The sequence below is a fragment of the Massilia norwichensis genome, from assembly GCF_024753245.1.
Lineage (GTDB): Bacteria > Pseudomonadota > Gammaproteobacteria > Burkholderiales > Burkholderiaceae_D > Telluria > Telluria norwichensis.
This window is the reverse complement of record NZ_JANUGX010000004.1, coordinates 55,793-168,870: the sequence shown is the minus strand read 5'-3', so window position 1 is coordinate 168,870 and position 113,078 is coordinate 55,793. Positions and strand designations below refer to the sequence as shown.

The 113,078-nt window shown below is 65.5% G+C and carries 102 protein-coding genes and 1 pseudogene (2 of these 103 running past the window's edge); 67 read left to right on the top strand and 36 right to left on the bottom strand.

All coding sequences use genetic code 11. From position 1 onward, the window contains the following. The 6 genes from paaH to paaZ all read left to right on the top strand — a co-directional run. Positions 1–536 carry the 3' end of a 3-hydroxyacyl-CoA dehydrogenase PaaH gene (gene paaH / locus NX782_RS05330; protein WP_258844374.1) on the top strand. The gene continues 1,057 nt to the left of window position 1, outside the view, so only the last 536 of its 1,593 coding nucleotides appear in the window; its start codon lies off the left edge, out of view; its stop codon occupies positions 534–536. Beyond that, entirely contained in the window at positions 526–981 is a 456-nt protein-coding gene (gene paaI, locus NX782_RS05325; RefSeq protein ID WP_258844373.1) for a hydroxyphenylacetyl-CoA thioesterase PaaI, read from the top strand. Before paaH ends, paaI begins: the two co-directional genes overlap by 11 nt. Positions 982–993: 12 nt before the next feature. Further along, positions 994–2,304 (top strand): phenylacetate--CoA ligase PaaK, encoded by a 1,311-nt coding sequence (gene paaK / locus NX782_RS05320; protein WP_258844372.1) that lies wholly within the window; start codon positions 994–996, stop codon positions 2,302–2,304. A gap of 18 nt (positions 2,305–2,322) precedes the next feature. Continuing rightward, positions 2,323–3,528: a 3-oxoadipyl-CoA thiolase gene (gene pcaF, locus NX782_RS05315; protein WP_258844371.1), complete on the top strand. Its 1,206-nt coding sequence runs from the start codon at positions 2,323–2,325 to the stop codon at positions 3,526–3,528. A gap of 1 nt (position 3,529) precedes the next feature. Beyond that, positions 3,530–4,123: a phenylacetic acid degradation protein PaaY gene (gene paaY, locus NX782_RS05310; RefSeq protein ID WP_258844370.1), complete on the top strand. Its 594-nt coding sequence runs from the start codon at positions 3,530–3,532 to the stop codon at positions 4,121–4,123. 110 nt (positions 4,124–4,233) lie between these two features. Next, complete coding sequence (paaZ, locus tag NX782_RS05305) at positions 4,234–6,282, top strand: phenylacetic acid degradation bifunctional protein PaaZ (protein ID WP_258844369.1); 2,049 nt, start codon at positions 4,234–4,236, stop codon at positions 6,280–6,282. A 139-nt stretch (positions 6,283–6,421) separates the two neighbouring features. On the opposite strand, the gene NX782_RS05300 is transcribed toward paaZ, so the two are convergent. After that, on the bottom strand, positions 6,422–8,467 hold the full coding sequence (locus NX782_RS05300; protein ID WP_258844368.1) for a UvrD-helicase domain-containing protein: 2,046 nt from the start codon (positions 8,465–8,467) through the stop codon (positions 6,422–6,424). A gap of 82 nt (positions 8,468–8,549) precedes the next feature. Between NX782_RS05300 and NX782_RS05295 the strand changes: the two genes are divergently transcribed. Further along, positions 8,550–9,125 (top strand): cupin domain-containing protein, encoded by a 576-nt coding sequence (locus NX782_RS05295; RefSeq protein ID WP_308632826.1) that lies wholly within the window; start codon positions 8,550–8,552, stop codon positions 9,123–9,125. Here the strand turns inward: NX782_RS05295 and NX782_RS05290 are convergent. From NX782_RS05290 to NX782_RS05275, 4 genes are read right to left on the bottom strand one after another with little or no spacing between them, the layout of a single operon-like run. Then, the gene (locus tag NX782_RS05290; RefSeq protein WP_258844367.1) at positions 9,103–9,318 is read right to left on the bottom strand and encodes a helix-turn-helix transcriptional regulator; all 216 of its coding nucleotides are present in this window, start codon (positions 9,316–9,318) and stop codon (positions 9,103–9,105) included. The genes NX782_RS05295 and NX782_RS05290 overlap by 23 nt on opposite strands. Before the next feature lie 11 nt (positions 9,319–9,329). Continuing rightward, positions 9,330–9,761, bottom strand: coding sequence for a hypothetical protein (locus NX782_RS05285; protein WP_258844366.1), 432 nt, complete (start codon positions 9,759–9,761; stop codon positions 9,330–9,332). Positions 9,762–9,817: 56 nt separating this feature from the next. Beyond that, on the bottom strand, positions 9,818–10,480 hold the full coding sequence (locus tag NX782_RS05280) for an HAD-IA family hydrolase (protein WP_258844365.1): 663 nt from the start codon (positions 10,478–10,480) through the stop codon (positions 9,818–9,820). Beyond that, a complete protein-coding gene (locus NX782_RS05275) occupies positions 10,480–10,722 on the bottom strand; it encodes a hypothetical protein (RefSeq protein ID WP_258844364.1) in 243 nt (80 codons plus the stop codon). The genes NX782_RS05280 and NX782_RS05275 overlap by 1 nt, the downstream gene beginning before the upstream one ends. 256 nt (positions 10,723–10,978) lie before the next feature. Between NX782_RS05275 and NX782_RS05270 the strand changes: the two genes are divergently transcribed. Further along, positions 10,979–12,028: an NF038122 family metalloprotease gene (locus NX782_RS05270; protein ID WP_258844363.1), complete on the top strand. Its 1,050-nt coding sequence runs from the start codon at positions 10,979–10,981 to the stop codon at positions 12,026–12,028. A gap of 91 nt (positions 12,029–12,119) precedes the next feature. Here the strand turns inward: NX782_RS05270 and argH are convergent, their stop codons facing one another. Next, positions 12,120–13,517 carry an argininosuccinate lyase gene (gene argH, locus NX782_RS05265; protein WP_258844362.1) on the bottom strand — a complete coding sequence of 466 codons (1,398 nt, stop codon included), beginning with the start codon at positions 13,515–13,517 and terminating at the stop codon, positions 12,120–12,122. Positions 13,518–13,655: 138 nt separating this feature from the next. Here argH and NX782_RS05260 point away from each other — a divergent pair, with 138 nt between their 5' ends. The 4 genes from NX782_RS05260 to NX782_RS05245 all read left to right on the top strand — a co-directional run bounded on the left by NX782_RS05260 (position 13,656) and on the right by NX782_RS05245 (position 16,876). Next, positions 13,656–14,255, top strand: a complete 600-nt coding sequence (locus NX782_RS05260; protein WP_258844361.1) for a hypothetical protein — start codon at positions 13,656–13,658, stop codon at positions 14,253–14,255. A gap of 98 nt (positions 14,256–14,353) precedes the next feature. Next, positions 14,354–14,794 carry a GNAT family N-acetyltransferase gene (locus tag NX782_RS05255; RefSeq protein ID WP_258844478.1) on the top strand — a complete coding sequence of 147 codons (441 nt, stop codon included), beginning with the start codon at positions 14,354–14,356 and terminating at the stop codon, positions 14,792–14,794. A 76-nt stretch (positions 14,795–14,870) separates the two neighbouring features. After that, on the top strand, positions 14,871–16,124 hold the full coding sequence (locus NX782_RS05250; RefSeq protein ID WP_258844360.1) for a cyanophycinase: 1,254 nt from the start codon (positions 14,871–14,873) through the stop codon (positions 16,122–16,124). Positions 16,125–16,189: 65 nt separating this feature from the next. After that, positions 16,190–16,876, top strand: coding sequence for a hypothetical protein (locus NX782_RS05245; protein WP_258844359.1), 687 nt, complete (start codon positions 16,190–16,192; stop codon positions 16,874–16,876). 3 nt (positions 16,877–16,879) lie between these two features. Here the strand turns inward: NX782_RS05245 and NX782_RS05240 are convergent, their stop codons facing one another. After that, on the bottom strand, positions 16,880–17,938 hold the full coding sequence (locus NX782_RS05240) for an alpha/beta fold hydrolase (protein WP_258844358.1): 1,059 nt from the start codon (positions 17,936–17,938) through the stop codon (positions 16,880–16,882). Positions 17,939–18,062: 124 nt separating this feature from the next. On the opposite strand from NX782_RS05240, the gene NX782_RS05235 reads away from it, so the two are divergent. From NX782_RS05235 to NX782_RS05225, 3 genes are all read left to right on the top strand, one after another. Further along, entirely contained in the window at positions 18,063–19,484 is a 1,422-nt protein-coding gene (locus tag NX782_RS05235; RefSeq protein WP_258844357.1) for an IgA Peptidase M64, read from the top strand. 73 nt (positions 19,485–19,557) lie between these two features. After that, positions 19,558–20,148: a hypothetical protein gene (locus NX782_RS05230; RefSeq protein WP_258844356.1), complete on the top strand. Its 591-nt coding sequence runs from the start codon at positions 19,558–19,560 to the stop codon at positions 20,146–20,148. A 155-nt stretch (positions 20,149–20,303) separates the two neighbouring features. Beyond that, the gene (locus NX782_RS05225) at positions 20,304–20,939 is read left to right on the top strand and encodes a hypothetical protein (RefSeq protein WP_258844355.1); all 636 of its coding nucleotides are present in this window, start codon (positions 20,304–20,306) and stop codon (positions 20,937–20,939) included. 185 nt (positions 20,940–21,124) lie between these two features. Here the strand turns inward: NX782_RS05225 and parC are convergent, their stop codons facing one another. Together parC and NX782_RS05215 are read right to left on the bottom strand one after the other, a co-directional pair. Further along, on the bottom strand, positions 21,125–23,470 hold the full coding sequence (gene parC, locus NX782_RS05220) for a DNA topoisomerase IV subunit A (RefSeq protein ID WP_370661765.1): 2,346 nt from the start codon (positions 23,468–23,470) through the stop codon (positions 21,125–21,127). Positions 23,471–23,525: 55 nt separating this feature from the next. After that, on the bottom strand, positions 23,526–25,526 hold the full coding sequence (locus tag NX782_RS05215) for a DNA topoisomerase IV subunit B (protein ID WP_258844354.1): 2,001 nt from the start codon (positions 25,524–25,526) through the stop codon (positions 23,526–23,528). A gap of 240 nt (positions 25,527–25,766) precedes the next feature. Here NX782_RS05215 and NX782_RS05210 point away from each other — a divergent pair, with 240 nt between their 5' ends. The 5 genes from NX782_RS05210 to NX782_RS05190 all read left to right on the top strand — a co-directional run bounded on the left by NX782_RS05210 (position 25,767) and on the right by NX782_RS05190 (position 31,747). After that, positions 25,767–26,720, top strand: coding sequence for a gamma-glutamyl-gamma-aminobutyrate hydrolase family protein (locus NX782_RS05210; protein ID WP_258844353.1), 954 nt, complete (start codon positions 25,767–25,769; stop codon positions 26,718–26,720). Between the two features lie 231 nt (positions 26,721–26,951). Beyond that, positions 26,952–29,612 carry a TonB-dependent receptor gene (locus NX782_RS05205; RefSeq protein WP_258844352.1) on the top strand — a complete coding sequence of 887 codons (2,661 nt, stop codon included), beginning with the start codon at positions 26,952–26,954 and terminating at the stop codon, positions 29,610–29,612. Between the two features lie 22 nt (positions 29,613–29,634). Next, positions 29,635–30,789: an acyltransferase family protein gene (locus NX782_RS05200; protein ID WP_258844351.1), complete on the top strand. Its 1,155-nt coding sequence runs from the start codon at positions 29,635–29,637 to the stop codon at positions 30,787–30,789. A gap of 90 nt (positions 30,790–30,879) precedes the next feature. Further along, the gene (locus NX782_RS05195; RefSeq protein WP_258844350.1) at positions 30,880–31,242 is read left to right on the top strand and encodes a hypothetical protein; all 363 of its coding nucleotides are present in this window, start codon (positions 30,880–30,882) and stop codon (positions 31,240–31,242) included. 169 nt (positions 31,243–31,411) lie between these two features. Further along, a complete protein-coding gene (locus NX782_RS05190; RefSeq protein ID WP_258844349.1) occupies positions 31,412–31,747 on the top strand; it encodes a hypothetical protein in 336 nt (111 codons plus the stop codon). Here NX782_RS05190 and NX782_RS05185 read toward each other — a convergent pair. After that, positions 31,744–32,889, bottom strand: coding sequence for a YbdK family carboxylate-amine ligase (locus NX782_RS05185; RefSeq protein ID WP_258844348.1), 1,146 nt, complete (start codon positions 32,887–32,889; stop codon positions 31,744–31,746). The two genes, NX782_RS05190 and NX782_RS05185, sit on opposite strands and share 4 nt — an antisense overlap. Further along, positions 32,879–34,069, bottom strand: coding sequence for a cation:proton antiporter (locus NX782_RS05180; RefSeq protein WP_258844347.1), 1,191 nt, complete (start codon positions 34,067–34,069; stop codon positions 32,879–32,881). Before NX782_RS05180 ends, NX782_RS05185 begins: the two co-directional genes overlap by 11 nt. 133 nt (positions 34,070–34,202) lie before the next feature. Here NX782_RS05180 and NX782_RS05175 point away from each other — a divergent pair, with 133 nt between their 5' ends. Further along, entirely contained in the window at positions 34,203–34,823 is a 621-nt protein-coding gene (locus tag NX782_RS05175) for a CPBP family intramembrane glutamic endopeptidase (RefSeq protein ID WP_258844346.1), read from the top strand. A 62-nt stretch (positions 34,824–34,885) separates the two neighbouring features. On the opposite strand, the gene NX782_RS05170 is transcribed toward NX782_RS05175, so the two are convergent. From NX782_RS05170 to NX782_RS05160, 3 genes are read right to left on the bottom strand one after another with little or no spacing between them, the layout of a single operon-like run. Continuing rightward, complete coding sequence (locus tag NX782_RS05170; RefSeq protein WP_258844345.1) at positions 34,886–36,055, bottom strand: vWA domain-containing protein; 1,170 nt, start codon at positions 36,053–36,055, stop codon at positions 34,886–34,888. Beyond that, a complete protein-coding gene (locus NX782_RS05165; RefSeq protein ID WP_258844344.1) occupies positions 36,045–36,632 on the bottom strand; it encodes a GNAT family N-acetyltransferase in 588 nt (195 codons plus the stop codon). The genes NX782_RS05170 and NX782_RS05165 overlap by 11 nt, the downstream gene beginning before the upstream one ends. Then, positions 36,629–37,483 (bottom strand): AAA family ATPase, encoded by an 855-nt coding sequence (locus NX782_RS05160; protein ID WP_258844343.1) that lies wholly within the window; start codon positions 37,481–37,483, stop codon positions 36,629–36,631. Before NX782_RS05160 ends, NX782_RS05165 begins: the two co-directional genes overlap by 4 nt. Before the next feature lie 176 nt (positions 37,484–37,659). Here NX782_RS05160 and NX782_RS05155 point away from each other — a divergent pair, with 176 nt between their 5' ends. The 3 genes from NX782_RS05155 to NX782_RS05145 all read left to right on the top strand — a co-directional run bounded on the left by NX782_RS05155 (position 37,660) and on the right by NX782_RS05145 (position 39,955). Continuing rightward, positions 37,660–38,007, top strand: coding sequence for a c-type cytochrome (locus NX782_RS05155; RefSeq protein ID WP_258844342.1), 348 nt, complete (start codon positions 37,660–37,662; stop codon positions 38,005–38,007). 12 nt (positions 38,008–38,019) lie between these two features. Then, the gene (locus tag NX782_RS05150; RefSeq protein WP_258844341.1) at positions 38,020–38,373 is read left to right on the top strand and encodes a c-type cytochrome; all 354 of its coding nucleotides are present in this window, start codon (positions 38,020–38,022) and stop codon (positions 38,371–38,373) included. Positions 38,374–38,449: 76 nt separating this feature from the next. Then, entirely contained in the window at positions 38,450–39,955 is a 1,506-nt protein-coding gene (locus NX782_RS05145; RefSeq protein ID WP_258844340.1) for a SulP family inorganic anion transporter, read from the top strand. 4 nt (positions 39,956–39,959) lie between these two features. Here NX782_RS05145 and NX782_RS05140 read toward each other — a convergent pair whose 3' ends face one another. From NX782_RS05140 to NX782_RS05125, 4 genes are all read right to left on the bottom strand, one after another. Beyond that, complete coding sequence (locus tag NX782_RS05140; RefSeq protein ID WP_258844339.1) at positions 39,960–40,385, bottom strand: DUF1841 family protein; 426 nt, start codon at positions 40,383–40,385, stop codon at positions 39,960–39,962. A gap of 80 nt (positions 40,386–40,465) precedes the next feature. Continuing rightward, positions 40,466–42,055 carry a retroviral-like aspartic protease family protein gene (locus NX782_RS05135; protein WP_258844338.1) on the bottom strand — a complete coding sequence of 530 codons (1,590 nt, stop codon included), beginning with the start codon at positions 42,053–42,055 and terminating at the stop codon, positions 40,466–40,468. Next, positions 42,052–43,554 (bottom strand): aspartyl protease family protein, encoded by a 1,503-nt coding sequence (locus NX782_RS05130; RefSeq protein ID WP_258844337.1) that lies wholly within the window; start codon positions 43,552–43,554, stop codon positions 42,052–42,054. The genes NX782_RS05135 and NX782_RS05130 overlap by 4 nt, the downstream gene beginning before the upstream one ends. A 117-nt stretch (positions 43,555–43,671) precedes the next feature. Then, positions 43,672–44,397 (bottom strand): RNA pyrophosphohydrolase, encoded by a 726-nt coding sequence (locus NX782_RS05125; RefSeq protein WP_258844336.1) that lies wholly within the window; start codon positions 44,395–44,397, stop codon positions 43,672–43,674. A 218-nt stretch (positions 44,398–44,615) separates the two neighbouring features. On the opposite strand from NX782_RS05125, the gene NX782_RS05120 reads away from it, so the two are divergent. Next, positions 44,616–46,355, top strand: coding sequence for a proline--tRNA ligase (locus tag NX782_RS05120; RefSeq protein ID WP_258844335.1), 1,740 nt, complete (start codon positions 44,616–44,618; stop codon positions 46,353–46,355). Continuing rightward, on the top strand, positions 46,355–47,008 hold the full coding sequence (locus tag NX782_RS05115) for a lytic transglycosylase domain-containing protein (RefSeq protein WP_370661764.1): 654 nt from the start codon (positions 46,355–46,357) through the stop codon (positions 47,006–47,008). Before NX782_RS05120 ends, NX782_RS05115 begins: the two co-directional genes overlap by 1 nt. Positions 47,009–47,047: 39 nt before the next feature. Here NX782_RS05115 and NX782_RS05110 read toward each other — a convergent pair whose 3' ends face one another. Then, positions 47,048–47,938, bottom strand: coding sequence for a LysR family transcriptional regulator (locus NX782_RS05110; protein WP_258844334.1), 891 nt, complete (start codon positions 47,936–47,938; stop codon positions 47,048–47,050). 90 nt (positions 47,939–48,028) lie between these two features. Between NX782_RS05110 and NX782_RS05105 the strand changes: the two genes are divergently transcribed. Genes NX782_RS05105 through NX782_RS05095 form a run of 3 tightly spaced genes read left to right on the top strand, consistent with a single transcriptional unit; the run spans position 48,029 to position 51,674 of the window. Continuing rightward, the gene (locus tag NX782_RS05105; protein ID WP_258844333.1) at positions 48,029–48,802 is read left to right on the top strand and encodes a sulfite exporter TauE/SafE family protein; all 774 of its coding nucleotides are present in this window, start codon (positions 48,029–48,031) and stop codon (positions 48,800–48,802) included. 33 nt (positions 48,803–48,835) lie between these two features. After that, positions 48,836–50,287, top strand: a complete 1,452-nt coding sequence (locus NX782_RS05100) for an alkaline phosphatase (RefSeq protein ID WP_258844332.1) — start codon at positions 48,836–48,838, stop codon at positions 50,285–50,287. 19 nt (positions 50,288–50,306) lie between these two features. Then, a complete protein-coding gene (locus NX782_RS05095; RefSeq protein ID WP_370661763.1) occupies positions 50,307–51,674 on the top strand; it encodes an alkaline phosphatase in 1,368 nt (455 codons plus the stop codon). 198 nt (positions 51,675–51,872) lie between these two features. Here NX782_RS05095 and NX782_RS05090 read toward each other — a convergent pair whose 3' ends face one another. Together NX782_RS05090 and ffh are read right to left on the bottom strand one after the other, a co-directional pair. Further along, the gene (locus NX782_RS05090) at positions 51,873–52,274 is read right to left on the bottom strand and encodes an SWIB/MDM2 domain-containing protein (protein ID WP_258844331.1); all 402 of its coding nucleotides are present in this window, start codon (positions 52,272–52,274) and stop codon (positions 51,873–51,875) included. A gap of 134 nt (positions 52,275–52,408) precedes the next feature. Next, the gene (gene ffh / locus NX782_RS05085; RefSeq protein ID WP_258844330.1) at positions 52,409–53,773 is read right to left on the bottom strand and encodes a signal recognition particle protein; all 1,365 of its coding nucleotides are present in this window, start codon (positions 53,771–53,773) and stop codon (positions 52,409–52,411) included. 189 nt (positions 53,774–53,962) lie between these two features. Between ffh and NX782_RS05080 the strand changes: the two genes are divergently transcribed. The 14 genes from NX782_RS05080 to NX782_RS05015 all read left to right on the top strand — a co-directional run bounded on the left by NX782_RS05080 (position 53,963) and on the right by NX782_RS05015 (position 72,094). Further along, complete coding sequence (locus NX782_RS05080; RefSeq protein ID WP_258844329.1) at positions 53,963–54,949, top strand: ABC transporter substrate-binding protein; 987 nt, start codon at positions 53,963–53,965, stop codon at positions 54,947–54,949. A 91-nt stretch (positions 54,950–55,040) separates the two neighbouring features. Next, entirely contained in the window at positions 55,041–55,877 is an 837-nt protein-coding gene (locus tag NX782_RS05075) for an ABC transporter permease (RefSeq protein WP_258844328.1), read from the top strand. Positions 55,878–55,951: 74 nt separating this feature from the next. After that, positions 55,952–56,686 carry an ABC transporter ATP-binding protein gene (locus NX782_RS05070; RefSeq protein WP_258844474.1) on the top strand — a complete coding sequence of 245 codons (735 nt, stop codon included), beginning with the start codon at positions 55,952–55,954 and terminating at the stop codon, positions 56,684–56,686. 156 nt (positions 56,687–56,842) lie between these two features. Beyond that, a complete protein-coding gene (locus NX782_RS05065; protein WP_258844327.1) occupies positions 56,843–57,640 on the top strand; it encodes a cytochrome C assembly family protein in 798 nt (265 codons plus the stop codon). Next, a complete protein-coding gene (locus NX782_RS05060; RefSeq protein ID WP_258844326.1) occupies positions 57,637–57,927 on the top strand; it encodes a PP0621 family protein in 291 nt (96 codons plus the stop codon). The genes NX782_RS05065 and NX782_RS05060 overlap by 4 nt, the downstream gene beginning before the upstream one ends. Before the next feature lie 5 nt (positions 57,928–57,932). Further along, complete coding sequence (locus NX782_RS05055; RefSeq protein ID WP_258844325.1) at positions 57,933–59,579, top strand: sensor histidine kinase; 1,647 nt, start codon at positions 57,933–57,935, stop codon at positions 59,577–59,579. A gap of 5 nt (positions 59,580–59,584) precedes the next feature. Then, positions 59,585–61,087, top strand: coding sequence for a sigma-54-dependent transcriptional regulator (locus NX782_RS05050; protein WP_258844324.1), 1,503 nt, complete (start codon positions 59,585–59,587; stop codon positions 61,085–61,087). Positions 61,088–61,517: 430 nt separating this feature from the next. Further along, positions 61,518–64,430, top strand: a complete 2,913-nt coding sequence (locus tag NX782_RS05045; protein ID WP_258844323.1) for a ribonucleoside-diphosphate reductase subunit alpha — start codon at positions 61,518–61,520, stop codon at positions 64,428–64,430. Between the two features lie 122 nt (positions 64,431–64,552). Then, positions 64,553–65,656, top strand: a complete 1,104-nt coding sequence (locus NX782_RS05040; protein WP_258844322.1) for a ribonucleotide-diphosphate reductase subunit beta — start codon at positions 64,553–64,555, stop codon at positions 65,654–65,656. A 114-nt stretch (positions 65,657–65,770) separates the two neighbouring features. Next, a complete protein-coding gene (locus NX782_RS05035) occupies positions 65,771–66,451 on the top strand; it encodes a purine nucleoside phosphorylase YfiH/LACC1 family protein (RefSeq protein WP_258844321.1) in 681 nt (226 codons plus the stop codon). A gap of 72 nt (positions 66,452–66,523) precedes the next feature. Then, positions 66,524–67,822, top strand: a complete 1,299-nt coding sequence (locus NX782_RS05030) for a glycosyltransferase family 4 protein (protein ID WP_258844320.1) — start codon at positions 66,524–66,526, stop codon at positions 67,820–67,822. Beyond that, entirely contained in the window at positions 67,819–69,468 is a 1,650-nt protein-coding gene (locus NX782_RS05025) for a glycosyltransferase family 4 protein (RefSeq protein WP_258844319.1), read from the top strand. Before NX782_RS05030 ends, NX782_RS05025 begins: the two co-directional genes overlap by 4 nt. A 491-nt stretch (positions 69,469–69,959) precedes the next feature. Continuing rightward, positions 69,960–71,507, top strand: coding sequence for a transcriptional regulator (locus tag NX782_RS26350; RefSeq protein WP_308632825.1), 1,548 nt, complete (start codon positions 69,960–69,962; stop codon positions 71,505–71,507). A 74-nt stretch (positions 71,508–71,581) separates the two neighbouring features. Continuing rightward, positions 71,582–72,094, top strand: a complete 513-nt coding sequence (locus NX782_RS05015; RefSeq protein WP_258844318.1) for a YggT family protein — start codon at positions 71,582–71,584, stop codon at positions 72,092–72,094. Positions 72,095–72,110: 16 nt separating this feature from the next. Here the strand turns inward: NX782_RS05015 and NX782_RS05010 are convergent, their stop codons facing one another. The 9 genes and pseudogenes from NX782_RS05010 to NX782_RS04970 all read right to left on the bottom strand — a co-directional run bounded on the left by NX782_RS05010 (position 72,111) and on the right by NX782_RS04970 (position 79,407). Further along, on the bottom strand, positions 72,111–73,055 hold the full coding sequence (locus tag NX782_RS05010; protein ID WP_258844317.1) for a carbohydrate kinase family protein: 945 nt from the start codon (positions 73,053–73,055) through the stop codon (positions 72,111–72,113). Between the two features lie 18 nt (positions 73,056–73,073). Beyond that, on the bottom strand, positions 73,074–74,282 hold the full coding sequence (locus NX782_RS05005; protein WP_258844472.1) for a DUF3426 domain-containing protein: 1,209 nt from the start codon (positions 74,280–74,282) through the stop codon (positions 73,074–73,076). Between the two features lie 333 nt (positions 74,283–74,615). Next, positions 74,616–74,681 (bottom strand): annotated as a pseudogene (locus tag NX782_RS26565) (zinc-ribbon domain-containing protein); the annotation flags it as partial. Positions 74,682–74,685: 4 nt separating this feature from the next. Then, positions 74,686–75,600 carry a 50S ribosomal protein L11 methyltransferase gene (prmA, locus tag NX782_RS04995; RefSeq protein ID WP_258844316.1) on the bottom strand — a complete coding sequence of 305 codons (915 nt, stop codon included), beginning with the start codon at positions 75,598–75,600 and terminating at the stop codon, positions 74,686–74,688. Then, a complete protein-coding gene (gene accC / locus NX782_RS04990) occupies positions 75,597–76,997 on the bottom strand; it encodes an acetyl-CoA carboxylase biotin carboxylase subunit (protein ID WP_258844315.1) in 1,401 nt (466 codons plus the stop codon). Before accC ends, prmA begins: the two co-directional genes overlap by 4 nt. Before the next feature lie 111 nt (positions 76,998–77,108). Continuing rightward, positions 77,109–77,582, bottom strand: coding sequence for an acetyl-CoA carboxylase biotin carboxyl carrier protein (gene accB / locus NX782_RS04985; protein WP_258844314.1), 474 nt, complete (start codon positions 77,580–77,582; stop codon positions 77,109–77,111). A 90-nt stretch (positions 77,583–77,672) separates the two neighbouring features. Further along, on the bottom strand, positions 77,673–78,110 hold the full coding sequence (gene aroQ, locus NX782_RS04980; protein WP_258844313.1) for a type II 3-dehydroquinate dehydratase: 438 nt from the start codon (positions 78,108–78,110) through the stop codon (positions 77,673–77,675). Positions 78,111–78,227: 117 nt separating this feature from the next. Next, the gene (locus NX782_RS04975) at positions 78,228–78,782 is read right to left on the bottom strand and encodes a TlpA family protein disulfide reductase (protein WP_258844312.1); all 555 of its coding nucleotides are present in this window, start codon (positions 78,780–78,782) and stop codon (positions 78,228–78,230) included. Beyond that, positions 78,775–79,407 (bottom strand): hypothetical protein, encoded by a 633-nt coding sequence (locus NX782_RS04970; protein ID WP_258844311.1) that lies wholly within the window; start codon positions 79,405–79,407, stop codon positions 78,775–78,777. Before NX782_RS04970 ends, NX782_RS04975 begins: the two co-directional genes overlap by 8 nt. A gap of 76 nt (positions 79,408–79,483) precedes the next feature. On the opposite strand from NX782_RS04970, the gene mpl reads away from it, so the two are divergent. The 8 genes from mpl to corA all read left to right on the top strand — a co-directional run bounded on the left by mpl (position 79,484) and on the right by corA (position 87,900). Beyond that, entirely contained in the window at positions 79,484–80,869 is a 1,386-nt protein-coding gene (gene mpl / locus NX782_RS04965) for a UDP-N-acetylmuramate:L-alanyl-gamma-D-glutamyl-meso-diaminopimelate ligase (protein ID WP_258844310.1), read from the top strand. Next, the gene (locus tag NX782_RS04960; protein ID WP_258844309.1) at positions 80,866–81,468 is read left to right on the top strand and encodes a YqiA/YcfP family alpha/beta fold hydrolase; all 603 of its coding nucleotides are present in this window, start codon (positions 80,866–80,868) and stop codon (positions 81,466–81,468) included. Before mpl ends, NX782_RS04960 begins: the two co-directional genes overlap by 4 nt. Next, positions 81,465–82,061, top strand: coding sequence for a chorismate--pyruvate lyase family protein (locus NX782_RS04955; RefSeq protein WP_258844308.1), 597 nt, complete (start codon positions 81,465–81,467; stop codon positions 82,059–82,061). Before NX782_RS04960 ends, NX782_RS04955 begins: the two co-directional genes overlap by 4 nt. Position 82,062: 1 nt before the next feature. Beyond that, the gene (locus tag NX782_RS04950; protein WP_258844307.1) at positions 82,063–84,123 is read left to right on the top strand and encodes a ribonuclease catalytic domain-containing protein; all 2,061 of its coding nucleotides are present in this window, start codon (positions 82,063–82,065) and stop codon (positions 84,121–84,123) included. A 200-nt stretch (positions 84,124–84,323) separates the two neighbouring features. Continuing rightward, on the top strand, positions 84,324–85,178 hold the full coding sequence (locus NX782_RS04945) for a TonB C-terminal domain-containing protein (RefSeq protein ID WP_258844471.1): 855 nt from the start codon (positions 84,324–84,326) through the stop codon (positions 85,176–85,178). Then, complete coding sequence (gene aroE, locus NX782_RS04940; RefSeq protein ID WP_258844306.1) at positions 85,175–85,999, top strand: shikimate dehydrogenase; 825 nt, start codon at positions 85,175–85,177, stop codon at positions 85,997–85,999. The genes NX782_RS04945 and aroE overlap by 4 nt, the downstream gene beginning before the upstream one ends. Positions 86,000–86,019: 20 nt before the next feature. Next, complete coding sequence (gene mtgA, locus NX782_RS04935; RefSeq protein ID WP_258844470.1) at positions 86,020–86,751, top strand: monofunctional biosynthetic peptidoglycan transglycosylase; 732 nt, start codon at positions 86,020–86,022, stop codon at positions 86,749–86,751. A 183-nt stretch (positions 86,752–86,934) separates the two neighbouring features. Further along, entirely contained in the window at positions 86,935–87,900 is a 966-nt protein-coding gene (gene corA, locus NX782_RS04930) for a magnesium/cobalt transporter CorA (protein WP_258844305.1), read from the top strand. Between the two features lie 26 nt (positions 87,901–87,926). On the opposite strand, the gene NX782_RS04925 is transcribed toward corA, so the two are convergent. The 4 genes from NX782_RS04925 to thiD all read right to left on the bottom strand — a co-directional run bounded on the left by NX782_RS04925 (position 87,927) and on the right by thiD (position 92,277). Further along, positions 87,927–88,604: a hypothetical protein gene (locus NX782_RS04925; protein WP_258844304.1), complete on the bottom strand. Its 678-nt coding sequence runs from the start codon at positions 88,602–88,604 to the stop codon at positions 87,927–87,929. Positions 88,605–88,678: 74 nt separating this feature from the next. After that, positions 88,679–89,965: an NRAMP family divalent metal transporter gene (locus NX782_RS04920; protein ID WP_258844303.1), complete on the bottom strand. Its 1,287-nt coding sequence runs from the start codon at positions 89,963–89,965 to the stop codon at positions 88,679–88,681. A gap of 165 nt (positions 89,966–90,130) precedes the next feature. Continuing rightward, the gene (gene hemL / locus NX782_RS04915) at positions 90,131–91,423 is read right to left on the bottom strand and encodes a glutamate-1-semialdehyde 2,1-aminomutase (protein ID WP_258844302.1); all 1,293 of its coding nucleotides are present in this window, start codon (positions 91,421–91,423) and stop codon (positions 90,131–90,133) included. Continuing rightward, positions 91,420–92,277: a bifunctional hydroxymethylpyrimidine kinase/phosphomethylpyrimidine kinase gene (gene thiD / locus NX782_RS04910; protein WP_258844301.1), complete on the bottom strand. Its 858-nt coding sequence runs from the start codon at positions 92,275–92,277 to the stop codon at positions 91,420–91,422. Before thiD ends, hemL begins: the two co-directional genes overlap by 4 nt. An 89-nt stretch (positions 92,278–92,366) precedes the next feature. Here thiD and NX782_RS04905 point away from each other — a divergent pair, with 89 nt between their 5' ends. From NX782_RS04905 to NX782_RS04880, 6 genes are all read left to right on the top strand, one after another. Continuing rightward, complete coding sequence (locus NX782_RS04905; protein ID WP_036170087.1) at positions 92,367–92,519, top strand: rubredoxin; 153 nt, start codon at positions 92,367–92,369, stop codon at positions 92,517–92,519. A 176-nt stretch (positions 92,520–92,695) separates the two neighbouring features. Continuing rightward, the gene (locus NX782_RS04900) at positions 92,696–93,091 is read left to right on the top strand and encodes a response regulator (RefSeq protein WP_258844300.1); all 396 of its coding nucleotides are present in this window, start codon (positions 92,696–92,698) and stop codon (positions 93,089–93,091) included. 12 nt (positions 93,092–93,103) lie between these two features. Then, positions 93,104–93,472 carry a response regulator gene (locus NX782_RS04895; protein WP_370661762.1) on the top strand — a complete coding sequence of 123 codons (369 nt, stop codon included), beginning with the start codon at positions 93,104–93,106 and terminating at the stop codon, positions 93,470–93,472. Position 93,473: 1 nt separating this feature from the next. Next, positions 93,474–93,983, top strand: a complete 510-nt coding sequence (locus NX782_RS04890; RefSeq protein WP_258844299.1) for a chemotaxis protein CheW — start codon at positions 93,474–93,476, stop codon at positions 93,981–93,983. Positions 93,984–94,022: 39 nt separating this feature from the next. Then, on the top strand, positions 94,023–96,356 hold the full coding sequence (locus NX782_RS04885; protein WP_258844298.1) for a methyl-accepting chemotaxis protein: 2,334 nt from the start codon (positions 94,023–94,025) through the stop codon (positions 96,354–96,356). Positions 96,357–96,365: 9 nt separating this feature from the next. Continuing rightward, entirely contained in the window at positions 96,366–101,807 is a 5,442-nt protein-coding gene (locus NX782_RS04880) for a hybrid sensor histidine kinase/response regulator (protein ID WP_258844297.1), read from the top strand. On the opposite strand, the gene NX782_RS04875 is transcribed toward NX782_RS04880, so the two are convergent. Beyond that, positions 101,796–103,235: a cryptochrome/photolyase family protein gene (locus NX782_RS04875; protein ID WP_258844296.1), complete on the bottom strand. Its 1,440-nt coding sequence runs from the start codon at positions 103,233–103,235 to the stop codon at positions 101,796–101,798. The genes NX782_RS04880 and NX782_RS04875 overlap by 12 nt on opposite strands. Positions 103,236–103,425: 190 nt before the next feature. Here NX782_RS04875 and NX782_RS04870 point away from each other — a divergent pair, with 190 nt between their 5' ends. Genes NX782_RS04870 through NX782_RS04845 form a run of 6 tightly spaced genes read left to right on the top strand, consistent with a single transcriptional unit; the run spans position 103,426 to position 108,017 of the window. Continuing rightward, positions 103,426–104,082: a YqgE/AlgH family protein gene (locus NX782_RS04870; RefSeq protein WP_370661761.1), complete on the top strand. Its 657-nt coding sequence runs from the start codon at positions 103,426–103,428 to the stop codon at positions 104,080–104,082. 18 nt (positions 104,083–104,100) lie between these two features. Next, positions 104,101–104,496 (top strand): Holliday junction resolvase RuvX, encoded by a 396-nt coding sequence (gene ruvX / locus NX782_RS04865; RefSeq protein ID WP_258844295.1) that lies wholly within the window; start codon positions 104,101–104,103, stop codon positions 104,494–104,496. Continuing rightward, positions 104,480–105,004, top strand: coding sequence for a bifunctional pyr operon transcriptional regulator/uracil phosphoribosyltransferase PyrR (pyrR, locus tag NX782_RS04860; protein ID WP_258844294.1), 525 nt, complete (start codon positions 104,480–104,482; stop codon positions 105,002–105,004). The genes ruvX and pyrR overlap by 17 nt, the downstream gene beginning before the upstream one ends. Then, complete coding sequence (locus NX782_RS04855; protein ID WP_258844293.1) at positions 104,997–105,962, top strand: aspartate carbamoyltransferase catalytic subunit; 966 nt, start codon at positions 104,997–104,999, stop codon at positions 105,960–105,962. The genes pyrR and NX782_RS04855 overlap by 8 nt, the downstream gene beginning before the upstream one ends. 11 nt (positions 105,963–105,973) lie before the next feature. Further along, complete coding sequence (locus NX782_RS04850) at positions 105,974–107,263, top strand: dihydroorotase (RefSeq protein ID WP_258844292.1); 1,290 nt, start codon at positions 105,974–105,976, stop codon at positions 107,261–107,263. A gap of 10 nt (positions 107,264–107,273) precedes the next feature. After that, on the top strand, positions 107,274–108,017 hold the full coding sequence (locus tag NX782_RS04845) for a lysophospholipid acyltransferase family protein (RefSeq protein WP_258844291.1): 744 nt from the start codon (positions 107,274–107,276) through the stop codon (positions 108,015–108,017). A gap of 1 nt (position 108,018) precedes the next feature. On the opposite strand, the gene NX782_RS04840 is transcribed toward NX782_RS04845, so the two are convergent. Beyond that, positions 108,019–108,870: a symmetrical bis(5'-nucleosyl)-tetraphosphatase gene (locus NX782_RS04840; protein WP_258844467.1), complete on the bottom strand. Its 852-nt coding sequence runs from the start codon at positions 108,868–108,870 to the stop codon at positions 108,019–108,021. 220 nt (positions 108,871–109,090) lie between these two features. Here NX782_RS04840 and NX782_RS04835 point away from each other — a divergent pair, with 220 nt between their 5' ends. The 4 genes from NX782_RS04835 to waaC form a co-directional block, all read left to right on the top strand. Further along, the gene (locus tag NX782_RS04835; RefSeq protein WP_258844290.1) at positions 109,091–110,185 is read left to right on the top strand and encodes an MraY family glycosyltransferase; all 1,095 of its coding nucleotides are present in this window, start codon (positions 109,091–109,093) and stop codon (positions 110,183–110,185) included. Positions 110,186–110,271: 86 nt separating this feature from the next. After that, positions 110,272–110,601, top strand: coding sequence for an H-NS histone family protein (locus NX782_RS04830; protein ID WP_258844289.1), 330 nt, complete (start codon positions 110,272–110,274; stop codon positions 110,599–110,601). A gap of 191 nt (positions 110,602–110,792) precedes the next feature. After that, a complete protein-coding gene (locus NX782_RS04825) occupies positions 110,793–112,175 on the top strand; it encodes a phosphomannomutase/phosphoglucomutase (RefSeq protein ID WP_258844288.1) in 1,383 nt (460 codons plus the stop codon). Further along, positions 112,175–113,078, top strand: partial view of a lipopolysaccharide heptosyltransferase I gene (gene waaC, locus NX782_RS04820; protein ID WP_258844287.1) — the 5' portion only. The gene runs 77 nt beyond the window's last position; the window shows 904 of its 981 coding nt (coding positions 1–904); it begins with the start codon at positions 112,175–112,177; the stop codon falls past the right edge of the window. The genes NX782_RS04825 and waaC overlap by 1 nt, the downstream gene beginning before the upstream one ends.

Here is a 113,078-nt window from a genome sequence, read left to right as displayed (position 1 = left end):
AGGAGCCGGCCTTCCACGTGCACGGCGCCGCCATCTACCTGACCGACGGCCGCAGCGCGACCCAGCGCGCAGCCGACGACAAGCATCCCGACACCGTGCTGTTCGACCTGATGCTCGATCCGGCCAAGGGCACGCGCATCGCATTGGCGCGCGCCGACCAGTGCAGCGAGAAAGCCTGGCAGGGCGCGGTCGGCATGTTCCAGGCCGCCGGCTTTACCGTCACACGCCTCGACGACGTGCCTGGCATGGCCGTGATGCGCACCGTCGCCATGCTGGCCAACGAGGCGGCCGATGCCGTCAACCAGGGCGTATGCAGCGCACGCGCGGTCGACATCGCGATGCAGAAAGGCGTGAACTACCCGCGCGGGCCGCTGGCCTGGGCGGACGCGGTCGGCCTGCGGCACATCGCCGCCGTGCTGCACAACCTGGGCCAGGCGTATGGCGAAGACCGCTACCGTGTCTCGCCGCTGCTGCGCCGCAAGCTGGCCGCCAATGTCGGGACGAATTCGGCAGGAGCACGCTTCCATGCAGCCTGATGTCCCAATGAGCCCGCAGCAGCTGGCCGAACTGGCCGGCAAGACCATGTACGAACGCGACCCGGCCAGCCAGAAGCTGGGCATGAGGCTGGACCAGATCCGCCCCGGCTACGCGCGCATGAGCATGCGCGTGCGCGAGGACATGCTGAACGGCCATGGCACCTGCCACGGCGGCTATATCTTCATGCTGGCCGACAGTGCCTTCGCCTTCGCCTGTAACTCGCACAATTTCAATACGGTCGGCGCCGGTTGCAGCATCGATTACCTGTCGCCCGGCCGCGCGGGCGATGTCCTGAGGGCCGAGGCGGTCGAGCAGGCGCTGTCCGGCAAGACCGGCGTCTACGACATCGTCGTCACCAACCAGGAGGGGCGCAAGGTCGCGCTCTTCCGCGGCAAGTCCCACCGTGTGAACGGCATGGTGGCAGAAGTGGGCAATACCGAGTAATAGGAGAAGGAGATGGTGCAACGCATTCCTCAACCCGGCGATCTCGAACCGATCGAGCGCGCCAGCCGCGACGAGCTGCAGGCGCTGCAGCTGGAACGCCTGCAACAGACGCTGCGGCACGCCTACGAGAACGTGGCGCATTACCGCCGCAGCTTCGACGAGGCAGGCGTGCACCCGGACGACCTGAAGTCCCTGGCCGACCTGGCGAAGTTCCCGTTCACGACCAAGAAGACCCTGCGCGACAACTACCCGTTCGGTCTGTTCGCGGTGCCGCGGGAGCAGGTGGTGCGCGTGCATGCCTCCAGCGGCACCACCGGCAAGCCGACCGTGGTCGGCTATACCCGGCGCGACATCGACACCTGGGCCAACCTGGTCGCGCGTTCGATCCGCGCGGCCGGCGGCCGTCCCGGCGACATGGTCCACGTCGCCTACGGCTACGGCCTGTTCACCGGCGGCCTCGGTGCGCACTACGGCGCCGAGCGCCTGGGCTGCACCGTGGTGCCGATGTCGGGCGGGCAGACCGAAAAGCAGGTCCAGCTGATCCAGGACTTCCAGCCCTCGATCATCATGGTCACGCCTTCGTACATGCTGAACATCGTCGAGGAATTCAAGCGCCAGGGGATCGACCCGGCCACGTCCTCGCTGAAGGTCGGCATCTTCGGCGCCGAACCCTGGACCGCCGCCATGCGCAGCGAGATCGAAGCGGCGGCCGGCATCGACGCCGTCGACATCTATGGCCTGTCCGAGGTGATGGGCCCGGGCGTGGCCAGCGAGTGCATCGAGAGCAAGGACGGCCCGGTGATCTGGGAAGACCATTTTTACCCGGAGATCATCGACCCGGACACCGGCGAAGTGCTGCCGGACGGCGCAGAGGGCGAGCTGGTGTTCACCTCGCTCAGCAAGGAAGCGCTGCCCATCATCCGCTACCGCACCCGCGACCTGACGCGCCTGCTGCCACCGACCTCGCGCGCGATGCGCCGCATGGGGCGTATCACCGGGCGTTCGGACGACATGCTGATCATCCGCGGCGTGAACGTCTTCCCCAGCCAGGTCGAGGAGCAGGTGTTGCAGATGCCGGCGCTGGCCCCGCAATATCAGCTGGTGGTCAGCAAGGACGGCCACCTCGACAAGCTCGAGGTCCGTTGCGAGCTGCGAGAGGGCGAATTCACCGACGACCAGGTGCAGACCCTGGCCCAGGAACTGAAGCACCGCATCAAGACCTATATCGGCGTGACCACCAGCGTGAACCTGCTGCCCAGCCAGGGCATCGAGCGCTCGATGACGGGCAAGGCCCGGCGCGTGGTCGACCAGCGCAACAAATAAAATCGAGGAGATCCATTCATGACTGACGCATACATCGTCGACGCCATCCGCACCCCCTTCGGCCGCTTCGGCGGTTCGCTTGCCGGCGTGCGCGCGGACGACCTGGCCGCGCTGCCGATCGCGGCGCTGATCGACCGTAACCCCAGCGTGGACTGGGCGAAGGTCGACGACGTCTACTACGGCTGCGCCAACCAGGCCGGCGAGGACAACCGCAACGTGGCCCACATGGCGGGCCTGCTGGCCGGCCTGCCACCTTCGGTCCCGGGCAGCACCATCAACCGCCTGTGCGGCTCCAGCCTGGACGCGGTCGGCATGGCCGCGCGCGCGATCAAGACCGGCGAAGCGCACCTGATCGTCGCCGGCGGCGTCGAGAGCATGACCCGCGCGCCCTTCGTGATGGCCAAGGCCGACACCGCGTTCTCGCGCACGGCCAAGATCGAAGACACCACCATCGGCTGGCGCTTCGTGAACCCGAAGATGAAGGCGCAGTACGGCATCGACTCGATGCCGGAGACCGCCGAGAACGTGGCGCGCGACTTCAAGGTCTCGCGCGAAGACCAGGACGCGTTCGCGCTGCGCAGCCAGCAGAAGTGGGCCGCCGCGCATGCCGCCGGCGTGTTCAAGGAAGAGATCGTGCCGGTCACGCTGCATGGCAAAAAAGGCGAATCGCGCGTGTTCGACACCGACGAGCATCCGCGTCCGGACGTGACGCTCGAAGGCCTGGCCAAGCTGAAGGGCGTGGTGACGCCGGACGGTTCGGTCACCGCCGGTAACGCCTCGGGCGTGAACGACGGCGCCTGCGCGCTGCTGCTGGCCTCCAGCGCCGCCGTCGACCAGTACAAGCTGACCCCGCGTGCGCGCGTGGTCGGCATGACCACGGTCGGCCTGGAGCCGCGCATCATGGGCTTCGGCCCGGCACCGGCAACGAAAAAGCTGCTGCAGATGACGGGCTTGACCATCGAGCAGATGGACGTGATCGAGCTGAACGAAGCCTTCGCCTCGCAGGGTCTCGCCGTGCTGCGCGACCTCGGCGTCGCCGACGATGACGCCCGCGTGAATCCGAACGGCGGCGCCATCGCTTTGGGCCACCCGCTGGGCGCTTCCGGTGCGCGGTTGGTGACGGCAGCGGTCAACCAGCTGCACCGGACCGGTGGCCGCTACGCGCTGTGCACGATGTGCATCGGCGTCGGCCAGGGCATCGCCCTCATCGTCGAGCGGGTCTGAGATGCCGATCTACGAAATCGACGGCCTGCGCCCGGTGGTGCACCCGAGCGCCTACGTACACCCGACCGCGGTGCTGATCGGCGACGTGATCGTCGGCCCGCGCTGCTATGTCGGCCCGCTGGCTTCGCTGCGCGGCGACTTCGGGCGCCTGATCCTGGAAGAGGGCGCGAACGTGCAGGACACCTGCGTGATGCACGGCTTTCCCGAGGATGACACCGTGGTCGAAGTCGACGGCCACATCGGCCACGGCGCCGTGCTGCACGGCTGCCGCGTGGGCCGCAATGCGATGGTCGGCATGAACGCGGTGGTGATGGACAAGGCGGTCGTCGGCGCGGAATCGATCGTCGGCGCCGCGGCTTTTGTAAAGGCCGGCATGGCGATCCCGCCGCGCAGCCTGGTGCTGGGCGCGCCGGCCAAGGTCGTTCGTCCCGTGACCGACGAAGAGATCGCATGGAAGAGCTACGGCACGCGGCAGTACCACGATCTGGCCGTGCGCTCGATGACATCGCTGCGCGAAGTCGAGGCGCTCACCGAGGTGGAGCCCGGCCGCGGACGGATGGTGTTCGATGAGCCGCACAAGCCGAAGAAAAGTTAGCAATATGCGTTAACTTGGGTTCCCGCCTACGCGGGAACGACGAGCCAACGTCGTCCCCGCGGAGGCGGGGACCCAAGGAAAAGCATCCAAATTCGAAGGAGACAGAACAAATGACCCCGACCACCCTGCAAAGCTACATCGCCGGCCGCTGGCACGGTACATCGGCCCACCAGCCCCTGCACAGCGCGCTGGACAACCAGCTGATCTACCACACCCACGCCGAGAAAATCGACTTCGACGAAGCCCTGACCTACGCTCGCAAGCAGGGCGTGCGCGAGCTGATGGCGCTGGACTTCCAGAAGCGCGCCCAGCGCCTGAAGGCCCTGGCCCTCCATCTCATGGAGCGCAAGGAAGAGCTGTACGAGATCTCGCACCTGACCGGCGCCACCCGCCCGGACAGCTGGGTCGACGTCGAAGGCGGCATCGGCACCCTGTTCGCCTATGCCAGCATGGGTTCGCGCGAGCTGCCGTCCTCGAACGTGCTGCACGAAGGCCCGGCCCTGGCGCTGGGCAAGCGCGGCGGCTTTGCCGGCACCCACATCCTGGTGCCGCGCGGCGGCATCGCGGTGCACATCAACGCCTTCAACTTCCCGATCTGGGGCATGCTCGAGAAATTCGCGCCCAGCTTCCTGGCCGCCATGCCCTGCATCGTCAAGCCGGCCACCGCCACCAGCTACCTGACCCACGCGACGGTGAAGATGATGATGGAATCCGGCCTGGTGCCGGAAGGCAGCCTGCAGCTGGTGATCGGCTCGACCGGCGACCTGCTGGACCGCATGACGGGCTTCGACGCCGTCACCTTCACCGGCTCGGCCGATACCGCCGCCAAGCTGCGCGCCAACCCGAACCTGATCCGCGAAGCCGTGCCCTTCACGGCCGAAGCCGACTCGCTGAACGCCGCCATCCTGGCGCCGGACGTGAGCCCGGACGACGAGGAATTCGACCTGTTCGTGAAGGAAGTCGCGCGCGAGATGACCGGTAAAGCCGGCCAGAAGTGCACGGCGATCCGCCGCGTCATCGTGCCGGAGCAGCATGTGGAGGCGGTCGGCGAGCGCCTGCGGGCGCGCCTGGCCAAGATCGTGGTCGGCAATCCGAAGATGGAAGGCGTGCGCATGGGCGCGCTGGCCTCGATGGACCAGCACCGTGACGTCAGCGAGCGTGTCGAGATGCTCGCGCGCGGCAACGAAGTCCTGTTCAGCGCCCGCGACGGCTTCAATCCGGTCGGTGAAAACTGCGGTAGCGGCGCCTTCTTCTCGCCGACCCTGATCCTGTGCCGCAACGGCTTGATCAACGATGCGGTCCACGACATCGAAGCCTTCGGTCCGGTCAGCACCATGATGACCTACCGCGACATCGACGAAGCCCTGATTCTCGCCGCGCGCGGCAAGGGTAGCCTGGTGACGACCCTGGTGACGAAAGACCCGGCCATCGCCACGCATGCGGTGCCGGTGGCGGCCGCTTCGCACGGCCGCGTGCACATCCTCGACCGCGTCGCAGCAGTGGACTCGACCGGCCACGGCTCGCCGCTGCCGCAGCTGAAGCACGGCGGTCCGGGCCGCGCCGGCGGCGGCGAAGAGCTGGGCGGCATCCGCGCCGTCAAGCACTTCCTGCAGCGCGCCGCGGTGCAGGGTTCGCCGACCATGCTGGCCGCCGTGACCGGCGAATACGTGCGCGGCGCCGAGGTCAAGGAAACGGAGATCCACCCGTTCCGCCGCTGGTTCGAAGACCTCGAGATCGGCCACTCGCTGCTGACCCACCGCCGCACCGTGAGCGAGGCGGACATCGTCAACTTCGGCGGCGTCTCGGGCGACTATTTCTACATGCACTTCGACGAGATCGCCGCCAAGGACACCCAGTTCGGCAAGCGCATCGCCCACGGCTACTTCGTGCTGTCGGCGGCGGCCGGCCTGTTCGTCTCGCCGGCGCCGGGTCCGGTGCTGGCCAACTACGGCCTCGACAACCTGCGCTTCGTGGCGCCGGTGGCGATCGGCGACACCATCCGCGCGCGCCTGACCTGCAAGCGCAAGGTCGACCGCAACCGCACCGACGAACAAGGCCGCGGCCAGGGCGTGGTGGCCTGGGACGTGCAGGTGACCAACCAGAACGACGAGCTGGTGGCCAGCTATGACATCCTGACGCTGGTGCAGAAGCGCGGCTGAACCTTGCCCGCAGCTTGGAAACCGTCATTCCCGCGCAGGCGGGAATCCAAGTTCCCTATGTGCTGACGATATGCATGCAGAGCTTGGATCCCCGCCTGCGCGGGGATGACGTTTACGCGCTGACGCTTACGCTCACTGGCTAACTATTCAGGTAAGCCAGCCGCCTGCCCGCCGACGCCGCATCCGGCTCGAACAGAACCAGTTCCTTCATCACCCGCGTCAAGCCCACGTACAGGTGGCGCAGCTCGTTGGTCGCGTCGCGCGTGCGCACGAACTCGTCCTGCTGCAGGAAGGGCACCAGCACGTAGGGCCACTCGCGGCCCTTGGCTGCCTGGATGGTGGTCACGCGCACCAGGCTGCGCCGCGTGCCGATGCTGTTCGCGTTCTTCGACTTGCGCACCAGCGCGACGTCGTTTTCCATCTGCGTCAGCCGCGCCAGGAATTCGGCCGCCGGCACCTGGCCGTGGGTCGAGGCGAAGCGCAGGAAGGCGTCGATCGAGCGGCGCGCCGAGACGACGCGGTCGCGGCTGACGAAGGCGCGGCTGGTGGCGTCGTGCAGGTCGACCTCTTCGCGCAGCATGGTCAGCAGCTCATACGCGGTCGCCGTCGGGCTCAAGCTGGCCATCTTCGCGATCACAGGCCGGATCAGGTTCTTCGACTGGCGCGCCTGCGGGCTGTCGAACTCCGTCTCGCGCAGCAGGGCGCCGTCGAAGAAACTCTGCAGCACTTCCGGCGTGCGCCGCACCTCGTCCTGCGCATAGCCCAGCACCGAACGGCGCCCGGCGCCCTCGAGGTTCCAGTGCCTGGGGTCGCGCGTGAGATAGAAATAACGCGACAGCGCCAGCACCATCTGCACGCAGGTCTCGGCGTGGCCTTTGAGGGCCGTGTAATCGCCGCAGGCGTAATGCAGCACGCCGCGCAGCAGCAGGATCTCCGGCAACAGCAGGAAGGTTTCGAAGCCGTCGCACTTGTACGGGATCTTCGCTTCCATCAGCGCGGTCTCGATCTCGATGCTCTGGTCGACGTCGCGCAGCACCACGGCGAAGTCGCGGTTGCTGGGCTTGGGGCGGCCCTTCTGCAAGGCCTCGCGGATGGTGTCCGCCACCAGGCGCGCGCAGGCACCCGGCTGCGCGGGGTCGTAGGCCACGCGGCGCACGTTCGTCGCACGGTCCGGCCGGCCTTCGCAGCCGTTGTGCGTCAGGCGGTCGGCCAGCGCCGCGGCATCCGGACCGAAGCGGTAGGACATCCCGAGCGGGAAGCGCTTGCCGTCCGCGCGGTAGGCGTCCGTGAAGCGCTGGCCTGAAAAGACCGGGTCGGCGCCGCGCTCGCGGTTGATGGTCTGGTCCTTGTCGCCGGCCACCACCAGGCGCGCGCCGCGCCGCAGCCGCGCCAGCAGTTCGAATTCGGCCGCGTTCACGTCGTGCCACTCGTCGACCAGGTACAGCGACCAGCGGCGCAGCTCCTGGGCCAGGGACGGCTGGCGCTGCAGCAGGTAGACCAGGTCGGCCACCGCGTCGTTCGGGCCCTGCCAGCGGAAGTCGTCGGGGTAGGGATGGCGCGCCGCCTCGTACTCGCGGATGATGTCGGCGATCGGGTCCGGCTGGCCGGCCAGTTCGCCGTCGCCGCTCTCGTCGTAGTCGGCGTCGTCGTCGTTCTCTTCGGCGAAGTTCTCGTTGTCCTTCGGCGCGAATTCGCCGGTGGCCAGCGCGGCCTTCAACTGGGCCAGGCGGCGCGCGATGTCGTCCAGGTGCTGGTTGTTTTCGTCGAGGCCGAAATTGAAGTCGCTGCGCACGCCCTGTTCCTGGTAGCGCTGCCAGACGCGCGCTGCGGCCGCCACCAGTTCGCCGCGGATGCCCTCGACGTCGGCGTGGGCGACCGGGCGGGTGATGCGGCCCCTTTCGGCCAGGTCCTCGATCAGCTGGCGTGCGAAATCCTCGACCGTCATCACGAAGACGCTGCTGTCCTCGCCCGCTTCTTCCTTCAGCTTTTCATGGAAGCGCAGGCGGGCGCCGCGCGAGAAGCACAGGGCCAGGATGCCGCGTTCGGACAGCCCGTCGTCGCGTGCCTGGCGCGCTTCCATCGCAAGCGTCGTGGTCTTGCCGGCGCCGGCAACGGCGGCGATGAGTTTGACCTTGTGGGGAGACTGCAGAATGGCGGCTTGCTGGCTGTTTGCTTGCGTGGACATGCGTGTTGGTTCCGGCTTTTTGGCTACTATACACTGTCACCTGTCGAAACCCGCTTCACTCATCCATTAACGAGGAACGTCCATGTCGAGGTTAGATCTGAGCAGTATTCCCGTGCGCACCGGCACCGATTACCCCGACCCCTTCGCCGAGGCCGTCAATGGGCGCAGCCGGCAGGCGCTGGGCGACGCCGGCGGCATCACCCAGTTCGGCGTCAACCTGACCGAACTGCAACCGGGCGCGGCCTCATCGCAGCGTCACTGGCATACGCACGAGGACGAGTTCGTGATGGTCGTGTCCGGCGAACTGACCCTGATCACCGACGAGGGCGAAACCCTGATGCGCGCCGGCGACTGCGCCGCCTTCCCGGCCGGCCGCCCGAACGGCCATCACCTGGTCAACCGCGGCTGGGGCACGGCGCTGTTCCTGGCGGTGGGCTCGCGCATCAAGGAAGACAAGGCCACCTATCCGGACATCGACCTGCTGTTCGACGGCAGCACCGACAGCTACACGCACCGCGACGGCACGCCGTATCCGAAACGCGACGCCGCCGCCGCGCCGGCCGCGAACCTGCCGATCGAGGAAGAGACCCTGGAGCCGCGTGTTTATCGCGCCGACCATGGCGAGCAGGATGACATCAGTTCGGGCGAAGCTCGATAGCGAATAGTTCTTCCACCGTCACGCCCAGCACCTTGGCCAGCTTGAGCGCGAGGATGATGGAGGGGACCATGTGCCCGGCCTCGATGGCGTTGACCGACTTGCGGGTGACGCCGGCGCGCTCGGCCAGTTCGGCCTGGGTCAGGTCGAGGCGGGCGCGCTGGATTTTCATGGTGGTGCTCAGGTGCTCGGTCATCGTTTCTCGCATCAGCGGTCGTACCAGAGCAGGCTGGTATGCACGGTCGTGGCGCCGGCGCACACGGTGACGGCTGCCATCAGCGCGATGCCGTATTCGGTACCGCTCCAGGTCAGGAACAGGGCCAGCAGGGGCTGCAGACCCAGCACCGCCACGAAGCCGTTGCGCCAGGCGCGCGACAAACTGGCCTGGCGCAGTTCGTCGTTGCGCACGGCCTTGAGCGCGCAGATATCGACCCGCTTGTACGAGCGGTACAGCGACCCCGCCGTTACCGCGATGATGGCCGGCATGACTGTCCACAGGGTCTTGCTGGCATCGCCACCGGCGCGCGTCAGACTCAGTACGGCAGCCAGGCCCAGCATGCTGACGATCGTCAGAGCTGCCAGCGAGTGGCTGTGAGACATGCGCGCAGCGGCATCGATCGGGGTCGTTTCTCCAGCCATTTCCTGCTCCTTGATGGGTTATGGAAATGACAGTGTAACCTATGCGACTCAAAAAGTCACCGATAAGTTACATGAAGACCATCCGCCGCGTAGACCGCGCGCAAGTCCTCGTAATCGAGCACCGCGCTGACCTCGGTTTCCAGCGGATGCGTATGCGTGGTGGTCACGACGATGCTCGCCATGCCGGCCGCGGCCGCGGACTGCAATCCGGCCAGCGTGTCTTCGAACACCAGGCAGTCGGCCGGCGCTACGCCGAGTTCGCGCGCACCCAGCAGGAAAGGATCGGGCGCCGGCTTGCCGCGTTCGACGTCCTCGGCGGCCACCAGCACGCTTGGCGTCGGCAGGCCGGCGGCGGCGATGCGTGCTTCGGCCAACAGGCGCGGCGCCGAGGTGACGATGGCCCAGCGCTCGCTCGGCAGGCTGGCCAGGAAATCGGCCACGCCGCGGATCGCTTCGACCCCGGCCACGTCCTCGATCTCGGCGCGGGTGATGAAGGCGGCTTCGCGCACCGGGTCGACGCCCGGCAGCGCGAGGGCGCGGATGGTTTCTTCGGTGCGCTTGCCGTGGATGGTCGGCAGGAAGGCATCGACGTCCAGGCCGTGGCTGGCAGCCCACTGGCCCCAGACTCGTTCGGCGGCCTTGATCGAGGTGAGAATGGTGCCGTCCATGTCGAACAGGAAGGCGGAAAAGAGGCGTTCTGGCAGGGGAGTTTGGGTCATTAATAGATCTTACCGGAATTGACTTTGCGCTTGTAGCGGTCGTGCACGTGCTGGCTGATGAAGCTGGACAGACCGCGGCCGGCCTTGGCCAGCGCCTGCATCCTGGCGACGTTGGCGGCGCCGGCACTGTCCTCGGTGTAGAGGTAGCGTTCGCCGTTCCTGAACTGGACGATGATCTGGCCGGCATCGATGTCGTAGGCAACCACGCCGGATTCGCCGCCCAGGTTCCTGTAGCGTTGCATGAATAAAATCCTCAAAAAAGTCGCAGCCGCGCTGCTGTGGAGGATTTTACGCAGGGCGAAACAGCACCGGCGTTCGCGAGGAATCGGCAGAAACTGTCGGAAATATTTACATTCGCCATCATAAATTTCGTCTAGATAATAAATTCCCCATTAGAAACAAGTACTTGTCTTTCCTGGCATAAAGTTTGCGTATATGAAATTGACGATACCCAAAGTGGATCGCGAGATAACAAATCAACGACCTGCGGAAAGAGACATGAAAAACCTGAAAAAAATCTTCAAGATGGCCCCCCTGCTGGCATGCGCGTTTGCCGGCTCCGCCCACGCGCTGGTAATTAACTTTACCTATGCGCCGGACATGGACACCCGCGCACTGGGCGGCTTCCAGGCTGCGGCCAATCGCTGGAGCGCCGTGCTGCACGACGACGTGACGGTCAATCTGAACATCGGTTTTTCGGTCCTCGGCCCTGGCGTGCTGGGCTCGACCGGCTCGACCCGCGGCACCGTCAGCTATGACGCCTACCGCAATGCGCTGATCGCCGATGCATGGGGCGCCACCGACAAGATGGCCGTCGCCAACCTGCCGAAGAGCAGCTGCCTGAACGTGTACATGAACGGCACCGGCGTCAATCCGAACGGTAAGGGCAGCGCCACCCCCTTCCTCGACAACAACTGCAACGCCAATAACAGCACGATCCGTATGACCAGCGCCAATGCGCGCGCCGTCGGCCTGCTGGACGCGCACGACCCGCTGAGCGACGGCTCGGTGTCCTTCAGCAGCACCTTCGCCTGGGACTTCGATCCGACCGATGGCGTCGATGCGAACGCCTTCGACTTCATCGGCGTGGCCACCCACGAGATCGGCCACGCGCTCGGCTTCGTCAGCGGCGTCGACACCCTGGACCTGAACCGCACCGGCAACTTCTCGGACGCGGCCTTCACCTACATCGCCCCGGCCGACCTGTTCCGCTGCTCGACCGACAGCAAGGCAGCAGGCGCGGACATCGACTGGTCGGCCGACAACCGCACCAAGTACTTCTCGCTGGATAACTGCGGCTCGAACATCGCGACCTTCTCGACCGGCCGCACCTTCGGCGACGGCCAGCAGGCCAGCCACTGGAAGGACAACCTGGGCATCGGCATCCTGGACCCGACCGCCGCACGCGGCGAACGCCTGGCCATCAGCGCAACCGACCTGCAGCTGTACGACGCGATCGGCTGGAACGTGGTGCCGGAACCGGGCACGATGGCGCTGCTGGGCTTTGGCCTGGCCGGCATCTTCGGTCTGCGCCGCCGTAAAGCGTAATTCCGCTTCAGGCCAGGCTGGAAAGAACAACGGCGCTCGAATGAGCGCCGTTGTCGTTTGGTGCGCCCGGCCTTGCGGGGCCAGGCCGGGATCAGCCTTCCAGCTGACCGCGCACGCGTGCGATGGCTTTGCGCACCTGGTTCGGCGCGGTGCCGCCCACGTGGTCGCGCGCGGCGACCGAACCTTCGAGCGTCAGCACCGCAAACACGTCCTGTTCGATCAGCGGCGAGAATGCCTGCAGGCGTTCTAGCGGCATCTCGGACAGGTCGCAGCCGGCCTCGTCGCAGGCACGCACCGCATGCGCCACGGCTTCGTGGGCATCGCGGAAGGGCAGGCCCTTCTTGACCAGGTAGTCGGCCAGGTCGGTCGCGGTCGCGTAACCCTGCAGGGCGGCGGCGCGCATGTTGTCGGCCTTGACGGTGATGCCGGCAGCCATGTCGGTGAAGATGCGCAGGGTGTCCAGCACCGTGTCGACGGTGTCGAACAGCGGTTCCTTGTCTTCCTGGTTGTCCTTGTTGTAGGCCAGCGGCTGGCCTTTCATCAAGGTCAGCAGACCCATCAGGTGCCCATAGACGCGGCCGGTCTTGCCGCGCGCCAGCTCCGGCACGTCCGGGTTCTTCTTCTGCGGCATGATCGAGGAGCCGGTGCAGAAGCGGTCGGCGATGTCGATGAAGCCGATACGCGGGCTCATCCAGGTCACCAGCTCTTCCGACATGCGCGAGATGTGCATCATCAAGACCGATGCGGCTGCCGTGAACTCGATCGCGAAGTCGCGATCAGACACAGCATCGAGCGAGTTGTGGCTGACGTCGTCGAAGCCCAGGGTCTTGGCCACGCGCAGGCGGTCGACCGGGAAGGTGGTGCCCGCCAGGGCGGCGGCACCCAGCGGCAGGCGGTTCACGCGGCGGCGCGTGTCCTGCATGCGCTCGGCATCGCGGCCGAACATCTCGACATAGGCCAGCAGATGGTGGCCGAAGGTCACCGGCTGCGCCACCTGCAGGTGCGTAAAGCCCGGCATGATCGTGTCCGCGTGCTGCTCCGCCAGATCGGTCAGGGCGCCGCGCAGTCCTTTCAGCAGGGCCAGGATGTCGTCGATGGCCGCGCGCATGTACAGGCGGATGTCGGTTGTCACCTGGTCGTTGCGGGAGCGGCCGGTATGCAGGCGCTTGCCGGCGTCGCCGACCAGTTCGGTCAGGCGCTTCTCGATGTTGAGGTGCACGTCCTCCAGATCGAGCAGCCACTCGAACTGGCCGGCCTCGATCTCGCTGCGGATCTGGGCCATGCCGCGCTCGATCTCGGCGCGGTCTTCGGCACTGATGATGCCTTGCGCGGCCAGCATCTCGGCGTGGGCCAGCGAGCCCTGGATGTCGAACAGGGCGAGGCGCTTGTCGAAGAAGACGGAGGCGGTATAGCGCTTGACGAGGTCGGAGACGGGTTCGGAGAAGCGGGCCGACCAGGCCTCGGCTTTTTTGGCGAATTGTTCGGTCATGATGGAGGAGGGTGTGGGGAGTTCCTTGAATCCCTGATTATAAACTGTGCACCGCGCTGCCTCCCAAAGCTGGAGCGATGACTTCGGGAATGAAATGCGGGATGATGTGCCTGTACTCATAACAACAAGGAGACGGGCATGAAACGTTGGACACTTGCGGCGGTGGCAATCGCCATTGCTGTCGGCGGCATTTATAGCGCCAAGGCGCAGATGACGGCGGTCGTTCCGGCGGCATTGGCGACCGCGGCAGCGGCCGTGGCGGCACCGGCATCGAAGGACCAGGCGCGTGCCGCCGACGTCGAGAGCGTCGACGGCATCGTCGCCGCGCTGTACGACGTGATTTCCGGTGCTGCGGGGCAGCCGCGCGACTGGGACCGCATGCGCTCGCTGTTCGCGCCCGAAGGCCGGCTAATGGCAGTCGGTGCCCGTCCCGAGGGCAGCTACGTGCTGCGCAGCATGAGCGTCGAGGACTATATTTCGCGCAACAGCAAGGCTTTCGCCACCATGGGCTTTTTCGAGAGGGAAGAAGCACGCACCACCGAAACCTTTGGCCAGATCGTGCACGTGTTCAGCACCTATGCGTCGCGCCATGCGGCCGGCGATGCCAAGCCTTTCCAGCGCGGCATCAACAGCATCCAGCTCTACCATGACGGCAAACGCTGGTGGATCGTGAACGTGCTGTGGCGCGCGGAGGATGAGCATCTAACATTGCCCGAGCGCTACCTGCGCAGTCACTAAAGCGGAGGGCAGCGCACGATTGGATGAATCGACCCCGGCGTCGAGAACGGCGCTAGAATTGGTTTTTTTATCAGATTTGCCGATCCACGCTGCCCATGATGCACACTACCAACGACTCAAGTTTCCAGGTAAGTACCGATCGCACGCGCCTGGATGTGCCGCTGATTTATCGCTTCCTCAGCGAAAACTCGACCTGGGCCGTGGGCATCTCGCGCAGCGTGGTCGAGAGTTCGATCGAAAACTCGCTGTGCTTCGGCGGCTTCCTCGACGGCCGCCAGGTTGCCTTTGCCCGCGTGGTCACCGACTACGCCACCTTTGCCCACCTGTGCGACGTCTTCGTGATTCCCGAATACCGTGGGCGCGGTTATGCCAAGCAGCTGATCCGCGTCGTCATGGAGCACCCCAGCCTGCAGGGTCTGCGCCGCTTCACGCTCAACACGAACGATTCGCACAGCCTGTACGAGCGCTTCGGTTTCACGCCGCCGCAACGCCCCGACAGCGTGATGGAGCGCTTCTCCCCGAACATTTATCTGACCTGACTCGGCGCAACACGGCGCCGTGCCTCTGCAATCAGGCTTACGATTGTTCCATCGGTCAATATTGGGAAGGGAGCCCATGTTCCGGATTGCACGCCGTGTCATCCTTCAGTGGCTGACGCTGCTGGCCTTTGCCAGCGTTCAGTTTGCCGCATCCGCCGCGCCCAATGCGGCAGCCTCGGGCGCACCCTCGGCCAAGGGCTCGCTGGTCATCATCGGCGGCAATCTGCGGCCGGGCAATGCCCCGGTCTGGGAGCGGATCCTGCAACTGGCCGGCGGCAAGGATGCGCGCATCGCCGTGTTCGCTTCCGCTGCCGGCTATCCCGAAAAATCCGGCAAGTTCCTGGTCGACCGCCTCAACAGCTATGGCGCCAAGGCCTTCTTCGTGCCGGTGGCCGTCAAGCTGGCCGGCAGCGATTATCACGCCGCGGCCGACGACCCGAAACTGGCCGAGCTGGTGCGTTCCGCCAACGGCGCCTTCTTCGCCGGCGGCGACCAGAGCCGCATCACCAGCGCCCTGCGCCACGAGGACGGCAGCAATACCCGCGTGCTCGATGCCCTGTGGGACATGTACCGCCGCGGCGGCGTGATCGCCGGCACCAGCGCCGGTGCCGCGATCATGAGCAGCACCATGTTCGGCCGTCCGCGCACGGTGCTGGCCACGCTCAAGCTGGGCGTCGAGGACGGCAAGGAAATCACGGATGGGCTCGGCTTCATCGGCGACGACGTTTTCGTCGACCAGCACCTGCTGGTGCGCGGCCGCTTCGCGCGCATGCTGCCGGCCATGCTGGCCAAGGGCTACAAGCTGGGCCTGGGCATCGACGAAGACACCGCCATGGTGGTGCTGCCCAACCGCGACGTCGAAGTGATCGGCTACAAGGGTGCGCTGGTACTCGACCTGGCCAACGCCAGCGCGCGCGAAGGCGCTTTCAACGTCAGCAACGTGCGCGTCAGCTACCTCGACAATGGCGACCGCTTCAACATCCTGACCCACGAATTCACGCCCTCCGAAGACAAGGCCGACGGCAAGCTCGATCCGTCGCGGCCCTACTACCGCGAGCCCCTGTTCAGCGCCGACATCCTCGGCAACAGCACGGTGGTCGACCTGATGAGCAAGCTGATCGACAGCGACCAGCCGGAAGCCATCGGCATCACCCTCGGCAGCCCGAACGGCGTCCAGCCCGACCTCGGTTTCGAATTCCGCTTTACCCGCGCGGCCGACAGCGTCGGCTATTCGTCGGCCGCGACCGACGCCTATTCGATCTACAACCTGCGGCTCGACATCCGGCCGATCCTGATCCGGCGCCCGCTGTACCAGTACAAGCAGCCTTAAACAATTGCATAAAAGAAAAGCCTGAGATAGATTAGTGTTCATTATCTATTCCGGGTTGCCTTGCCATGCATTTCGAAGTCCCCAAAGCCAAGACCTTCAAAGAATTCGGCGGTGAGTACCTGATGATCGTCATCAGTATCCTGACCGCGCTGGCGCTCGAGCAGGGCTTCGAAGCTTTGCACCATCGGCACCTGGCGCACGAAGCTGCGCAAAAGATGAATGCCGAGCTGCGCAGCACTGTCGCGGAAGTGGACAAGGCGCTGGAGAACAACGAGAAAAAGCGCCAGCAACTGCATCAGGTACGTGATCAATTGGGGGCCGGCTTGCGCGCGAAGACCAGCGATGCCGAGCTGATGAAGCGCTACGGACAGGAATGGGCGGAAATGATGCGACTCGACCTGGACACGCCGACCCTGCACCGGGAAGCCTGGGAAGCGGCTGTCGCCAACCAATCCGTTACCTGGCTACCGCGCGAAAAGCTGGAAAATTATGCCGGCGCCTACGGTGCAATCCGTGACACCAGCAACTTTGCCTACAACGGCGCGCTGATAGTGCTCGATATGCCGCGTCTGATGGATACTTTCAGCAACGCGCAGATGGGCACCGCGAATCCACAGGATATTTATCGACTGGTATCGCGGATGGCGGCTGCCTACGACAACCTCGACGACAACCTGAAATCGCTGAACAAGGTGCTGAAAAAGGTCATCGACGAAAACGACGATGCGCACGTCGCCAAATCGGGCAGCTGACGCTCAGCGGCAGTCGCCGATCTTCTTCAACAGCCGGTACTGCGCCTCGACCATCGGCGGATTCGGATCGTGCCCGGTGCGCGGCACCAGCACGAATTCCTTGTGCGGCGCCTGGATGAAGTCGAAGTAGCGTTTGCTCGGTGCCGGCATGGTCAGCAGATCCTCTTCTCCCTGCACCATGTAGACCGGCAGATCGAACTTCGGTCCCAGCTTGTACAGATCGATTTTCGAGGCGATGCCGTCGCCTTTCAGACCGACGAACTGCAGCCAGGAATAATCCTCGCCGGCCGTGTAGTCGGCCTCGTATTTTGCCGTGGCATACTCGGGCGAGAACACCCACCAGGCTTTCGGCGCCGGCTCGGTGCGCAGGGTCTCGTACTTGCGCATCACGCGGCGGATGATGCCGGGGTTGCGCGGATCGGTCCAGGGTGGCGGGCCGATGCCCTCCAGCTTGGCGATCGAATCGGCGTCCGCGGCGGCGCGCGCCAGCGCCAGCGTGGCCTCGTAGCTGCCGCGCTGGGAGAGCACTTCGTTCACCGCTTGCGAGCTGGAGACGAGGCCGCAGAACATCGCCGGGTTGGCTTTCGCCATGTGCACGCCCAGCACCGAGGACCAGGATCCGCCCATCAGAATCACCTTGCGCTTGCCGAAGCGCTTCGCCGCATAGCGCGCCACCTCGAGGCCATCGTCGCGCAGTTGCTCGAGCACCAGCGGCGTGTCTTCGGCGGGCGGATTGCGCGCATAGGTCATGCCGGCGCCGCGCTGGTCCCACTGGACGATGGTGAAATCCTTTTCCCAAGCCTTGTAGACATTGTCGGCCCAGGGCGTGGTCGGATTGCCCGGCCCGCCATGGACGAGCACCAGCACGGGGTTGGCGCAGCTGCTGCCCTTGATGCGCACCCATTGCTCGATGCCGCCGATGCGCACGTAGCCTTTTTCGTCGACGGCCTGGTTGGCGCTGGTACAGGTCTTGTCGGGCAACAGGCCGAAGACCGGTTCCTGCGCGTGCAGCGGCACGTGAGTGGACAGAACGAGGAGGGCTGCAAGGGGCAGGCGTGGCATCGTGGGCTCCGGTAGCAATGGCAACCATTTTTGCCTGAAATCCATTCCGGGTCATCCTGCGCTAAATGACAGGATGCGGGGTGCCAGGATTACAATGCAATGATTCTCAACCGCAAGGAAGAACATGTCTCCCGCTTCGAAACGCCTGCTTTCCGCACTGTTCACCATCGCCTGCAGCGCGGCAGGCGCCGCCGATCTCCAGCAACCCGCCACCGTCCGCCTCGACTACACCCACAGCGGTAATGCCCTGTCCGAACAGTACGCGATCGAACGCGTGCTGATCGAGCCGCTGCCCTGGCCGGGCGATTTGTCCCAGCCTTTCGACAACACGAACCGCGGCAATAACCGCCTGGAAGTGGCGGATGCGAAGACCGGCGACCTGCTGTACTCGCGCGACTTCTCGACCGTGTTCGGCGAATGGAAGACGACCGAGGAAGCGAACAAGCTCAGCCGCGGCTTTCACGAATCCGTGCGTTTTCCGAAGCCGGACCGTCCGGTTCGCGTGCGCATCCTCAAGCGCGACGAGCGCAATGCCTTCTCGGTGGCCTGGAGCGTCGAGGTCGATACGAATGCGCAGGAAGTCGTGCGCAGCCTGCCGCCGGCCCCCGCGCAGCCGATCGCCATCAAGGTGAGCGGACCCTCGCCGCAGAAGGTCGACCTGCTGATCCTCGGCGACGGCTATACCCGGAAGGACATGCCGAAGTTCGAGGCCGATGCGCGCCGCCTGACGAAGCACCTGTTCGAGGTGTCGCCGTTCAAGGAGCGGGCGAACGATTTCAACGTCTGGGCGATGGCGGTGCCGACCCAGGAATCGGGCATCACGCGGCCCTCGACCCGCGTGCACCATGCCTCGGCGCTGGGCACGCGCTACGACATCTTCGGCAGCGAGCGCTATGTGCTGACCCTCGACAACCGTGCGCTGCGCGACATCGCCCAGTACGCGCCCTACGAATTCATCGAGATCCTGGTCAACAACGATACTTATGGCGGCGGCGGCATCTTCGGCCAGTTCAGCACGGCGGCGGCGTCCAACGATTGGGCCAACTACCTGTTCGTGCACGAGTTCGGCCACCACTTTGCCGGCCTGGCCGACGAGTACTACACCTCGCCGGTGGCCTACCAGTCCAGTGCTGCGCGCATGGAGCCGTGGGAGCCGAACGTGACCGCGCTGCGCGACCCGGCCAGGCTGAAATGGAAGCAGCACGTGCATGCCGGCACGCCGCTGCCGACGCCCTGGCCGAAGGCCGAGTACGAAGCGTATTCGCGCGATTACCAGAAGCGGCGCGCGGCGCTGCGGGCGGCGAACCGCCCGGAATCGGAGATGAGCGCGCTGTTCAGGGAGGATCTGGCGCAATCGAACGCGTTGTTCGCGAAGGCCGCTTACCGCACGGCGATCGGCGCTTTCGAGGGCGCGAACTACGAAGCCAGCGGCTATTACCGCCCGGCCATGCAATGCATCATGTTCGACCGCAGCGAGCAGTTCTGCCCGGTGTGCCAGGACGGCATCGGCGAGATCATCGATTTGTACGCGCGTCCAGCCAGGTAGTGTGCGTAGGCGAACAGATGGCGGGAACGCTGGCTCCTATGCTCCTTGCTTAACCAAAGCAATAGGAACCATCATGAACAAGATCCTCGCCACCCTCATCGGCGGCCTTTTGGCGGTCTCCGCCCAGGCCCAGACCCAGCAGCACACCACCCAGGCCAAGCCCCAGCCGCGCGAACAGGCCGGCAGCAGCGCCAATTCGGCGCCGATCGGCCAGGCGGTGTCGGGTCATAACTCGACCGCGGCCGGCGTCTCCGGCACCGGTCTGCACACCGACGGCAGCGCCACCACCGGCACCGCGCACAGTGCCACCGGCCAGCAGGCCGCCGGCGTGAACAGCGCCGGCCAGGTGACCGGCAAGAGCACCGCCGTGGTCGGCGTCGATCCGCAGAAGGCGGACAACGTCAACGCCCAGGCAACCAACACGACGGCGCCGAACAACACCGCGGCAGATGCGAAGGCCACCGGCGGTCGCGGCAAGGCCGGCACCAAGGCCGAGCGGGAAGTCCGCAAGTCGAACACGACCAAGGTCAAGGAGCCGGTCGGTGCCCGCCTGAAGACCGAGAGCTCGGTCGAGGCCGGCATTGAGCAGCGCGCCAAGGCCAAGGAAAAATCGGATCGCAAGGCGGCCAACCGTGCCGCCGGCGGCGACACCGAAAACCGCTGAAAACATTTGTCACAACTTTAACAAGTCATCCTCAGGCTAAGTGCGCTGGCGTACAGAGTCAATACAGCCTGAGGGCCTATTCTGGTCACTCGAAATTAATAAAAAGTTATGGCGCAACAGCGTCGTCTCACCATATACGGAATAGGAGAACTACCATGAACAAACTGCTCGCCACCCTGATCGCCGGCCTGTTCGCCACCTCGGTGTACGCCCAGACCCAAGCCCAGAGCACCACCTCGACCGGTGCCCCGACCACCAGCACCGCCACCGGCATGACCCCGGCAGCAGGCAGCCAGACCGGCGTGACCCCGGCCGCCGGCACCACCGTGGTCGGCACCACCTCGTCGGCCCAGGGCACCAGCACCGGTACGTCGGGAATGAGTGGCACCACCGCCGCATCGACCGGCAACGCCGATGCCGACAAGGACATCGCCAAGGCCAACCAGAAGGAAGCCAAGGAAATCGCCAAGCAGGACGAGAAGATCTCGAAGGCTACGCAGCAGGCCAACGAGAAAAAGGCCAAGGCCCAGCAAAAGGCCGACAAGAAGATCGCCGACGCCAATGAGAAGGTGATGAAGGCCGATCCGGAAGACAAGGCCAAGGCATCGGCCAAGGCCGAGAAGAAAATCGCCGAAGCCCATGCCGATGCGCACGAGACCATGATCAAGGCCGATGAGAAGGCCCAGAAGAAGATCGTGGACGCCAACGCCGACAAAGCCAAGGCACAGAACAAGGCTGCCGAGAAGACCGGCAAGGCTGTGGCTGAGGCGCACAAGGACGCTGCCAAGTAATCCGAGGGAGCGTGGGCACGGGGTGCCCACCCTACGAAAACGGACCCTTTTGGGTCCGTTTTCGTATTGTTAGCCTAAAAACCGTCATCCCCGCGCAGGCGGGGATCCATACTGAGTGCCCGAAGTCTTCAATGTAGCGAATCCTGCAGCTCAGCATGGGTCCCCGCCTTCGCGGGGACGACGCCTCAGGTGGCGTCGCGCATCGCCAGATCCTTCGCCTTCAGCTTGGCCGACAGCGGCTTGCCCTTGCGCGCCCGCTTGCCGTAGTGCGGTTCCAGGCCGACGCCGAACAGCTCCACGGTGCGCGGCTTGTCGCCGGCCCAGGTGCCGCTGACGTTCACGCCCTTCGGGCTGATCGGCTGGGCAGCCAGCAGGGTTTCCTTCGGCTCCAGCTCCATCAGCGTCACGCCGCGGCCGCCGTTGGTCAGCGTCTTCATCTCGTCGATGCCGAACACCAGCACGCGGCCCTTCTCCGACAGGCAGGCCACGGCGCCGGCATTGTCCGCTACCACGCGCGGGGCCAGCGGCACGGCGCCTTCGTCGAGCGTGATGAAGGACTTGCCGCCCTTCAGGCGGGTCGCCATGTCGCCGGCCTTGGCGATGAAGCCGAAGCCGGTCGAGGTCGACAGCAGCAGGCGCGTCTCGGCATTGCCCGCGAAGTAGTAGAGAATGCGGCCGCCGCCCGACAGGTCGACCAGGGTCGAGATCGGCACACCATCGCCGCGCGAACCCGGCAGCGCGGCCACCGGCACGGAGTAGGCCTTGCCGTTGTCGCCGATGCACAGCAGGTTATCGACGGTGCGGCATTCGAAGGCGTAGCCGAGCGAATCGCCGGCCTTGAAGGTGAATTGCGCCTTGTCGTGGCCGATGCCGGTACGCGCACGCACCCAGCCCTTTTCGGAGACGATCACGGTGACCGGCTCGTCGACGATCTTCTGCTCCAGCACGGCCTTCTGCGCCTCTTCGATCAGGGTGCGGCGGTCGTCGCCGTACTGCTTCGCATCCGCTTCGATCTCGCGGATGATCAGGCGCTTCATGCTCGACGGATTCTCGAGGATGTCTTCCAGCTTTTCCTTCTCGCTGCGCAGCTCGGCCAGCTCCTGCTGGATCTTGATCGCTTCCAGGCGCGCCAGCTGGCGCAGGCGGATCTCGAGGATGTCTTCGGCCTGGCGGTCCGACAGGCGGAAACGCTCGATCAGCGCGGCCTTCGGCTCGTCCGAATTACGGATGATGGCGATGACTTCGTCGATGTTCAGCAGGACGGTCTCGCGGCCTTCCAGGATGTGGATGCGGTCGTTGACCTTGCCCAGCCTGAATTCGGTACGGCGGCGCACCGTCACGAAGCGGTAATCGATCCACTCCTGCAGGATCTCGGTCAGGCCCTTCTGGCGCGGACGGCCATCGCCGCCGATCATCACCAGGTTGATCGGGGCCGAGGTCTCGAGCGAGGTATGGGCGAGCAGCATCAGCATGAACTCGGCCTGGTCCTGGTTCTTCGACTTCGGCTCGAACACCAGGCGCACCGGGGCGTCGCGGCCGGATTCGTCGCGCACCGCGTCGAGCGCGCCGAGGATGGTCTGCTTCAGCGCCAGCTGCTCGGGCAGCAGGGTCTTCTTGCCGGCCTTGACCTTCGGGTTGGTCAGTTCTTCGATCTCTTCCAGCACGCGCTGCGACGAGCAGCCCGGCGGCAGTTCGGTGACCACCGCCTGCCACTGGCCGCGCGCCAGTTCTTCGATCTTCCAGCGCGCGCGCACCTTCATCGAGCCGCGGCCGGTGGCGTACATGTCGGCGATGTTCGAAGCCGGGGTGATGATCTGGCCGCCGCCCGGGTAGTCCGGACCCGGCATCAGGGTCATCAGCTCGGCATGGGTGATCTTCGGATTGCGGATCATCGCCACCGCCGCCTGCGCCACTTCACGCAGGTTGTGCGAGGGGATCTCGGTGGCCAGGCCGACCGCGATGCCGGAGGCGCCGTTCAGCAGCACCATCGGCAGGCGCGCCGGCAGGGTGCGCGGTTCCTCGACCGAGCCGTCGTAGTTCGGCTGGAAGTCGACCGTGCCCATGTCGATTTCGTCCATCAGCACGCGCGCCATCGGCGTCAGGCGGGCTTCGGTATAACGCATCGCGGCGGCGCCGTCGCCGTCGCGCGAGCCGAAGTTGCCCTGGCCGTCGATCAGCGGGTAGCGCAGCGAGAAGTCCTGGGCCATGCGCACCAGGGCGTCGTACACGGACTGGTCGCCGTGCGGGTGGAGTTTACCGAGCACGTCGCCGACCACGGCCGCGGATTTGCGCGGCTTGGCGGTCGGGCCCAGGCCCAGTTCGTGCATCGCGTACAGAATGCGGCGCTGCACCGGCTTCTGGCCGTCGGACACGTCCGGCAGCGCGCGGCCTTTCACGACCGAGACCGCGTAGTCCAGGTAGGCGCGCTCGGCGAAGGTGGAGAGGGTGAGGGTTTCGGCGTCGTCACCGGTGCCGCCGTTGTCGCCGCCACCGGGCGGGTTCATTTGTTCGAAGAGGCTTGCTTGGCTCATGTTCTATCTATTCGTATTCGGTTCGTGGGCTCGGGGAGCCCACCCTACATGCGCATCAAATATCCGCTTCCGTCTCGTTGCCGTGCTCTTCCAGCCATGCGCGGCGGGCGGCGGCTTCGCCTTTACCCATCAGCATGTTGAAGCGCGCCGACGATTCGGCCAGGTTGTAGTCGCCGAAGGACACCGGCAGCAGGCGGCGGGTGTCCGGGTTCATCGTGGTTTCCCACAGCTGTTCGGCGTTCATCTCGCCCAGGCCCTTGAAGCGGGAGATGCTCCACACGCCTTCCTTCAGGCCTTCCTTTTTCAGCTTGTCCTCGATCGCCAGCAGTTCGCCGTCGTCCAGCGCGTACAGCTTCTGGATCGGCTTCTTGCCGCGCGCCGGCACGTCGACGCGATACAGCGGCGGACGCGCGATGCACACGTGGCCATTGCGGAACAGGGCAGGGAAGTGCTTGAAGAACAGGGTCAGCAGCAGGACCTGGATGTGCGAGCCGTCGACGTCCGCATCGGACAGGATGCAGATCTTGCCGTAGCGCAGGCCGGACAGGTCAGGGTTGTCGTCCGCGCTGTGCGGATCGACGCCGATCGCCACCGCGATGTCGTGGATCTCGTTGTTGGCGAACAGGCGGTCGCGGTCGGTTTCCCAGGTGTTCAGCACCTTGCCGCGCAGCGGCAGGATGGCCTGGAATTCCTTGTCGCGGCCCATCTTCGCCGAACCGCCGGCCGAGTCGCCCTCGACCAGGAACAGTTCGTTGCGGGTGATGTCGGTCGATTCGCAATCGGTGAGCTTACCCGGCAGGACGGCCACGCCCGAGGATTTCTTCTTCTCGACCTTCTGCAGCGAACGCAGACGGGATTGCGCCTGCTTGATGACCAGTTCGGCCAGCTTCTTGCCGTAGTCGACGTGTTGGTTCAGCCACAGTTCGAGCGGCGGCTTGGTGAAGGTCGAGACCAGTTTGACGGCGTCGCGCGAGTTCAGGCGCTCCTTGGTCTGGCCCTGGAATTGCGGGTCCAGCACCTTGGCCGACAGCACGAACGAGACGCGCGCGAACACGTCTTCCGGCAGCAGCTTGACGCCCTTCGGCAGCAGCGAGTGCATCTCGACGAAGTTCTTCACCGCGCCGAACAGACCGTCGCGCAGGCCGGATTCGTGGGTACCGCCGCTCGGGGTCGGGATCAGGTTGACGTAGGATTCGCGCACCACGGCGCCTTCCTCGGTCCAGGCCACGACCCAGGCCGCGCCTTCGCCTTCCGCGAAGCCCTCGTCGCCGGCGGCCGCGTATTGCGCGCCTTCGAACAGCGGGATCACGGTCTGGCCCTGGCCCACGGTGTTGGCCAGCGCTTCGGTCAGGTAGCCGCGCAGGCCTTCGTCGTAGCGCCAGGTCTGCACATCGCCGGTCTTGGCGTTGGTGAGTGTGACGGTCACGCCCGGCAGCAGCACGGCCTTCGAGCGCAGCAGGCGCTGCAGCTCGGCCATCGGGATGTTCGGGGAGTCGAAGTACTTGCCGTCCGGCCAGGCGGTGACGCGGGTGCCGTTCTTCTTGCCGCCGCGCTCAGGCGGGGCGGAGGTCAGGGGCTCGACCACGTCGCCGGCTTCGAAAGCCAGGTTGTGCACGCCGTTGCCTTGCTCGTCCTTGCGCCAGACGGTGATTTCGAGGCGCTTCGACAGCGCATTGGTGACGGACACGCCGACGCCGTGCAGGCCGCCCGAGAACGCGTAGGCGCCGCCCGAGCCCTTGTCGAACTTGCCGCCCGCGTGCAGGCGGGTGAAGACGATCTCGACGGTCGAGACGCCTTCCTCGGGGTGGATGCCGACCGGGATGCCGCGGCCGTCGTCTTCGACCGTGATCGAGCCGTCGCCGTTCATCGTCACGGCGATGTTCTTGCAGTGACCACCCAGCGCCTCGTCCGAGGCGTTGTCGATCACTTCCTGAATGATGTGCAGCGGGTTCTCGGTGCGGGTATACATGCCCGGACGCTGCTTGACGGGCTCCAGTCCCTTCAGGACCCGGATGGATGATTCGCTGTAGTCGGTTGCAGTTTTCTTGGTGGCCATGCTGAATTATGTGTGTCGAATGCCTGCGCATTCTATCTTGTCGCGCAGCAATAGGGACGCCGAACGCGGCGTCAAAAGGCGCCAGTGTCCGTGCTTACGCGGTTTTTGGGAAGAGGAACCGGTACGACACTGTATGGAAATACAGTATTTTTGCCTGTAAAGCCCGAGTTGGCAAGTCCTGAATCGCGAGAATCTGTAACCGCGAATCGTGCGCGGCTATGGCAGGGCTATAGTTATTTCATGGCAGAGGACAATGATAATCGTGAAACCGGCGGGCCGCCGCGTGTGCCGGACCGGCGCGCCACCGGGGGTTCGTCGCAGTATCTCCGGCATGGCGACACGCCGCTGGCACTGGCCGGGCGCGTGCTGCGTTCGCGCTGGCGCGCCCTGAGCGACCGCCTGGGCCGCGACTTCATGCGGCGCACGCTGCGCATCGGCGTATCGGCCCGCATCTACCATCCCGAACCGGGCGCATCTGGTCTTTTCAGCAAGAACCTGCAATACCTCGAAGAGTCGATCGCCCAGTGGGTGATGTCGCGCGACGTGCTGGTCTTCATGGTGCCGACCGTGAATACGAGCGGGCATTTCCATCCTAGCAATATCACCTTGCGCCATTACGCGCGCCACCTGGACGGCCTGGTGCTGCAGGGCGGCGCCGACGTCTCGCCGATGACGTATTCCGAAACCCCGGCACGGCCGGAGTGGGGCGGCGACCGCGCGCGCGACGTCTACGAACTGGAACTGCTGCACGAGTTCATCGACGCCGGCAAGCCGGTGCTGGGCATCTGCCGCGGCTGCCAGTTGCTGAACGTGGCTTTCGGCGGCACCCTGTACCAGGACGTGGCCACCAACCTGCCGGGCTCCCAGCCGCACGTGCACGAGGATTACGACGCGCACCGTCATGCCATCGTCTTCCCGCAGGGTTCCTCGCTGGGCAAGATGTTCCCCGACCAGAAGCGGCCGATCGTGAATTCCATCCACCACCAGGCCGTCAAGGACCTGGGCCGCGACATCCACGTCGAGGCGATGTCGGACCCGGACGGCATCGTCGAAGCGATCCGCTACCAGCGCGCGCCCTTCGTGATGGGGCTGCAGTGGCATCCGGAGTTCCACCGGGCCAAGGGCACCGAGCTGCTGGATTGCACGCCGGTGCTGGATGAGTTCCTGCGGGCGGCGCGCGAAACACGTCTCTAATCTCCTGTCTTTAACCGGCAGTCTTGTAAATATATAACCTAGAGGTATTGCGCCTAGGTATTAATTCATCGTTCCCGTATTATTTTGGTAATAAACTGGTATTTGAATAGTCATACCCGTTCACTACCAGTTGCATTGTCAGCCATAGATACGAGGATAGAGATGATTCAAGTAAATAGAAAACCGATGGCGCTTGCCATCTCGGCGGTAATCTGGTCCCTGGGTTCGGGGATGACTGGCAATGCAGTAGCCCAGGAAGGGCCCACGACCGGCGCCGAGGCGGCGCAGCCGGAGATGCAGGTGGTGGCCGTGACCGGCATCCGCGCCTCCATGCAGAAATCGCTGGACACGCGAAAGAATGCCGGCGCCAGCATCGAGGTCGTCTCCGCCGAGGACATCGGCAAGATGCCGGACAAGAACATCGCCGATGCCGTGCAGCGTCTGCCCGGCGTCAACATCGGCGCCACCTCGGCCGGCCAGTTCGACGAAGCCGAGCGCGTTTCCCTGCGCGGCACGGCGCCGAGCCAGACCCTGACCACGCTCAACGGCCACGCCGTGAGCAGCGGCGACTGGCACGTGGCCGACCAGACCGGCAGCGGCCGCAGCGTCGGCTTCGCCCTGCTGCCCTCGGAACTGGTCAGCCAGGTCATCGTTTATAAATCCTCCCAGGCCGACATCGTCGAAGGCGGCCTGATCGGCACCGTGGACATCATTTCGCGCCGTCCGCTCGATTTCAAGAAGCCCTTGACGATCGAGGCTGCGGTGGGCGCCGTGTACGCCGACCTGCCGGGCAAGACCAAGCCGCAGTTCAGCGCCCTGGTCAACTGGAAGAACGAGGCCGGCACGCTGGGCGTGATGGCCCAGGGCTTCATGGAAAAACGCGCGATCCGCCGCGATTCCCAGGAACACCTCGACTGGCGCACGATCTCGCCGACCAGCACGCTGGCAAAGAACCATCCTGACCTGGCCAATGTCGCCTACAGCGGCCTGATCGGCTCGTCCCTGTTCGACGGCGTGCGCGAGCGCAAGGGCGGCATGCTGGCGCTGGAAGCCAAGCCGAACCGCGATTTGACCCTCGGCGTGACCGGCATGGTTGCGGCGCTCAATGCGACCAACTACAACCGCAACCACATGGCCGACTTCTCGGATGCGATCGGCAATGGCAACGGGGTGCAGGATTTCCAGTACAGCCTGTCGCCGAGCGGCCGCACCATCACCCACCTGGTGCTGCCGAGCCAGGGCCCGCGCGTCGACGGCTCGACCCCGCCCTCGGAGGCGGTGGAAAGCTATGTGCGCGACGGCGCCCGCTCGACCAGCGCCTTCCTCGACCTGAACGCCAAGTACCGCGTGACGGACGACCTCGACATGAAGGCCCAGTTCGGCTACACGAAGGGCGAAGGCAAGACGCCGAAGCAGAATTCGCTGGAAGTGAACGTCTACAACAGCTCGGTGGCCTATAACCTGTACGGCATGGGCCACGCCGCCGACGTCTCCTACGGTTCGCTCGACACGTCCGACTACAACAACCCGAACCTGTTCCTGAACGGCGCCGGCGGCAGCAGCATCAACACCCTCGACAAGGAAGCCAACGGCCAGCTGGACTTCACCTGGCGCATCGCGGCCGGCCCATTCAACCGCGTCAAGTTCGGCGCCCGCTATTCGAGCCACACGCGCGAACTGAAGCAGATCGCCCCTTCGCTGCTGACCGACACCCTGCCGGTCTGGGACGGCTCGATCTACCCGTCAGACTTCGCCAGCAATCTCGGCGGCGACTTCCCGCGCAATGGCTGGTTCATCGATCCGGCCACCCTGCAGCAATGGAAAGACGCCAACGTCGACGCCGATCCTCTGCGCCGCGAACTGCTGCGCTCGGAGTTCAAGCTGACCGAGAAGAACGCCGCCGCCTACGTCATGACCGAGTTCGAACAGGACCGGCTGTCGGGTAACGTCGGCCTGCGCGCGGTCAGGACCAAGGAAGAGCCGCGCGTCAATGTGCCGGTCGGCAGCACAGTCTGCCCGGCGCTGCAAGCCTGCCCATCGGTGCCGGGCGCGATCACCACCTCGGCCTATGGCACCTACTACCAGTCGACGATCGAGCACAGCTACACCAACGTGCTGCCGAGCCTGAACCTGCGCTACGAATTCGAGCGCGGCATGCTGGGCCGCCTGGCGCTCAACCGCACCATGGCGCGCCCGGACTACGGCGACCTGGCCGGCGCGATCAGCAACGTCGACAACCTGACCCACCGCGCCACCGGCGGCAACCCGAACCTGAAGCCGACCACCTCGGACAACATCGACCTGTCGCTGTCCTGGTATTTCGCGCCGCGCGCGCTGCTGTCGGCCGGCGTGTTCTATTCGAAGCTGCACGATTACGTGACCTTCGGCGAGACCCAGGTATCGCTGTTCAACACCACCACCGGCAAGGACGACATCTACACCGTGACCTCGCCGGCCGCCACCTCGGCGCGCGTGAAGGGCCTGGAACTGGCCTACGAACAGCCGATCGGCGCCGGCTTCGGCTTCAACGCCAACTACACTTACGCCGACTCGAAGGATGCCTCGGGCGCGCGCATGCGCGGCCAGTCCAAGCACACCTATAACATGGGCGCGTACTACGAGAACGACAGGTTCAGCGCCAGGATCGCCTACAACGGCCGCTCGGACTACATCATCGGCATGAACCAGGCCGGCCCGACCCTGCAGAACGCGCCGTTCAAGACCCTGTCGGCTTCGCTCCAGTACAAGCTGACCGAGAACCTGTCGGTGTCGCTCGACGGCCTGAACCTGAACAACCCGATCAGCAAGGCCTACGCCTTCAACGAAGAGCAGCCGAAGGCCTTCCGCGAGAACGGCCGCCAGTTCTACCTCAACCTGCGCATGAAGTACTGATCGACCCGCACAAAGGACTGGCATGAACCTGCAACAAGAGCGTCTTGCCTCGCTCGACGCGTTCCGCGGCTTCACGATCGCGGCGATGGTATTGGTGAATAATCCGGGCGACTGGGCCCATCTGTACCGGCAGCTCGAGCACGCGGCCTGGGACGGCTGGACGTTCACCGATACCATCTTCCCGTTTTTCCTGTTCATCGGCGGCGTGTCGATGGCCCTGTCGCTCGGGCGCCTGGCCGAGGCCGGCGCCGACAAGCCGGCCCTGCTGCGCAAGCTGGCCTGGCGCGCGCTGCTGATCTTCCTGATCGGCTTCACGCTCAACCTCATCCCGAACTTCAACCTGGCCACCGTGCGTATTCCCGGCGTGCTGCAACGCATCGCCCTGTGCACGCTGCTGGCGGCGCCGATCGTGGTCTACCTCGGCTGGTGCGCCCAGCTGGCCATCATCGCCGGACTGCTGGCACTGTATTCGGTGCTGATGCTGTACGTGCCTGTGCCCGACGCCGAGGGCATCTGGCACACCGGCAGCCTGGCGCCGGGACAGGATTTCGGCGCCTTCGTCGACCGCTTGCTGCTCGATGGGCACCTGTGGGCGAAAGCCAGGACCTGGGACCCCGAGGGGCTGACCAGCACGCTGCCGGCCCTGTGCAGCCAGCTGGCCGGCGTGCTGGCGGGACGCTGGCTGCGCACCGAGGTCACGCGCGGCGAGCACACCGTGTGGCTGCTGCTCGGCGGGCTGGCCTGCCTGGCGGTGGGCAGCATCTGCGACGCGCTCGTCATGCCGATCAATAAAAGCCTGTGGACGCCGTCCTACGCGATCTGGATGACCGGCTGGGCCTTGCTGGCTTTCGGCACCTTTTATTGGCTGCTCGACGCCAGCCCCGACGCCGGCCTGCGCGCGCGGGCGCGGCGCTGGAGCAAGCCCTTCCTGATCTATGGGATGAATGCGCTGTTCATCTTTGCGTTCTCGGGCCTGGTGGCGAAGATGCTCGGCTTCATCAAGCTCCAGCAGGCGGATGGCAGCATGCTCTCGCTCGGCAAGATGCTGTACGCGCCGATCGCATCGCTGCCGATCTCGGCCGTCAACGCTTCGCTGCTGCACGCGCTGCTGTTCGATGCCTGCATGTTCGCTGTCGCCTGGTACATGTGGCGCAAGAAGTGGTTCGTGAAGGTCTAGGCGCACGGACGAGAATTCCGTTTGCACATTCGTCCATCCTGTCTCACAATCTGAATGAGAACCATTCTCGTTGAAGATCAAGGAGGATTTATGGACGACGATTTCCTGGACGACACCCCCGCATCCGGCACGCCGAGCACCCGTCACGCGCTGCTGGTGGCGGCCTTGTTGCACCTGATGTCGCAATACACGATGCGCAGTGCCGTCTCCGAGGGGGAAGGACCGTGCCTGAAGCTGGCTGCGGTGATCGAACGCCACCTCGACGCCCTGGCGCGCCTGCCGGATGCCGAGCCGGTCCTTCGCGCGACCTGCGAGCAGCTGCGCGCCAAGTGGGTGGAGCTGGTCGACAGCCGCCTGCCGGCGCCGGTCAAGCGGCCGCTGCTGGCGCGCATCCTGCGCCCGGGAAGTTTCAAGGGGCCGGTGCTGGCGCAGTCTTCTTATTTGGGCCGATAGAGCGCGCAGAGCTTGTGGCCGTCGGGATCCTTCGTGCCGATCATTACGTGACTGAACATATCGTCTCCTTTGTCGAGGGTAGAGTCTCATCATAGCGCCGCAACGAACGACTGACTCTTCGCTGGCACCACGAACGTGGAGCGCCGATTCGACATGCTACAGTAGGCGCATGCCAGATTCCCGACAGTATCCGACTACGCCGGACGGCCGCTATTTCGTCGTGCGCGGCCGCCTGTGGCGCACCAGTAACCCGGCGCTCCCGCCGGAGGTCCGGCAGGCATGGGTCGACAAGCTGATGCGGGCGCGCCGCCAGGTGGGCTTGGCGAAGAAGGCCGGCGATGCGCAGGCCGAGCACGAGGCCCGCGCGGCGGTCGACGAAGCCAAGCGGGCGCTGGGCGAGCGCGGGCCGGTGTGGTGGACGGACGGGGCGCCGGATTTCAACCGGAAGATGGCGGCGAATACGCCTTACGCCGAGTGGTTCGCCGCGCTGCCGGCGAAGGCTTAGCCGATTCGCCGCTCGCCCCGGAAGCGCTGGATCGCCGCATTCACCATCCCCTCGCAGCTGCCCTGGCGTTCGTACTGTCCGCGCAGGATGCTCGCATCGCTGCCATCCGAGGCCGCGGAAGCCAGGTGCAGCAGCGCCTCGACGCTGCCCAGCGCCTGCGCATGCGGTTCCATCAGGTCGAGGGTGGCAAGGATGTCCTCGCGCAGCGGAATCTGGTCGTAGGTTTTCGGATGGGTGATCACGCCATCGAGCCCGAAGCGGGCGGCCTGGAAGCGGTTGTAGTTGTAGACCAGGTAGTCGTCTTCCAGGGGCGCGTCCTCGGCCGAACCCAGGTTCCGGCGCTCCAGCAGATGCCGGCAAATCGCCTGCAAATAGGCCGCCAGCGCCGCTGCCCGTTCCACCGTCAGCGGCGTGTCGCAGACGCGCAGCTCGATCGTGCCGTACTCCGGCTTGGGACGCAGGTCCCAGTAAAAATCCTTCATGCTCTTGATGATGCGGGTGCGCTCCATCTTCGCGAAGTACACCTTGGCGAAGCTCTCCCAGTCCAGGATGAAGGGCGCGCGGCCGCTCAGCGGGAAGGCGCTGACGGAGTTCAGGCGCGCCGATTCGAAGCCGGAATCGTGGCCCTGCACGAAGGGCGATGAGGCGGACAGCGCGATGAAATGCGGGAGGTAGCGCGACAGCGCGTGCAGCAGGTAGAGCGCGTCGTCGCCGTGGGCGCAGCCGATGTGCACGTGCTGGCCGAACACCGTGAACTGCTTGGCCAGGTAGCCGTACAGCGTCGACAGTTCCTGGTAGCGCGGCTTGGAGGAGATGCGCTGCTCCGACCAGTGCTGGAAAGGATGGGTGCCGCCGCCGGCGATGCCGATGTTGAGCTGGTCGCTGGCGGCGACCAGGGTATCGCGGATCTCGACCAGCTCGGCCAGCAGCGGCTTGTAATGGGTCTGCACGCTCGAGTTAATCTCGATCATGCTCTCGGTGATCTCCGGCGTCACGTTGCCGGGGAAGGGCTTGCGCTTCAGGAGGTGCAGCAGATCGGGGCTGGCCGGGGTCAGGTCGAAGTCCGACAGGCTGACCAGCTGCAGTTCGAGTTCGACCCCGAAGGTCAGGGGTTCGGATTGGGCAAAGGCTTCAAGCGGCATGGCGCGGCTCCGGGGCTTCGCGTGCCCAGACCAGCGCACGCTGCAGGATGATGGGTCCGAACACTTCGAGCAGCATGGTGACCGCGGCGATCGCGCGCAGCTCGTCCACCACCTGCACGCCGGCGTGGCGGGCGTGCTCGAGCAGCAGGATCACGAACACCGACAAGGGCGCCAGCGCGACCCCGGTCAGCGCGCCCTTGCGCCAGGAGATGCCGGCCAGGTGGGCGAAGGCCATCACGCCCAGGATCTTGGTGGCCAGGCGCGCCAGCACCAGCGCGACCGCCATCGCACCGCCGGCAACGATCTTCTGCCAGTCCAGCGTCGAGGCGGCAAACACGAACAGCACCACGGTCAGCAGCTCGCCGAGCGCGCCGAAGTTGCGTTGCGCCTGGCTGAAGGCGACGCGGCGGTGGCGCGCCATCAGGCCGAAGGCGAGCGCCGCGACCACCGGCGACAGCCCGAGCGTGTAGGTGACCGACACCAGCAGGATCACTGCCAGCGCGAAGGCGACGGTCGCATCCTGGGCCAGCTTGCCGAGCATGCGCAGCACCGCCGGTACGACCAGCCCGAACACCGCGCCGCTGAAGGAGGAAACCGCCAGCACCACCAGGCTGTTCCACAGTGCGTCGCCAACGTCTTCGGAGGTGCGGAAGATCCACAGCCCGACGCTGGCATTGAAGGCGAACACCGCCAGCACGCAGTTCAGCGCGCACAGGTGCAGGGCGCGCTCGGTCACCTGGCCGGAGCTCTTCTGTTCGTTGATCACGCGGACCACGGTGGCCGGCGAGGTCGCCATCGACAGCGAAGCCAGCATCATCGCATTGATGCCGCCCACGCCAAAGGCGGTGGCGATCAGGTAGACGGCGATGAAGGTGAGCAGGGCCTCGGCCAGCCCGGACACGCCGATCCAGGGATTGGTGCGCAGCCAGCGCAGGTTGATGCGGTAGCCGAGCTCGAACAGGATCAGGCCGAAGGCGACGTCGGCCAGCAGCAGCACGGTGCCGGCCTCGGGCCGCGGCAGCACGCCCGACTGGGGCGCGGCCAGCAGGAAGCCGACCAGGCCGTAGAAACTGATGCGCGGCAGGCCGGTCCAGCGCTGCCCGAACTCGCCGGCCAGCCATGCCAGCGTGATCGCGACGGGCCAGGACAGACTGCTCAGGATCGCCAACAGGTCCTGCATGCGAACTCCTTATCAAAATTGCATGATGTGTGAGCCGATTCTACAAGAGGGTTTCATGCGCACGATTGCGTGTAGGAGGAGTGGAAGAGGTGGGTAGAAGAGGTGGCCATACCCGTCGGGGTACAATGGCGGAATGACCGAATCGCAACACACCCCGCTGGAAAATCCCGCGCCGCCAGCCGCCGTCCGCGCTCCCATCCGTCTCGTTTCCCAAGTGCTGACCTGCCTGGTGTTCTGCCTGATCGCCGCGCCCATCATTTATTTCAGCCGTCCCGAGCCGCTGACGCTGTTTTCCCGGCCTGCCGGGCCGCTGACCCAACTGCTGGTCGGCCAGGTGCTGGCGCTGATTGCCGGCGCCGGGTCCTGGCTGATGTTCAAACTGACCGCCAGCTCTGCGTCCAGCGGGCGCACGATCGAGAGCTACGCGCGGCTCGATCTCCGCGGCCTGAATCCGCTGTGGATCAGCTTCGCCGCCGCCATCGGCGAAGAGATGCTGTTCCGCGCGGCGCTGCAGCCGCTATTGGGCGTGTGGGTCGTCTCGCTGCTGTTCCTGCTGACGCACGTGCCGGCGTACCGCTTCCGCAAGCTCGACGGCGCAACGATCGCGCAGGCGGCCGGCGTGTTCGGCGGCAGCGTGGTGCTGGGCTTCGTGTTCGAGTACGTGGGCTTGCTGGCGGCGATGCTGGTGCATGCCTGGATCGATATCGTGGGCTTGTTGATCGTGCGGCGTGCGATCCAGACGCGCAAGGGGTGACGTAATGCGTGGGCGGGGGCCGCCCACCCTACCGTAGGGTGGGCACCCGTGCCCACGATGCATCATTTGCTCAACAGCCGCATCGCCCGTTCCAGCCCATCTATCGTCACCGGAAACATCCGGTTATTCATGATCTGCCGGATCACCGCAATCGACTGCCGGTACTGCCACAGGCTTTCCGGCTCCGGGTTCAGCCAGGCGAATTTCGGGAAGTGCTGGCAGAAGCGCGCCAGCCATTCGGCGCCGGCTTCCTCGTTGTTGTACTCGACCGAACCGCCCGGCACCAGCACCTCGTAAGGGCTCATGGTGGCGTCGCCGACGAAGATCACGCGCGTGTCGGGCGGGTACTTGCGCAGCACGTCCCAGGTCGGGAAGCGCTCCGTGTGGCGGCGCCGGTTGTTCTTCCACAGGTAGTCGTAGACGCAGTTGTGGAAGTAGAAGAACTCGAGGTTCTTGAATTCGGTCTTCGCCGCCGAGAACAGCTCCTCGGTGCGCTCGATGTGGTCGTCCATGCTGCCGCCGACATCCATCAGCATCAGCACCTTGATGCGGTTCTTGCGCTCCGGCTGCATCTTGATGTCGAGCCAGCCGGCGTTGTTGGCGGTCGAGCGGATCGTGTCGTCCAGCGCCAGTTCTTCGGCCGCACCGGTCCGCGCGAAGCGGCGCAGGCGGCGCAGCGCCACCTTGATGTTGCGGACGCCCAGTTCGCGCTCGCCATCGTAATCCTTGTACTCGCGCTGCTCCCACACCTTCACTGCGGTGCGGTTGCGTGATTTGCCGCCGATGCGGATGCCTTCCGGATTGGTGCCGCCGTTGCCGAAGGGGGAGGTGCCGCCGGTGCCGATCCATTTATTTCCGCCTTCGTGGCGCTCCTTCTGCTCCTTCAGCAGTTCGGCCAGGCGGCTCATCAGCTTGTCGTAGCCGAGCTTTTGCAGTTCGGCCTTCTGTTCGGGCGTCAGCTCGCGCTCCAGGCGCTGGATCAGCCAGTCGAGCGGGATCTCCGCTTTGCTGTCGAACACCGTCTCGATGCCCTTGAAATACAGGCCGAAGGCCTTGTCGAACTTGTCGAAGTGGGCCTCGTCCTTCACCAGCGTCAGGCGCGCGAGGTAGTAGAACTCGTCGAGCGAGGGCGCGATCACGTTCTTCTGCAGCGCTTCGAGCAGGGTCAGGAATTCCTTGATCGTGACCGGGACCTTCGCGTCACGCAGGGTAAAGAAGAAATCAATCAGCATGCCTGCTCAACCGGTAGTGCAACTGCGATTTGATCTCGGGCCACTCGCCGCGCAGGATGCTGTACATGACGGTATCGCGCACGGTGCCGTCGCGGCGCAGCGCGTGGTGGCGGATCACGCCATCCTTCTTCGCGCCCAGGCGCTCGATGGCGGCCTGCGAAGCGTGGTTGAAGTTATCGGTGCGCAGGCCGACCACCGCGCAGCCCAGGGTGTCGAAGGCGTGCGAAAGCAGCAGCAGCTTGCAGCTGGTGTTGACGTGGCTGCGCTGGCTGCTCCTGGCGTACCAGGTGTAGCCGATCTCGACGCGGTCGACGGCGGGCAGGATGTCGTGGTAGCTGGTCGAACCGATCACCTGGCCGCTCGTCACGTCGACCACCGCGAAGGCGATCCGGTTATCCGTCTCCAGCGCGGTGCGCACGTATTGTTCGGTCTCGTGCGGCGCCGGCACCGAGGTGATGCGCAGATTCCACAGCTCGCCGTCCGCCGCGGCGGCGCGCAGGCCGTCGACGTGGTGCAGCGCCAGCGGTTCCAGGCGCACGCCGTTGAATTCGAGCGTGACCGGATCGACGCGGATCATCGGTTGTGCCTCGCCATCGCCACCAGGCGCTCGAACAGGTGCACGTCCTGCTCGTTCTTCAGCAGGGCGCCGTGCAGCGGCGGCACGATGGTCTTCGCATCCTGGCTGCGCAGCGCCTCGACCGGGATGTCCTCGGCCAGCAGCAGTTTCAGCCAGTCGAGGAATTCGGAGGTCGACGGCTTCTTCTTGAGGCCCGCCACCTCGCGCAGCTGGTAGAAGTTTTCCAGCGCGGCGGCAAGCAGTTCCTGCTTCAGGTTCGGGTAGTGGACCTTGACGATTTCCGCCATCGTCTCGCGGTCCGGGAATTTGATGTAGTGGAAGAAGCAGCGGCGCAGGAAGGCGTCCGGCAGTTCCTTCTCGTTGTTCGAGGTGATGATCACCAGCGGGCGGTGCCTGGCGACCACCATCTCGCGCGTTTCGTACACATAGAACTCCATGCGGTCGAGTTCGCGCAGCAGGTCGTTCGGGAATTCGATGTCGGCCTTGTCGATCTCGTCGATCAGCAGCACCACCGGTTCCGGCGCCGTGAAGGCCTGCCACAGCACGCCCTTGACAATGTAGTTATGGATGTCGCGCACGCGCTCGTCGCCCAGTTGCGAATCGCGCAGGCGCGACACGGCGTCGTATTCGTACAGGCCCTGTTGGGCCTTGGTGGTCGACTTGATGTGCCACTGCAGCAGCGGCATGCCCAGCGCCGCCGCCACTTCTTCCGCCAGCATGGTCTTGCCGGTGCCGGGTTCGCCCTTGATCAGCAGCGGGCGGGCCAGGGTGAGGGCGGCGTTGACGGCCAGTTTCAGGTCATCGGTGGCGACGTAGTTGTCGCTGCCTTCGAAGCGTTGGGAAGCGTGCATGGGCGTTTGCGGGGCGGTATGGAAATGCAAAGAAGTATATGCCACTTGCTTCAGCCACGCTGAATTGTTGCTTTGTAGACTGAGCCATGTTCTTCATATAGAATCGGCTCTTCGTAGTACAAATGCTAAGTTTTTGTGCAGTTGCGGTATTCGATTCAACCTTACGATTCCCAATCATGAAAAAACCGTTAGCAGTACTGATGTTTGCCGCAGCTGCCAGTGCGGCCGGCGCGGCCAGCGCAGCCGACATCGTCGCCAACCCGAAGGCTGCGCCGAACAAGATCGAACAATGTATCGGCTGCCACGGCATCCCCGAATACAAGACCGCCTTCCCCGAGGTCTACCAGGTGCCGATGATCGGCGGCCAGTCCGCCAAATACATCGAAGCCGCCCTGCAGGCCTACAAGAAGGGCGACCGCAAGCATCCGCAGATGACCCCGACCGCCCGCGTGCTGTCGGACCAGGACATCGCCGATATCGCCGCGTACTATGCGCAGCAGTCCAGCGCCACGCCCAACAAATAAGCCGGGGACACCATGCATAAACTCATCCTTGCCCTGTCCTGCGCGGCGGCCCTGTCCGCATCCGGCGCTGCCTTCGCCGGCGGCGACACCTCGCGCGGCGCCGAGCTGGCCAAGAAGTACAACTGCGCGTCCTGCCACGGCGCCGACTACAAGACCCCGATCGACCCGAGCTATCCGAAGCTGGCCGGCCAGCACGCGGACTACCTGGTCCACGCGCTGAACGCCTACAAGCGCGGCGACAAGGTCATGAACGGCCGTAACAACCCGATCATGGCCGGCATGGCCCAGCCGCTGTCGGACCGCGACATGGTCGACATCGCGGCTTATCTGCAAAGCCTGCCGGGGCCACTGGTCGTTCGCAAATAAGTCCGAGCTAGTAAAATAGCGGTCTCTCTGGTCCGCCGGTTCACGCTGGCGGACTTTGTTTTTTTCGGAGTCCGCCTTGTCCACTGTCTCACCTACCCACATCAAGACCAACCTGCTGAGCGGCCTGACGGTCGCGCTGGCGCTGGTCCCCGAAGCCATCGCCTTTGCGCTGGTGGCCCACGTGTCGCCGCTGACCGGCCTGTATGCCGCGGTGCTGGTGTCTTTCATTACCTCGGCCTTCGGCGGCCGCCCCGGCATGATCTCCGGCGCCGCCGGTGCGCTGGCCGTGGTCATGGTCGCGCTGGTCGTGCAGCACGGCGTGCAGTACCTGTTCGCCGCCATCGTCCTGATGGGTGTGCTGCAGATCCTGTTCGCGTTGGCCCGGCTCGGCAAATTCATCCGCATGGTGCCGCACCCGGTCATGCTGGGCTTCGTGAACGGGCTGGCGATCGTGATCTTCGTCGCCCAGTTCGAGCATTTCAAGACCAGCGGCGGCTGGATGAGCGGCCCGCAACTGTGGACCATGCTCGGCCTGGTGGCGCTGACGATGGCGATCATCTATGTCACGCCCAAGATCACCAAGGCGGTGCCGGCCACGCTGGTCGGCATCGTCGTGGTGGCGCTGCTGGCGCACTTCCTGCACATCGACACCAAGACGGTCGGCGAACTCGGTTCGATCGCCGGCGGCTTGCCTGACTTCCACGTGCCCGACGTGCCCTTCAACCTGGAGACACTGCGCATCGTGTTCCCGTACTCGCTGGTGCTGGCCGGCGTCGGCCTGATCGAGACCCTGCTGACGCTGACCCTGATCGACGAGATCACGGACACCCGCGGCCAGCCGAACCGCGAGAGCATGGCGCAAGGCGCGGCCAACATCGTCACCGCGCTGTTCGGCGGCATGGGCGGCTGCGCGATGATCGGGCAGAGCATGATCAACGTCGGCAACGGCGCCACCGGCCGCCTGTCGGGCATCGCTGCCTCGCTGTTCCTGCTGTCGTTCATCCTGTTCGGCTCCAGCGTCATCGAGCAGATCCCGCTGGCCGCGCTGATCGGCGTGATGTTCGTGGTCTGCGAGAAGACTTTCGAGTGGGGCACGTTCCGCCTGTTCGGCAAGGTGCCGCGCGCCGACGCGCTGGTGATCGTGCTGGTGGCCGGCGTGACCCTGGTGTTCAACCTGGCCACCGCGGTGGTGGTCGGGGTGATCGTCTCGGCGCTGGTGTTCGCCTGGCAGCACGCCAAGCGGATCGGCGTGTCGACCCGTATCGATGAGCAGGGCTGGAAGGTCTACGAGCTGGAAGGCACGCTGTTCTTCGCTTCAAGCGCGAATTTCCAGGAACTGTTCGCGCCGAAGGAAGATCCGCAGGACGTCGTGGTCGAGTTCCGCCGCGCGCGCGTGGTCGACCATTCGGCGATCCAGGCCATCGATGCGCTGGCGGAGCGCTACCGCAGCGTCGGCAAGCGCCTGCACCTGCGGCACCTGAGCCCCGACTGCCGCTCCTTGCTGGAGCGCGCGAAGGACATGATCGAAGTCAGCCTGCCGGAAGACCCGCGCTACCGCGTGGCCGACGACAAGCTGGACTGAGGTCCTAGCGGACGCGGCGGCGCACGCAGTCGATGTAGGCCTCCGCATCCGGCGGCAAGCCGCTGCGCTGGGAGGTCCAGATCATCTCGCCCAGGCATTCCATGATCTCGTGGTGGGCATCGTGCTCGCCGATGCGGGCGGCCAGCGCGTCGTGCGCGGCCTTGATGCCGCGCGGCTGGTCGACCGAGACCTGCTCGACGATCGACAGGTGCATCGACAGGTGCAGGAAAGGATTCGGCTGGCCGCCTTCGACCGAATAGTCGCGCGCCACGGCCTCGTCGGCATCCATCAGGGCGTCGTGGTATTCGGGATGCTGGTCGATCCAGTCGGCCGCGATCGCGTCCATCGGCGTCAGGATCTCGCCGGCGCGGCGCTTGCGCCAGGCTTCGCAGAAGAAGCGGCGCACATCGTTGGAAGAAGGTGTGAACATGCGCCCATTGTAGCGCGCCGGCGTTTTCGGCGCCGGCGGCCGGACCGCTGTTGCCGGTCCGGCCACATTGTGCGCAGGGCTTACGGGGCCGCGGCGGGCGCAGGGGCAGGCGCCGCCGGCGCTGCCGCCGGACGCGCCGGACCGCATTCGGCGCGCAGGGTCGCCAGCAGGGCGTCGGCCTGGGCTTTCTCGTCGCGCGCCGCATGCCATTCGCGCATGTACGCATTGGCCATGCAGGTGCGTGCGCGGGCAGCCTGCTTGTCGTCCGCCGCGCTCTTCAGCAGGCCGCTGGCATCGAGCTTGCCAAGGTAGAACTCGGTGATCGGCTCCGGCCAGTTATCGTTGCGCTGTCTCTTGATGCTGGCTTCCAGCTCGGTCTTCGCCAATGCGGCATCGCCTTTGCGCACGCGGGCGTTGTACAACCACAGCGTGCCGAAGTGCTCGGCCGGCAGTTGGTCGAGGGCGGCGCGCAGTTTCGGGATCGCCTCGTCGAGTTTTCCGGCCTGCATCTGCTGGCGGCCGAGCACCAGATTGGCGTTCGGCTGGCCGGCGGCAGCGGCCTTTTCCAGCCAGGACTGGGCCTGCTTCGGATCGCGCGGGGTGCCGCGGCCGGTGTTGAGCATGGTCGCCAGCGCGTATTGCGCATCGGCGTTGCCGCCGTCGGCCTCCTGCACGATCCACGGCTCGAGGCCGGCACCGCGCTTGAAGATCTCGCCGCCGAGGTAAGCCAGGTAGACCTTGCGCTGACTCATCGCGAACAGCACGCGGTGGGTGCGCAGGAAGTCCTGGCCCAGCAGGAGTTCGCCCTGGACTTCGCTCTGGGCATCGACCACGCCGAGTCTGACGTCCTTGATGAGCTCACCGCCGATCTGCACCGATTGCACCGGCGCGCTCCAGTTTGCCGCGCGGTCCGAGCCGATGCCGCCGCTGTCGGCGAGCCGGGTGACGTCCGTGCTTTTGACATCGATGCCCAGCCGTTTGGCGCCGCGCAGGGTCAGGAAGCTGCTCGACGCGCCGGTGTCGATGAAGGCGTCCAGCTCCTTGCCGTTGACGAGCACCGTGAAGTGCGGGTTCGGACTGGTGCTGCGGGTGAACTCGAAGGGCACGCTGACCGCATCTTCCTTCCAGTAGTTGAGCGGGGTGTCGCGGTCGCAGTTCTGCGGGCGGAAGAACTTCATGCGCTTGGCGCGCAGGTCGAATTCCAGGTCGGCCTGCAGCAGGAAGGGGGCGCCGACGATGGCGTCGTAGGCCGGCGTGAACGAGGTCTCGCCGATCACGTACAGGTCGATGCGCTTGCGCTGGCTCTTCACCGGGCCGATCGCGAAGTCGCCGATGCGCGCCGCGTACAGGCGCGAGGAACCGCCAATGCCGTCCACGTACCGGCCCGTCATGTGCATGACCAGGTCGCGCTTGAGGACAGCGTTCATGGTCAGCGACGTGTCGAAGGCGCCGGTATCGACCAGCATCACGGCCGGCGCGCCGTCGATCATGCCGTCGACCGCCGGCACCAGGCTCGGGCCGGCATACTTGAGCGGCATGTCGGCCACTTCGACGTAGGTGCACTTCTGCGCCGGCGTATCGGCGGCCCGTGCCATCGGGTTCAGGAGCAGCGTGGAAGCCACGACGGCGCACAGCGCCAGCGGGTATTTTTTCATGTCGGTCTGGTTCATGGGTTATCGGTGCCGCAATCCTGTTCGGAAGCTGGCGGGGTGCCGGCCAGCGCTGCCTCGCGCTCGGCGATGTAGAGTTTGGCCTGGCAGGTCTGGATGTTTGCGCGCTGCTCGTTGCGGGCGGCTGCGGCCAGCAGGGTCGCGGCGTCGCTGCGGCCGAGGTAGTAGTCGGCAATCGGGCCCGGCCAGGCATTGTCCGTACTGCGTGCGAAGGTGGCCTGCAGTTCGCGCTCGCCGGTTTCGCGCGCGCCGGTGCGCACGCGTGCCAGGTAGAGCAGCAGCGCGCCGTAGCGCTCCGCCGGCAGCTTGTCGAGCGCAGGCTTGATGCTGGCGATGGCGCCGGTCGCATTGCCGGTGGCCAGCAGCTCGCGCCCGAGCAGCAGCCCGGCTTGCGGGTGACCCTGCGCGGCGGCCTTGGCCAGCCATTCCCCGGCAAGCCGCGGGTCGCGCGGCACGCCCTTGCCGGTGCGGTAGTGCTGCGCCATCACCAGTTGCGCATCCGGATTGCCGTCCTCGGCTTCCTTGCGGACCCAGGGTTCGATCGGCTGGCGCTTGCCGAACACGTCGCCGCCTGTGTACGAAATGTAGATCTTCTTCTGGCCCATGGCGAACAGCACGCGGTGCGCGCGCAGGAAATCGTCGCCGATCAGGACGTCGATGTCGAGCTGGCCGCGGGTGTCCATGATGTCGATCTCGGCATCGCGGATGATCTCGTCGCCGATCTTGAAGCTCGCTACCTTGGTACGCCAGTTCGCGATGTGGCGTTCGCCGACACCGATGCTGACGCCATTGGCGATCGTCTCCGGTCCGTCGAGGCGGATGCCGATGCGCTGCGCCGCGCGCGAGTCGATTGCGGTACGACCGGCGCCGCTGTCGATGATGGCTTGCAGCTTCTGGCCATTGATCTCGATCGTGAAAGGCGGGTTGACCGCGAACTGGCCGGTGACGTTCCGCTCGAACGGGATCACGACTGCATTCTTGTCCCAGTAGGCCAGCCAGGCGCTGTCGCAGCCGATCGGTTTGAAGAAGCGCATCTGCTTTTCCGGCACCGACAATTCCATGTCGGTTTGCAGCAGGAAGGGCGCGCCGACCGCGGCTTCGAACCAGGGCGGTGTGCCGGTATCGCCGACCACTTTCAACCAACCCTTGCTGGATTTGGCGGGGCCGGCCGCGAAATCGTCGACCCTGGTCGTGTACACGGTCGACATGCCGCCGACACCCTGGATCCGCTCGGCGGTGGGCCGCAGCTTCAGGCCGCGTTTCTCGGTACCGGTACGGGTCAGGTAGGTCTGGCTGAAGCCGGTGTCGGCCAGCATCACTGCCGGCGTGCCATTGATCGTGCCTTCCATCGTGATGCCGAGCGAAGGCCCGGTGTAGTGGAGCGGCACCTTGGCCAGTTGCACATACTGGCAGGCAGATTTATCGTCGGCGCGCGCGGCGCCGGTAAAAAGAACGCCGGCGGCGCCGAGCGCCAGCAACTTGCCGAGTAGTGAGTTCATGTAAATGATTCTACAGCGCAAGCTTGTAAATATAGCAAGCAAAAGAATGCAAAAAGGCGAGCGTGTCGATTGCACAACACGTTCGCCTCTTCAGTTGTTGCTTTTACGCTACTAAAACTACTCTTTGTCGCGCACCATCACCAGTTTGGAGCTGCCGGCGGCATCGGCGATGGCCTTGCTGGCCGCCACCACCGCCTTGCTGCTGGCATTCGCCACCTGCTTGTTGCCGCCGCCCTGGGCATTGCCGGCATTGCCGGCGTTGGCTGCGTTGCCACCGCCATTGCCGCCATTGTTTCTTTCCTGGCTGCGGCGCTCGTGCGGCTGGCGCAGGTAGCGCGAGGTATGGCGGCGTTCGCCCTGGCCATTGGCTGGCCAGGTCAGGAAACGCGACAACTCCTGCAGCGCGCGCTGGTAGACCTCGCGCTTGAACTCGATGACCACGTCCAGCGGCACCCAGTAGTCGTGCCAGCGCCAGGCGTCGAACTCGGGATGGTCGGTCAGGCGCAGGTTGACGTCGTTGTCGCGCGCGACCATGCGCAACAGGAACCAGATCTGCTTCTGGCCGCGGTAGTGGCCGCGCACTTCGCGCTTGATGAAGTGGTCCGGCACTTCGTAGCGCAGCCAGTCGCGGGTGCGGCCCACGATCTTGACGTGCTCCTGGCGCAGGCCGATCTCTTCTTCGAGCTCGCGGTACATTGCCTGTTCCGGCGTCTCGCCGTATTTGATACCCCCTTGCGGAAATTGCCAGGAGTGCTCGCGCACCCGTTTGCCCCACCACACCTCGTTGTTGGCGTTCAGCAGGATGATGCCGACGTTGGGTCGGAACCCTTCACGATCGAGCATGATTCACCTCGAAACTTTCTGCCGGCCTTGGTCTCTCTCTTATATTTTTACTTACGGATCCGGTGAACCTTAGGTATGTCTGCCGTTAACTCGCGTCGGAACAACGGCATGCACCACTTCTTTCGGAGCCATTTGTACAAAGATTGGATGCATCGGCCAGCTAATCCTTTAAAATTAGGTCGATTATAACCCTCTCTTTTTAAAAAGAATTCATCGATATGCGCGCCTCACGATTTTTTATTTCAACGCTCAAAGAAGCGCCTTCCGACGCCGAGATCGTCAGCCACAAGCTGATGATGCGGGCCGGGATGATCAAGCGCCTTGGTTCCGGCATCTATACGTATATGCCGCTGGGCCTGCGCGTGATCCGCAAAGTCGAGGCCATCATCCGTGAAGAAATGAACAAGGCCGGCGGGATCGAGCTGCTGATGCCCCTGGTACAGCCGGCCGAACTGTGGCAAGAAACCGGCCGCTGGGACAAGATGGGGCCGGAACTGCTGCGCCTCAAGGACCGCCATGGCCGCGACTTCGCGCTGCAGCCGACCTCCGAGGAAGTCGTGACCGACGTCGTGCGCAGCGAGATCAAGAGCTACCGCCAGCTGCCGCTGAACTTCTATCACATCCAGACCAAGTTCCGCGACGAGCGCCGTCCGCGCTTCGGCCTGATGCGCGGCCGCGAGTTCACCATGAAGGACGCCTACTCCTTCGACCGCGACGTCGAAGGCATGCAGGCGTCGTACCAGACCATGTTCGATGCCTACGTGAAGATCTTCAGCCGCTTCGGCCTGAAGTTCCGCGCGGTCGCCGCCGACAACGGCGCGATCGGCGGCACCGGCTCGCACGAATTCCACGTCATCGCCAGCACCGGCGAAGACGCGCTGGTCTACTGCCCGACCTCGGATTACGCCGCCAACATGGAAGCGGCCGAAGCACCGGCCCTGATCGCAGCACGCGGTGCTGCCACCCAGGAGCTGACCAAGGTCTCGACCCCGAAGACCACCAAGTGCGAAGACGTCGCCAAGCTGCTCGGCATCGAGCTGTCGCAGACCGTGAAGTCGATCGCGCTGACGGTCGAGAACAAGGACGAGCATGGCGTCGTGAGCTCGAAGGAAAACTGGCTGCTGCTGCTGCGCGGCGACCATGAACTGAACGAAGTGAAGGTCTCGAAGGTCCCGGGCCTGAAGGACTTCCGCTTCGCCAGCGAAGGCGAAATCCTGGAAGCCTACGGCAGCAAGCCGGGCTACCTGGGTCCGATCAATACCAAGCAACCGGTCAAGATCGTGGCCGACCGCACCGTCGCCAACATGGCCGATTTCGTGTGCGGCGCGAACGAAGAGGAATACCACCTGACTGGCGCGAACTGGGGCCGCGACGTCGCCGAGCCGCTGGTGGCCGACCTGCGCAACGTGGTCGAAGGCGATGCTTCGCCGGACGGCAAGGGCGTGCTGGCGATCGAGCGCGGCATCGAAGTGGGCCACGTGTTCCAGCTCGGCACCGCGTACTCCGCCGCCATGAACTGCGTCTACCTGGACGAGAAGGGCCAGCCGGCACCGATGCAGATGGGCTGCTACGGCATCGGCGTGACCCGCATCCTGGGCGCGGCGATCGAGCAGAATTTCGACGACAAGGGCATCATCTGGCCGGACGCGATCGCGCCGTTCGAACTGGTGCTGTGCCCGATGGGTTATGACCGCAGCGAACTGGTGAAGGCGGAGACCGACCGCCTGTACGCCGAGCTGCAAGCTGCCGGCATCGACGTCATCGTCGACGACCGCGGCCTGCGCCCGGGCGCCATGTTCGCCGACTGGGAACTGGTCGGCGTGCCGCACCGTGTGGTGATCGGCGAGCGCGGCCTCAAGGAAGGCAACCTGGAATACCAGGGCCGCCGCGATGCCGAGGCGAGCGCCGTTCCTGCCGCCGACATGGTCGCCTTCGTCAAAGGCAAACTGGGCAAGTGATGCTGGCCCGTTTTGTCCGCCAGGCTGCGGCCTGGCTCGGCTCTGCGCTGTTTGCGGCTGCACTGATGAGCAGTCCGGCGGCGCAGGCCGGCAACCAGAAGGAAGAAGCGCTGGCCGATTCGGTCCGGCTGGCGCTCGAACGGGCGATCCGCGACGGCCGCCCGCCGAAGCCGGTGTTCCGCGACGACACCGCACGCGCACGCTATCAACAGTGGTTCGATGCGATGTCGGCGCGCCTGAAGCGCCGCCTGCCGGACGACCAGGTCCGCACCGAGTTCCTCGAATCGGCCTGGTACGAAGCGACCCGCGCCGGCCTCGACCCGGGCCTGGTGCTGGGCCTGATCCAGGTCGAGTCGGCCTACCGCAAGTACGCGGTGTCGATCGTCGGCGCGCGCGGCTACATGCAGGTGATGCCGTTCTGGACCAAGGTGATCGGCGATTCGAACCGCCGCGCGCTGTTCGACATGCAGACCAACCTGCGCTACGGCTGCTCGATCCTGCGCATGTATATCGACATGGAAGGCGGCAACCTGTACCTGGCGCTGGGCCGCTACAACGGCAGCCGCGGCAGGCCGGAGTATCCGAATGCGGTGCTGGCGGCCTGGAAGAATTGGGATTTCAAGGCGGGTTCGACTGCCATCGCGTTGAATTGATTTTTTCACGGCGTAGGGCGGGCACCCTGTGCCCGCGTGCTACGCCCGCAACGCATCGACCAACTGCTGCGCGTGCCTCGGCAGCGCATCGAAACTCTTCACACAAATCGCCAGCTGCCGCAGCGACCACGCATCCACCAGCTCGAGCACCGCGATCTGCATCGTCTGCGCGCAGCGCCGCGCTGCCGGCTCGGGCACGATGCCGATCCCGACACCGGCCTCCACCATCCTGCATACCGCTTCGAAGCCGCGCAGGCGCACGCGCGCATGCAATGTGCGGCCGAGGCGCCGCGCCTGCAAATCCAGGTAGCTGGACAGGGCGCTGTCGGGCGCCAGGCCGACATGGTCGAGCGCGAGCAGGTCGACGAAGGCCAGCGGCCGGCCGTCCGGCGCCAGTTGCTGCGCCAGCGCCGGCGTCGCCACCGCCACCAGGCGGTCGAGGCGGAACGGAAAGCGCTCCAGCCCCGACAAATCGACCGCGTCCGTCAGGATGCCGATGTCCGCCGCGCCTTCGCGCATCGCCTTCGCTACTTCGTGGCTGGGGCGCTCCTCCAGCACGATGTCGACGTGGGTGTGGCGCGCCAGGAAGCCGGCCAGCGCATCCGGCAGATACTCGCTCAGCGAGGCGGTATTGCACAGCAGGCGCACGGTGCCCTTCAAACCTTCTGCATGGTCGCCCAGCTCGGCACGCATGCGCTGCAGCTGCTGGAACACCAGCCGCGCATGGCGCACCAGGGCTTCGCCGGCCGGCGTGGGCGCGACGCCGCGGCGCCCGCGCAGCAGCAGCGCCACGCCCAGCGTGTCTTCCATGCTCTGGATACGTTCGCTGCAGGCCGCCAGCGACAGGTGGGCGCGGCTGGCACCGCCGGTGATGCTGCCGGCTTCCACCACGTGCAGGAAGAGCTGCAGGTCGATCAGGTCGAATCGCATAATGTGTTCATTGTGCCTTCGGTATAGCCGAAGGCTGCTTGCGGCAATCCCTTATTCTGAACGCGTCCCGGATGGGGCAGAATCATCGGCATGGACGCTCTTGTTTCTATCTTACACGCCCACGAACCGGTCGAATTGTCCTTGATCTGCCTGGTGTTCGTACTCGCCGGCCTGGTCAAGGGCGTGGTCGGGCTCGGTTTGCCGACGGTCGCGGTCGGTCTGTTGGGGATGATGATGGCGCCGCGCGAAGCGGCCGCTTTATTGGTCGTGCCTTCGCTGGTGACGAATGTCTGGCAGTTGGCGGCCGGTCCCGCGGCAGGCGGCCTGGCGCGCCGGTTGTGGCCGATGCTGGCCGGGATCGCCGCCGGCACCCTCATCGGCGGCATGCTGCTGCCGGCCAGCGCATCCGCCGACGCCATCGCGGCCCTGGGCGGCGCCCTGATCATGTATGCGGCGGCCGGCCTGGCGTCCTTCACGCTGCACGTGCCGCCCAGCGGCGAGCGCGCCGCCTCGCCGGTGGTCGGGCTGGTCACCGGCGCGGTCACGGCCGCCACCGGGGTGTTCGTGATCCCGGCCGTGCCTTATCTGCAGGGCCTGAAGCTCGAGCGCGACATGCTGGTGCAGGCGCTCGGCCTGGCCTTCACCACCTCCACCGTCGCGCTCGCGGCTTCGCTGCTGCTGGCGGGGCAGTTCGAGATGCGGGCGGCCGGCCTGTCCTTCGTCGCGCTGGTGCCGGCGCTGGCCGGCATGATGCTCGGCCAGTGGATCCGCGAGCGCATCCGGCCGGCGCTGTTCCGCCGCTGCTTCTTCGTCGGCTTGCTGCTGCTGGGCGTACATTTGCTGCTGCGCCCATTCCTCGGCTAGACTGCCAGCTTTCCTCGTCAGGGAGCAAGCAGAATGCGATCGACCACCTTCGCCGCCGGCGTGCTGATGGCCTGCGGCGCCGCCACGCTCACCGGTTGCGCCACGCCGCCGCCCACCGCTGCGGGCACGCCGCAAGCGCGCAGTATCGATAAGGTCAGCGAGCGCGCCCGCAACGTCATCTTCTTCCTCGGCGACGGCATGGGCATCAACACCCTGACCGCCGCGCGCATCTACGCGGTAGGGGAGGCCGGCGAGCTGACCCTCGACACGCTGCCCGAATCGGCCTTCGTCAAAACCTGGTCGAACGATGCCCAGGTGACCGACAGCGCGGCGTCGATGTCGGCCTACATGACCGGCGTGAAGCAGAACAACGGCGTGATCTCGATGTCCGGCGACACCAGCGCCATCGCGCCCGCGGCCGACGGCAGCAGCCGCTGCACCAATGGATCGCCGGTGCCGACCCTGCTCGAGCTGGCCAAGGCACGCGGCCTGGCCACCGGCATCGTCACCACCACCAGCGTCACCGACGCCACCCCAGCCGCGACCTATGCCCACGCCTGTCACCGCAAGCTGCAGAACCAGATCGCGGCGATGCTGGTGCCGGGTGGCGCCGGCTACAACGCCGCACTGGGCGGCGGGGTCGACCTCGTGTTCGGCGGCGGTACCCAATACTTCCAGAGCGCCGCCAACGGCGGCAAGCGCACGGACGGCCGCGACCTGCTGACCGAGCTGCAATCGCGCGGCTACCGCGTGGCGCAGGACACGGCCGGCTTCAATGCGCTGGCGCCGGCCAGGCAGCCGGTGGTCGCCCTGTTCGCGCAGAACGACCTGGCCTACGATGCCGAGCGCGACCCGGCAAGGCAGCCCAGCCTGGCGGAGATGACGCGCAAGGCGGTGTCGCTGCTGGGCCAGCGCGCCGGCACCGACCAGGGCTTCTTCCTGATGGTGGAGGGCGGCCTGATCGACCACGCGCTGCACGGCAGCCGCGCCAAGCGCGCACTGCAGGAAACCGCGGCCTTCGATGCCGCGCTGAAGGCTGCCATCGATGAAGTGCAAAAGATCGATCCGGGCCTGAAGCACACGCTGATCGTCGCCACCGCCGACCACGACCACACCCTGCTGATCAACGGCTATTCGCCGCGCAGCGGTCCGACCACGCCGGACAAACCCGGCGTGCTGGGCCTGGTGCGCAGCCTCCCGGACGGCAAGATCAAACTGGACAAGGATGGCGCGCCGTATGCGATCCTCGGCTTCGGCACCGGCGAACACCGGGTGCAGGGCAGCCGCGCAACGCAGGCCGGCCTGACCGACGCGATCGTCAGCGCCGACGACTACCACCAGGAAGCGGCGGTGCGCATGCAATCCGAAACCCACGGCGGCGCCGACGTCTACCTGGGCGCGGCAGGCGTCGGCGCGGAGCTGTTCCGCGGCACCATCGACAACACCCGCGTGTTCACGCTGATCAAGGAAGCGGCCGGCTGGTAAGCGGCGCAAGGAGACCACGATGAAAATGATCCGACTCTGCGCGCTGCTGGCGGCCGCATGCACCTCCCAGGCCTGGGCCCAGACCCAGGCCAAGAACGTCATCTTCTTCCTCGGCGACGGCATGGGCCCGACCACCATCACGGCCGCGCGCATCTACAAATACAAGGAAGAGGGCCTGCTGAACTTCGAGCGTCTCGACCGTGTCGCGCGCATCAAGACCTATTCGGCCGACGCGATGGTCACCGACAGCGCGCCTTCGATGGGCGCCTACATGACCGGCGTGAAGATCAACAATGACGTGATCTCGCTGAAGGACGCCAGGCCGCAAAGCCCGGGCAAGGACGCCAACGGCAACCCGAGCGTGGACCGCTGCGGCGAGAACAACGGCAGCGCGCCGATGACCATCCTGGAGCTTGCCAAGGCCAAGGGCAAGGCGGTCGGTGCGATCACCACCACCGAGCTGACCCACGCAACCCCGGCCTCGACCTTCGCCCACGCCTGCAACCGCAACGCGGTCTACACCATCGCCCGGCAGATCGTGCCCGGCGGCGAAGGCTACAACGCGCGCCTGATGGAGGGCGTGGACGTGCTGATGGGCGGCGGCCGGCCCTACTTCACGCCCTTCGATGCCGCCGCCAATCCGAAGGGCCGCGCGGACGGACGCGACCTGCTGGCCGAATTCAAGGCGCGCGGCTACTTCGTGGCCGCCACCCGCGGCGACATGATGTCGGCCCTGCCGAACCGGAAGTTCGTCGGCATCTACGCCGACAGCCACCTCGATTACGCCAGCGTGCGCAAACCCACCCAGCCGACCCTGGCCGAGATGACCGCCAAATCGATCGAGCTGCTGGCCAGGAACCCGAACGGCTTCTTCCTGATGGTCGAAGGCGGCAAGATCGACCACGCGCTGCACGATTCGAACGCGAAGAACGCACTGGAGGAGGTGGTCGATTTCGACAACGCGATTCAGACCGCGCTCGACCGCATGCGCAGCATCGATCCGGGCCTGGAGCATACGCTGATCGTGGTAACCGCCGACCATGACCACACGATGGTGATGAACGGCTATCCGAAGCGCGGCAATCCGATCCTCGGCATCGTGCGCGATGTGGCGACTGGCCAGCCGGCGCTGGACGCCGACGGCAAGACCTACACGACCCTGGTCTATGGCGGCGGCCCGAACCGCCCGGAAGTTCGCGCCAACGTCGACGACGCCTGCGCCCAGGCGCTCGACTACAAACAGGAAACCGGCGTGCGCCTGGCCGGCGAAGGCCATGGCGGCGGCGACGTCAAGCTGTATGCGGTGGGTGCGGGCTCGGCGCCGTTCAAGGGCACCATCGAGAACACACGGGTGTTCGAGCTGATGAAGGCGGCGGCGGGGTTGTAGTCCGCAACGCACGCACGTCATTCCCGCGCAGGCGGGAATCCAAGTTTTCGAGCCGCTGCGAACTTGGGTTCCCGCCTGCGCGGGAACGACGAAGGAAGTGCGCGGGAATGACGGCATCAACAAAAAGCCCCGGCATTGACCGGGGCTTTTCGTTTGGACTGGTATCGGGCCAGCGGGGCAGCGGCCTTGTCGTCGTTTTTATTTGAGGTGATCGGAGATCAGCTTGGTCATCTCGAACATCGATACCTGGGCCTTGCCACCGAAGACGGCTTTCAGCTTGTCGTCGGCGTTGATCATGCGGCGGTTTGCGGCGTCCTGCAGATCCTGCTTCTTGATATAGTCCCAGACTTTCTTGGTGACTTCGGTACGCGGCAGCGGCTTGTCGCCCACCACTGCGGCCAGGGTCGCCGACGGGGTCATTTCTTTCATGAAGGCGGCGTTCGGCTTGCGAGCTGCGGCCGGCTTCTTTGCTGCTGCTGCTTTCGGTGCTGCTGCTTTGGCAGGAGCTGCTGCCTTTTTAGCTGCCGGCTTCGCCGCTGCAGCCGGCTTGGCGGCGGCTTTCTTGGCCGGCGCTGCGGTGGTTTTTTTGGCTGTTGCCATCTTCGAGCCTCCTAATCGGAACACATGGAAAATTGCGCTATGTACGCACCGGCTTATATTGGTAGGGTTTTAGCGTTCGTGCAAGTCTTTTTCGAAATTTTTTCACTCTAACAAGCACTAAAACCCCCTATATATCAGCGCATCCCCGGCATCATGCCTTTCATCCCGCGCATCATCTTCATCAGGCCGCCGCCTTTGAGCTTTTTCATCATCGTGTTCATCTGATCGTACTGGGTCAGCATGCGGTTCACTTCCTGCACCTGCACGCCGGCGCCGGCGGCGATACGACGCTTGCGGTTGGCCTTGATCAGCTCCGGTTTGGCGCGTTCCTGCGGGGTCATCGAGTCGATGATGCCGCACATGCGGCGCACCTGCTTTTCAGCCTGGTCCATGTTGGCGCCGGCCGCGGCCTGCTGGAACTGGGCCGGCAGTTTATCGAGCAGACCCGACATGCCGCCCATCTTCTTCATCTGGGTCAGCTGGGCCTTGAAGTCGTTCATGTCGAACTTACCGCCCGACTTGATCTTGTTGGCCATGTCGGCCGCGGCCTGCATGTCCACGCCCTTGCGCGCTTCTTCGACCAGGGCCAGGATGTCGCCCATGCCCAGCACGCGGTTGGCCATACGGGCCGGATCGAAGGCTTCCAGGCCGTCCAGCTTCTCGGACACACCGGCGAACTTGATCGGTTTACCGGTCACGTGACGCACCGACAGCGCCGCACCGCCGCGCGAGTCGCCATCGAGCTTGGTCAGGATCACGCCGGTCAGCGGCAGCGCTTCGTTGAAGGCCTTGGCGGTGTTGATCGCATCCTGGCCGACCATGGCGTCGACCACGAACAGGGTCTCGATCGGCTTGACGGCGGCGTGCACCGCGGCGATCTCCTGCATCATCGCTTCATCGATCGCCAGGCGGCCGGCGGTGTCGATGATCAGGACGTCGTGGTAGTGCTTCTTGGCCCAGTCCAGCGCGGCCAGGGCGATGTCGACCGGCTTGTCGTTGGCGGTCGAGGGGAAGAAGTCGGCGCCGACCTGCTTGGTGACGGACTCCAGCTGCGCGATCGCGGCCGGGCGGTAGACGTCGGCGGAGACGGTCAGGACCTTCTTCTTCTGTTCCTTCAGGTACTTGGCCAGCTTGCCGGTGGTGGTGGTCTTACCCACACCCTGCAGACCCGCCATCAGGATGATGGCCGGCGGCTGCTGGGCGAAGGAAAGCTGGGAGGCTTCGGGGCCGAGGTCGGCGCCCATCAGGGCCGCCAGTTCCTTCTGCACCACGCCGACCAGGGCCTGGCCGGGCGAAAGCGAGCCGATAACCTCTTCGCCCAGCGCTTTTTCCTTCACTTTGGCGATGAATTCGCGGACGGCCGGCAGCGCGACGTCGGCCTCGAGCAGGGCCAGACGCACTTCGCGCAGCATTTCGGCGGTGTTCGATTCGGTCAGGCGCGCCTCGCCGCGCATCGTCTTGACGACCTTGGCAAGGCGTTGGGTCAGGTTATCCAGCATGGTTATGTTCTACCTATATCTACGTAGATGAATTGGGCGCAAACCGCCATTTTACCGTATGTCGGGGCATGTTTTTGCCGGTCAAGACCCCGGCAAGCACTGGCGAATACGTATTTGTACTGTTTGACAATACATTGATTAACGTTATAGCCTCATCCGCACAAACACACCACAAAATCGGAGACAGCCATGACCACAAAAGCGTTTGCCAAAACCGTCGTCCTCGCCGCCCTGCTGGCTGCGGGCAGTGCCCAGGCCCAGGCTCAGGTTCCTGAAACGGTCCGCCTCGGTAACCTCAAGTTCGCGCACTATGGCGCGGTGTCGTACATCAAAGAGATCGCGCCCAAATGCGGCATCAAGGTCGAGGAGCGCGTGTTCGCCAAGGGCCTGGACGTGATGCAGGCGATCATCGCCGGCGAAATCGACGTCGGCACCACGGCATCGGAAGCGGCCATTTCCGGCCGCGCCGGCAATGCGCCGATCTACGTGGTGGCCGGCTTCGCCAAGGGCGGCGCGCGCCTGGTGGCGGGGCAGGGCACCAACATCAAGACCGTCAAGGACTTGAAAGGCAAAAAAGTCGGCGTGACCCGCGGCGGCATCCAGGAAGTGCTGCTGATGGCCGAACTGCAGAAGGCCGGCCTCACCGCCGACGCCGCACCCGGCAAGGACGTGCAGCTGGTGTTCCTGGCCTATGCGGACCTGAACCAGGCGCTGCTGGGCAAGAACATCGACGCCATGATGCAGTCGGAGCCGCAGTCCTCGCAGGCGATCAACAAGGGCTTCGGCGTCGAGATGCTGAAACCCTACGACACCCCGATCGGCGAACCAATCCGCACCATGGTCATGACCGAGAAGTTCTATACCACCAAACGTCCGCTGGCCGAGAAGTTCATGCGCTGCTTCGTGCAGGCCACCAGCACCTTCATCAAGGACCCGGCGCTGGCCGAGAAGTACGTGCGCGAGACCGTGTTCAAGGGCCAGATCTCGAGCGACGACTTCCGCGACGCGATGGACAACGCCGAATACACCTACGACATCACGCCGGAACACATCCAGATCACCACCGACATCATGTACAAGACCGGCGTCGGCCGCATGGCCAAACCGCCGGCAGCGAAGGAGTGGGTCAAGACCGACCTGCTGGAAGCGGCCAAGAAGAGCCTGAACGTCAAGTAAATGTCATGCGTGGGCCCGGGAGCCCGCCCTACGGCGCGTCATCACGTAGGGTGGGCACCTCGTGCCCACGCACGCGCAGTGGAGACACGGAATGGTAAAAAGAAGGTGGAACGACATCGCGGTCGGCCTGGTGGTGCCGGTCATCGCGATCGCGATCTGGCAGTGGGTGGCGAACATGGGATGGGTCAACGAGAACATCCTGCCGTCGCCGCTGGCGGTGTGGAACAAGTGGCTGGCCTATCTGATGCCGCTGCAGGACTTTAATACCTGGCATGAGAACAACCCCGACGGCAGCCGGCTGGCCTGGGCGTTTTCCGGTGAGCTGATCGTCGATTCGCTCGGCAGCCTGTACCGGGTAGTGGTCGGCTTCGCGGTCGGCGCCGGTCTCGGCTTGCCGCTCGGGCTGGCGATGGGGGCGAGTCGCATCGTGTATGCCTGGATGAATCCCCTGGTGCAGCTGCTGCGCCCGATCCCGCCGATCGCCTACATCCCGCTGTCGATCCTGTGGTTCGGGCTGGGCAACCCGCCGGCGATCTTCCTGATCGCGATCGGCGCCTTCTTCCCGGTGCTGATGAATACCATCGCTGGCGTGCGCCAGGTCGACGGCATCTACCTGCGCGCGGCGCGCAACCTCGGCGCCGGCCGTACCACCATGTTCCTGCGCGTGATCCTGCCGGCCGCCGTGCCTTATATATTGACCGGCATGCGGATCGGCGTCGGTACCGCCTTCATCGTGGTGATCGTGTCCGAGATGATCGCGGTGAACAACGGCCTCGGTTTCCGCATCCTGGAAGCGCGCGAGTACTTCTGGTCCGACAAGATCATCGCCGGCATGATCAGCATCGGCATCCTCGGCCTGGCGATCGACTCGGCCATGAACCGGCTGAACAATTATCTGCTGCGCTGGCACCGCGGCCTGGAGCACTGAATGGGGAGCACTGAGTGAGCGCGCACATCGTCATTGAAAACGTGAGCAAGGTGTTCGAGACCGACGGCCGCCGCATGGTCGCGCTGGAGAACATCGACCTCGAGATCCCGCGCGGCCAGTTCGTCTGCCTGCTGGGGCCGTCCGGCTGCGGCAAGTCGACGCTGCTGAACGCCGTCGCCGGCTTCGCCCCGCCGACCCGGGGCCGCATCGTCGCCGACGGCGTGCCGGTCAGCGGCCCGGGACCGGAACGCGGCATGGTGTTCCAGGAGTACGCGCTGTTCCCCTGGATGACGGTCGAGCAGAACGTCGGCTTCGGGCTCGAGATCAAGGGCATGCCGAAGGCGCAGATCGCCGCGCGCGTGGCCGAGCTCTTGACCCTGCTGTCGCTGGAGGATTTCGGCAAGCGCTACCCGAAGGACCTGTCGGGCGGCATGCGCCAGCGGGTCGCGATCGCGCGCGTGCTGGCGCTGGACTCGCCGATCCTGTTGATGGACGAGCCCTTCGGCGCCCTCGACGCGCTGACCCGCCGCAACCTGCAGGACGAGCTGCTGCGGATCTGGGCCGAGTTGAAGAAGACCGTGATCTTCGTCACCCACAGCATCGAGGAAGCGATCTATCTGGCCGACCGCATCGTCGTGATGACCTACCGGCCGGGTACGGTCAAGCGCGATATGCTGGTCGAGCTGCCGCGCATGCGCGACCCGGCCGCGCCCGAGTTCAATACGCTCAAGCGCGAGTTGGGGCAGTTGGTGATGGAAGAGCAGCAAAGGCATCACGAAGCAGAGATAAAATCCGCCGCCGTGGATTAATCGCCAACTTCGAACAACGTCATCCCCGCGCAGGCGGGGATCCAAGTTTGTTCGCGGATCGCTAGCTGAACTTGGGTCCCCGCCTTCGCGGGGAGTCGTTGCCGGCAATGCCGGGAACGACGGTGGTAAACGTCCGGATAGTGTAGACTCGCCCCTATGCAAACCACCTTCTTCATCGCCGCAGCCATCCTGTACGCGGTGTGTGCCCTGCTGCCGTCGCCGCGGGGCGCCGTCATTTCCGGCGTGACCGCGCTGGCGTGGGTCCTGCATGGCGCCGCGCTGTGGCCGGATATGCTGGCCAACGGCGCGCTGCGGATCGGCTTCGCCTTCATGCTGTCGGCCGCGCTCTGGATTTCGGTGGCGGCCTGGTGGCTCGAAAACCGCAATTTCGCGCTGGACGGCATGCGCCGCATGGTGATGCCCTGCGCGGCCGTCGCCGCGGTGCTGCCGCCGCTGTTCCCCGGCAGCCTGATGACGATGCAGGGACCGGCCTTCGGCTGGCACGTGGCGGTGGCCGTGATGGCCTACAGCACGTTGACCATCGCCGCCTTCCACGCCGTGCTGATGGCGCTGCAGGAGACGCGCCTGCACACCCGCAGCGCAAAAAAAGGCTGGCTGGGCGCGGCCATCGACCAGCTGCCGGCCCTGCTGACCATGGAAAAACTGCTGTTCAGGATGATCGGCATCGGCTTCGTCCTGCTCAGCCTGACCGTCCTGTCGGGCATCGTGTTCTCCGAACAGCTGTTCGGGCGCGCGCTGCGCTGGGACCACAAGAATGTGTTCGCGCTGCTGTCGTGGCTGTTGTTCGCCGCGCTGCTGGCCGGACGCCGCTGGCGCGGCTGGCGCGGCAAGACCGCGCTGCGCTTCACGCTGGCGGGATTCGCTACCTTGGCGCTGGCGTATGTCGGCAGCCGTTTTGTTCTTGAAGTCGTTCTGCACCGGGGGTTCACATGACGCGACTCTTATTCTGGATTGCGCTCATCATCCTGGTGGTGATGGCGATCCGCAGCAAGCTGCGGGCTGCGGTGGCTGCGCGCGGCTTCGATCCGCATGCGGGTCAGGGCGGCGCCGCGCCGGCCGGCGGTACGCGGCCCCAGGCGCGGGTCGAAGAGGTCGAACGCATGACCAGCTGCGCCCACTGCGGCCTGTATTTCCCGGCATCGGAAGCCGTGCACCAGGGCGGACAGGACTATTGCTGCGAGGCGCACGCGCGCCAGCCGGCTGCCTCCCGGATCGAATGAGGCGCATGGCGCGCCGGCAGCCTCTGTCCGCGGCGTCGCGGGAGACCTTCTGGCGCTCGCTGCAGACACTCAACGTGACACGCATCGTGATCGCGCTGGTGCTGCTGCTTTACCTGAATTTCGACGCCCGGCGCGGCCACACGATGGGCTCGGCCTATGCCGAGACCTGCATGTTCTACGCGGTGGCGGCGCTGCTGTTCGCCGCCGTCACCCGCTACTACCGGCACCGCTTCCTGTGGCAGCTGTGCAGCCAGATCCTGGTCGACATCGCCGTCATCTCGCTGCTTTACCTGGCCGCCGGCGGCGCGCGCAGCGGGCTCGGACTGCTCTACCTGTTCCCGCTGGCCGGGGCGGCGATTCTTGCCCCGCTGGTGCTGGCGCTGTTCTCAGCCTCGCTCGCGACCCTGTTCCTGCTGGCTGAAAGCACCTGGCAGATCTTCATCAGCGACAACGATCCGGCCCTGTTCCAGGCCGGGATCATGGGCGCCGCCTTCTTCGCCGTGGTGGTGGTGGTGAGCCGGCTGGCGGCGCGCCTGATCCGCCAGGAAGAGCTGGCGGCCAGGCGCGGCGCCGATCTGCGCATCCAGCAGGCGGTCTACCGCATCGTGGTCGACGACGTCGGCGACGGCATCCTGGTGGTGGGGCGCGACGGTTTTGTCTTTTCCGGCAACCCGGCGGCGCGCCGCATGCTGGGCCTGGACGCCGACAGCCTCGACACCGGCGACGGCTTTCGCCTGGCCGACATCCCGGCCCTGGAGCCGGTGGCCCAGGGCTTCGAGGCCTGGCTCGATGCCGAACCGGCGGAAGCCTACGTCACCGTCAAGCGCTGGCAGGGGCAGGCAGGCCAGGTGCGCGGCCGCCTCGACCAGCCGGTGCACCTGAAGCTGCGCTTTGCCCGGGTCGATACGCCGGACGGCGCGGCCGAGCGCAGCGTGATCTTCATGCAGGATGTGAGCGCCATCGAAAACCAGGCGCAGCAACTGAAGCTGGCGTCGATGGGGCGCCTGACCGCCAGCATCGCGCACGAGGTGAGGAACCCGCTGTCGGCGATCGGCCACGCGACCTCGCTGCTGGCCGAAGACCTGCACGGCCCGGCCGAAAAGCGCCTGCTGCGCATCGTCGGCGACAACGTGGCGCGCGTGAACCGCATGGTCGAGGACATCCTGAAACTCTCGCGCAAGGTGCAGCCGGGCGGCGAGCCGGTGCATTTGAAAGCCTTCCTGGCCGAGCTGAAGGCCGAGTTCACGGAAACCCACGGCCTGGCCGATAATATGATCTACATTGGCGACGCCGGCGAGCGCACGGTGCGCTTCGACGGACTGCACCTGCGGGAAGTGCTGGTCAACCTGCTCGGTAATGCCATACGCTATGCGAGCGGCAAGCCGGCCAGCATCCGCTTGTTCCCGGTGCTGGATGCGACCGGCCGCGTCGAGCTGCACGTGCAGGACGACGGCCCCGGCATCACGCCCGAAGTGCGGGCCCACCTGTTCGAGCCCTTCTATACCACCTCGAGCAAGGGCACCGGCCTGGGCCTCTACCTGGCGCGCGAGCTGTGCCTGAACAACGGCGCCATGCTCGACTACGAATACCGGGTGGACGGACCCGGCGGTTTCGATGCGCCGGGACGCTTCGTGATCACCTTTACTATATAGAGAGTATGAGTTCTCCCCGCATCCTGGTAGTCGACGACGAAGCCGACCTGCGCGAACTGCTCGAAATCACGCTGGTCAAGATGGGCCTGGATGTCGACAGCGCCTCCACCGTGCGCGAGGCGCGTGCGCTGCTCGGCCAGCACGCCTACGCCCTGGTACTGACCGACATGCGCCTGCCCGACGGCACCGGCCTGGAACTGGTGCGCGAAGTGGCCGGCATGGGACGCGGCACGCCGATCGCCGTGATCACCGCCTACGGCAGCGCCGAGAACGCGGTGATCGCGCTGAAGGCCGGCGCCTTCGACTACGTCTCCAAGCCGGTGGTGCTGGACGACCTGCGCACGATGGTGCGCTCGGCGCTGCGCCTGTCCGAAAAGCCGGCGGCCGGCGCGGCGCAGGAAGCAGGCGAGGGCGATGGCGGCGATTCGCGCCTGCTCGGCCGCTCGCAGGCGATGCAGGCGCTGCGCGCCCAGATCGGGCGGCTGGCGCGCTCGCAGGCGCCGATCGCCATCAACGGCGAATCCGGCAGCGGCAAGGAACTGGCCGCGCGCGAGATCCACGCCCGCAGCGCGCGCGCCGGCAAGCCCTTCGTCGCCGTGAACTGCGGCGCGATTCCGGAGCAGCTGATGGAGGCCGAGTTCTTCGGCTACCGCAAGGGCGCGTTCACCGGCGCCACCGACGAGCGCGACGGCTTCTTCCAGGCGGCGAACGGCGGCACCCTGATGCTGGACGAGGTGGCCGACCTGCCGCTGGCAATGCAGGTCAAGCTGCTGCGCGCGATCCAGGAGCGGCGCGTGCGCAAGATCGGCGCCACCGCGGAGGAGGCGGTCGACGTGCGCATCATCAGCGCCACCCACAAGGATCTGGGAAAACTGGTCGAGACCGGCCAGTTCCGCCAGGACCTGTTCTACCGCCTGAACGTGATCGAACTGACCCTCCCGCCGCTGCGCGAACGCCTCGACGACCTGCCGCTGCTGGCCGACGCCATCCTCGCGCGCCTGGCGGGACCGGGCGGCGCGCGCCTGGGGCCCGGGGTGCTGGAGGCGTTGCGCGGCTACGCCTTCCCCGGCAACGTGCGCGAACTGGAGAACGTGCTGGAACGCGCGCTGGCGTTTGCCAACGACGGTGTGATCGAAGTCGGCGATTTGTCGCTGAAAGGCGCGCGGCTCGCCGATACGGGGGCCGCTGCGCCGCCGCGCGACGCCGTGCCGGCCGAGGCGGCGCAGCCGTCGGCACCGGCTTCGGCACCGGTTCCAGCCCAGGCGCCGGTCCAGACAATGGTCCAGGCGCCGGCCCAGGTGCCGGCCGATGTGCTGCCCGCGCTGGGCGCCGGCGCGCTGCCCAGCAACCTGCCGGACTACCTCAGCCAGGTCGAGCGCGACATCATCCTGCGCGCCCTGCAGCAGACCCAATTCAACCGCACCCAGGCCGCGACCCTGCTCGGCATCAGCGTGCGCCAGCTGCGCTACCAGATGCAGAAGCTGGACATCCACGCACCGGAGCCGTGAGCAAAGTAGAAAGCTTGAGCTGGCTCAGTCGCTGTTGTCTTTTCGCCATCGCAGCATGATCAAACGTCGACATCCATGCAGGCAGCATGCACCACGGTTGCGCCCTTAAAACGCTATGTTAGTGCTTACTTTCATTCCGAGCCCCATAATGATTCGCCTTGGAAAAAGTCAAGCGCGGCGCCAGAAAAAAAACCGATGAGCTGACCCTTTGATATTTCCGAATATCGACTACAATTAGGTTCATACGGCGCTCAAACACTAGATCTAGTGGTCAGTGACAGAGCCAGCCAAACAGAGGAGGGCCGGTTGCAGGCTTTTTCAGAACGGGCCACTCCTCTTCTTATTCTCAAAAAGTTATTAGGTTGCCAACTTTAACCGGTTGGCATTCATCGTTTTTAGTCGGTGGCGCGCTGCCATCCCGGGAGGCTCAATGCAAACATCTTCGGACATCTCCATCAATCCGCAACCAGGTACGGCAGCCGGCGCTAGCGCGGCCGAGCTGGTCGCGAATGGCGACTACCGCATCATCCGCCGCAACGGCGCCGTGGTGCCGTTCGCACCGACCAAGATCGCCGTCGCCATGACCAAGGCTTTCCTCGCCGTGAACGGCGAGGGCGCCCGCGAGTCGGCACGCATCCGCGAACTGGTCGAGCAGCTGACGAACAACGTGGTCGCCGCCCTGGTGCGCCGCCAGCCGAACGGCGGCACCTTCCACATCGAAGATGTGCAGGACCAGGTGGAGCTGTCCCTGATGCGCTCGGGCGAGCATGACGTCGCGCGCGAATACGTGCTGTACCGCGCCAAGCGCATGGACGAGCGCCGCGCCGCCAAGGAAGCCTCGGGCGCCACCGCCGTGGCCGCGCCGCAGTTCACCGTGGTCGACGGCGGCGTGCGCCGCGCGCTGGACATGAACGAAGTGTCGGCCCTGATCGGCGCCGCCTGCGTGGGCCTGGAAAAGCACGTCGATGCCGACGCCATCCTGGCCGAAACCGTCAAGAACCTGTACGACGGCGTGCCGGTCGAAGAGCTGCACAAGTCGGCGATCCTGGCTGCCCGCGCGCTGATGGAAAAGGACCCGGCCTACAGCCAGGTCACCGCGCGTATCCTGCTGCACACCATCCGCAAGGAAGTCTTCGGCAAGGAAGTCGCGCAAGCCGGCGCCGCCGCCGAATACGTGACCTACTTCCCGCAGTACATCGCCAAGGGCATAGCCGCCGAGCTGCTGGACGAGGAACTGGGCAAGTTCGACCTGCAGAAGCTGGCCAAGGCGATCGTCGCCGACCGCGACCTGCAGTTCGGCTACATCGGCCTGCAGACCCTGTACGACCGCTACTTCCTGCACATCCGCGAAACCCGCATCGAGATGCCGCAGGCCTTCTACATGCGCGTCGCGATGGGCCTGGCGCTGCGCGAAGAGAACCGCGAAGCGCGCGCGATCGAGTTCTACAACCTGCTGTCGAGCTTCGACTTCATGAGCTCGACCCCGACCCTGTTCAATTCGGGCACCCGCCGCTCGCAGCTGTCGTCGTGCTACCTGACCACCGTCGGCGACGACCTGGAAGCCATCTACGACGCCATCAAGGAAAACGCGCTGCTGTCGAAGTTCGCCGGCGGCCTGGGCAACGACTGGACCCCGGTCCGCGCGATGGGCTCGCGCATCAAGGGCACCAACGGCAAATCGCAGGGCGTGGTGCCGTTCCTGAAGGTCGCCAACGACACCGCGGTGGCGGTCAACCAGGGCGGCAAGCGCAAGGGCGCGGTCTGCGGCTACCTGGAAACCTGGCACCTGGACATCGAGGAATTCCTCGACCTGCGCAAGAACACCGGCGACGACCGCCGCCGCACCCACGACATGAACACCGCGAACTGGATTCCGGACCTGTTCATGAAGCGCGTGATGGAGAAGGGCTCGTGGAGCCTGTTCTCGCCGTCCGAAGTGCCGGACCTGCACGACAAGGTCGGCAAGGCCTTCGAAGAAGCCTACCTGGGCTATGAAGCCAAGGCGGCGCGCGGCGAAATGACCGTGTACAAGAAGATCGAAGCGCTGGACCTGTGGCGCAAGATGCTGTCGATGCTGTTCGAGACCGGCCACCCGTGGATCACCTTCAAGGATCCGTGCAACATCCGTTCGCCGCAGCAGCACGTGGGCGTGGTGCACTCGTCGAACCTGTGCACCGAGATCACGCTGAACACCAACGCCGACGAGATCGCCGTCTGCAACCTGGGCTCGGTGAACCTGCCGCAGCACATGAAGGGCGACGGCCTGGACGTGGTCAAGCTGCAGAAGACCATCCGCACCGCGATGCGCATGCTCGACAACGTCATCGACATCAACTACTACGCCGTCGAGAAGGCCCGTAACTCGAACCTGCGCCACCGTCCGGTCGGCCTGGGCATCATGGGCTTCCAGGACTGCCTGCACATGATGCGCGTGCCGTTCGCTTCGGAACAGGCTGTGAAGTTCGCCGACGTCTCGATGGAAGCCGTCTGCTACTACGCTTACCTGGCATCGACCGAGCTGGCCGAAGAGCGCGGCCGCTACCAGTCCTACGAAGGTTCGCTGTGGGACCGCGGCATCCTGCCGCAGGACTCGATCAAGCTGCTGGCGGAAGAGCGCGGCGGCTACCTCGAGCAGGACATGTCGGAAACCATGGACTGGACCGTGATCCGCAACCGCATCAAGCAGTTCGGCATGCGTAACTCGAACTGCGTGGCGATCGCCCCGACCGCGACGATCTCGAACATCATCGGCGTGTCGGCCTGCATCGAGCCGACCTTCCAGAACCTGTACGTGAAGTCGAACCTGTCGGGCGAGTTTACGGAGATCAACGGCTACCTGGTGCGCGACCTGAAGGCGCGCGGCCTGTGGGACGAGGTCATGATCAACGACCTGAAATACTTCGACGGCTCGCTGTCGCGTATCGACCGCGTACCGCAGGACCTGCGCGACATCTACGCCACGGCCTTCGAAGTCGAGCCGAAGTGGCTGGTCGAAGCGGCTTCCCGCCGCCAGAAGTGGATCGACCAGGCACAGTCGCTGAACATCTACATGGCCGGCGCCTCGGGCAAGAAGCTGGACGAGACCTACAAGCTGGCCTGGCTGCGCGGCCTGAAGACGACCTACTACCTGCGCACCATCGCGGCAACGCACATGGAGAAGTCGACCACCCGCACCGGCGCCCTGAACGCCGTGCCGGTCGATGGCGGCCTGTCGGCTGCGGCAGCGTCGGCAGCAACCGCCCCTGCGGCACCGGTGGCGAGCGCCACGGATGTCGTGGAAGGCGCAGCATGCTACCTGCGTCCGGGCGATGCCGGTTTCGACGAGTGCGAAGCCTGCCAGTAATTTTTGATCCGTCATCCCCGCGCAGGCGGGGATCCAGGTTGAGCTAGCGAACCGCGAACACACTTGGGTTCCCGCCTTCGCGGGAACGACGTATAACGAACACTATATAGAAGGAAAACATCATGGCTCTGTCATGGGACGATGAACCGATCACCAGCGCACCGGCCGCAGCAAGCGCACCGGAAGGCGCCACCGCCGCCGACGTCGCCAAGCGCGTGAACGCCGACGACAAGCGCATCATCAACGGCCAGACCGACGTCAACCAGCTGGTGCCGTTCAAGTACAAGTGGGCCTGGGACAAGTACCTGGCCGGCTGCGCCAACCACTGGATGCCGCAGGAAGTGAACATGCAGCGCGACATCGAGCTGTGGAAGAACCCGAACGGCCTGACCGAAGACGAGCGCCGCATCGTCAAGCGCAACCTGGGCTTCTTCGTGACCGCCGACTCGCTGGCCGCCAACAACATCGTGCTGGGCACCTACCGCCACATCACGGCGCCGGAATGCCGCCAGTACCTGCTGCGCCAGGCCTTCGAAGAGGCGATCCACACCCACGCCTACCAGTACATCGTCGAGTCGCTGGGCCTGGACGAGAAGGAAATCTTCAACGCCTACAACGAGATCCCGTCGATCCGCGACAAGGACCAGTTCCTGATCCCCTTCATCGAGGTCATCAACGATCCGGAGTTCAAGACCGGCACCCTGGAAGCCGACCAGAAGCTGCTGCGCTCGATCATCGTGTTCGCCTGCCTGATGGAAGGCCTGTTCTTCTACGTCGGCTTCACCCAGATCCTGGCGCTGGGCCGCCAGAACAAGATGACCGGCGCCGCCGAGCAGTACCAGTACATCCTGCGCGACGAGTCGATGCACTGCAACTTCGGCATCGACCTGATCAACACGATCAAGATGGAAAACCCACAGCTGTGGACCGCCGAGTTCAAGGAAGAGATCAAGCAGCTGTTTTTGAAGGCCGTCGAGCTCGAGTACCGCTACGCCGAAGACACCATGCCGCGCGGCGTGCTGGGCCTGAACGCCCCGATGTTCAAGAGCTACCTGCGCTTCATCGCCAACCGCCGCGCCGTCCAGATCGGCCTGGACGCGCTGTTCCCGAACGAGGAAAACCCGTTCCCGTGGATGAGCGAGATGATCGACCTGAAGAAGGAGCGCAACTTCTTCGAGACGCGCGTGACGGAGTACCAGACTGGTGGGGCGTTGAGCTGGGATTGATTCCCGCACACGCCAGAACGTCAAAAGCCCGCCCACCGGCGGGCTTCTTATTTGCGTCATCAATCCTTCATGGTGAAATGCTATGCTGCCTGCATTCTTGCACGGCAGCCCGACATGCTCACCAGCCCACTTCTCGACCACCCCGCCATCGTCCACGGCTTCGGCCGCCGCCACGACGACATGGCCGGTCTCCTGCCTGCCTACTGGCCTGATCGCCCGGTCCAGCACGAACGCCACGGCACCCATATCGCCATTCCGACGCAAGCCAACGAAGACTGCGGCGAAGCCGACGGCATGCTGACCGACCGTCCCGGCCTGCTGCTTGCGATCGCCACCGCCGACTGCGTACCGGTGCTGCTGGCGCGCCAGGATGGGCGCGAAGTCGCGGCCCTGCATGTCGGCTGGCGCGGCGCCCACGCCGGCATCGTCGAGCGCTTTGCCGCGCTGGTGCGCGAACGCGGCGGCGATCCCGGCGACTGGATCGCGGCGATCGGACCGGCTGCGCACGCCTGCTGCTATGAAGTGTCGCCCGAACTGATCGACAGCTTCCAAGAGCGCACCGGGCTGCCGCGCGAGACCATCGCGCCGCAATCGCGCCGGATCGACCTGCCGGCGATCGTGCGCTGGCAGTTGGGGCAGGCCGGCGTCGAACGCGTGTCGCCCCAGCCTGCGTGCACCATGTGCAGCCGCGATGGCGAGGGCCGCTTCACGTACCACAGCTACCGCCGCGACCGCGAAACGCGCACGCCGATCGTCGATGTGCAGTGGTCGGTGATCGCGATCGCGCAGCCCTGACCGCGATTCGCGCATGTAGACCTACCGAAGTTTTGGCATCGGATGCGCCACGGGCGTGATACTAAAGTTATCATGCCTGCCATGCTACGCATCCTCTTCATCCACCAGAACCTGCCCGGCCAGTTTCGCCGGTTGATGCGCTACCTGCAGACGCGGCCAGATGTCGAACTCGTCGCGATCGGCGAAGAGGCCGCGGTCGCGCGCATGAAGATGGAGCTGCGGCCCGGACCGCGGCTGCGCACCATCGCTTATCCGAAGCCCGCAGGACCGGGCGAGAAGACCCATCACTACCTGAAGCACTTCGAAGCCTGCATCCGGCGCGGCCAGGCCGTCACCCGCATCCTCGTCGAGCTGCACAAGCAGGGCTGGGCGCCGGACGTGGTGGTCTGCCATCCCGGCTGGGGCGAAGGCCTGTTCGTCAAGGACGTGTTCCCGCGGGCGCGCCTGGTCGTGTTCTGCGAGTTCTGGTGGGACGCGGACGGCAAGGACGTCGGCTTCGATCCAGAATATCCGGCCAGCTTCGACGACCGTCTGCGCATTCGCATCAAGAACTCGGTGCTGATGCAGTCCCTGCTGGCGGCCGACGATGGCGTGGCGCCGACCGCCTGGCAGCTGGAGGCGCATCCGCCCGAGCTGCGCCACAAGATCCGCTGCATCCACGAGGGCATCGACACCGCTTACCTGACGCCGGACCCGCAGGCGCGGCTGACGCTGCCGGACGGCCGCGTCCTGAGCCGCGCGCAGCCGGTGCTTACCTACGTCGCGCGCAACCTCGAACCCTACCGCGGCTTCCACGTCTTCATGCGCAGCCTGCCGCGTCTCCTGGCCGGCAACCGTGAGCTGCAGGTGCTGGTGGTGGGCGGCGACGGCGTCAGCTACGGCCGCCGTCCGCCCGAAGGATTCGACAGCTACCGCGCGGCGCTGTGCGCCGAATTGGGTGAAAGGGAAGAGAACTGCGTGGATTGGTCGCGCGTGCATTTCCTCGGCAAGCTGCCATATGCGAGCTACCGCACGGTGCTGCAGGTCTCGAGCCTGCACATTTACCTCACTTATCCGTTCGTGCTGTCGTGGTCGATGCTGGAAGCGATGGCGGTCGGTGTGCCGGTGCTCGGTTCGGATACGGGACCGGTGCGCGAAGTGATCCGCGATGGCGAGAACGGCTACCTGACCGGCTTCTTCGACACCGCGGCGCTGGCCGACCGCGCGCTCGACCTGATCGCGCGCCGCGACGAGGTCGCCATGGTCGGGCAGCGCGGGCGCGAGACGGTACTGCGCCACTACGATTTCGAATCGGCCGGTCTGCCGGGCTACCTGGACCTGCTGCGGCCCCTGCGGCCGATGCAGCCAGGGCTTGAAGAGGGAAACGCATGAAGGACCGCTTCGCACTGCATTTCGTCCCCGAGGATTACTCGGTCGGCGGACAGAGACTGATGGGACGCCACGCGGCCGGCGCCGCGCTGATGCGTGCCGTCGCGGGAAGCGGGCTGTCCGCAGTCGGCTGCTTCGCTGCCGGCGAAGCCCATGCAGGCGAATGCGAGCGTGCGCTGCGCGAACAGGGTTTCAAAGGCGAGGTCGAGTGGCTGAGCCAGGGCAGGCCGCAGCAGATCGAGCGCTTCGGCGTCCTGTACCATCCCGCGCCCGGCATCGCGCGCCTGGCCTGGCGCCGGCTCGGCATCGGCGAGCGCCGCTACAGCCTGTGCGGGGTCACGCACACCACCGCCAGCCACGCGGTGATGAGCGCCGTCGCCGGCATGCTGGTGGCGCCGCTGCGCAGCTGGGATGCGGTGATCTGCACCTCGCGCGTGGTGCGCGACAGCGTGCGCGAAGTGCTGGAGCGTCAGGCCGAGTACCTGCGCGCGCGGCTGGGTGCGCAGCGCTTCGAACTGCCGCAGCTGCCGCTGATTCCGCTCGGCGTGCATTGCCGCGACTTCGTGTTCGACGAGGCTGCCCGCATCGGCGCACGGCGCCAGCTCGGCATCGAGGAGGGCGACGTCGCCTTCCTCTTCCTCGGTCGCCTGTCCTTCCACGCGAAAGCGCATCCGCAGCAGATGTTCAGCGCGCTCGAACGCGCCGGCAAGGATGGCCGCCAGGTGCACCTGGTCCTGTGCGGCTGGTTCGCCAACGAGGCCATCGAGAAGGCCTTCCGCGAGGCCGCGGCGCTGCTGTGCCCATCGGTGCGCCTGACGGTGCTGGATGGCCGTGTGCCCGGCAACCAGGCCTGCGCCTGGGCCGCCGCCGACGTCTTCACTTCGCTGGCGGACAACGTGCAGGAGAGTTTCGGCCTGACGCCGCTGGAAGCGATGGCGGCCGGACTGCCGTGCGTGGTGAGCGACTGGAACGGCTATCGCGACACGGTGCGCGATGGCGTCGATGGTTACCGCATCCCGACCGTGATGCCGGGTGCAGGCGCGGGCCTTGACCTCGCGCAGCGTTACGACGATGGCGTCGACAATTACGACCACTATTGCGGTCATACCAGCCAGGCGGTGGCGCTGGACGGCGCGCAGCTTGCGCAGGCTTACGAACGCTTGATCAAGGATGGCGAACTGCGCCGGCAGATGGGCGAGAACGGACGCCGGCGCGCGCGCGAGGAATTCGATTGGCAGCTCGTGTTTGGACGCTACCGCGCGTTGTGGAGCGAGCTCGATGAGCGGCGCCGCGCCGATGCCGTGCTCGCGCCCGCGTTGCCGCAGACGGTGCCGGACCGGCTCGATCCGTTCGCGGTGTTCGCAAGCTATCCGAGCGCGCAGTTGACGCCGGAGACGATGGTCGAGCTGGCACCGGACGCATCGCTCGCGCAGCTGCGCGAATACCGCGAACTCGGGATCAACCGCTTCGCTGCGGCGTCCTTGCCGACGCTTGAAGAATTCGGTCAGATCTTCGGTTCGATCGGGTCGCGGCCGATGCAGGTGGACGAGCTGCTCGACACGCTCGGTCCATGCGATCGCCCGACTTTGCTGCGCGGATTGGCGTGGCTTTGCAAGATGGATCTGCTGCGTATTAGTACAAGAATTTAATGGAATGCGCATTCATTGCGCGCTTGTTTTTGAAGGAGCTGAAGTACGAATGGGATCAAACGTTATCGCGACGATCGATTGAAAGCTGTCGATAGCAGTTCGTCCTGGTGAAAGGCATGAAAAATACTGTGCGCGGGTTGCGCACTGACAAGGTTTTCGTGTACTTTACGTGATTGAATTTGTCAAAACGTGAACGTAGATTTTTTTACTACGGTAAACGGGTGGCAAACCGATCAAAAAATGGGACGCTGATTCATTCAGTATGCACGTAAGCTTCGCGAAAAGAACAAGCCGCATTGCCTGAATTAATTCGGGCATGGCGGCTTTTTCTTTTCGCACTCTTGAGTGCAGCGGTGTGAACAGTGTAGTGAGCCATCGAACTTTGTCGTTAGGTCGTCGGCGACGACGATAGCTGAAGTGCTGCAGACTTGAGGAGTTGCAGCAGTTCAGCTGGTGCCGGATTCATTGACGCAGACGCGAAGTGTGCGCCGATGAATAATTCGCCCGACCAAGCAGACGGGTTGGACGGGTTCAAACCTTGTAGCGTATTTTCTCATCGCAGAGAAGGAGAACACAAAATGGCAACAGCCGCTAAGAAAACCGCAGCAAAGCCGGCAGCAAAAGCCGCTGCTGAAAAAACCACCGCCGCCAAAAAAGCGGTAGCCGCCAAGCCGGCAGCAAAAGCCGCCGCTAAACCGGCAGCAAAACCGGCAGCAAAGCCGGCCGCTAAAGCCGCTGCAAAACCGGCCGCAAAGCCGGCTGCAAAAGCTGCTGCAACCAAGACCGCTGCTAAAGCACCGGCGAAAAAAGCTGCTGCAACCAAAGCAGCTGCACCGGCCAAGAAAGCCGCTGCAACCAAAGCAGCTGCTCCGGCAAAGAAAGCCGCAGCAACCAAAACCGCTGCACCGGCCAAGAAAGCTGCTGCAACCAAAGCAGCTGCACCGGCTAAAAAAGCCGCTGCAACCAAAACCGCTGCCAAAGCACCGGCCAAAGCTGCTGCAACCAAGACCGCTGCTAAAGCACCGGCAAAAGCTGCTGCAACCAAGACCGCTGCTAAAGCACCGGCTAAAGCTGCTGCAACCAAGACCGCTGCTAAAGCACCGGCTAAAGCTGCTGCAACCAAGACTGCTGCTAAAGCACCGGCTAAGAAAGCTGCTGCAACCAAGACCGCTGCTAAAGCCCCGGCAAAGGCCGCTGCAACCAAGACCGCTGCCAAAGCACCGGCCAAGAAAGGCTCGGCTTCGGCAGTGTCGAAGACGAGCGCCACCAAGACCGCTGCCAAAGCACCGGCCAAAGCTGCTGCAACCAAGACCGCTGCCAAAGCGCCGGCCAAGAAAGCTGCCGCTACCAAGACCGCTGCCAAAGCTCCAGTAAAAGCTGCTGCAACCAAGACCGCTGCCAAAGCCCCGGCAAAAGCTGCTGCAACCAAAACCGCTGCCAAAGCCCCGGCAAAGGCCGCTGCAACCAAGACCGCTGCCAAAGCACCGGCAAAGGCCGCTGCAACCAAGACCGCTGCTAAAGCGCCGGCAAAGGCTGCTGCAACCAAGACCGCTGCTAAAGCGCCGGCCAAAGCTGCTGCCACCAAGGCTCCGGCCAAGACCGCCGCAACCAAGACTGCTGCGACCAAGACCGCTGCTACCAAGGCTCCGGCCAAAGGCGCGGCTTCGCCAGTGGCGAAGACAAGCGCAACCAAGACCGCCGCTACCCCAGCTCCGGCCAAAGCCGCTGCCACCAAGACCGCTGCCACCAGCGCACCGGCAGCCAAAACCGCCGAGTCCAAGCCGGCAGTGAAGGCCGCCGCCAAGCCGGCAGCCAAGCCGGCCGCGAAGAAAGCCGCTGCACCGAAGGCCGAAGCAAAGCCGGAAGCCAAGCCGGAAGCGAAAGCCGACACCAAGACCGAAGCCAAAGCCGACACCACCAAGTCGGACACCAAGGCTGAAGCCAAGGACAGCGGCTCGGCAAATCAGGCCGCCCAGCCGGCAGCCAAATCGGTGATCGCACCGGCAGCATGGCCTTTCCCGACCAGCAGCCGTCCGTAATCCCATTCCTGCCTGGTTCAGGCAAAATACCGCTGTGTGAGGTTCACACAGCGGTTTTTTTTTAAGGAGAGCTTGTGCTGCCTATTCTTCAGTTGATCGTCGATACCGTGGCCGGCGTGGTCGGTGGAGTCTTGTTGCTGCGCTTCTGGATGCAGGTCACGCGCGTGCGGCCGCCGGCATCGGTTGCCCAGTTCACCTTCACGCTGACGGATTGGCTGGTGCGCCCGCTGCGCCGGGTCTTGCCGGGCGTGGGAGGGTATGACTGGGCGAGCCTGATCGGCGCCTTCCTGGTCGTGCTGGCGGCCAGTTCAGTGATGTTTTTGGCGGGGTGGACCGTCCAGATGGTGCTGCTGACGGCCGTGTTGCGGTTCCTGCACTGGATCATCTACGGCTTCATCGGCCTGTTGATCCTGGAGGTTATCTTCAGCTGGGTGAATCCCGATGCGCCGCTGGCGCCCTTCGTGCGCGCCCTCAATTATCCGCTGCTGCGCCCGATCCGGCGGGTGGTCCCGCCGATCGGCGGCATCGATTTCTCGGTGCTGGTGGCCTTCGTGCTACTGCAGATCCTGCTGCGCGTGATCGGCTGATCCGCGCAGCGCCGAATCAGGCCTGGAAGCGGTAGCCGAACGCCGCTTCGAACTTGTCCGCGATCGCCGAGGGCGTGAAGCTGTGGTTCTGGCCGCCCTGGTGGGCGATCTTGATCGAGCCGAGCAGGCTGGCCAGGCGGCCACTGGTCGGCCAGTCCAGATCGTTCGCAATGCCGAACAGCAGGCCGGCGCGGTAGGCATCGCCGCAACCGGTCGGATCGACCACGCTGCTTGCCGGCACCGCCGGGATCTTGTGATGCTCGCCGCCGGCATAGATATCCGAACCCTGCTCGCCGCGCGTGACGATCAGCGCATCCAGGCGCGCGGCGATGTCCTGCAGCGTCAGGCCGGTACGGTCCATCACCATCTCGAATTCATAGTCGTTGCAGGCCAGGTAGCTGGCCTGTTCGAGGAAGGTCAGCAGCTCCTCGCCGTTGAACATCGGCAGCTGCTGGCCCGGATCGAACATCAGCGGCACGCCGCGCTCCGCGCAGTCGCGCGCGTGCTTGATCATGCCGTCGCGGCCGTCCGGCGAGACGATGGCAACGCGCAGCGGCAGGTAGTCGGCCAGGCTGTTCTCGTGCGAGAACTGCATCGCACCCGGGTGGAAGGCGTTGATCTGGTTGTTGTCCAGGTCGGCGGTGACGAAGCACTGCGCGGTGTAGGCGTGCTCGATGGTGCGGATCGCGTTGGTCGCCAGGCCCTGCTTTTCCATGCGCTCGAGGTAGTCGCCGCCGTCCTGGCCGATGGTGCCCATGATCAGCGGATCGCCGCCCAGCATCTTGAGGTTGTAGGCGATGTTGACCGAGCAGCCGCCGAATTCGGTGCGCAGGGTCGGCACCAGGAAGGACACGTTCACGCGGTGCAGCTGGTCGGCCAGCAGGGTTTCGCCGAAACGGCCTTGGTATTGCATGATCTTGTCGAAGGCAATCGAGCCGCAGATCAGCGCAGTCTTGGTCATGGTGATTCCTGAAAAATGCTAAGGGTAGAAAACGATCATATGGTAGCCGGAAGGCTTTAGCCCGGTGAGCGCGAAGTTCAACCGGACCGGCTGTTCCGCGTGCGCGGCAAAGCCGGCGGCGGCCGGCACGCCCTGCGGCAGGTACTCGGCGGGGCTGAACACGCGGCGTAGCAGCGGCTTGTCGTTGGCGTCGGTCAGCTCGAGCTGGATGCTGGGCCAGGCCTGCACGAGGCTACCCTGGTTGCGCAGCAGCGTGTTGAGCGAATACGTGTCGACACCGAGGGTGGACAGTTCGCCGGTCTCGATCGTCAGGTTCTCGATCTGCATCGGCAGGCCGATGCGGCAGCCGAGCACGGCGCAGCCGGCATTCAGCACCGGCCTGGCGCCCGGATAGCGGGCCGCCAGCACGTTGCGGAAGTCGGCCACGAACTGGGCCGCGAGCAGCAGCGCGAGCAGCACGGCGCCGGCGATCATCAACAGGCGCCGGGCGCGGCCCGACTGTTCCTGCTTGCGGCTGCGCTTGACGAACTCGGGCTCGTCGGCTTCGGCACTGACCGGCACGCGCAGCTTGGGCGCTTCGATTCTGGTCGGCGTGAGCTTGGTGCGGCGCGAGCGGGCCTCGACCGCTTTGGCGCGCGCGGATTTCGGTGCCGGCGGCGGCGCGGCAGGCGCCAGCGTGTCGTTGCTGGCCGCCGAGGCGCGCAGGGGCAGGGGGATGTCGTCGACGCCCGTGCTCGTGCCCGTGCTCACGGCGGCGTTCATGGCCGCGGGGGCTTCGTCGTGATAGGCGTGGGTGTCGTCGGGCAGCGGCTGGGCGACCAGTTCTTCATCGACCGGCAGGTCGAAGCTGGGCTCGATGCGGCCTGGCGGCGCGTAGGCGGATGCCGGCGGCGCGGCGGGCACTGGTGCGGTATCGGCGGGCGCAGGCTTCGGCTCGGGCGCCGATACCGGCTCCGGCACTGGGACCGCCTCCGGTTCCGGCTCTGACACCGGCTCGGGCTCCGGCACCGGCTCCGGGAGCGGCTCGGCCACGATGGCTTCGGCTTCCTGCGGCGCTTCGTGCATGGGTGGCAGATCCGCTTCGGCCACAGGCGCCGGTGCAAATTCAGGTTCAGGCGCAGGCGGCACGGTGTCGGCCATAGCTGCGTCGGCCGCAGCTGCGTCGACCACAACTGCATCGGCCACGGCATCAGCGGCCGGTACATCGGCATCGACTTGCGACGCCACCCCGGCCTCCTCCGCAACAGGCGCAGCAGGCGCAGACGGCATGCCGCCGCCATTGCGCCACACCCGCGCGCGCGGCGCAGCCGGCGGCTCCTCGGAGGTCGCTTTCGGCAGGATGCCGAGCGGATCGAAGGTATGGTCGAAGTCGAGGGTATAGACGGGCGGTTCGGCCGGTGCTTCCGCCGGCGCTTCGACCGGCGGCGCGGGAGGCGGGGGAGGCGCAGGCGCAGCCGCTGACCGTTCCTTGCTGGCCGCCAGCGCGTCCAGGTCGATCAGGTGGGCATTGCCGTCAAAGATGCTCTGGCAGGCGCCGCAGCGGACGATGCCGCCGCGGAGCTTGAGCTGGTCCGAGGCGACCCGGAACGTGGTGTGGCAGTGGGGGCACTGGGTCGCGAGCGCCATGCCCTTAGTTGGTGCCGTTGGTGCCGTGCAGGGCGACCCAGCCGTCCAGCTCGGCCCAGACGCTCAGCTTGATGAAGGGGGCGTAGGCCGCGGCCACTTCCTCGGCCTGGCGCGCCAGCACGCCGGACAGGATCAGCGAACCGCCGGGCGCCACGCGGCCGGACAGCATCGGCGCCATCAGCTTCAGAGGGCTCGACAGGATGTTGGCGACCACGATGTCGAAGCGGCTGTCGGCGTATTGCGAGGCAGTGAACTCGTCCGGCACGTAAAAGTCGATGCCGCAGTTGTTGCGCTCCGCGTTCAGCTTGGCCGATTCGATCGCCTGCGGATCGATGTCGACGCCGGCCACATTGGCAGCGCCCAGCTTCTTGGCCACCATCGCCAGGATGCCCGAGCCGCAACCGTAGTCCAGCACCGACTTGCCGGGTGCCGGATGCGCTTCCAGCCATTCCATGCACAGGCGGGTAGTCGGGTGGCTGCCGGTGCCGAAGGCCAGGCCCGGATCGACTTCCAGGATCAGGCCGTTCGGATCGGGTGCTTCGTGCCAGCTCGGCACGACCCAGATGTTCTTGCCGATGTGGATGGGCTCGAACTGCGACTGCGTCAGGCGCACCCAGTCCGCATCCGCCACCGGACGGGTGGTGAAGCGCGGGCTCGATGTCAGGCCGATGGCGGAGGCAGCTTCTGCCACGATCGCAGCCTGGTCCGCATCGACGTCGGTCAGGGCGACCACGCGGCTGTGGTCCCAGGCGGCCTCGGTCGGCACCATGCCCGGTTCGCCGAACAGCGGCTTTTCCTGGTCGGTGCCTTCGTCGGCGTCTTCGACCGAGACCGACAGCGCGCCCGCTTCCATCAGGGCGTCGGATAGGCCTTCGGCGTGCTCGCGCGCGATCTCGATGACGACTTCAGTCCAGCTCATTGTTCAGCCTTGGTCTCGGATTTCGAACCGATCGCGACTTCCTTCGGCAGGTCCGGCTTGTGGGCCAGTTTCTGCTCCAGGTAGTGGATGTTGGTGCCGCCTTCGATGAAGCGGGCATCGACCATCAGTTCGCGGTGCAGCGGAATATTCGTCAGGATACCCTCGACCACCATTTCCGACAACGCGATCTGCATGCGGCGGATCGCCTGTTCGCGGGTGGCGCCATACGAGATGACTTTACCGACCATCGAGTCGTAGTGCGGCGGCACGTAGTAGCCGGCGTAGGCATGCGAATCGACGCGGATGCCAGGACCGCCCGGCGGGTGCCAGCCGGTGATGCGGCCCGGCGACGGGGTGAACTTGAACGGGTCTTCGGCGTTGATGCGGCACTCGATCGCGTGGCCCGACAGCATGATGTCGCGCTGCTTGAAGCGCAGGCGTTCGCCGCAGGCGATGCGGATCTGTTCCTGGACGATGTCGATCCCGGTGATCATCTCGGTGACCGGGTGCTCGACCTGGACGCGGGTGTTCATCTCGATGAAGTAGAACTCGCCGTTCTCGTACAGGAATTCGAAGGTGCCGGCGCCGCGGTAGCCGATCTTGCGGCAGGCTTCGGCGCAGCGTTCGCCGATCTTCTCGATGGTCTTGCGCGGGATGCCCGGTGCCGGTGCTTCCTCGATCACCTTCTGGTGGCGGCGCTGCATCGAGCAGTCGCGCTCGCCCAGCCAGACGGCCTGCTTGTGCTCGTCGGCCAGCACCTGGATCTCCACGTGGCGCGGATTTTCCAGGTACTTTTCCATATAGACTTCGGGATTGCCGAAGGCAGTACCGGCTTCGGTCTTGGTCATCTGCACGGCCGACAGCAGGGCTGCCTCGGTGTGCACGACGCGCATGCCGCGTCCGCCGCCGCCGCCGGCGGCCTTGATGATGACCGGATAGCCGATCTTGCGCGCGGTCTGGATGATTTCCTTCGGATCGTCCGGCAGGGCGCCATCCGAACCCGGCACGCAGGGCACGCCGGCGCGGATCATCGCCTGCTTGGCCGACACCTTGTCACCCATCATGCGGATCGATTCCGGACGCGGGCCGATGAAGACGAAGCCCGATTTTTCGACACGTTCGGCGAAGTCGGCGTTCTCCGACAGGAAGCCGTAGCCCGGGTGGATCGCTTCGGCGTCCGTGACTTCGGCCGCGCTGATGATCGCCGGCATGCTCAGATAGCTCTGCGCCGATTGCGCTGGGCCGATGCAGACGGATTCGTCGGCCAGTTTCACGTACTTGGCGTCCTTGTCGGCTTCGGAGTGCACGACGACCGTCTTGATGCCCATTTCGCGGCAGGCGCGCTGGATACGCAGCGCGATTTCACCACGGTTGGCGATTAGAATTTTTTCAAACATGGTATGCGATGTTTCTGTGAGTGCCGGCGGGGCCGGATGCAACAGGAAGAGGAGACTTCAAGGGCCAGCCGCTGAAAAGCAGGCTGGCCCCGTACTTGATAACGTTAATGCTTAGCCGATCACGAACAGCGGCTGGCCGAATTCGACAGGTTGGCCGTTCTCTACCAGGACCTTGGTGACGGTGCCGGAGATGTCGGCATCGATTTCATTCAGGAGCTTCATCGCTTCGATGATGCACAGGGTGTCGCCTTCCTTCACGGTGGAACCGACTTCGACGAAGGCCGGAGCGCCCGGAGCCGACGAACGGTAGAAGGTGCCGACCATCGGCGACTTGACCACGTGGCCGGTCGGCTCGGCAGGGGCTGCCGGGGCAGGGGCTGCGGCAGCCTGGGCCGGTGCGGCGCCAGCGACGGCCGGGGCCGAGAACTGCTGCACGCCTTGCGGCGGAACCATGACCACCTGATTCTGCGGGATTGCGGAGGACTTGACGATGCGAACCTTGCTTTCGCCTTCGGTCACTTCGAGTTCAGCGATGTCCGATTCAGCGACGAGGTCGATCAATGTCTTGAGTTTTCGTAGATCCATGTGAAACCCCTTGGAATTATTTGTTGTTGAGTATGCGGCGCGTCAGGTGGTTAGCGCAAATCCGCACAGGATGCGTGAAGTTGACGTAGATTAACGCTCTTTGAGCGCAAAGTCGATGGCAAAGCGATATCCATCAGCGCCCAGTCCACAAATCGTGCCTTGCGCGATCGCAGACAAAAACGAGTGATGCCGGAACTCCTCACGCTTGTAAATATTAGAGAGGTGAACTTCCACGAACGGAATCTCCACCGCCGCCAGCGCATCGCGCAAGGCGACGCTGGTATGGGTCAGCCCGCCCGGATTGATGACGATTCCGTCCACCCCTTCCTGCCTTGCGGCATGAATGCGGTCGATCAGCGCTCCTTCATGGTTGCTCTGGAAGCAAGCGATGCTTGCACCCGCTGCCGCTGCCTGGGCGTTTGCCGCCTGTTCGATGTCGGCCAGTGTGGTAGCGCCGTACACCGCAGGCTCGCGCGTCCCCAATAAATTCAGGTTGGGGCCATTGAGCAGCAGTAGCTTTTTCGCCATGATGAACCGTCTGTTTGCCCGAAAGACAGGCATTTTGCCGCCAACATTGTGTGTTGGCAAGCGATAAAAAGCGCCTGGAATATAAGTGAACGACCGTTCGCAGCTGCGCCGTGTTGATTACAGCTTGGCCAGATCTGCGCGTAATTCATCGAATTTCAGGCGGCCCAGGTAAGTCTTGCGCACCTGGCCGTCGGGGCCGATCAGCACCGTGAAGGGCAGGCCGCCATGGGTATTGCCGAGCTCACGGGACAGGTCGGTACCGCTCATGCCACCCACATAAAGCGGGTAAGCAACTTTTGTCTTCTTGACGAATTCGTTCAGGTTTGCCGGCGAATCGATGCCGATCCCGATCACATTGAAGCGTTTGCCGCCATCCTTGGCCGCCAGCTCCGACAGTTCCGGCATCTCCTGCACGCAGGGTGCGCACCAGGATGCCCAGAAATTCACCAGCAGCGGCTTGCCCTTCCACTGGCCCAGCGGCTGCGGCTTACCGGCCAGGTCGTTCAGCGACTGGGCGTACAGATTGCTCACCGCCGAGTGGGGGCGGCCGTCGGTCGGCGCATAGGTGGTGGTCAGCGGACCTTTCGCTTCGTTCTTGACGGCGGCGATGGCGCCGAACACGGCAAAGGCAGCGGCCAGGATGGTGTAGCCGATGACATTCTTCTTATTCATCTTGTTCCAGGGTTTCGTCGGTATTCAATAGGGCGCGCAGGCCGGCCGCGTCGACGCGCTGCAGGCGGCCATCGGCACGCGGTTTCAGGGCGCCGCGCAAATCGTTCATTTCATAGAGTTCGGCGTGGACCGTCTCCTGTTTCCACTGGAAGCTGACGGTTTCGACCGGATCGTGGCGGCCGCCCTTGAAGTGCGGCATTTCCGAGATGTCGATATCGACGTTGCGGTTCAGCAGGAAGATCTCGACCTCCTTGGCGCTGTCGGCGAACAATTGCAGGTTGATGGCGTCGTGTTCGCCGGCGGTGCCGTTCAGCACGGCGCCGGTGAGGTAGGGGCGGAACTCGGCCAGCTGCTCCATCACTTCGAGCGCCGCGCCGCGCAGATGCTGCAGGCGGGCGGCCTGGGCCGGGCCCTGGAACAGCGCCTGGTAGCGCCGCACTTCGTCTTCGACTTGCGTATTGTCCGGCAAATAATTGGGGGAGGGACGGTCGCTGCCGGTCACCTGGCGCGCGGCCTTGGCCTTGGCGGTGGCATAGTCGGCGCCATCCTGGGCAATCATGCGCGCCGCAGTGGCAGCAATACGCGCGCGCAAAGTTTGGAGGTCATCATTTGGCGTTGGCATCATGTCCGTGATCATACTCTTGAACGGAAAATGGCATCGCGTCGGGTAAAATCGTGCATTCGCTATTTTCTCGATCACCATGCACATTCACATCCTCGGTATTTGCGGCACCTTCATGGGCGGTCTGGCAGTCCTGGCCAAAGAGGCCGGCCACCGCGTCACGGGGTGCGACGCCAACGTCTATCCTCCGATGAGCACCCAGCTCGAAGCCCAGGGCATCGAATTGATCCAGGGTTACAGCCCGGAGCAGGTGGCGCTCAATCCCGATCTCTACGTGATCGGGAACGTGATGACCCGAGGTAATCCGCTGATCGAGGAAATCCTGAACCGCGGCCTGCCGTATGTATCTGGCCCGCAATGGATCGGGGACCACATCCTGCGTCATAAATGGGTGCTGGCGGTCGCCGGTACCCACGGCAAGACCACGACCACCTCGATGCTGGCCTGGATCCTGGAAGACGCCGGGTATTCGCCGGGCTTCCTGATCGGCGGCGTGCCGATGAACTTCGGCATCTCGGCGCGCCTGCAGGGCGAGACCGAGTCCGACTTCTTCGTGATCGAAGCCGACGAGTACGACACCGCCTTCTTCGACAAGCGTTCCAAGTTCGTGCACTACCACGCCAAGACGGCGGTGCTGAACAACCTCGAATACGACCACGCCGACATCTTCCCGGACATCGGCGCCATCGAGACCCAGTTCCACCACCTGGTGCGCACCGTGCCCGGCGTCGGCCGCCTGATCGTCAACGGCGACGAAGCCTCGCTCGGCCGCGTGCTCAAGCGCGGCTGCTGGAGCGAGAAAGAAGCCTTCGGCGCATCCGAAGGCACAAACTGGAGCCTGGTCGAGCATCCGGGCGGTTCCAGCTTCGACGTGCTGTTCAATGGCGAACTGCAGGGCACCGTGCACTGGGACCTGACCGGCCACCACAACCGCACCAATGCGCTGGCCGCGATCGCCGCCGCGCGCCATGTCGGCGTGCCGCCCGCCCAGGCCATCGAATCGCTGGCCCGCTTCCAGAGCGTCAAGCGGCGCATGGAAGTGCGCGGCGTGGTGAAGGGCGTGACGGTCTACGACGACTTTGCCCACCACCCGACCGCGATCGCCACCACCGTCGGCGGGTTGCGCCAGAAGCTCGGCGCAGGTGGAGCCGATGCCCCGGGCCGCATCCTGGCCGTGCTGGAACCGCGCTCGAACACCATGAAGCTGGGCGCGATGAAGGATGCGCTGCCGGGCAGCCTGAAGGACGCGGACTTGGTGTTCGGCTTCGGCAGCCAACAGGCGCTGGGCTGGTCGCTGGCCGACGCCCTGAAACCGCTGGGGACGATCGCGCACAGCTTCGACCAGCTCGACTACATGGTCCAGGCCATCGTGCAGGCGGCCCAGCCGGGCGACCACATCCTCGTGATGAGCAACGGCGGCTTCGGCGGCGTGCACCAGAAGCTGCTGGAGGCGCTGGCGGAATGAGTTCTCCGCATCTCGCAGACGCGCACGTGTTATACCTGCACGGCTTCCGCTCTTCGCCGAAGTCGTTCAAGGCGCGGGTGGTGCACCAGCGCATGGCGCAGCGCGGCCTGGCGCAGCAGCTGATCTGTCCGCAACTGCCGGCTTCGCCGAAGGCGGCGATGGAACTGGTGCTGACCCTGGTCGAGCGCTACAAGGCTAACCTGGCCATCGTCGGCTCCTCGCTGGGCGGCTTTTACGCGACCTGGCTGGCCGAGCGCTTCGGTTGCCGCGCGGTGCTGATCAACCCGGCGGTCGACCCGTTGAAGAACCTCGAACAGCACGTCGGCGTGACCACCGCCTGGCATTCCGACGAGCCCTTCGAGTTCAAGCGCGAGTACATCGACGAGCTGGCCGAGCTGAAGGTGGCGCGGATCACGCGCCCGGAACGCTACTTCCTGCTGGCCGCGACCGGCGACGAAGTGCTGGATTACCGCGACATGGTGGCCCACTACGCGGGCGCGCGCCAGCACGTCATCGACGGCAGCGACCATGCGGTGTCGGAATTCGAACAATACGTCGACGAGGTGCTGGACTTCTGCACCGGATCGGACCGGGCGTGAGGCCGGCATCGCTGCACCGGGCCCGCTGGCTGGCGCATGCGGATGGCGTCCATGCCGATGCCGCGATGCGCGACTGGCTGACCACGCCGGGCTCGCTGACCGTGCGCCTGATCGCGCACAGCCGCCAGTTCCGCGTGCAGAAGCTGCGCCAGGCGCCGAACGTCTGCCTGGCGGACGAAGCCGCAGCGATTGGCCTGGCGAGGCCGCGCCGCGTGTGGGAACGCGAGGTGCTGTTGCGCTGCGACGGCGCGCCGGTGGTGTATGGCCACACGGTCGTGCCGATGAACGCGACCGCGCAGGACTGGCCGCTGTTCTCGGCGCTCGGCGAACGCTCGCTCGGTACGACCCTGTTCTATGATCCGAGGGTCGTGCGCGGCCAGCTTGAATTTGCCCGCATCCGCCCGGGCCACCCGCTGCTGGCGCGCGTGGATGCGGCCTTGCAGCGGGAAGGGCTGGGCGTGCGGCCCGATACGATCCATTATGCGCGGCGCTGCGTCTATCGCCGCCGTCAAGGCCTGCTGCTGGTCACCGAGGTATTCTTGCCCGCGGTGCTGGACCTGGCAGCGGCTAAACAAACCATGAATGTGAAGTGAGATGAACGTCTTTTTCGAAGAATCCGGCGACTTCAAGGTCGGTACCGTGCTGTCCCAGGCGGGCGAGGCCTACCAGGTCGAAATGCCGAGCGGGAAGCGCACCAAGGTCAAGTCGCGCGATGTGCTGCTGCAGTTCGACAAGCCGTCCCCGGCCGAGCTGCTGGAGCAGGCCAAGGCGGTCGCACAGGAAGTCGACCTCGAATTCCTGTGGGAGGTCGCGGGCCAGGAGGAGTTCGGCTTCACGGAACTGGGCGCCGAATACTTCGGCCACGCGCCGCTGCCGTTCGAGGCCGCCGGCCTGGTGCTGGCGCTGCACAACGCCCCCATCTATTTCTACAAGAAGGGCCGCGGCCGTTACAAGGCCGCGCCGGAACAGTCGCTGCGCGCGGCCCTGGCCGGCATCGAAAAGAAGAAGCAGCAGGCCATCGTGCAGCAGTCGTATGTGGACGAGCTGAAGGCGGGCCGCCTGCCGGCCGCGATGCAGCCGCTGGTGCAGCAGCTGCTGTTCAAGCCGGACAAGAACAGCATCGAATACAAGGCGCTGGAAACCGCCGCCAGCGAGCTGCAGACCAATGCCCAGCGCCTGATGCTGAGTACCGGCGGGATGGCCTCGGCCAAGGAACTGCACATGGCGCGCTTCCTGTTCGAGCACTTCCCGCGCGGCGCCGGCTTCCCGCAGGTGACGGTGCCGAGCGCGCCGACGGACCTGCCGCTGGCGAAAGTGTCGGCCTTCTCGATCGACGACGTGACCACCACCGAGATCGACGATGCGCTGTCGGTCGAGCACCTCGACGATGGCACGGTGCGGGTCGGCATCCACATCGCCGCGCCGGGCCTGGCCATCCGTCCGGACGACGCGCTCGACAAGATCGCGCGTGCGCGCATGTCGACCGTGTATATGCCGGGCGATAAGATCACCATGCTGCCGGACGAGGTGGTGGAAGCCTTCACCCTGGCCGAAGGCAGGGATTGCCCGGCGCTGTCGCTGTACGCGACACTGAATCCGGAAAACTGGTCGGTGCTGTCGACCGAGACCCGCGCCGAGCGCGTGCACATCAAGAGCAACCTGCGCCTGAACGAGCTCGACGCCCTGGTCACCGAAGAGGTGCTGGAAAGCGGCACCGGCGAGTACCCGCACAAGGACGAGCTGGGCCTGCTGTGGAAATGGGCGCTGCAGCTCGAAGCGGGCCGCATGAAGAAGCGCGAAGCCTTCGGCCTCAAGCCCGAGCAGGCCAACCGCGTCGACTTCAACTTCTACGTCGAGAACGACGTCGTCACGATCGTGCGCCGCAAGCGTGGCGCGCCGCTGGACAAGATCGTGGCCGAGCTGATGATCTTCGCGAACAGCACCTGGGGCAAGCTGCTGCACGACTCGGGCGTACCGGGCATCTACCGCTCGCAGGGCCCGGGCGCCGGCGGCTGGAACGCCAAGATCCAGGTGCGCATGGTGACCCACGCGGCGCCGCACCAGGGCCTGGGCGTCGACCAGTATGCCTGGAGCACTTCGCCGCTGCGCCGCTATACGGACCTGGTCAACCAGTGGCAGATCCTGGCCTGCGCCGAGCACGGCGTGACGGCGCCGCTGGTGGCCCCGTTCAAACCGCGCGACGCGACCCTGTTCTCGATCGTCTCGGCCTTCGACGCCGCCTATGCCGCCTACAACGAGTTCCAGCAGAACATGGAGCGCTACTGGTGCCTGCGCTGGCTGGGGCAGGAAAATGCGCGCCAGGTGGATGCCGTGGTGCTGAAGGACGAGGTGCTGCGCCTGGTCGAGATCCCGCTGGTGATCCGCCTGCCGGGCATGCAGCAGGTGCCGCGCGGCGCCCAGGTGCGCATGGACATCGTGCGCTGGGACGAAGTCGACCTGTCGCTGGAAGCCCGCCTGCTCGAGGTGGCCGAGCCGACGCCGGAAGCGGCCGCCGAGCTGGAACTGGAGGAAGAAGAGGAAGCGGCAAGCGCCACTGCCGATACCGGCGAGGCGGCGGCCGAGGAAGCGGTGGAAGCCGAGGGCTCGGTGACCGTGACCGATCCTTCCACGCAGACCGACGTCCCCGCCGCGTGATGAACGTAGGGTGGGCACACTGTGCCCACGTCCAGCGTTTGCATAACGCTAACGTCCGCGTGGGCACGGAGTGCCCACCCTACAACAGCGGTCATTCAGCCCAACAAAGTCGCGGCCTTGCACGGTAGAATGGGTAGTTACGTACTCCCAACCGTCCCATCCCGCAGCACGTGAAGAGCCTCCAACACAACCGTCCCATGATGATCGCCATCGCCTTCTCGGTGCTGGCGCACGCGTCCCTGCTGGCGATCCGCTTCGCCGCGCCGGATGCGTTCCGGTTGCAGCCGACCGATCCGGGGCTGGAAGTCATCCTGGTCAACGCCAAGCACGAGCGCGCCCCGGTCAAGGCCGAGGCGCTGGCCCAGGCCAACCTCGACGGCGGCGGCAACGCCGATGCCGGCCGCGCCCAGTCGCCGCTGCCGGACCTGCGCAAGGTCGAGGATGGCGACAGCATCAAGGCCCTGCAGCGCCGCATCGCCGAGCTGGAGCAGCGCCAGAAGATCCTGACCCAGACCCACGCCTCCGGCTTCAACGCCGCCCCGATCGCCGAGCAGGACAAGCCGGACCCGTCGCGCAACGGCGCCGACATGCTCGAGACCAGCCGTGCCATCGCGCGCCAGACCGCCGAGATCACCCAGCGCATCTCGGACCAGAACAAGCGCCCCAAGAAGACCTTCATCAGCCCCAGCACCCGCGGGGTCGGTTACGCCCTGTATTACAAGGCGATGCAGAAGCGGGTCGAGGAAGTCGGCACCCTGAGCTTCCCGCAGCAGAACGGCCGCAAGCTGTACGGCGAGCTGGTGATGTACATCCCGGTCTTCCAGGACGGCAGCATCTACGACAAGGAAGGCGGACCGCGCATCGAGCGTTCGTCCGGCAACCGCGCGCTGGACCAGGCCGCGCTGGGCATCGTGCGCCGCGCCGCGCCCTTCGGCAAATTCCCGGCCAATATGCGTTCCACCGACAAGGACGACCTGTGGATCGTGATCACGACCTTCACGTTCACGCGGGAAGGCAAGCTGGAAACCGAACTGCAGAAAGAAAAAGGCGCATGAGCGACAAGTATTGCGTGATTGGCAACCCGATCGGCCATAGCCGGTCCCCCGACATCCATGCCGCATTCGCGGCGCAAACCGGCCAGGACATCGTCTACGAGCGGGTGCTGGCGCCGCTGGACGGCTTTGCCGAGACAGTGCGCGGCTTGATCGAGCGCGGCTACCGCGGCGCCAACGTCACCGTGCCCTTCAAGCTGGAAGCGGCCGACATCGCCACCCGGCTCGAACAACGCGCGCGCCTGGCCGGCGCCGTCAACACCCTGCGTTTCGAGAACGGCGAGATCGTCGGCGACAACACCGATGGCCCCGGCCTGGTGGCCGACATCGTCCGCAACGCCGGCGTGCCGCTCGCCGGCAAGCGCGTGCTGCTGCTGGGCGCGGGCGGTGCAGCGCGCGGCGTGATCCTGCCGATCCTGCAGCATGGCCCCGCGGCGATCGCGATCGCCAACCGCACCCGTGCCACCGCCGATGCGCTGGTGGCGCAGTTTGCCGGGCAGCTGGCGCATCCGAAGCAGATGGCGGCCTGCGGCTTCGACGACATCGCCGAGGCTTTCGACGTGGTGATCAATGCCACCTCGGCCAGCCTGTCTGCCGCCATGCCGCCGGTGCCTGCGCTCGCTTTTTGCCAGGGCACGCTGGCTTTGGATATGATGTACGGAAATAAGCCGAGTCCGTTCATGGAATTCGCCGCCAGCCATGGCGCCACGACCCGCGACGGCCTGGGCATGCTGGTCGAGCAGGCCGCCGAAGCCTTCGCCATCTGGCGCGGCGTGCGGCCGCAGACCGCCACCCTCCTGGAACAGATGCGAACACAACAATGACGAGAGCGCTGAAGGCAAGCATGGCGGGCAGCGCCGGCAAGACGGCCGGTGCCACGAAGAGCAGGGGCCGCCGCTGGCTGAAGTGGATCGTTCTCGGACCGCTGCTGGCCGTGCTGCTGGTGCAGCTCTACTTTTTCGCGATGGTTTGCTGGTGGACCCAGTTCAATCCATCGTCGACCAGCATGATGCGCCAGCAGCTTTCCAGCCTGCGCGAAAAGAACCCGAACGCGAAGCTGGAGCAGGTCTGGGTGCCTTACGAGCGCATCTCGGACAACCTGAAACGTGCGGTGATCGCCTCGGAAGACGCGAATTTCACGGAACACGACGGCGTCGACTGGGAAGCGCTGGAGAAGGCCTGGGAGCGCAACAACAAGCGCCACAAGGTGATCGGCGGCGGTTCCACCATCACGCAGCAGCTGGCCAAGAATCTGTTCCTGTCCGGCTCGCGCAACTACCTGCGCAAGGGCCAGGAACTGGTCATCGCCTACATGCTGGAAACGGTGATGAGCAAGCAGCGCATCCTGGAAATCTACCTGAACGTGGTCGAATTCGGCCGCGGCGTGTTCGGCGCGGAGGCGGCTGCGCGCCACTACTACCGCAGCTCGGCCGCCAAGCTGAACGCCAACCAGGCCGCGCGCCTGGCGGTGATGCTGCCCAACCCGCGCTATTACGACGCCCATCGCAACACCAACTACCTGGCCCGCCGCACCGCCGTCATCCAACGCCGGATGAACGCCGCCGACCTCCCTTGATATAACCCAAACCGGGGTCAGACACCGAATTCTGGAAAGAGCCCTCGGGACATTTCCAAAAATCGGTGTCTGACCCCGGTTTGAGGCTGCTCAAGCTTGCAATTTTGTTGCCTGCGGGGTGGCCGGGCTCAGGGCTTACAGGTACACTTGCGCTGTTTCCGAATCCGGCCGAGAAAGCAGCGCATGATCAACGTATTTGTCCTACAAAATGGCCGACTGAACCAGGTAGCGATCGCGTCGCGCGCGGATCTGGAGAAAGTAACGCCTGTCTGGGTCGACCTGACCGACCCGACCGACGAAGAACGTGCCGTCGTCAAGGCGATGTATGGCGTCATCCTGCCTGGCGAGGACGAAGTATCGGACATCGAGGCCTCGGCCCGCTACTACGAGGCGGAAAACGGCGACCTGCACCTGCGCACCGACTTCCTGCTCGAAGAGGAAGAAGGCCCGTCGCGCGTGGTCACGGTGGCCTTCATCCTGGCGAAGAAGATCCTGTTCTCGGTCCACAACGACGACCTGCCGGTATTCCGCCTGGTGCGCCTGCGCGCGCGTTCGCGTCCCGGCTCGATCGAAGACTACATGGACGTGCTGCTGGACCTGTACGCCACCGACGCCGAATACTCGGCGGATGCGCTGGAAGGCATCTACCAGAGCCTGGAAGAGGTCAGCGCCCGCGTGCTGCAGAAGGAATTCACCGACCAGGACGCGGCCGCCGCGCTGAATGCGATCGCCCAGGAAGAAGACTTGAACGGCCGGATCCGCCGTAACATGATGGACACCCGCCGCGCGGTCAGCTTCCTGATGCGCGGCCGGCTGCTGAATTCGGACCAGTTCGAGGAGGCGCGCCAGATCCTGCGCGACATCGAATCGCTGGACGGCCACACGTCTTTCCTCTTCGATAAGATTAACTTCCTGATGGACGCCACCGTCGGCTTCATCAACATCAACCAGAACAAGATCATCAAGATCTTCTCGGTGGCTTCGGTGGCCTTCCTGCCGCCGACGCTGATCGCCAGTATCTACGGCATGAACTTCGAGTTCCTGCCGGAGCTGCACTGGAAGCTCGGTTATCCGTGGTCGCTGACCCTGATGGTCATCAGCGCGGTGGCGCCTTTCCTGTACTTCCGTCACCGCGGCTGGTTGAAGTAAAACTGCCGGGGGCAGGTTTTACGGCCTCAGCGCGCGCGGACGTAAAGGCCGTCGAAGCGCACGTTCAGGCCGCCGCACTGACCGTTGTCGTGCACGATCAGGTAGTCGCCGATGCGGGCCATGTCCGCGCTGCATTCATACGTTTCCTTGCCGCCGGCGGGGCCAACATGGCCGTGCTGGCCGGAGACCGTGAGCTTGCCCGAGATGTCGCCGAAGTTTTCGGTATTCTGGCCGATCCAGCGCGTGTTTCCCGCCACCTGCAGGGCGTCGCCCACGCGGGAGATGCCGAGCCTGCCCGGTCCCTTGTAGACCTCCATCCACTTTCCCAGCCAGTCGCCGGTCTGGAACGCAGTGTCCGGCTGTGCCACCAGATCCCTGTTTCGCACCCAGCCGACCGTCTCGCGTGACTTGCCCTGGTACCAGGCGCAGGTCCATTCGCCATGCGCCTTGCCGAGCAGCAGGCGATCGCCCGGCACCACATAGGCTTTGGTCTGGCAGGATGCGCCTTTTTGTGGACAGCCATCCCAGTCGTCGAAGAAGTAGAGTTTGGGCGCAGTGCCGGCCACGGTGGCGAGGTGGAATGCCTGCTGCGACGGGAGCAGGCCGTTGCGGCACATGTCCTCGTCGGTGTTCTGGGCCTGGGCGCAGCCGGCTGCCAGCAAACCTGCCGACAGAACGAGGGCGCCCGCGTATCTGCTTTTCATGACGTCTCCGATGACCTGTTCATGGTCTCGGCGACAGTATAAAGCGCAGCGCTCGGCCAGCAATAAAGTCAGGATCACATCGTCGCAAACATCGCCACCACCGCCACCAGCATGATGGCCACGCCCAGCCAGCCGATCAGGGTGTGGCGGGTGGTCAGCGTGTACTGGTCCATGATCTTGCGGTTATGCGCCAGCATCATCATGACGACCATGATCGGCACCGCGATCACGCCGTTGATCTGGGCCGACAGCACCAGTGCCGCGATCGGGTCGACCGGGGCGAAGTCGAGCAGCACGCCGCCCAGCGTGGCCAGGGCGATGATGCCGTAGAACTCGCGCGCCTCGACCACTTTCAGGTCCAGGCCGTTGCGCCAGCGGAAGCTCTCGGTGACGGCGTAGGCGGCCGAGCCGGCCAGCACCGGCACCGCCAGCATGCCGGTGCCGATGATCCCCAGCGCGAACAGCACGAAGGCGAATTCGCCCGCCACCGGACGCAGCGCCTCGGCCGCCTGTGCCGAGGACTGGATGTCGGTGATGCCGTGCGCGCCCAGCGTGACTGCCGTGGTCAGGATGATGAAGAAGGCCACCAGATTCGAGAAGCCCATGCCGATCAGGGTGTCCGCCTTGATGCGCTTCATCTGCGCCTTCGCATCTTTCGGGCGGGTGCGCAGCGCGCGCGTGCTGGCGTCGTTGCGGATCTCTTCCACTTCCTGCGAGGCCTGCCAGAAGAACAGGTAGGGCGAGATGGTGGTGCCGAACACCGCCACGATCAGGGCCACCGACTCCTTGGTGAAACTGAAGTGCGGCCAGACGGTGCGCGCCAGCACTTCGGTCCAGGGCATGTGCACGGCGAAGGCGGTCGCCACATAGGCCAGCAGGCCGAGCGTCAGCCACTTCAGGTAGCGCACATAGGTGCTGTAGGGCAGGAAGACCTGCAGCAGCAGGCACAGGATGCCGAAGCCCAGCGAATACATGTGCTGCGAGCCGACGCCGGTCACCAGGCGCAGGGCTTCGCCCATGGCGGCGATGTCGGCGGCGATGTTGATCACGTTCGCCACCAGCAGCAGCACGACGATCGCGTACAGCAGCCAGGGCGAATAGGCGCGGCGGATGTTGGCGGCCAGGCCGCGGCCGGTGACGCGGCCGATGCGTGCCGAGACCAGCTGGATGCCGACCATGAAAGGATAGGTCAGGACCAGGGTCCACAAGGTGTTGAAGCCGAATTGCGCGCCGGCCTGGGAATAGGTGGCGATGCCGGATGGGTCGTCGTCCGCCGCGCCGGTGATGAGGCCGGGGCCGAGGGACTTGAGGGTGGCGTTGTCGGTGAGACGGCGGAAGAGCTGGAACTTGGACTTCATCATCGGGCCTGCGCAAATGAAAACGGGCGCGGCCAACGATTTAAAAATGGTCAGCGCGCCGGACGGGTTGAGTTTTTAGAGGGACTGTTCATGGTCGGCGCGGAGTGTAGCACGGTAGAAACGCCTTGCAGCGTCTCCACCGTGTAATAAAAGGTAAATAAGCCTGGCTTAAGCGATCCGGGCGAATACGCGTCGCGCCGCCGCCACGGTTTCTTCGATCACGGCATCGTCGTGCGCGGCCGAGACGAAGCCGGCTTCGAACATCGCCGGCGCAAAATACACGCCCTCGTCCAGCATGCCGTGGAAGAAGCGGTTGAAGCGCTCCTTGTCGCCGGCCATCATTTGGCCATAGGTCGAGGGGATGTGGTGCGAGAAGTACATGCCGAACATGCCGCCGACGGCATCGCCGCAGAAGGCCACGCCGGCTTCTTTCGCGGCTGCCGTCAGACCCGCGACCAGCTTGGCGGTCTGGGCGGACAGCTTGTCGTAGAAGCCCGCTTCCTGCACCAGCTTCAGCGTGGTCATGCCGGCGGCCACCGCCACCGGGTTGCCGGACAGGGTGCCGGCCTGGTAGACCGGGCCGACCGGGGCCATCTTTTCCATCAGCTCGGCGCGTCCACCGAAGGCCGCCACCGGCAGGCCGCCGCCGATCACCTTGCCCAGCGCGGTCAGGTCCGGCGTGATGCCGTACAGTTCCTGGGCGCCGCCGAGGCCGACGCGGAAGCCCGACATCACTTCGTCGAAGATCAGCACGGCGCCGTATTCGGTGCACAGTTCGCGCATGCGGCGCAGGAATTCCGGCGTGGCGCGGATCAGGTTCATGTTGCCGGCCACCGCTTCCACGATCACGCAGGCGATGGTGTCGCCCATCGAGGCGAAGGCGTCTTCCAGCTGCGGGATGTTGTTGTAGTCGAGGACCAGGGTGTGCTTGACGAAGTCTTCCGGCACGCCGGCCGAGGTCGGGTTGCCGAAGGTGAGCAGGCCGGAGCCGGCTTTCACCAGCAGCGAATCGGCGTGGCCGTGGTAGCAGCCTTCGAACTTGACGATCTTGTCGCGGCCGGTGGCGCCGCGCGCCAGGCGCAGCGCGCTCATGGTCGCTTCGGTGCCGGAGGAGACCAGGCGCACCTGCTCGATCGAGGGCACCAGGCGGCAGATCTCTTCGGCGATCTCGATCTCGCCTTCGGTCGGGGCGCCGAAGGACAGGCCGTTCGCGGCCGCATCCTGCACCGCTTTGATCACTTGCGGATGGGCGTGGCCGACGATGGCCGGGCCCCAGGAGCCGATGTAGTCGATGTAGCGCTTGCCGTCGGCGTCCCAGAAGTACGGGCCTTCGGCGCGGGTGATGAAGCGCGGGGTGCCGCCCACCGAGCGGAAGGCGCGCACCGGCGAGTTGACGCCGCCCGGGGTGGTCTGCTGGGCGCGGGCGAACAGGATATCGTTTTTCGAGGTTTGTTCAGTCATGGTTGTTCTTCTTGCTGGTTATCCGGCGCGACGCGCGGGCAGGGCGCCGCGATCCGGTACAGTTTATTGGGAATGAGCCGGCCCATGCCGAAGCGGCAGGCATGCTGCAGGGTGCCGCTGGTGTAGTCCTGGGCATAGGTCAGGGCCTCGACCGCGTCCAGGCCCTGCGCCATGCGCGCCGTCAGCGCCGCCGACAGCGTGTTGCCGGCGCCGACGAAGGGGCCGGGCAGGTGCTGCGGCCAGGACAGGCTGACGGCCAGGCCGTCGGCGTCGTACAGGTTGTCGGCGCGGACGCCATCGCCGCCGCCGATGCCGGTGACCAGCACGTGGCCGCAGCCGAAGGCGGTCAGCTCGGCCACATCCTCGGCCACGGTGGCGACACTGCCCGGGTCGCGCCAGCAGTCGGCGAAGCGCGCCAGCTCGGGCTGCGACATCATCAGCACGTGCGCCTGCGGCACCAGCAACTGGTGGATCAGGGTCAGCATGTCGTCGTCGCGCACGCCGCAATCCGGCAGGCCGGTGGTGAACGGGTCGAGGATCAGCGGCACCTGGGCGTAGTCGGACACGATCTCGGCGATCGCCGCGACCTGTTCCAGGCTGGCCATGGTGCCGACCTTGATCGCGGCAATCGGCATGTCCTCGAGCAGCATCCGGGCCTGTTCGACCACGCTGCTGGACTCGACCGGCTGGATGTGGTCGACGCGTGCGGAATCGGCCACCAGCAGTCCGGTCACCACCGACAGGCCATGGCAACCGTGCATGGCGAAGACGGCCACGTCGGACTGGATGCCCAGCGCGCCGACCGGATCGGCCGGCCCGAATGTGAGGATGAGTGGAGACGGTTGGTTTTGCACAGGGGTTAGATTAAGATACCTGACTCGCCATTTTACTAGATAGAAGGAACCGAAACGTGAGCAACGAAACGCAGGCTTTTCAGACCTGGATGTGTTTGATTTGTGGTTGGGTCTACGATGAAGCCGCAGGCGCGCCGGAAGACGGCATCGCTCCCGGTACCCGTTGGGCCGACGTGCCGATGAACTGGACTTGCCCGGAATGCGGCGCGCGCAAGGACGATTTCGAGATGACCGCCATCTGAGTTGTCGTTTTAGTCATCAAAAACAGGGCATTTGCCGCCCCGGCGATGCCTTCTTGCCAAGCTTGTTGTGAATAGATTATCGCCTTGGTTTTCGCCTAGTTGACGTATAGCAACACTTCGCGCACAAGGCCAGCGCCCTATGCTATCGTGCTGGTTCATGCTGAAGTGAAACTAATATGACGACGCAAGCGACAGGCCTGAAGATCATGGTGATCGACGACAGCAGCACGATCCGCCGTTCCGCCGAAATCTTCCTGACCCAGGCCGGGTACCAGGTGGTGCTGGCCGAGGACGGCTTCGATGCGCTGGCCAAGATCAACGATCACCAGCCCGCGCTGGTGTTCTGCGACATCCTGATGCCGCGCCTGGATGGTTACCAGACCTGCGCGCTGATCAAGAAGAGCGCGAAATTCCACGCGACCCCGGTGGTGATGCTGTCCTCGAAGGACGGCCTGTTCGACCGCGCGCGCGGCGCCATGGTCGGCTCCAGCGCCTATCTCACCAAACCGTTTTCCAAAGACAGCCTCCTTGCCGCCGTGCGTGACCATACGGCAGCAAACGGCATGCATTGACCGGAGCCCATCGTGGCCATACAAAAGATCCTGATCGTCGACGATTCCCCGACCGAACGCTACTACCTGACCGACATCCTGGTGCGCAACGGCTTTACCGTCACCACCGCCGAGAACGGCGAGGAGGCGCTGGCCAAGATCCGCGCCGACCGCCCGCAGCTGATCCTGATGGACGTCGTGATGCCGGGTGCGAACGGGTTCCAGATCACGCGCTCGATTTCGCGCGATCCCGAACTGTCTTCGGTGCCGATCATCATCTGCAGCAGCAAGAACCAGGAAACGGACCGCATCTGGGGCATGCGCCAGGGCGCGAAGGATTATTTCGTCAAGCCGGTCGACGGCCCGGCCCTGCTGGCCAGGATCGCCACGCTCGACGCCTGACATGGCCACCCTCGATCCCGCTGCCCGGCGCCTGCGGCTGCGCCAGTACCAGGAAGAGCTGCTCGAGCGCATGCAGGCCGCGCGCACCGGCAGCGGCGCCCGCACGCACCAGCTGGGCGTCGAGATCGGCGGCGAGCGCTACCTGCTCGACCTGCTCGAAGCCGGCGAGATCGTGCCGGTGCCGCCGCTGACCAGCGTGCCGCTCACCCAGCCCTGGTACCTCGGGCTGGCGAATATCCGCGGCAGCCTGGTCGGCGTGGTCGACCTGGCCCGCTTCTTCGGTTTGCAGGAAAGCGCGGCCGCGCCCGGACCGGCCGCACGGCTGGTGACCTTCTCGCCCAGTCTCGGCATGCCCTGCGGCTTCCTGGCCGCGCGCGTGCACGGGCTGCGCCAGGCCGCCGAGATGACGCCCTCGGCGGGCCGCCTGATCGACGCCGACGGCCATGCCTGGACGCCGCTGGCGCTGGCGGCGCTGGCGCAGGACGAGCGCTTCCTGCAGGTCGGCCTCTGACAAACACATAACGACAACAGGTTCTGGACTGGAGCTGGAATGGGATTCGCATCTAAACTCACGGTGAATTTTCTCGCCAAGGACAAGGACGACGGCAGCACCGTGCTGGCGTCGCCCGACACCCAGTTCGGGATCGGCCTGATGCCGGCCGCCGCCGATGCCGCCGGCATGCCGCAGCACTCGGCCGACGATGCCGCCGAGCGGCTCGGCAACCTGGCCGGCCGCAAGCAGCGCGCCGCCGCAGCCGCTGCCGCCGCGACGGCCGGCGCCGACGAGGAGCTGCGCCTGCCGCTGATCGGCCACCTGTCGCTGCCGCGCCAGCTGCGCATCCTGCTGGTCGCCTTCGTGATCGGCATCCTGCTCACCATCCTGTCTCTGTGGCGTAACGCCGGCAGCGGCGCGGTGGCATTGAACCAGACCCAGATCGCGAGCGAGGCGGTGATGCATTCGCAGCGCGTCGGCAAGGCCGCGACGAATGCGATGCAGGGCAATCCAGACGCCTTCTCCCAGCTCCAGGACAGCCGCATGGCGCTGGGCCGCGACCTCGACCTGCTGGCCAAGGGCGGCAGCTTCAACGGCAACGACATCCCGGCCGCATCGGGCGACACCGCGCGCCAGCTGGGCAAGGTCAGCGCCAAGTGGAAGGTCTCGGATGCGGCAGCCATCAGCATCCTCAAGATGAAGCCGGAGCTGATCGGCTTCGACAGCAGCCTGAAACAGCTGAATATCCTGTCGCCGGAGATGCTGGCGCTGACCGAGGAAATCCTGACCGAACGCACCGGACACGGCGGCAGCGCACGCGAGCTGGCCGCGCTCGGCCGCCTGATGATGCTGACCCAGCGCCTGTCGCGCAGCGCCAACGAGTTCCTGAGCTCGGGCGGCATCAGTCCCGAAACCGCGTTTCAGATGGGCCGCGACATCACGACCTTCCGCGCCACCGTGGACGGCCTGCTGAACGGCAGCCAGGCGCTCGGCCTGGCGCCGCTGAACGACGCCGACCTGCGCAACAAGCTGCTCGAGGTGCAGTCGAAATTCGGCGTCTGCCAGACCATCGTCTCCAGCTTCCTGCACAACCTGTCGGACCTGACCGCCGCCAAGGCCGCCGAGCAAAGCATCTTCCGCGACAACGAAGAGCTGCGCGCCCAGCTCTCGAACCTGCAGGGCGAATTCCGCGCCGACCAGGGCAACGCCGGCCCGTGGTTCTGGCTGCTGGTGGTGGCCTCGATCTTCACGCTGGCGATGGCCGGCAGTATCTCGCGCGTGATGCTGCAGGACTCGCGCAACCGCACCCGCGGCGCCGATGCGCGTCGTCAGGAAGCGGAAGCGATGCGCCTGCTGGCCCAGGCCAAGGAAGAGGAGGCGAAGGCCACCAACGACCAGAACCAGGCCGCGATCCTGCGCCTGATGAACGAATTGCAGGAAGTGGCGGACGGCGACCTGACCGTGTATGCCACCGTGTCCGAGGACATCACCGGCGCGATCGCCGACTCGGTCAACTACACCGTCGAAGAATTGCGCGGCCTGGTGGTGCGCGTCATCGACACCGCCGGCAAGGTGACCCAGGCATCGAACCAGGCGCAGAAGATTTCGAGCGACCTGCTGGTCGCGGCCGGGCAGCAGGCCCGCGAGATCCAGGACACCTCCGCCACCATGCTGCAGATGGCGGGCGAGATCACCGGGGTATCGCAGTCGGCCAACGAATCGGCCGAAGTGGCACGCCAGTCGGTGGCCGCGGCGGAGCAGGGCGCGACCGCGGTGCAGAACGCCATCAAGGGCATGGGCGAGATCCGCGAACAGATCCAGGAAACCAGCAAGCGCATCAAGCGCCTGGGCGAATCCTCGCAGGAGATCGGCGAGATCACCGAGCTGATTTCCGACATTACCGAACAGACCAACGTGCTGGCGCTGAACGCGGCGATCCAGGCGGCTTCCGCCGGCGAGGCGGGGCGCGGCTTCTCGGTCGTGGCCGAGGAAGTGCAGCGCCTGGCCGAACGCTCGGGCGAAGCGGCCAAGCAGATCGGCGCACTGGTGCGCACCATTCAGACCGACACCCACGATGCCGTCGCGGCAATGGAAAAATCGACCCAGGGCGTGGTCGAGGGCGCCCGTCTGTCGGACGCCGCCGGCGCCGCGCTGGCCGATATCTCGCGCGTGTCGAACCGGCTGGCGGAGCTGATCCAGGGTATTTCGACCGCGACCGGCTTGCAGGCGACGTCCGCGAACGGGGTGGCGCACAATATGCAGCACATCCTGGCGATCACCGGACAGGCCCAGGACGGCACGCAGCAGACCGCGCAGTCGATCCAGGAACTGTCCCTGCTCGCACAGGAGCTGAAAAACTCGGTGTCGCGCTTCCGCGTCTCCGCCGCTTAAAATCGATCCATGATCCCGACCTCGTCCCTGCCTTCGTCTTCGTCCACTTTCGCGGCGCCCTTCGATACCGGCCCCCTGTCATGGGTGCTCGGCGAGATCCGCGACGCCCTCGAGCGGTCGGCCAAGGCGCTGCAGGACGCGGCGGGACGCAGCCTCGAGGCGCAGCCGACCCTGCTGCTGCACGCCAGGACCCACCTGCACCAGGCCCACGGCGCGCTGCAGATGGTGGACGTCGAGGGCGTCGACCGCCTGACCGGCGCCGCCGAGAAGGCCATCGACCGCTTCAAGGACGGCTCGCTGGCGGTCACCGCCGAACATGCCGCGGTGGTCGGCGAAGCCTACCAGGCGCTGGTCGAGTACCTGGAAGAGCTGCTGGGCGGCAGCGCGCAGCAGCCGGTGCGCCTGTTCCCTTATTACCGGGCCTTGCAGGAATTGCTGGGCGCGGAGCGTGTGCATCCCGGCGAGATGCTGGTGCTGCACAGCGCCGCCGCCTTGGTGCCGCCGGGCGGCCATGACACCGCGCCCGACCTGGCGGCCTGCCGCGCGCGCTTCGAAAAGGCGCTGCTGCCCTTCCTCAAAAGCGGCAGCCCGGAGGCCGCCGGCGAGCTGCGCGACGCCCTGGCGCCGATCACGCGCGCCCAGACGGAGGTTCGTCCGTACGGCTTCTGGCTGGCGATGCAAACCGTGGCCGACCTGGCCGCGCACGGCCAGCTCCCCAGCGACATCTACCTCAAGCAGCTGCTCGGCCAGATCAACCTGCAGCTGCGCCGCATGGTGCAAGGGCATACCAGCCTGCCCGAGGCGATTCTGCGCGACGCGCTGTTCTTCGTCGCCCAGGCGCCGGAACCGACGCTTGACGCCCGCATGCTGCGCGACGCCCATGGCATCGAAGGACAGGTCCCGCACGACTATCTGACGCGCCGCTATGGCCGCATCGACCGCGAAGCGCTGAAGGATGCGAAGGAAGCGCTGGCCAAGACCAAGGAAGGCTGGGATCGTCTCGCCGGCGAAGGCGTGCCCGAGCAGGAAGCCGATTTCGACGGCGCCCTGGCCAGGCTGGCCGGGGCCAGCGAAAAGCTGGGCGCACCGCAACTGGCGCAGCTGCTGCGCGAGCTGGGCGAGGCCGCGCGCCAGGCCGTGACCGGCGGGCGCAGCGACCAGTTCAGCATGGAGATGGCGGCGGCGATGCTGTTCGTCGAGCATGGGCTCGACCAGGTGCGCCAACTGCCCGAGGATTTCGGTCAGCATGCCGAGGCGGTCGGCCAGCGCCTGCTGGCACTGGCGCAGGGCGAGACGCCGCCCGAAGCGCCCCTCTGGCAGGGCGATCTCGCACGCGAACTGCAGCAGGGCCAGACCGTGGCCGTGCTGGCGGGCGAGATCCGCACCGGCCTGCGCCAGGTCGAAAAACTGATCGACGAATTCCACGAAAACCCCACGCGCACCGACACGCTGGAACAGGCCGACCCGCTGCTGCACCAGTTGCAGGGCGCACTGTCCATCCTCGACCAGGACCAGGCCACGCGCGCCTGTGAGCACGTGCGCGAACGCGTGCGCGAACTGGCCGCCGGCGGGCAGGACGACGCCACCCGCACCCGGGTGCTGGAAAACCTGGCCCAGAACGTCGGCGCGCTCGGCTTCTTCATCGACGCGCTGGCGCAGAACACCGACACCGCACGCCGCCGCTTCCGCTTCGATGCCGATGAAGGCCTGTTCCGCGAGCTGCCCTTCGATGCGGCCGATGTTGTCGATGCGCCGGCGGACGAGGTGGCGCAGCCGGAGCCGCCGGAGGCACCTACAGCGGCCGAGGCACCGGCTGCCGTCGCGGCGCCGGCGCCTGCCGATGCAGTTGCCGACGTCGTTGCCGATGCGGTTCCCGATGCCGTTGCCGATGCGGCGCAGGGCGATGCCGCCATCGAGGCCGAGCTGCTGGAGATTTTCATCAGCGAAGCCCAGGAAGTGCTGGGCGTGGTCGCCGCCACGCTGCCGGCCGCGCATGCCCAGCCGGATAGCCAGGAAACCCTGACCCGCCTGCGCCGCTCCTTCCACACCTTGAAGGGCAGCGGCCGCATGGTCGGGCTGGACCGCTTCGCGTCGCTTGCCGCCGCCATCGAAAAGACCATGAACCTGTGGCTGGCCGAATCGCGCGCCGCCACGCCGGACCTGCTGGCGCTGCTGGACCGTGCGCATGCCGAGCTGTCGGCCTGGGTCGAGGAACTGGCCGCGGGAGCGGGCAGCGCGCGCGACGGCGAGGCCCTGGCGGCCGCCGCGGCGCGGGTGCAGGAGGGCGGCGTCTTTGCGGTGGAAGAGCCGGCGGCCCCGGTTGTCGAAGAAACCGTGGCCGACCCTGCCGCCGACATCGATGCCATCGACGTCGCCGCGGTGGAAACCGGGGAGGCGCTGCCGCCGAACGTGGTCGCCTTCCCGCTGGCCGAAGAGAACATCAAGCGCATCGGCGGGCTCGAGATCCCGTTGCCGTTGTATAACATCTACCTGGGCGAGACCGAGGAGCTGATCGGCACCCTGGGGCGCGACTTTGCCCAGTGGCGCGAAGAGCCGCTGCGCGCGGTCTCGGCGCAGGCGCTGAAGGCCTCGCATACGCTGGGCGGTACCTCGGCCACGGTCGGCTTCCACGCGCTGCGCGAGATCGCGTTCGCGCTCGAAGAAGCGCTGCAGGTGGCGACCCCGCCGCTGAGCGAGGAACAGCAGCAGCTGCTCGACGAAACCGTGGAACGCGTGCGCATCATGCGCCAGGTGTTTTCGCTGGGCGAGCTGGCGCCGGCGCAGCCGGAACTGCTGGCGCGCCTGCAGGGCCTGCGCGACGAGCTGGGGCGCAAGAAGGCCGACAGCGTGTTCGACGGCGCCGACCAAGAGTTGGCGCAGCGCCTGGACGCGCTGTTCGCCGCCGCCTACGACAGCATCCTGGCCGACCCGCCGCTGCCGGCCGGCCCGCTGGCCGTGCCGGAACTGGATACGCCCGCGCCGGGATTGCGCGCGACCGAGCCGCAGCCGGTCGACCCGGCGGTGGCCGCCGTCGACGATCTGTTCGACAGCTATTTCGACGATCCGTTTGCGGCGCCGAGCCTGGAGCAGGCTGTGGCGCCGGAAGTGGAACCCGAACCGCAACTGGTCTTCGACGCTGCCGCCGACCTCGACGAGTCCTTCGCCGCCGCCGAACCCGCCGCGGAGATGGCCGCCGGGATCGCGGCGGAGCCCGAGCCCGAGCCGGAGCCCGAGCCGGAGCCGGTGCTGGCCGCCGAACCGATCTTCACCGACGAGCTGGACCCGGACCTGCTGCCGGTCTTCATGGAAGAAGCGGCGGACCTGCTGCCGCAGATCGGCAAGGATCTGCGCGAGTGGCAACAGGACCCGGCCGCCAACGCCGTCGCCCATGGGCTGCTGCGCGCGCTGCACACGGTGAAGGGCAGCGCCCGGATGGCCGGCGCGATGCGCCTGGGCCAGCACACGCACGCGCTGGAAACCCAGATCGAGAACATGCTGCATGCCGGCACCACCAGCCCGGCGGCCTTCGACGAACTGCTGGCCAACTACGACCAGGCGCTGCTGCTGTTCGAACAGCTGCAGCAGCCGGACGGCCAGGCCGCGCCGGCATCCCCGTCGCCGGCGGAGGCGCAGCCGCAGGCACAGGCGGACCTGCAGCAGGCCGTGCGTGCGCCGCTGGTGCGGGTGCGTGCCGACATCCTCGACCGCTTGGTCAACCAGGCCGGCGAAGTGTCGATCACGCGCTCCAAGCTGGAAAACCAGGTCGGCTCGCTGAAGTCGGCGCTCGCCGATTTCTCGGACAACCTGGGGCGCCTGCGCCACCAGCTGCGCGAAGTCGAGATGCAGGCCGAGTCGCAGATCGCTTCGCGCCTGTCGATCGCCGGCGAGCGCGAGTTCGATCCGCTCGAATTCGACCGCTTCACGCGCCTGCAGGAACTGACGCGCATGATGGCCGAGAGCGTGAACGACGTCGCCTCCTTCCACGAAGGATTGAGCCGCACGGTGGATGCCGCCGTCGAAGACCTGTCGACGCAGTCGCGCCTGACGCGCGAACTGCAGCGCGACCTGATGCGGGCACGGATGGTGCCGTTCGCGAGTTTGTCCGAGCGCCTGTTCCGCGTCGCGCGCCAGACCGCGAAGGAGACCGATAAGCGCGTCAACCTGGACATCCGCGGCGGCGCGGTCGAGATCGACCGCAGCGTGCTGGAACGGATGGCGGCGCCCTTCGAACACCTGCTGCGCAACGCCATCGTGCACGGCGTCGAAGCGCGTGCGCGCCGTTTAGAGAGCGGCAAGCCCGAAACCGGCGAGCTGCTGGTGCAGGTCAGCCAGCAGGGCAACGAGGTGCAGATCCGCTTTGCCGACGATGGCGCCGGCCTGGACCTGGCACGCATCCGCGCCAAGGGCGAGGCCAATGGCCTGCTCGGCCCTGACGCCGAGGTGGCGGATGCCGAGCTGGCCGAACTGATCTTCGAGCCGGGCTTCTCGACCGCCGATGCGCTGACCGAACTGGCCGGCCGCGGCGTCGGCATGGACGTGGTGCGTTCCGAAGCGCGCGCGCTAGGCGGACGCGTCGAGATCGCCAGCGAAGCGGGCAAGGGCGCGACCTTCACCATCCACCTGCCGCTGACCCTGGCCGTCAACCAGGTCGTGCTGGTGGCCAGCGGCGCCAAGACCTATGCGTTGCCGGCCAACCTGGTCGGCCAGGTGCTGCAGGTGCGCGAAGCCGAGCTGGCCGCGGCCCGTGCCGCCGGCGCGATCCAGGTCCAGGGCGAAGCGGTGCCGCTGCGCTATCTGCCGGAAATGCTGAACGAGCCGGGCGGCCCGGGCGGCGCGCGCTCCCTGCCGGTGCTGGTGCTGGGCGCCGGCGCCCACCGGCTGGCGCTGCAGGTCGACGAGGTGCTGGGCAACCGCGAGGTCGTGATCAAGAACGTCGGGCCGCAGCTGGCGCGCCTGCCGGGCATTGCCGGCGCCACCGTGCTGGGTTCGGGCGAGATCGTGCTGATCCTGAATCCGCTGCTGCTGCCGGACCACGGCCTGCCGGCCCCGGTGCAGGACGAGGCAGCGGCCGCGCCGGCACACCGCGCGACCATCATGGTGGTCGACGATTCGCTGACCGTGCGCCGCGTGACCCAGCGCCTGCTGGAGCGCGAGGGCTACCGGGTGCTGCTGGCCAAGGATGGCGTCGAGGCGCTGGAGCAGATCCAGGCGCCGGAGACCCGTCCCGACCTGATGCTGGTCGATATCGAGATGCCGCGCATGGACGGCTTCGACCTGACCCGCAACGTGCGCGACAACGAGACCACCCACGCCATCCCGATCATCATGATCACCTCGCGTACCGCCGACAAGCACCGCAACTATGCGCTCGGCCTGGGCGTGGATGCCTACTTCGGCAAGCCCTTCCAGGAAGACGTGCTGCTGGCGGCGATCGGCGGATTACTCTCGTAAGGCACCGAAGCGCGCCAGCGTGCGTTCGCGCGCCTGCTCGTGGTCGACGATGGGCAGCGGGTAGTCGCGGCCCAGCACCAGGCCGGCGCGCTCCAGCGCAGCCGGTTTCGCCAGCCAGGGCGCATGGATGGCCGTTCCTTCGAGCGCGGCCAGCTGCGGCAGCCAGCGGCGGATGAAGGCGCCGTCCGGATCGAAGCGCTTCGATTGCGTGACCGGATTGAAGATGCGGAACCAGGGCTGGGCGTCGCAGCCGGTCGATGCCGCCCACTGCCAGCCGCCGTTGTTCGACGCCAGTTCGTAGTCGTTCAATTGCGCCGCGAAATAACGTTCGCCGCGCAGCCACGAAATCCCGAGATCCTTGGTCAGAAAACTGGCCGTCACCATGCGCAGGCGGTTGTGCATGAAGCCGGTGCGGTTCAGCTGCGCCATCGCCGCATCGACCAGCGGATAGCCGGTGCGGCCCTCGCACCAGGCCGCGAACGCCGCGTCGGCCTCTGGTCCTTCTTCCCACTGCAGCCTATCGAAGGCGGCCTTGAAGGACTGCGTCTGCACGCGCGGATGGCGCTGCAGGATCATCATGTAGAACTCACGCCAGATCAGCTCCGACAGCCAGGTCGCGGCGCCATCTTTCCCATGGTCCGCGCGTGCGCGCAGCAGGCGCACAAGGCCGCGCACCGACAGCGTGCCGAAGCGCAGGTGCACCGACAGCCGCGAGGTGCTGTCCAGCGCCGGGAAGTCGCGTTGGGTACGGTAGTCGTCGATGCGCTGCAGGAAGCTGTCCAGCAGCTGCCGGGCGCCGGACATGCCGGCCGGGAGAATGGGGGCGGCGTTGGGGACGAAGCCGAGTTCTTCCAGCGTCGGCAGCCGGTGTCCCGCAGGCGCGGGCGCCAATTTGTCGGCCCAGGGCGCGGTGTCGTACGCCTCGATGGCCTCCGGATGCGCCGCCAGTCGCTTGAGCCAGGCATTCTTGTAGGGCGTGAAGACGGAGAAGGCGCCGCCGGCCTGGGTCAGCACGTCCTCCTTTTCGAAGATCACCTGGTCCTTGAAGGTCTGCAGGCTGCGCCCGGCCTCGCGCAGGCGCTGCTGGACTGCGCGGTCGCGCGCGATGGCGGCCGGTTCGTAGTCGTGGTTGGCGAACACCGATTCCGCGTCCAGCTCGGCGGCCAGGCGCACGATCTCGTCTGCGGCGCGCCCTTCGCGCACGATCAGGTAAGCTCCCCATGAACGCAGGCGCGCGTCGAGTTCGACCAGGCTGGCGTGGATGAACTGCACGCGGCGGTCGTCGCGCGGCAGGCCAGTCAGGATTTCGGTATCGAACACGAATACGCAGTGCACGCGATCGGAGGAACGCAGTGCGTGGTGCAGGGCGGCATGGTCCTCGACCCGCAGGTCGCGCCGGAACCAGACCAGAGAGTTTCTCAGGGTCATCTTCTGTGTGTGGAGTCAATGCAGTTGGGCATTTTACTGTCTACCATTCTTTCGACTTGGGCGCCGACAAAGCGCCCGCCAACGCGCCTTCATGGCCGCGTAAGCAAATGGGTGTAAACTAGCGAAAAACCCAAGCTTATCGTGTGGACCACCAGCGGTCGTAGAGAGTGAGCCAACAGAGAGTATGCGTATGAAGAAAAGTAAGGTCGGCAAGCCTCTAAGCATGCCCGGGATGCCCCAGGAGGCGCCCGAGAGCCTGATGGAATCGGGCTCGGTCCAGTCCGAACTGAACCTGGCAAATCATTTCCTGATCGCCATGCCGTCGATGAATGACCCGATCTTCGGCGGTACGGTCGTGTATATCTGCGAACACAACGACAAGGGCGTGCTCGGCGTCGTCATCAACAAGCCGACCGACATGACCATGGACGTGCTGTTCGACCGTATCGACCTGAAGGTGACCGACACCCTGCGTCCCAACGTGGGCGACGAGCCGATCATGTTCGGCGGTCCGGTGCAGGACGATCGCGGTTTCGTGCTGCATTCGCCGGGCGGCCGTTATTCGTCCTCGCTCAGCGTCACCGACGACGTCGCCTTCACCACCTCGATCGACGTGCTGGAAGCGGTCGCCAACGGCACCGGTCCGCAGCGCATGCTGGTTTCGATCGGCTATGCCGGCTGGAGTCCGGGCCAGCTGGAAGAGGAAATCGCCCGCAACGGCTGGCTCACGGTGGGCGCCGACGCCAGGGTCCTGTTCGACCTGCCGATCGAGGAACGCTACACAGCCGCCATCAAGCTGCTGGGCATCGATCCGCTCATGCTCGCAACGGAAGCCGGCCATGCATAAGGGGATCGTGTCCCTGTAATGGTAGAGATCGTTTTCGGATTCGACTTCGGCGTCAAGCGCATCGGTATCGCGATGGGCAACACGCTGACTGGCCAGGCACAGCCTCTTTCCGTCATCAAGGCCGTCGACAACGCGACCCGCTTCAACGTCATCGGCGAGCTCATTGCGCAATGGAAGCCGGCCCGTCTCGTGGTCGGCGAGCCGCGCCATCCCGACGGCGCCGAGCATGACATGACCCTGCGTGCGCGCCGCTTCGCCAATCAACTGCACGGCCGTTTCAAGCTGCCCGTCGAGCTGGTCGACGAGCGCTATTCGTCTGCCGTGATCCCCGCCAAGCGCGGCGAGATCATCGACGCCAAGGCCGCCGCCATCATTTTGCAACAATACTTTGACGACCATGCCAACTCCTACTGACCAAGCGGTTTACGACGCCGAGGCGCTGTACCGCACCCTGCTCGAGCAGGTGCGCGCCGGGCTTGCCGGCGTGCCCGATGCCGCCATCGTCGGCATCCATTCGGGCGGCGCCTGGCTGGCCGAGCGGCTCGCCGCCGACCTCGGCCTGCAGAACCGCCTCGGTTTTATCGACGTCTCCTTCTACCGCGACGATTACGCGAAAAAGGGCCTGCACCCGGACGTGAAGCCGACCCGCATCGAGTTCAACGTCGACAGCGCCACCATCCTGCTGGTCGACGACGTGCTGGAAACCGGCCGCACGGTGCGCGCCGCGATCAACGTGCTGTTCGACTACGGCCGTCCGCAGCGTATCATGTTGGCTGCGCTGGCCGACCGTGGCGGCCGCGAACTGCCGGTCGCGGCGGATTTCGCGGGCGTGCGCACCGTTCTCCCGCCTGGCCAGTCGCTGGCCCTGTCGCGCACTAGCGCCGGTCAACTCTCGCTCACGATCGAAGACGACAATGCATAACCCGCAACTCAACAAGAACGGCGAGCTGCAGCACCTTCTGAGTATCGAAGGCCTGCCCAAGTCCATCCTCAACCACATCCTCGACACCGCCTCGAGCTTCGTGAGCATTTCGGACCGCGAGGTCAAGAAGGTGCCGCTCATGCGCGGCAAGAGCGTGTTCAACCTGTTCTTCGAGAACTCGACCCGCACCCGCACCACCTTCGAGATCGCCTCCAAGCGCCTGTCGGCCGACGTCATCAACCTGAACATCGCTGCCTCCTCGACCTCGAAGGGCGAGTCCCTGCTCGACACCATCGACAACCTGGCGGCCATGCATGCCGACATGTTCGTGGTGCGCCACTCGCAGTCGGGCGCGCCCTACCTGATCGCCAAGCACCTGAACGATACGAAGCAGAACCACGTGCACGTGGTGAACGCCGGCGACGGCCGCCATGCGCACCCGACCCAAGGCCTGCTCGACATGTACACGATCAGGCACTACAAGAAGGACTTCACCAACCTGCGCGTGGCCATCGTCGGCGACATCCTGCACAGCCGCGTGGCGCGTTCGGACATCCACGCGCTGACCACGCTGGGCGTGCCGGAAGTGCGCGCGATCGCCCCGCATACGCTGCTACCGGGCGGCCTGGAACAGATGGGCGTGCGCGTGTTCACCGACATCGACGAAGGCCTGAAGGACGTCGACGTGATCATCATGCTGCGCCTGCAGAACGAGCGCATGACGGGCGCGCTGCTGCCTTCGGCCGGCGAATACTTCAAGAGCTACGGCCTGACGCCGGAGCGCCTGGCCCTGGCCAAGCCGGATGCGATCGTGATGCACCCGGGACCGATGAACCGCGGCGTCGAGATCGACTCGGCCGTGGCGGACGGCGCGCAGGCGGTGATCCTGCCGCAGGTGACCTTCGGTATCGCGGTACGGATGGCGGTGATGAGCATTGTGGCCGGTAGTCATACTTAACCTTCGCACGCATGAACTTACATATCAAGAACGGCCGGGTGATCGATCCGGCAAACGGCATCGATGCCGTGCAGGACCTGTACATCGCCGACGGCAAGGTGGCGGGCGTGGGCAGCGCGCCGGAGGGTTTCGAAGCCGCCCGCACCATCGACGCCACCGGCCTGGTGGTGGCGCCGGGCCTGGTCGACCTCTCGGCCCGCCTGCGCGAGCCGGGTTACGAATACAAGGCGACACTGGAGTCGGAGATGCAGGCGGCGATGCAGGGCGGCGTGACCACGCTGGTCTGCCCGCCCGACACCGACCCGGTGCTCGACGAGCCGGGCCTGGTCGAGATGCTCAAGCACCGCGCGCGCATCCTGAACCAGGCCAACGTGCATCCGCTGGGCGCGCTCACTGTCGGCCTGAAGGGCAAGTCCCTGACCGAAATGGCCGAGCTGACCGAAGCCGGCTGCATCGGCTTCGCCCAGGCCGAGGAGCCGATCGAGGACACCACCGTGCTGCTGCGCGCGCTGCAGTATGCGAAAACCTTCGGCTACACCGTCTGGCTGCGCCCGCAGGACCCGTACATCGGCCGCGGCGGCGTGGCGCATGCCGGTCCGCTGGCGTCGCGCCTGGGCCTGTCCGGCGTGCCGGTGATGTCCGAGACCATCGCCCTGCACACCATCTTCGAACTGATGCGGGCCAGCGGCGCGCGCGTGCACCTGTGCCGTATTTCATCAAGCGCGGCGCTGGAGCTGATCCGCGCCGCCAAGAAGGAAGGCCTGCCGGTCACCTGCGACGTCGGCGTGCACCACCTGCACATGACCGATGCCGACATCGGCTTCTTCGACCCCAACGCGCGCCTGACGCCGCCGCTGCGCACCCAGCGCGACCGCGAAGCGATCCGCGCGGCGCTGCTGGATGGGACGATCGACGCCGTCTGCTCGGACCACACCCCGGTCGACGACGACGAGAAGCTGCTGCCCTTCGCCGAAGCTTCGCCCGGCGCCACCGGCCTGGAACTGCTGCTGTCCCTGACCCTGAAATGGGCGGAAGAGCAGCATGCAGCCACGGACGCGCTGGCGCAGGCGATCCGCAAGATCACCGCCGATCCGGCGCGCATGGCCGGCCTGCCGGCGGGCACGCTGTCGGTCGGCGCCAGCGCCGACGTGGTGGTGTTCGACCCGCAGGCACGCTGGCTGGTGGCGCCGTCCGCGCTGGCCAGCCAGGGCAAGCACACGCCCTTCCTCGGCTATGAGCTGAGCGGGCAGGTGAGGGCGACCGTGGTCGCCGGCCACCTGGCGTGGGAGCGCCGAGCCTGATACCCGGCGCGTGAACATCCGGCTCGGATGGCGCCTTGCGCGCCTCATCCTCCACCTGCTGCAAGGCTTGCTGACCTGCGCGCTGGTCTTTCCCTGGGCCGGCGCGGCGCTGCGCGAGCGCCTGGTGCGGCGCTGGTCGGCGCGCCTGCTGCGCATCTGCCGGGTCGAGCTCGAGCGCGGGCAGGGCGCAGATGGTGAACAAACCGCATTGGGACACGCGCTGATCGTGTCGAACCACATCTCCTGGCTCGACATCTTCGTCATCAATTCCCTGCACCCCTGCCGCTTCGTGGCCAAGGCCGAGATCCGCGCCTGGCCGGTGCTCGGCTGGCTGGTCGCGCAGGCCGGCACCGTGTTCATCGCGCGCGGCAACCGGCGCGACCTGCGCCACATTTTCAAGGGACTGGTCGATGCGCTGGCCCAGCATCAGCGCGTGGTCTTCTTCCCGGAGGGGACCACGGCCAGCCAGGGCAGCCTGCTGCCCTTCCACGCCAACCTGTTCGAGGCGGCCATCGACGCCGAAGTGCCGGTGCAGCCGGTCGCGCTGGCCTATCTCGACAGCGCGGGCGGCTGGCATCCGGCGGTCGACTACACCGGCGACACGACCTTCGTCGACAGCATCTTCCGCATTTTGAAAGGCGAGCCGGTACGCGCGCGCCTGGCCTGCCTGGCGCCGATCGAGACGCAGGGTGCGCATCGGCGTGAGCTGGCGAAGGCGGCGCACGATGCGATCGGCGCCGCGCTCCGCGTCTGAATTACTTCTTTCCGCTGTGCTCCCGGTATTCGGGACAATCCACCTGCAGCAAAGTGCGGTCGTCCAGGCACACCGCAGTCAGCTTGCCGCCCCACACGCAACCGCTGTCCAGCCCCACCAGGTTCGGACGCAGCACCAGCCCAAGGGCCGACCAGTGTCCGAACACCACGGTCACGTCGGCGGTACGGCGGCCCGGCACGTCGAACCAGGGCAGCAGATCCGAGCCTTCCGGTCCCTTGTCGCTTTCCTTGTGCAGGAAGTCCATGCGGCCGTCGGGCCAGCACAGGCGCATGCGGGTGAGGGCATTGACGATGCAGCGCAGCCGGGCCACGCCGGTCAGGGCGTCATCCCAGCGGTCCGGCTCGTTGCCGTACATCTGTGCGAGGAAGTCGGCCCAGCCGTCGCCGCGCAGCACCGTCTCGACCTCGGCAGCCAAGGCCATGGTCTGCTCCGCGCTCCATTGCGGCGGCACGCCGGCGTGAACGAGCAAGTGCGCATCGACGAACATCGCCAGTGGGCGCCGGCGCAGCCAGGCGATCAGTTCGTCGCGGTCGGGGGCGGCCAGGATCTCGTCCAGGGTGTCCGAGCGGCTGGCCTTCTGGACCCCGGCCGCCACCGCCAGCAGGTGCAGGTCGTGGTTGCCGAGCAGAGCCTCGACCCGGCCCTGGCTGGCTTCCGACAGTGCTTTCATGCGGCGCAGCGCGGTCAGGGATTCCGGCCCACGGTTGATCAAATCGCCGACGAAGAGGATGCGCGCTTCCTCCATCGTGTGCGCATCGGCGGCGATACGTTCCAGCAGGAGCGCGGCTTCATGGGCGCACCCCTGCAGGTCGCCAATCACATAAGTTTTCATCATGTGGCGATACTAATGTATTTGGGCGCTTTCATAAATGAGCCGATCTGCCTCAATCGGAACAGGCGCCGAGCGCGTAAACTGCTGGGTTCGGGAGACAGGCCCTAATCCAGTACAATGGGGTTTTGCCGCAGCCTGTATCGAATAAGCGACAGCCGGTGCATTTATCCTGGCGTGCATACGGATTGCCTGACCGGTTATTGCATCTAAAAAAGAATAAATGTTTTCATTCCTCCTGAGTTTTGTCTCTTCTGCATTGCTGACACTGCTGGTCATCAAGCATTCGAAATTGCACGGTCCTGCGCTCGACAACAATTTCAGCGGTGTCCAGAAGGTGCATTTGCACGACGTCGCCAGGATAGGCGGGCTGCCGATTTTCCTCGCAGTCGCCATCAGTGCCGGGATTTCGGTATGGCGCGAACCTTCCCTCGGTTATTGGCTGCTGGCGCTGCTGGTGTGCTCGTCGATCGCCTTTGCCGGCGGAATCGTCGAAGACTATACCGGCAAGGTGCGGCCTTCGCGGCGCCTCGTATTAACCATGATTGCGGGCCTGCTCGGCTATCTGGTGCTGGATGCGAAAATCGCGCGTCTGGATATGCCGTTCATGAGCTGGAATCTGGTCTCGCCGTGGATCGTGCTGCCGCTGACGATACTGGCGGTTGCCGGGATCGCGAATGCGGTGAATATCATCGATGGCTTCAATGGACTGGCCAGCGTGGTCGTGATCTGCATGCTGATATCGCTGGCTTATGTCGCCTGGCAGGTCGGCGACATGTTCGTGCTGGTATCGGCATTGACCGTCGCCGGCGCGACTGCCGGCTTCCTCATCTGGAATTATCCGGTCGGGCTGATTTTCCTCGGCGACGGCGGCGCCTACTTCATCGGTTTCATGCTCGGCGAACTGGCCTTGCTGCTGGTGATGCGCAATCCGACGGTATCGACCTGGTATGCCGCATTGCTGTTGATTTATCCGGCTTTCGAAACTATATTTTCTGCGTACAGGCGTATGTTTGTACGCGGAAAATCCCCGGCAATGCCCGATGGTATTCATCTGCATAGCCTGATTTTCAGGCGCATCGTGCAATGGACGGTGGGTCGCAAGGAAGCGCGCGCACTGATGAAACGGAATGCGCGCACCTCGCCTTACCTGTGGTTCTTTTCATTGACCGCGGTTATCCCGGCAACCGTGTTCTGGCGGAATACGGGACCGCTGATATTCTTCTGTTTGTTGTTCATTATCAGTTACGTTTGGTTATACGCGCGTATTGTTCGATTCAAGTCTCCACGCTGGCTGATTTGGAACAAAAAGAACTAGCAGATTATTGCAAATAGTGTATATTGCGACAATTGGTGAGATTTCGATAAAATCTGTTTCAACTTAACATTGATAAAGGAACGATGATGGATCTGTCTAATATGTCCTTGGGCGATTTGCGTAATCTGCAGGAGCAGATCAAGCAGGAGATGAAACAGCGTGAGCAGCAGGATCTGCAAAAGGCGCGCGAACAGATCATGGCGATCGCGCAAAGCGTGGGCGTTCCTCTGAAAGATCTGATCGCCACCAGCGGTCGCGGCGCCAAGTCGGGCGGCAAATCGAGCTCGGGTTCGGTCGCCGTTCGTTTCCGTAATCCGGAAAACGAATCCCAGCAGTGGACCGGCCGTGGCCGTCAGCCGAAATGGGTCAAAGAATGGGTCGAAGGCGGTAATTCGCTGGACAAACTGCGCGTCTGATTCATTTCGCATTCGCCGCCGCGTGCACCGCGGCGGCGGAATACCGGCATCGGTTCCGATTGCCGATCCTGCCTGCAGTATTTTTCCCCGCCTGTATTTCCCGCCACATCCCCTTCGCACCGTAGGGCACATCGTTCCCAAGCCTCGTGCTAGCCATTACAATGAAGCTCTTTTTCTTCAAGGTATAGGCAATGGTCCCTCTTTCGAAAACGATCTTCAAGGCTTATGACATCCGTGGCGTCCTCGACAGCACGCTCGACGCCGGCATCGCAAGGAAGATTGGCCAGGCTTTCGGCGCCGCGGCGCTGGCGAAAGGGGAACGCAAGGTCGTGATCGGCCGCGACGGCCGCCTGTCCGGTCCCAGCCTGGCGCAAGCGCTGGCCGACGGTTTGCGCGAAGCCGGCGTGGACGTGATCGACCTGGGCATGGTCGCAACGCCGATGGTGTATTTCGCCACCAACGTGCTGGACGCGCACAGCGGCATCATGGTCACCGGCAGCCATAACCCGCCCGACTACAACGGCTTCAAGATGGTGCTGGCCGGCGAAGCGATCTACGGCGACGCCATCCAGGCCCTGTACCAGGCCATCGAAAGCGCCAGCTTCACGCCGGCCGCCACCCCGGGCGCCTATACCACCCACGATATCAAGGATGCCTACATCCAGCGCATCGCGGATGACGTCAAGATCGCCCGCCCGATCAAGATCGCGGTCGATGCCGGCAACGGCGTGGCCGGCGCCTTCGTTGGCGAACTGTATCGCGCGATGGGCTGCGAAGTGACGGAACTGTTCTGCGAAGTCGACGGCCACTTCCCGAACCACCATCCGGATCCGGCGCACCCGGAAAACCTGGAAGACCTGATCGCCGCCGTGAAGAATGGCGACGCCGAACTCGGCCTCGCCTTCGACGGCGATGGCGACCGCCTCGGCGTGGTGACCAAGGATGGCCAGATCATCTTCCCGGACCGCCAGATGATGCTGTTCGCCGCCGACGTCCTGTCGCGCAACCCGGGCGCCGAGATCCTCTACGACGTCAAGTGCACGCGCCACCTCGGCCCATGGATCGCCAGCCACGGCGGCCGTCCGCTGATGTGGAAGACCGGGCACTCGCTGGTCAAGGCCAAGCTGAAGGAAACCGGCGCCCCGCTGGGCGGCGAGATGAGCGGCCACATCTTCTGGAAGGACCGCTGGTTCGGCTTCGACGACGGCCTCTACACCGGTGCGCGTCTGCTCGAAATCCTGACTCGCGAAAGCGATCCCTCGGCCGTGCTGAACGCGCTGCCGAAGGCCAGCAGCACGCCGGAACTGCACCTGCACCTGCAGGAAGGCGAGAATTTCGCGCTGATCGACAAGCTGCGCACCGATGCGCAGTTCCCGGGCGCCGAGCGCGTGGTCGATATCGACGGCCTGCGCGTCGAGTATGCGGACGGCTTCGGCCTGGCGCGCGGCTCGAACACGACGCCGGTGGTGGTGCTGCGCTTCGAAGGCGAAAGCCCGGAAGCGCTCGAGCGTATTCAAAAAGAGTTCGCGCGCGTGATCCTGGCTGCCAAGCCCGACGCCAAGCTGCCATTCTGATGAAGATCCTGCTGGTGCGGGTGTCGTCGCTGGGCGACGTCCTGCACAATTTGCCGATGGTGGCCGACATCCTGCGCCACCATCCCGGTGCCCGGATCGACTGGGTGGTGGAAGAGGGTTATGTGAGCCTGGTGCGCCTCAATCCCCATGTGCGCAAGGTGATTCCGTTCGCGCTGCGGCGCTGGAAAAAGGGCCTCAGGGACCCCGCCGTGCGCGCCGAGCTGCGCGGCTTCTTCCGCGACCTGCGCGCGGAACAGTACGACTACGTGTTCGACACCCAGGGACTGATCAAGACCGGCATCATCATGGCCGCCGCGCGCGTGCGCCCGGGCGGCCACAAGGTCGGCATGGCGAACGGCACCGAGGACTCGGGCTACGAGGGCGTCTCGCGCATCTTCCACAGCCGCAGTATCCCGGTGGCGCCGCGCACCCACGCGGTGCAGCGCGGCCGCGAAGTCGCTGCCGCGGCGCTCGGCTATGCGGTCGACACGCCGCCCGATTTCGGCTTGCCGGCGCCCGATCCGGCCCGGCGCCCGGCCTGGATGCCGGCGCAAGACTATGCCGTGTTCTTCCACGGGACCGCGCGCGACGCCAAGAAGTGGGCGCCGGAGAACTGGATCGCGCTCGGCCGCGCCCTGGCGCCGCTGCCGGTCCTGCTGCCCTGGGGCTCGCCGAAGGAGAAGGACGAAGCGGAACGCCTGGCCGCCGCGCTGCCGAATGCCAGCGTGCTGCCGAAGCTGTCGATGATGGATGCGGTCGAGCTGGCGCGCCACGCGGCGCTGGCGGTCGGCGTCGATACCGGCCTGACCCACATCGCCGCGGCTTTCGTACGGCCGACGGTCGAGATCTACTGCGATTCGCCGCGCTGGAAAACCGAAGGCAACTGGTCGCCGCGGATCGTCA

What these genes read in the sequence shown, in the direction of transcription:
- NX782_RS05215 (WP_258844354.1), bottom strand. Translation starts at nt 25,526, where the DNA reads ATGGCCACCAAGAAAACTGCAACCGACTACAGCGAATCATCCATCCGG.
- hemL (WP_258844302.1), bottom strand. Translation starts at nt 91,423, where the DNA reads ATGACTGAACAAACCTCGAAAAACGATATCCTGTTCGCCCGCGCCCAG.
- accB (WP_258844314.1), bottom strand. Translation starts at nt 77,582, where the DNA reads ATGGATCTACGAAAACTCAAGACATTGATCGACCTCGTCGCTGAATCG.
- NX782_RS05080 (WP_258844329.1), top strand. Translation starts at nt 53,963, where the DNA reads ATGACCACAAAAGCGTTTGCCAAAACCGTCGTCCTCGCCGCCCTGCTG.
- NX782_RS04855 (WP_258844293.1), top strand. Translation starts at nt 104,997, where the DNA reads ATGCATAACCCGCAACTCAACAAGAACGGCGAGCTGCAGCACCTTCTG.
- NX782_RS05225 (WP_258844355.1), top strand. Translation starts at nt 20,304, where the DNA reads ATGAACAAACTGCTCGCCACCCTGATCGCCGGCCTGTTCGCCACCTCG.
- NX782_RS04880 (WP_258844297.1), top strand. Translation starts at nt 96,366, where the DNA reads ATGATCCCGACCTCGTCCCTGCCTTCGTCTTCGTCCACTTTCGCGGCG.
- NX782_RS05030 (WP_258844320.1), top strand. Translation starts at nt 66,524, where the DNA reads ATGCCTGCCATGCTACGCATCCTCTTCATCCACCAGAACCTGCCCGGC.
- argH (WP_258844362.1), bottom strand. Translation starts at nt 13,517, where the DNA reads ATGACCGAACAATTCGCCAAAAAAGCCGAGGCCTGGTCGGCCCGCTTC.
- paaZ (WP_258844369.1), top strand. Translation starts at nt 4,234, where the DNA reads ATGACCCCGACCACCCTGCAAAGCTACATCGCCGGCCGCTGGCACGGT.
- NX782_RS05155 (WP_258844342.1), top strand. Translation starts at nt 37,660, where the DNA reads ATGAAAAAACCGTTAGCAGTACTGATGTTTGCCGCAGCTGCCAGTGCG.
- NX782_RS05205 (WP_258844352.1), top strand. Translation starts at nt 26,952, where the DNA reads ATGACTGGCAATGCAGTAGCCCAGGAAGGGCCCACGACCGGCGCCGAG.
- corA (WP_258844305.1), top strand. Translation starts at nt 86,935, where the DNA reads ATGATCAACGTATTTGTCCTACAAAATGGCCGACTGAACCAGGTAGCG.
- NX782_RS05070 (WP_258844474.1), top strand. Translation starts at nt 55,952, where the DNA reads ATGGTCGCGCTGGAGAACATCGACCTCGAGATCCCGCGCGGCCAGTTC.
- paaY (WP_258844370.1), top strand. Translation starts at nt 3,530, where the DNA reads ATGCCGATCTACGAAATCGACGGCCTGCGCCCGGTGGTGCACCCGAGC.
- NX782_RS04970 (WP_258844311.1), bottom strand. Translation starts at nt 79,407, where the DNA reads ATGATGCCAACGCCAAATGATGACCTCCAAACTTTGCGCGCGCGTATT.
- NX782_RS04835 (WP_258844290.1), top strand. Translation starts at nt 109,091, where the DNA reads ATGTTTTCATTCCTCCTGAGTTTTGTCTCTTCTGCATTGCTGACACTG.
- aroE (WP_258844306.1), top strand. Translation starts at nt 85,175, where the DNA reads ATGAGCGACAAGTATTGCGTGATTGGCAACCCGATCGGCCATAGCCGG.
- NX782_RS05090 (WP_258844331.1), bottom strand. Translation starts at nt 52,274, where the DNA reads ATGGCAACAGCCAAAAAAACCACCGCAGCGCCGGCCAAGAAAGCCGCC.
- NX782_RS05075 (WP_258844328.1), top strand. Translation starts at nt 55,041, where the DNA reads ATGGTAAAAAGAAGGTGGAACGACATCGCGGTCGGCCTGGTGGTGCCG.
- NX782_RS05300 (WP_258844368.1), bottom strand. Translation starts at nt 8,467, where the DNA reads ATGTCCACGCAAGCAAACAGCCAGCAAGCCGCCATTCTGCAGTCTCCC.
- NX782_RS05120 (WP_258844335.1), top strand. Translation starts at nt 44,616, where the DNA reads ATGCGCGCCTCACGATTTTTTATTTCAACGCTCAAAGAAGCGCCTTCC.
- NX782_RS05195 (WP_258844350.1), top strand. Translation starts at nt 30,880, where the DNA reads ATGGACGACGATTTCCTGGACGACACCCCCGCATCCGGCACGCCGAGC.
- NX782_RS04925 (WP_258844304.1), bottom strand. Translation starts at nt 88,604, where the DNA reads ATGAAAAGCAGATACGCGGGCGCCCTCGTTCTGTCGGCAGGTTTGCTG.
- NX782_RS05190 (WP_258844349.1), top strand. Translation starts at nt 31,412, where the DNA reads ATGCCAGATTCCCGACAGTATCCGACTACGCCGGACGGCCGCTATTTC.
- NX782_RS05100 (WP_258844332.1), top strand. Translation starts at nt 48,836, where the DNA reads ATGCGATCGACCACCTTCGCCGCCGGCGTGCTGATGGCCTGCGGCGCC.
- prmA (WP_258844316.1), bottom strand. Translation starts at nt 75,600, where the DNA reads ATGAGCTGGACTGAAGTCGTCATCGAGATCGCGCGCGAGCACGCCGAA.
- NX782_RS05040 (WP_258844322.1), top strand. Translation starts at nt 64,553, where the DNA reads ATGGCTCTGTCATGGGACGATGAACCGATCACCAGCGCACCGGCCGCA.
- NX782_RS05200 (WP_258844351.1), top strand. Translation starts at nt 29,635, where the DNA reads ATGAACCTGCAACAAGAGCGTCTTGCCTCGCTCGACGCGTTCCGCGGC.
- NX782_RS05060 (WP_258844326.1), top strand. Translation starts at nt 57,637, where the DNA reads ATGACGCGACTCTTATTCTGGATTGCGCTCATCATCCTGGTGGTGATG.
- NX782_RS05270 (WP_258844363.1), top strand. Translation starts at nt 10,979, where the DNA reads ATGAAAAACCTGAAAAAAATCTTCAAGATGGCCCCCCTGCTGGCATGC.
- NX782_RS05240 (WP_258844358.1), bottom strand. Translation starts at nt 17,938, where the DNA reads ATGCCACGCCTGCCCCTTGCAGCCCTCCTCGTTCTGTCCACTCACGTG.
- NX782_RS05295 (WP_308632826.1), top strand. Translation starts at nt 8,550, where the DNA reads ATGTCGAGGTTAGATCTGAGCAGTATTCCCGTGCGCACCGGCACCGAT.
- NX782_RS05280 (WP_258844365.1), bottom strand. Translation starts at nt 10,480, where the DNA reads ATGACCCAAACTCCCCTGCCAGAACGCCTCTTTTCCGCCTTCCTGTTC.
- NX782_RS04825 (WP_258844288.1), top strand. Translation starts at nt 110,793, where the DNA reads ATGGTCCCTCTTTCGAAAACGATCTTCAAGGCTTATGACATCCGTGGC.
- NX782_RS05260 (WP_258844361.1), top strand. Translation starts at nt 13,656, where the DNA reads ATGAAACGTTGGACACTTGCGGCGGTGGCAATCGCCATTGCTGTCGGC.
- mpl (WP_258844310.1), top strand. Translation starts at nt 79,484, where the DNA reads ATGCACATTCACATCCTCGGTATTTGCGGCACCTTCATGGGCGGTCTG.
- NX782_RS05050 (WP_258844324.1), top strand. Translation starts at nt 59,585, where the DNA reads ATGAGTTCTCCCCGCATCCTGGTAGTCGACGACGAAGCCGACCTGCGC.
- NX782_RS05255 (WP_258844478.1), top strand. Translation starts at nt 14,354, where the DNA reads ATGCACACTACCAACGACTCAAGTTTCCAGGTAAGTACCGATCGCACG.
- accC (WP_258844315.1), bottom strand. Translation starts at nt 76,997, where the DNA reads ATGTTTGAAAAAATTCTAATCGCCAACCGTGGTGAAATCGCGCTGCGT.
- NX782_RS04840 (WP_258844467.1), bottom strand. Translation starts at nt 108,870, where the DNA reads ATGAAAACTTATGTGATTGGCGACCTGCAGGGGTGCGCCCATGAAGCC.
- NX782_RS04875 (WP_258844296.1), bottom strand. Translation starts at nt 103,235, where the DNA reads ATGACCCTGAGAAACTCTCTGGTCTGGTTCCGGCGCGACCTGCGGGTC.
- NX782_RS05250 (WP_258844360.1), top strand. Translation starts at nt 14,871, where the DNA reads ATGTTCCGGATTGCACGCCGTGTCATCCTTCAGTGGCTGACGCTGCTG.
- NX782_RS05110 (WP_258844334.1), bottom strand. Translation starts at nt 47,938, where the DNA reads ATGCGATTCGACCTGATCGACCTGCAGCTCTTCCTGCACGTGGTGGAA.
- NX782_RS05290 (WP_258844367.1), bottom strand. Translation starts at nt 9,318, where the DNA reads ATGACCGAGCACCTGAGCACCACCATGAAAATCCAGCGCGCCCGCCTC.
- NX782_RS05230 (WP_258844356.1), top strand. Translation starts at nt 19,558, where the DNA reads ATGAACAAGATCCTCGCCACCCTCATCGGCGGCCTTTTGGCGGTCTCC.
- NX782_RS05115 (WP_370661764.1), top strand. Translation starts at nt 46,355, where the DNA reads ATGCTGGCCCGTTTTGTCCGCCAGGCTGCGGCCTGGCTCGGCTCTGCG.
- NX782_RS05285 (WP_258844366.1), bottom strand. Translation starts at nt 9,761, where the DNA reads ATGGCTGGAGAAACGACCCCGATCGATGCCGCTGCGCGCATGTCTCAC.
- NX782_RS05165 (WP_258844344.1), bottom strand. Translation starts at nt 36,632, where the DNA reads ATGATCCGCGTCGATCCGGTCACGCTCGAATTCAACGGCGTGCGCCTG.
- NX782_RS05175 (WP_258844346.1), top strand. Translation starts at nt 34,203, where the DNA reads ATGACCGAATCGCAACACACCCCGCTGGAAAATCCCGCGCCGCCAGCC.
- pcaF (WP_258844371.1), top strand. Translation starts at nt 2,323, where the DNA reads ATGACTGACGCATACATCGTCGACGCCATCCGCACCCCCTTCGGCCGC.
- NX782_RS04900 (WP_258844300.1), top strand. Translation starts at nt 92,696, where the DNA reads ATGACGACGCAAGCGACAGGCCTGAAGATCATGGTGATCGACGACAGC.
- NX782_RS04975 (WP_258844312.1), bottom strand. Translation starts at nt 78,782, where the DNA reads ATGAATAAGAAGAATGTCATCGGCTACACCATCCTGGCCGCTGCCTTT.
- NX782_RS04905 (WP_036170087.1), top strand. Translation starts at nt 92,367, where the DNA reads ATGTGTTTGATTTGTGGTTGGGTCTACGATGAAGCCGCAGGCGCGCCG.
- NX782_RS05065 (WP_258844327.1), top strand. Translation starts at nt 56,843, where the DNA reads ATGCAAACCACCTTCTTCATCGCCGCAGCCATCCTGTACGCGGTGTGT.
- NX782_RS05210 (WP_258844353.1), top strand. Translation starts at nt 25,767, where the DNA reads ATGGCAGAGGACAATGATAATCGTGAAACCGGCGGGCCGCCGCGTGTG.
- NX782_RS04950 (WP_258844307.1), top strand. Translation starts at nt 82,063, where the DNA reads ATGAACGTCTTTTTCGAAGAATCCGGCGACTTCAAGGTCGGTACCGTG.
- NX782_RS05185 (WP_258844348.1), bottom strand. Translation starts at nt 32,889, where the DNA reads ATGCCGCTTGAAGCCTTTGCCCAATCCGAACCCCTGACCTTCGGGGTC.
- NX782_RS04890 (WP_258844299.1), top strand. Translation starts at nt 93,474, where the DNA reads ATGGCCACCCTCGATCCCGCTGCCCGGCGCCTGCGGCTGCGCCAGTAC.
- NX782_RS05245 (WP_258844359.1), top strand. Translation starts at nt 16,190, where the DNA reads ATGCATTTCGAAGTCCCCAAAGCCAAGACCTTCAAAGAATTCGGCGGT.
- NX782_RS04920 (WP_258844303.1), bottom strand. Translation starts at nt 89,965, where the DNA reads ATGATGAAGTCCAAGTTCCAGCTCTTCCGCCGTCTCACCGACAACGCC.
- NX782_RS05140 (WP_258844339.1), bottom strand. Translation starts at nt 40,385, where the DNA reads ATGTTCACACCTTCTTCCAACGATGTGCGCCGCTTCTTCTGCGAAGCC.
- NX782_RS05180 (WP_258844347.1), bottom strand. Translation starts at nt 34,069, where the DNA reads ATGCAGGACCTGTTGGCGATCCTGAGCAGTCTGTCCTGGCCCGTCGCG.
- NX782_RS05170 (WP_258844345.1), bottom strand. Translation starts at nt 36,055, where the DNA reads ATGCTGATTGATTTCTTCTTTACCCTGCGTGACGCGAAGGTCCCGGTC.
- NX782_RS05160 (WP_258844343.1), bottom strand. Translation starts at nt 37,483, where the DNA reads ATGCACGCTTCCCAACGCTTCGAAGGCAGCGACAACTACGTCGCCACC.
- paaK (WP_258844372.1), top strand. Translation starts at nt 994, where the DNA reads ATGGTGCAACGCATTCCTCAACCCGGCGATCTCGAACCGATCGAGCGC.
- ruvX (WP_258844295.1), top strand. Translation starts at nt 104,101, where the DNA reads ATGGTAGAGATCGTTTTCGGATTCGACTTCGGCGTCAAGCGCATCGGT.
- NX782_RS05235 (WP_258844357.1), top strand. Translation starts at nt 18,063, where the DNA reads ATGTCTCCCGCTTCGAAACGCCTGCTTTCCGCACTGTTCACCATCGCC.
- NX782_RS26350 (WP_308632825.1), top strand. Translation starts at nt 69,960, where the DNA reads ATGAATAATTCGCCCGACCAAGCAGACGGGTTGGACGGGTTCAAACCT.
- NX782_RS04885 (WP_258844298.1), top strand. Translation starts at nt 94,023, where the DNA reads ATGGGATTCGCATCTAAACTCACGGTGAATTTTCTCGCCAAGGACAAG.
- NX782_RS05125 (WP_258844336.1), bottom strand. Translation starts at nt 44,397, where the DNA reads ATGCTCGATCGTGAAGGGTTCCGACCCAACGTCGGCATCATCCTGCTG.
- NX782_RS04945 (WP_258844471.1), top strand. Translation starts at nt 84,324, where the DNA reads ATGATCGCCATCGCCTTCTCGGTGCTGGCGCACGCGTCCCTGCTGGCG.
- aroQ (WP_258844313.1), bottom strand. Translation starts at nt 78,110, where the DNA reads ATGGCGAAAAAGCTACTGCTGCTCAATGGCCCCAACCTGAATTTATTG.
- NX782_RS04960 (WP_258844309.1), top strand. Translation starts at nt 80,866, where the DNA reads ATGAGTTCTCCGCATCTCGCAGACGCGCACGTGTTATACCTGCACGGC.
- NX782_RS05035 (WP_258844321.1), top strand. Translation starts at nt 65,771, where the DNA reads ATGCTCACCAGCCCACTTCTCGACCACCCCGCCATCGTCCACGGCTTC.
- NX782_RS04870 (WP_370661761.1), top strand. Translation starts at nt 103,426, where the DNA reads ATGAAGAAAAGTAAGGTCGGCAAGCCTCTAAGCATGCCCGGGATGCCC.
- mtgA (WP_258844470.1), top strand. Translation starts at nt 86,020, where the DNA reads ATGGCGGGCAGCGCCGGCAAGACGGCCGGTGCCACGAAGAGCAGGGGC.
- NX782_RS05055 (WP_258844325.1), top strand. Translation starts at nt 57,933, where the DNA reads ATGGCGCGCCGGCAGCCTCTGTCCGCGGCGTCGCGGGAGACCTTCTGG.
- NX782_RS05130 (WP_258844337.1), bottom strand. Translation starts at nt 43,554, where the DNA reads ATGAACTCACTACTCGGCAAGTTGCTGGCGCTCGGCGCCGCCGGCGTT.
- paaI (WP_258844373.1), top strand. Translation starts at nt 526, where the DNA reads ATGCAGCCTGATGTCCCAATGAGCCCGCAGCAGCTGGCCGAACTGGCC.
- NX782_RS05025 (WP_258844319.1), top strand. Translation starts at nt 67,819, where the DNA reads ATGAAGGACCGCTTCGCACTGCATTTCGTCCCCGAGGATTACTCGGTC.
- ffh (WP_258844330.1), bottom strand. Translation starts at nt 53,773, where the DNA reads ATGCTGGATAACCTGACCCAACGCCTTGCCAAGGTCGTCAAGACGATG.
- NX782_RS05105 (WP_258844333.1), top strand. Translation starts at nt 48,029, where the DNA reads ATGGACGCTCTTGTTTCTATCTTACACGCCCACGAACCGGTCGAATTG.
- NX782_RS05045 (WP_258844323.1), top strand. Translation starts at nt 61,518, where the DNA reads ATGCAAACATCTTCGGACATCTCCATCAATCCGCAACCAGGTACGGCA.
- pyrR (WP_258844294.1), top strand. Translation starts at nt 104,480, where the DNA reads ATGCCAACTCCTACTGACCAAGCGGTTTACGACGCCGAGGCGCTGTAC.
- NX782_RS05010 (WP_258844317.1), bottom strand. Translation starts at nt 73,055, where the DNA reads ATGACCAAGACTGCGCTGATCTGCGGCTCGATTGCCTTCGACAAGATC.
- NX782_RS05095 (WP_370661763.1), top strand. Translation starts at nt 50,307, where the DNA reads ATGAAAATGATCCGACTCTGCGCGCTGCTGGCGGCCGCATGCACCTCC.
- NX782_RS05135 (WP_258844338.1), bottom strand. Translation starts at nt 42,055, where the DNA reads ATGAACCAGACCGACATGAAAAAATACCCGCTGGCGCTGTGCGCCGTC.
- NX782_RS04830 (WP_258844289.1), top strand. Translation starts at nt 110,272, where the DNA reads ATGGATCTGTCTAATATGTCCTTGGGCGATTTGCGTAATCTGCAGGAG.
- parC (WP_370661765.1), bottom strand. Translation starts at nt 23,470, where the DNA reads ATGAGCCAAGCAAGCCTCTTCGAACAAATGAACCCGCCCGGTGGCGGC.
- NX782_RS04850 (WP_258844292.1), top strand. Translation starts at nt 105,974, where the DNA reads ATGAACTTACATATCAAGAACGGCCGGGTGATCGATCCGGCAAACGGC.
- NX782_RS05150 (WP_258844341.1), top strand. Translation starts at nt 38,020, where the DNA reads ATGCATAAACTCATCCTTGCCCTGTCCTGCGCGGCGGCCCTGTCCGCA.
- NX782_RS05275 (WP_258844364.1), bottom strand. Translation starts at nt 10,722, where the DNA reads ATGCAACGCTACAGGAACCTGGGCGGCGAATCCGGCGTGGTTGCCTAC.